132 protein-coding genes, 3 tRNA genes and 1 pseudogene (2 of these 136 only partly in view) are annotated in these 105,541 nt (G+C 62.3%); 57 read left to right on the top strand and 79 right to left on the bottom strand.

Annotated features, from left to right (window positions below; all coding sequences use genetic code 11):
- The 7 genes from uvrC to AC1MHZ_RS13195 all read right to left on the bottom strand — a co-directional run.
- On the bottom strand, window positions 1-1,518 hold the 5' portion of the coding sequence (uvrC, locus tag AC1MHZ_RS13225; RefSeq protein ID WP_480463219.1) for an excinuclease ABC subunit UvrC. It extends 306 nt beyond the left edge of the window; only the first 1,518 of its 1,824 coding nucleotides appear in the window; it begins with the start codon at window positions 1,516-1,518; the stop codon falls past the left edge of the window.
- Between the two features lie 6 nt (window positions 1,519-1,524).
- Window positions 1,525-2,163 carry a response regulator transcription factor GacA gene (gene gacA, locus AC1MHZ_RS13220; RefSeq protein WP_084855634.1) on the bottom strand — a complete coding sequence of 213 codons (639 nt, stop codon included), beginning with the start codon at window positions 2,161-2,163 and terminating at the stop codon, window positions 1,525-1,527.
- 58 nt (window positions 2,164-2,221) lie between these two features.
- Window positions 2,222-2,605, bottom strand: coding sequence for a helix-turn-helix domain-containing protein (locus tag AC1MHZ_RS13215; RefSeq protein WP_324812708.1), 384 nt, complete (start codon window positions 2,603-2,605; stop codon window positions 2,222-2,224).
- Between the two features lie 142 nt (window positions 2,606-2,747).
- The gene (locus AC1MHZ_RS13210; RefSeq protein ID WP_084855636.1) at window positions 2,748-3,182 is read right to left on the bottom strand and encodes a GNAT family N-acetyltransferase; all 435 of its coding nucleotides are present in this window, start codon (window positions 3,180-3,182) and stop codon (window positions 2,748-2,750) included.
- Between the two features lie 22 nt (window positions 3,183-3,204).
- Complete coding sequence (locus AC1MHZ_RS13205; RefSeq protein WP_084855637.1) at window positions 3,205-3,591, bottom strand: DUF488 domain-containing protein; 387 nt, start codon at window positions 3,589-3,591, stop codon at window positions 3,205-3,207.
- A 220-nt stretch (window positions 3,592-3,811) separates the two neighbouring features.
- Window positions 3,812-4,507 carry a glutathione S-transferase N-terminal domain-containing protein gene (locus AC1MHZ_RS13200; protein WP_084855638.1) on the bottom strand — a complete coding sequence of 232 codons (696 nt, stop codon included), beginning with the start codon at window positions 4,505-4,507 and terminating at the stop codon, window positions 3,812-3,814.
- A gap of 72 nt (window positions 4,508-4,579) precedes the next feature.
- Window positions 4,580-5,077 carry a PaaI family thioesterase gene (locus AC1MHZ_RS13195; RefSeq protein ID WP_084855639.1) on the bottom strand — a complete coding sequence of 166 codons (498 nt, stop codon included), beginning with the start codon at window positions 5,075-5,077 and terminating at the stop codon, window positions 4,580-4,582.
- A 179-nt stretch (window positions 5,078-5,256) separates the two neighbouring features.
- Between AC1MHZ_RS13195 and modA the strand changes: the two genes are divergently transcribed.
- The 5 genes from modA (at window position 5,257) to csrA (ending at window position 9,313) form a co-directional block, all read left to right on the top strand.
- Entirely contained in the window at window positions 5,257-6,015 is a 759-nt protein-coding gene (gene modA, locus AC1MHZ_RS13190; protein ID WP_482966473.1) for a molybdate ABC transporter substrate-binding protein, read from the top strand.
- Entirely contained in the window at window positions 6,015-6,695 is a 681-nt protein-coding gene (gene modB, locus AC1MHZ_RS13185; protein ID WP_482966472.1) for a molybdate ABC transporter permease subunit, read from the top strand. Before modA ends, modB begins: the two co-directional genes overlap by 1 nt.
- Before the next feature lies 1 nt (window position 6,696).
- A complete protein-coding gene (gene modC / locus AC1MHZ_RS13180) occupies window positions 6,697-7,785 on the top strand; it encodes a molybdenum ABC transporter ATP-binding protein (protein WP_084855642.1) in 1,089 nt (362 codons plus the stop codon).
- 57 nt (window positions 7,786-7,842) lie between these two features.
- Window positions 7,843-8,853: a DNA topoisomerase IB gene (locus AC1MHZ_RS13175; RefSeq protein ID WP_324815424.1), complete on the top strand. Its 1,011-nt coding sequence runs from the start codon at window positions 7,843-7,845 to the stop codon at window positions 8,851-8,853.
- A gap of 262 nt (window positions 8,854-9,115) precedes the next feature.
- Window positions 9,116-9,313: a carbon storage regulator CsrA gene (gene csrA, locus AC1MHZ_RS13170; RefSeq protein WP_043211735.1), complete on the top strand. Its 198-nt coding sequence runs from the start codon at window positions 9,116-9,118 to the stop codon at window positions 9,311-9,313.
- Between the two features lie 64 nt (window positions 9,314-9,377).
- On the opposite strand, the gene AC1MHZ_RS13165 is transcribed toward csrA, so the two are convergent.
- From AC1MHZ_RS13165 to AC1MHZ_RS13150, 4 genes are all read right to left on the bottom strand, one after another.
- Window positions 9,378-9,737: a response regulator gene (locus AC1MHZ_RS13165; protein WP_084855644.1), complete on the bottom strand. Its 360-nt coding sequence runs from the start codon at window positions 9,735-9,737 to the stop codon at window positions 9,378-9,380.
- A 12-nt stretch (window positions 9,738-9,749) separates the two neighbouring features.
- The gene (locus tag AC1MHZ_RS13160) at window positions 9,750-11,195 is read right to left on the bottom strand and encodes an ATPase domain-containing protein (RefSeq protein ID WP_368829121.1); all 1,446 of its coding nucleotides are present in this window, start codon (window positions 11,193-11,195) and stop codon (window positions 9,750-9,752) included.
- A gap of 6 nt (window positions 11,196-11,201) precedes the next feature.
- A complete protein-coding gene (locus tag AC1MHZ_RS13155; protein ID WP_084855646.1) occupies window positions 11,202-12,362 on the bottom strand; it encodes a two-component system sensor histidine kinase NtrB in 1,161 nt (386 codons plus the stop codon).
- An 82-nt stretch (window positions 12,363-12,444) separates the two neighbouring features.
- Window positions 12,445-12,720, bottom strand: coding sequence for a hypothetical protein (locus AC1MHZ_RS13150; protein ID WP_465002231.1), 276 nt, complete (start codon window positions 12,718-12,720; stop codon window positions 12,445-12,447).
- A gap of 110 nt (window positions 12,721-12,830) precedes the next feature.
- Between AC1MHZ_RS13150 and AC1MHZ_RS13145 the strand changes: the two genes are divergently transcribed.
- The 3 genes from AC1MHZ_RS13145 (at window position 12,831) to AC1MHZ_RS13135 (ending at window position 13,809) form a co-directional block, all read left to right on the top strand.
- The gene (locus AC1MHZ_RS13145; protein ID WP_143515179.1) at window positions 12,831-13,043 is read left to right on the top strand and encodes a hypothetical protein; all 213 of its coding nucleotides are present in this window, start codon (window positions 12,831-12,833) and stop codon (window positions 13,041-13,043) included.
- Window positions 13,044-13,150: 107 nt separating this feature from the next.
- Window positions 13,151-13,235: transfer RNA gene (locus tag AC1MHZ_RS13140), tRNA-Leu, on the top strand.
- A gap of 160 nt (window positions 13,236-13,395) precedes the next feature.
- Window positions 13,396-13,809, top strand: coding sequence for a DoxX family protein (locus AC1MHZ_RS13135; protein ID WP_084855649.1), 414 nt, complete (start codon window positions 13,396-13,398; stop codon window positions 13,807-13,809).
- A 28-nt stretch (window positions 13,810-13,837) separates the two neighbouring features.
- Here the strand turns inward: AC1MHZ_RS13135 and AC1MHZ_RS13130 are convergent, their stop codons facing one another.
- A complete protein-coding gene (locus AC1MHZ_RS13130) occupies window positions 13,838-14,026 on the bottom strand; it encodes a hypothetical protein (RefSeq protein WP_324815433.1) in 189 nt (62 codons plus the stop codon).
- Between the two features lie 253 nt (window positions 14,027-14,279).
- On the opposite strand from AC1MHZ_RS13130, the gene AC1MHZ_RS13125 reads away from it, so the two are divergent.
- The 3 genes from AC1MHZ_RS13125 (at window position 14,280) to AC1MHZ_RS13115 (ending at window position 16,279) form a co-directional block, all read left to right on the top strand.
- The gene (locus tag AC1MHZ_RS13125; RefSeq protein ID WP_480463205.1) at window positions 14,280-14,951 is read left to right on the top strand and encodes a polysaccharide lyase family 7 protein; all 672 of its coding nucleotides are present in this window, start codon (window positions 14,280-14,282) and stop codon (window positions 14,949-14,951) included.
- A 316-nt stretch (window positions 14,952-15,267) separates the two neighbouring features.
- On the top strand, window positions 15,268-15,858 hold the full coding sequence (locus AC1MHZ_RS13120) for a hypothetical protein (RefSeq protein ID WP_143515180.1): 591 nt from the start codon (window positions 15,268-15,270) through the stop codon (window positions 15,856-15,858).
- 124 nt (window positions 15,859-15,982) lie between these two features.
- Complete coding sequence (locus AC1MHZ_RS13115; protein WP_084855653.1) at window positions 15,983-16,279, top strand: hypothetical protein; 297 nt, start codon at window positions 15,983-15,985, stop codon at window positions 16,277-16,279.
- A gap of 89 nt (window positions 16,280-16,368) precedes the next feature.
- Here AC1MHZ_RS13115 and nosR read toward each other — a convergent pair whose 3' ends face one another.
- On the bottom strand, window positions 16,369-17,733 hold the full coding sequence (nosR, locus tag AC1MHZ_RS13110; protein ID WP_368829122.1) for a response regulator c-di-GMP phosphodiesterase, NosR family: 1,365 nt from the start codon (window positions 17,731-17,733) through the stop codon (window positions 16,369-16,371).
- 237 nt (window positions 17,734-17,970) lie between these two features.
- On the opposite strand from nosR, the gene AC1MHZ_RS13105 reads away from it, so the two are divergent.
- The 3 genes from AC1MHZ_RS13105 to AC1MHZ_RS13095 are packed head-to-tail and all read left to right on the top strand — an operon-like array spanning window position 17,971 to window position 22,111.
- Complete coding sequence (locus tag AC1MHZ_RS13105) at window positions 17,971-18,900, top strand: cytochrome-c peroxidase (protein WP_253249321.1); 930 nt, start codon at window positions 17,971-17,973, stop codon at window positions 18,898-18,900.
- The gene (locus AC1MHZ_RS13100) at window positions 18,897-20,708 is read left to right on the top strand and encodes a DAHL domain-containing protein (protein WP_482966471.1); all 1,812 of its coding nucleotides are present in this window, start codon (window positions 18,897-18,899) and stop codon (window positions 20,706-20,708) included. Before AC1MHZ_RS13105 ends, AC1MHZ_RS13100 begins: the two co-directional genes overlap by 4 nt.
- Entirely contained in the window at window positions 20,705-22,111 is a 1,407-nt protein-coding gene (locus tag AC1MHZ_RS13095; protein ID WP_482966470.1) for an ATP-binding protein, read from the top strand. Before AC1MHZ_RS13100 ends, AC1MHZ_RS13095 begins: the two co-directional genes overlap by 4 nt.
- Window positions 22,112-22,144: 33 nt before the next feature.
- On the opposite strand, the gene AC1MHZ_RS13090 is transcribed toward AC1MHZ_RS13095, so the two are convergent.
- On the bottom strand, window positions 22,145-22,312 hold the full coding sequence (locus tag AC1MHZ_RS13090; RefSeq protein ID WP_172402980.1) for a hypothetical protein: 168 nt from the start codon (window positions 22,310-22,312) through the stop codon (window positions 22,145-22,147).
- A 201-nt stretch (window positions 22,313-22,513) separates the two neighbouring features.
- On the opposite strand from AC1MHZ_RS13090, the gene AC1MHZ_RS13085 reads away from it, so the two are divergent.
- Together AC1MHZ_RS13085 and AC1MHZ_RS13080 are read left to right on the top strand one after the other, a co-directional pair.
- Window positions 22,514-23,182, top strand: coding sequence for an isochorismatase family protein (locus AC1MHZ_RS13085; protein WP_084855658.1), 669 nt, complete (start codon window positions 22,514-22,516; stop codon window positions 23,180-23,182).
- A 394-nt stretch (window positions 23,183-23,576) separates the two neighbouring features.
- Window positions 23,577-24,032 carry a topoisomerase DNA-binding C4 zinc finger domain-containing protein gene (locus AC1MHZ_RS13080; RefSeq protein WP_482966469.1) on the top strand — a complete coding sequence of 152 codons (456 nt, stop codon included), beginning with the start codon at window positions 23,577-23,579 and terminating at the stop codon, window positions 24,030-24,032.
- Between the two features lie 253 nt (window positions 24,033-24,285).
- Here AC1MHZ_RS13080 and AC1MHZ_RS13075 read toward each other — a convergent pair.
- Both AC1MHZ_RS13075 and AC1MHZ_RS13070 read right to left on the bottom strand, forming a co-directional pair.
- Window positions 24,286-24,483 (bottom strand): annotated as a pseudogene (locus AC1MHZ_RS13075) (hypothetical protein); the annotation flags it as partial.
- Window positions 24,476-24,784, bottom strand: coding sequence for a hypothetical protein (locus AC1MHZ_RS13070; protein WP_482966468.1), 309 nt, complete (start codon window positions 24,782-24,784; stop codon window positions 24,476-24,478). The gene AC1MHZ_RS13070 and the pseudogene AC1MHZ_RS13075, both read right to left, overlap by 8 nt.
- Before the next feature lie 110 nt (window positions 24,785-24,894).
- Here AC1MHZ_RS13070 and AC1MHZ_RS13065 point away from each other — a divergent pair, with 110 nt between their 5' ends.
- A complete protein-coding gene (locus AC1MHZ_RS13065; protein ID WP_482966510.1) occupies window positions 24,895-25,557 on the top strand; it encodes an SOS response-associated peptidase in 663 nt (220 codons plus the stop codon).
- On the opposite strand, the gene AC1MHZ_RS13060 is transcribed toward AC1MHZ_RS13065, so the two are convergent.
- The 44 genes from AC1MHZ_RS13060 to AC1MHZ_RS12845 form a co-directional block, all read right to left on the bottom strand.
- Window positions 25,554-25,793 carry a hypothetical protein gene (locus AC1MHZ_RS13060; protein ID WP_482966509.1) on the bottom strand — a complete coding sequence of 80 codons (240 nt, stop codon included), beginning with the start codon at window positions 25,791-25,793 and terminating at the stop codon, window positions 25,554-25,556. The two genes, AC1MHZ_RS13065 and AC1MHZ_RS13060, sit on opposite strands and share 4 nt — an antisense overlap.
- Window positions 25,768-26,025 (bottom strand): hypothetical protein, encoded by a 258-nt coding sequence (locus AC1MHZ_RS13055; RefSeq protein WP_482966516.1) that lies wholly within the window; start codon window positions 26,023-26,025, stop codon window positions 25,768-25,770. The genes AC1MHZ_RS13060 and AC1MHZ_RS13055 overlap by 26 nt, the downstream gene beginning before the upstream one ends.
- Window positions 26,026-26,029: 4 nt before the next feature.
- On the bottom strand, window positions 26,030-26,536 hold the full coding sequence (locus AC1MHZ_RS13050) for a DUF2514 domain-containing protein (protein WP_482966467.1): 507 nt from the start codon (window positions 26,534-26,536) through the stop codon (window positions 26,030-26,032).
- Window positions 26,533-26,976, bottom strand: a complete 444-nt coding sequence (locus AC1MHZ_RS13045) for a structural protein P5 (protein ID WP_482966466.1) — start codon at window positions 26,974-26,976, stop codon at window positions 26,533-26,535. The genes AC1MHZ_RS13050 and AC1MHZ_RS13045 overlap by 4 nt, the downstream gene beginning before the upstream one ends.
- A 70-nt stretch (window positions 26,977-27,046) precedes the next feature.
- Window positions 27,047-27,325, bottom strand: coding sequence for a tail fiber assembly protein (locus AC1MHZ_RS13040; RefSeq protein WP_482966465.1), 279 nt, complete (start codon window positions 27,323-27,325; stop codon window positions 27,047-27,049).
- Complete coding sequence (locus AC1MHZ_RS13035; RefSeq protein WP_482966464.1) at window positions 27,322-27,717, bottom strand: hypothetical protein; 396 nt, start codon at window positions 27,715-27,717, stop codon at window positions 27,322-27,324. Before AC1MHZ_RS13035 ends, AC1MHZ_RS13040 begins: the two co-directional genes overlap by 4 nt.
- Entirely contained in the window at window positions 27,718-28,998 is a 1,281-nt protein-coding gene (locus AC1MHZ_RS13030) for a hypothetical protein (RefSeq protein WP_482966463.1), read from the bottom strand.
- A gap of 12 nt (window positions 28,999-29,010) precedes the next feature.
- On the bottom strand, window positions 29,011-29,679 hold the full coding sequence (locus AC1MHZ_RS13025) for a hypothetical protein (RefSeq protein WP_482966462.1): 669 nt from the start codon (window positions 29,677-29,679) through the stop codon (window positions 29,011-29,013).
- Window positions 29,680-29,702: 23 nt separating this feature from the next.
- Entirely contained in the window at window positions 29,703-30,017 is a 315-nt protein-coding gene (locus tag AC1MHZ_RS13020; protein WP_482966461.1) for a diacylglycerol kinase catalytic domain-containing protein, read from the bottom strand.
- A 1-nt stretch (window position 30,018) separates the two neighbouring features.
- Window positions 30,019-33,969 carry a TipJ family phage tail tip protein gene (locus tag AC1MHZ_RS13015; RefSeq protein ID WP_482966460.1) on the bottom strand — a complete coding sequence of 1,317 codons (3,951 nt, stop codon included), beginning with the start codon at window positions 33,967-33,969 and terminating at the stop codon, window positions 30,019-30,021.
- Between the two features lie 55 nt (window positions 33,970-34,024).
- Entirely contained in the window at window positions 34,025-34,606 is a 582-nt protein-coding gene (locus AC1MHZ_RS13010; protein ID WP_482966459.1) for a tail assembly protein, read from the bottom strand.
- Window positions 34,607-34,736: 130 nt separating this feature from the next.
- Complete coding sequence (locus AC1MHZ_RS13005; protein ID WP_482966458.1) at window positions 34,737-35,012, bottom strand: hypothetical protein; 276 nt, start codon at window positions 35,010-35,012, stop codon at window positions 34,737-34,739.
- Window positions 35,013-35,140: 128 nt separating this feature from the next.
- Window positions 35,141-35,440, bottom strand: coding sequence for a hypothetical protein (locus AC1MHZ_RS13000; RefSeq protein WP_482966457.1), 300 nt, complete (start codon window positions 35,438-35,440; stop codon window positions 35,141-35,143).
- 152 nt (window positions 35,441-35,592) lie between these two features.
- Complete coding sequence (locus AC1MHZ_RS12995; protein ID WP_482966456.1) at window positions 35,593-36,372, bottom strand: C40 family peptidase; 780 nt, start codon at window positions 36,370-36,372, stop codon at window positions 35,593-35,595.
- A gap of 2 nt (window positions 36,373-36,374) precedes the next feature.
- Complete coding sequence (locus tag AC1MHZ_RS12990) at window positions 36,375-37,124, bottom strand: phage minor tail protein L (RefSeq protein WP_465002044.1); 750 nt, start codon at window positions 37,122-37,124, stop codon at window positions 36,375-36,377.
- Window positions 37,121-37,459, bottom strand: a complete 339-nt coding sequence (locus tag AC1MHZ_RS12985) for a phage tail protein (RefSeq protein WP_482966455.1) — start codon at window positions 37,457-37,459, stop codon at window positions 37,121-37,123. The genes AC1MHZ_RS12990 and AC1MHZ_RS12985 overlap by 4 nt, the downstream gene beginning before the upstream one ends.
- On the bottom strand, window positions 37,459-40,731 hold the full coding sequence (locus tag AC1MHZ_RS12980) for a phage tail tape measure protein (RefSeq protein WP_482966454.1): 3,273 nt from the start codon (window positions 40,729-40,731) through the stop codon (window positions 37,459-37,461). The genes AC1MHZ_RS12985 and AC1MHZ_RS12980 overlap by 1 nt, the downstream gene beginning before the upstream one ends.
- 40 nt (window positions 40,732-40,771) lie before the next feature.
- Window positions 40,772-41,014, bottom strand: coding sequence for a hypothetical protein (locus tag AC1MHZ_RS12975; protein ID WP_465002041.1), 243 nt, complete (start codon window positions 41,012-41,014; stop codon window positions 40,772-40,774).
- On the bottom strand, window positions 41,011-41,355 hold the full coding sequence (locus AC1MHZ_RS12970; RefSeq protein ID WP_465002040.1) for a hypothetical protein: 345 nt from the start codon (window positions 41,353-41,355) through the stop codon (window positions 41,011-41,013). Before AC1MHZ_RS12970 ends, AC1MHZ_RS12975 begins: the two co-directional genes overlap by 4 nt.
- Before the next feature lie 40 nt (window positions 41,356-41,395).
- Window positions 41,396-41,899, bottom strand: a complete 504-nt coding sequence (locus tag AC1MHZ_RS12965; protein WP_416768289.1) for a hypothetical protein — start codon at window positions 41,897-41,899, stop codon at window positions 41,396-41,398.
- A 54-nt stretch (window positions 41,900-41,953) separates the two neighbouring features.
- Window positions 41,954-42,340, bottom strand: a complete 387-nt coding sequence (locus AC1MHZ_RS12960) for a DUF3168 domain-containing protein (protein WP_416768290.1) — start codon at window positions 42,338-42,340, stop codon at window positions 41,954-41,956.
- Window positions 42,333-42,833 (bottom strand): HK97-gp10 family putative phage morphogenesis protein, encoded by a 501-nt coding sequence (locus AC1MHZ_RS12955; protein ID WP_416768291.1) that lies wholly within the window; start codon window positions 42,831-42,833, stop codon window positions 42,333-42,335. Before AC1MHZ_RS12955 ends, AC1MHZ_RS12960 begins: the two co-directional genes overlap by 8 nt.
- 3 nt (window positions 42,834-42,836) lie before the next feature.
- Window positions 42,837-43,013, bottom strand: a complete 177-nt coding sequence (locus AC1MHZ_RS12950) for a hypothetical protein (protein WP_482966515.1) — start codon at window positions 43,011-43,013, stop codon at window positions 42,837-42,839.
- Between the two features lie 8 nt (window positions 43,014-43,021).
- A complete protein-coding gene (locus AC1MHZ_RS12945; RefSeq protein WP_416768292.1) occupies window positions 43,022-43,348 on the bottom strand; it encodes a phage head closure protein in 327 nt (108 codons plus the stop codon).
- A complete protein-coding gene (locus AC1MHZ_RS12940; RefSeq protein WP_482966453.1) occupies window positions 43,348-43,647 on the bottom strand; it encodes a head-tail connector protein in 300 nt (99 codons plus the stop codon). Before AC1MHZ_RS12940 ends, AC1MHZ_RS12945 begins: the two co-directional genes overlap by 1 nt.
- Window positions 43,648-43,866, bottom strand: coding sequence for a DUF7302 family protein (locus AC1MHZ_RS12935; protein ID WP_465002035.1), 219 nt, complete (start codon window positions 43,864-43,866; stop codon window positions 43,648-43,650).
- Window positions 43,867-43,920: 54 nt separating this feature from the next.
- Complete coding sequence (locus AC1MHZ_RS12930) at window positions 43,921-45,123, bottom strand: phage major capsid protein (protein WP_482966452.1); 1,203 nt, start codon at window positions 45,121-45,123, stop codon at window positions 43,921-43,923.
- Window positions 45,120-45,761, bottom strand: a complete 642-nt coding sequence (locus AC1MHZ_RS12925; RefSeq protein WP_482966451.1) for an HK97 family phage prohead protease — start codon at window positions 45,759-45,761, stop codon at window positions 45,120-45,122. Before AC1MHZ_RS12925 ends, AC1MHZ_RS12930 begins: the two co-directional genes overlap by 4 nt.
- Window positions 45,748-46,962 carry a phage portal protein gene (locus tag AC1MHZ_RS12920; protein ID WP_482966450.1) on the bottom strand — a complete coding sequence of 405 codons (1,215 nt, stop codon included), beginning with the start codon at window positions 46,960-46,962 and terminating at the stop codon, window positions 45,748-45,750. The genes AC1MHZ_RS12925 and AC1MHZ_RS12920 overlap by 14 nt, the downstream gene beginning before the upstream one ends.
- 2 nt (window positions 46,963-46,964) lie before the next feature.
- A complete protein-coding gene (locus AC1MHZ_RS12915) occupies window positions 46,965-48,644 on the bottom strand; it encodes a terminase large subunit (protein ID WP_465002031.1) in 1,680 nt (559 codons plus the stop codon).
- Window positions 48,645-48,647: 3 nt separating this feature from the next.
- Entirely contained in the window at window positions 48,648-49,148 is a 501-nt protein-coding gene (locus AC1MHZ_RS12910) for a terminase small subunit (protein WP_482966449.1), read from the bottom strand.
- Between the two features lie 154 nt (window positions 49,149-49,302).
- Complete coding sequence (locus tag AC1MHZ_RS12905; protein WP_465002029.1) at window positions 49,303-49,641, bottom strand: HNH endonuclease; 339 nt, start codon at window positions 49,639-49,641, stop codon at window positions 49,303-49,305.
- A 2-nt stretch (window positions 49,642-49,643) separates the two neighbouring features.
- Window positions 49,644-49,835, bottom strand: a complete 192-nt coding sequence (locus AC1MHZ_RS12900; RefSeq protein WP_224458814.1) for a hypothetical protein — start codon at window positions 49,833-49,835, stop codon at window positions 49,644-49,646.
- Window positions 49,832-50,035: a hypothetical protein gene (locus tag AC1MHZ_RS12895; protein WP_224458813.1), complete on the bottom strand. Its 204-nt coding sequence runs from the start codon at window positions 50,033-50,035 to the stop codon at window positions 49,832-49,834. Before AC1MHZ_RS12895 ends, AC1MHZ_RS12900 begins: the two co-directional genes overlap by 4 nt.
- 1 nt (window position 50,036) lies before the next feature.
- Window positions 50,037-50,348: a phage holin family protein gene (locus AC1MHZ_RS12890; protein WP_482966448.1), complete on the bottom strand. Its 312-nt coding sequence runs from the start codon at window positions 50,346-50,348 to the stop codon at window positions 50,037-50,039.
- Window positions 50,349-50,531: 183 nt separating this feature from the next.
- A complete protein-coding gene (locus AC1MHZ_RS12885; RefSeq protein ID WP_482966447.1) occupies window positions 50,532-51,218 on the bottom strand; it encodes a hypothetical protein in 687 nt (228 codons plus the stop codon).
- A 10-nt stretch (window positions 51,219-51,228) separates the two neighbouring features.
- Window positions 51,229-51,564, bottom strand: a complete 336-nt coding sequence (locus tag AC1MHZ_RS12880; protein ID WP_482966446.1) for a hypothetical protein — start codon at window positions 51,562-51,564, stop codon at window positions 51,229-51,231.
- On the bottom strand, window positions 51,561-52,847 hold the full coding sequence (locus AC1MHZ_RS12875; RefSeq protein ID WP_482966445.1) for a tyrosine-type recombinase/integrase: 1,287 nt from the start codon (window positions 52,845-52,847) through the stop codon (window positions 51,561-51,563). Before AC1MHZ_RS12875 ends, AC1MHZ_RS12880 begins: the two co-directional genes overlap by 4 nt.
- Window positions 52,844-53,266 (bottom strand): VRR-NUC domain-containing protein, encoded by a 423-nt coding sequence (locus AC1MHZ_RS12870; RefSeq protein WP_482966444.1) that lies wholly within the window; start codon window positions 53,264-53,266, stop codon window positions 52,844-52,846. The genes AC1MHZ_RS12875 and AC1MHZ_RS12870 overlap by 4 nt, the downstream gene beginning before the upstream one ends.
- Entirely contained in the window at window positions 53,263-53,559 is a 297-nt protein-coding gene (locus AC1MHZ_RS12865) for a DUF1364 domain-containing protein (protein ID WP_482966443.1), read from the bottom strand. Before AC1MHZ_RS12865 ends, AC1MHZ_RS12870 begins: the two co-directional genes overlap by 4 nt.
- Window positions 53,541-53,750, bottom strand: coding sequence for a hypothetical protein (locus AC1MHZ_RS12860; RefSeq protein WP_482966442.1), 210 nt, complete (start codon window positions 53,748-53,750; stop codon window positions 53,541-53,543). The genes AC1MHZ_RS12865 and AC1MHZ_RS12860 overlap by 19 nt, the downstream gene beginning before the upstream one ends.
- On the bottom strand, window positions 53,747-54,430 hold the full coding sequence (locus tag AC1MHZ_RS12855) for a replication protein P (RefSeq protein ID WP_482966441.1): 684 nt from the start codon (window positions 54,428-54,430) through the stop codon (window positions 53,747-53,749). The genes AC1MHZ_RS12860 and AC1MHZ_RS12855 overlap by 4 nt, the downstream gene beginning before the upstream one ends.
- The gene (locus AC1MHZ_RS12850) at window positions 54,427-55,155 is read right to left on the bottom strand and encodes a DnaT-like ssDNA-binding domain-containing protein (protein WP_482966440.1); all 729 of its coding nucleotides are present in this window, start codon (window positions 55,153-55,155) and stop codon (window positions 54,427-54,429) included. The genes AC1MHZ_RS12855 and AC1MHZ_RS12850 overlap by 4 nt, the downstream gene beginning before the upstream one ends.
- Window positions 55,156-55,395: 240 nt before the next feature.
- The gene (locus tag AC1MHZ_RS12845; RefSeq protein ID WP_482966439.1) at window positions 55,396-55,605 is read right to left on the bottom strand and encodes a hypothetical protein; all 210 of its coding nucleotides are present in this window, start codon (window positions 55,603-55,605) and stop codon (window positions 55,396-55,398) included.
- Between the two features lie 90 nt (window positions 55,606-55,695).
- On the opposite strand from AC1MHZ_RS12845, the gene AC1MHZ_RS12840 reads away from it, so the two are divergent.
- The 7 genes from AC1MHZ_RS12840 (at window position 55,696) to AC1MHZ_RS12810 (ending at window position 61,511) form a co-directional block, all read left to right on the top strand.
- A complete protein-coding gene (locus AC1MHZ_RS12840) occupies window positions 55,696-56,406 on the top strand; it encodes a S24 family peptidase (RefSeq protein WP_482966438.1) in 711 nt (236 codons plus the stop codon).
- Between the two features lie 79 nt (window positions 56,407-56,485).
- Window positions 56,486-57,643, top strand: coding sequence for a Nal1-like putative serine protease (locus AC1MHZ_RS12835; RefSeq protein ID WP_482966437.1), 1,158 nt, complete (start codon window positions 56,486-56,488; stop codon window positions 57,641-57,643).
- A complete protein-coding gene (locus AC1MHZ_RS12830) occupies window positions 57,636-57,878 on the top strand; it encodes a hypothetical protein (protein ID WP_197860363.1) in 243 nt (80 codons plus the stop codon). Before AC1MHZ_RS12835 ends, AC1MHZ_RS12830 begins: the two co-directional genes overlap by 8 nt.
- A 504-nt stretch (window positions 57,879-58,382) precedes the next feature.
- The gene (locus AC1MHZ_RS12825; RefSeq protein WP_482966436.1) at window positions 58,383-58,607 is read left to right on the top strand and encodes a hypothetical protein; all 225 of its coding nucleotides are present in this window, start codon (window positions 58,383-58,385) and stop codon (window positions 58,605-58,607) included.
- A 177-nt stretch (window positions 58,608-58,784) separates the two neighbouring features.
- On the top strand, window positions 58,785-59,168 hold the full coding sequence (locus AC1MHZ_RS12820) for a LuxR C-terminal-related transcriptional regulator (protein ID WP_482966435.1): 384 nt from the start codon (window positions 58,785-58,787) through the stop codon (window positions 59,166-59,168).
- Window positions 59,169-59,186: 18 nt separating this feature from the next.
- The gene (locus AC1MHZ_RS12815; protein WP_482966434.1) at window positions 59,187-59,456 is read left to right on the top strand and encodes a hypothetical protein; all 270 of its coding nucleotides are present in this window, start codon (window positions 59,187-59,189) and stop codon (window positions 59,454-59,456) included.
- Window positions 59,457-59,708: 252 nt separating this feature from the next.
- The gene (locus AC1MHZ_RS12810; protein WP_482966433.1) at window positions 59,709-61,511 is read left to right on the top strand and encodes an NACHT domain-containing protein; all 1,803 of its coding nucleotides are present in this window, start codon (window positions 59,709-59,711) and stop codon (window positions 61,509-61,511) included.
- Window positions 61,512-61,645: 134 nt separating this feature from the next.
- Here the strand turns inward: AC1MHZ_RS12810 and AC1MHZ_RS12805 are convergent, their stop codons facing one another.
- Window positions 61,646-61,891, bottom strand: coding sequence for a hypothetical protein (locus tag AC1MHZ_RS12805; RefSeq protein ID WP_482966432.1), 246 nt, complete (start codon window positions 61,889-61,891; stop codon window positions 61,646-61,648).
- Between the two features lie 174 nt (window positions 61,892-62,065).
- Between AC1MHZ_RS12805 and AC1MHZ_RS12800 the strand changes: the two genes are divergently transcribed.
- From AC1MHZ_RS12800 to AC1MHZ_RS12780, 5 genes are read left to right on the top strand one after another with little or no spacing between them, the layout of a single operon-like run.
- The gene (locus AC1MHZ_RS12800; protein ID WP_482966431.1) at window positions 62,066-62,503 is read left to right on the top strand and encodes a hypothetical protein; all 438 of its coding nucleotides are present in this window, start codon (window positions 62,066-62,068) and stop codon (window positions 62,501-62,503) included.
- A 46-nt stretch (window positions 62,504-62,549) separates the two neighbouring features.
- The gene (locus AC1MHZ_RS12795; RefSeq protein ID WP_482966430.1) at window positions 62,550-62,750 is read left to right on the top strand and encodes a hypothetical protein; all 201 of its coding nucleotides are present in this window, start codon (window positions 62,550-62,552) and stop codon (window positions 62,748-62,750) included.
- Between the two features lie 56 nt (window positions 62,751-62,806).
- Window positions 62,807-63,454, top strand: a complete 648-nt coding sequence (locus AC1MHZ_RS12790) for a DUF1281 family ferredoxin-like fold protein (protein ID WP_482966429.1) — start codon at window positions 62,807-62,809, stop codon at window positions 63,452-63,454.
- Between the two features lie 36 nt (window positions 63,455-63,490).
- Window positions 63,491-63,736 (top strand): DUF4224 domain-containing protein, encoded by a 246-nt coding sequence (locus tag AC1MHZ_RS12785; RefSeq protein WP_482966428.1) that lies wholly within the window; start codon window positions 63,491-63,493, stop codon window positions 63,734-63,736.
- Between the two features lies 1 nt (window position 63,737).
- A complete protein-coding gene (locus tag AC1MHZ_RS12780; protein WP_482966427.1) occupies window positions 63,738-64,790 on the top strand; it encodes a tyrosine-type recombinase/integrase in 1,053 nt (350 codons plus the stop codon).
- A 96-nt stretch (window positions 64,791-64,886) separates the two neighbouring features.
- Here the strand turns inward: AC1MHZ_RS12780 and AC1MHZ_RS12775 are convergent.
- A tRNA-Cys gene (locus tag AC1MHZ_RS12775) sits at window positions 64,887-64,960 on the bottom strand.
- Between the two features lie 153 nt (window positions 64,961-65,113).
- Complete coding sequence (gene sohB / locus AC1MHZ_RS12770) at window positions 65,114-66,139, bottom strand: protease SohB (protein WP_482966508.1); 1,026 nt, start codon at window positions 66,137-66,139, stop codon at window positions 65,114-65,116.
- A 196-nt stretch (window positions 66,140-66,335) separates the two neighbouring features.
- Here sohB and AC1MHZ_RS12765 point away from each other — a divergent pair, with 196 nt between their 5' ends.
- From AC1MHZ_RS12765 to AC1MHZ_RS12740, 6 genes are all read left to right on the top strand, one after another.
- Window positions 66,336-67,046 carry a histidine phosphatase family protein gene (locus AC1MHZ_RS12765; protein WP_084855670.1) on the top strand — a complete coding sequence of 237 codons (711 nt, stop codon included), beginning with the start codon at window positions 66,336-66,338 and terminating at the stop codon, window positions 67,044-67,046.
- 54 nt (window positions 67,047-67,100) lie between these two features.
- A complete protein-coding gene (locus tag AC1MHZ_RS12760; RefSeq protein WP_084855671.1) occupies window positions 67,101-67,418 on the top strand; it encodes an SCP2 sterol-binding domain-containing protein in 318 nt (105 codons plus the stop codon).
- Between the two features lie 203 nt (window positions 67,419-67,621).
- The gene (locus tag AC1MHZ_RS12755) at window positions 67,622-68,689 is read left to right on the top strand and encodes a phosphotransferase family protein (RefSeq protein WP_084855672.1); all 1,068 of its coding nucleotides are present in this window, start codon (window positions 67,622-67,624) and stop codon (window positions 68,687-68,689) included.
- 16 nt (window positions 68,690-68,705) lie between these two features.
- Window positions 68,706-69,473: an SDR family oxidoreductase gene (locus AC1MHZ_RS12750; protein WP_084855673.1), complete on the top strand. Its 768-nt coding sequence runs from the start codon at window positions 68,706-68,708 to the stop codon at window positions 69,471-69,473.
- Window positions 69,474-69,588: 115 nt separating this feature from the next.
- Window positions 69,589-70,662 (top strand): PAS domain S-box protein, encoded by a 1,074-nt coding sequence (locus AC1MHZ_RS12745; RefSeq protein WP_482966426.1) that lies wholly within the window; start codon window positions 69,589-69,591, stop codon window positions 70,660-70,662.
- Between the two features lie 16 nt (window positions 70,663-70,678).
- Window positions 70,679-71,377 carry a YoaK family protein gene (locus AC1MHZ_RS12740; RefSeq protein WP_482966507.1) on the top strand — a complete coding sequence of 233 codons (699 nt, stop codon included), beginning with the start codon at window positions 70,679-70,681 and terminating at the stop codon, window positions 71,375-71,377.
- A 1-nt stretch (window position 71,378) separates the two neighbouring features.
- Here AC1MHZ_RS12740 and AC1MHZ_RS12735 read toward each other — a convergent pair whose 3' ends face one another.
- On the bottom strand, window positions 71,379-71,729 hold the full coding sequence (locus AC1MHZ_RS12735) for a hypothetical protein (RefSeq protein WP_084855676.1): 351 nt from the start codon (window positions 71,727-71,729) through the stop codon (window positions 71,379-71,381).
- Window positions 71,730-71,846: 117 nt separating this feature from the next.
- Between AC1MHZ_RS12735 and AC1MHZ_RS12730 the strand changes: the two genes are divergently transcribed.
- The 5 genes from AC1MHZ_RS12730 to AC1MHZ_RS12710 all read left to right on the top strand — a co-directional run bounded on the left by AC1MHZ_RS12730 (window position 71,847) and on the right by AC1MHZ_RS12710 (window position 76,606).
- Entirely contained in the window at window positions 71,847-72,149 is a 303-nt protein-coding gene (locus tag AC1MHZ_RS12730; RefSeq protein WP_084855677.1) for an RcnB family protein, read from the top strand.
- Window positions 72,150-72,336: 187 nt separating this feature from the next.
- Window positions 72,337-72,561, top strand: a complete 225-nt coding sequence (locus tag AC1MHZ_RS12725) for a hypothetical protein (protein WP_324819085.1) — start codon at window positions 72,337-72,339, stop codon at window positions 72,559-72,561.
- 71 nt (window positions 72,562-72,632) lie between these two features.
- Complete coding sequence (locus tag AC1MHZ_RS12720; RefSeq protein WP_084855678.1) at window positions 72,633-73,031, top strand: glycine zipper domain-containing protein; 399 nt, start codon at window positions 72,633-72,635, stop codon at window positions 73,029-73,031.
- Between the two features lie 173 nt (window positions 73,032-73,204).
- A complete protein-coding gene (locus AC1MHZ_RS12715; protein WP_480463193.1) occupies window positions 73,205-75,034 on the top strand; it encodes an SLC13 family permease in 1,830 nt (609 codons plus the stop codon).
- 147 nt (window positions 75,035-75,181) lie between these two features.
- Window positions 75,182-76,606: a GGDEF domain-containing protein gene (locus AC1MHZ_RS12710; RefSeq protein ID WP_465002009.1), complete on the top strand. Its 1,425-nt coding sequence runs from the start codon at window positions 75,182-75,184 to the stop codon at window positions 76,604-76,606.
- 1 nt (window position 76,607) lies between these two features.
- Here the strand turns inward: AC1MHZ_RS12710 and AC1MHZ_RS12705 are convergent, their stop codons facing one another.
- Window positions 76,608-77,369, bottom strand: coding sequence for a sulfite exporter TauE/SafE family protein (locus AC1MHZ_RS12705; RefSeq protein ID WP_482966425.1), 762 nt, complete (start codon window positions 77,367-77,369; stop codon window positions 76,608-76,610).
- A gap of 100 nt (window positions 77,370-77,469) precedes the next feature.
- On the opposite strand from AC1MHZ_RS12705, the gene AC1MHZ_RS12700 reads away from it, so the two are divergent.
- Window positions 77,470-78,369, top strand: a complete 900-nt coding sequence (locus AC1MHZ_RS12700; protein ID WP_084855682.1) for a LysR family transcriptional regulator — start codon at window positions 77,470-77,472, stop codon at window positions 78,367-78,369.
- Window positions 78,370-78,978: 609 nt separating this feature from the next.
- On the opposite strand, the gene cfa is transcribed toward AC1MHZ_RS12700, so the two are convergent.
- The 3 genes from cfa to AC1MHZ_RS12685 form a co-directional block, all read right to left on the bottom strand.
- Window positions 78,979-80,133, bottom strand: coding sequence for a cyclopropane fatty acyl phospholipid synthase (gene cfa, locus AC1MHZ_RS12695; RefSeq protein ID WP_482966424.1), 1,155 nt, complete (start codon window positions 80,131-80,133; stop codon window positions 78,979-78,981).
- Between the two features lie 36 nt (window positions 80,134-80,169).
- Window positions 80,170-80,595 (bottom strand): DUF892 family protein, encoded by a 426-nt coding sequence (locus tag AC1MHZ_RS12690; protein WP_482966423.1) that lies wholly within the window; start codon window positions 80,593-80,595, stop codon window positions 80,170-80,172.
- A 244-nt stretch (window positions 80,596-80,839) separates the two neighbouring features.
- Window positions 80,840-81,010, bottom strand: coding sequence for a hypothetical protein (locus AC1MHZ_RS12685; RefSeq protein ID WP_172402982.1), 171 nt, complete (start codon window positions 81,008-81,010; stop codon window positions 80,840-80,842).
- Between the two features lie 396 nt (window positions 81,011-81,406).
- On the opposite strand from AC1MHZ_RS12685, the gene AC1MHZ_RS12680 reads away from it, so the two are divergent.
- Window positions 81,407-81,583 (top strand): hypothetical protein, encoded by a 177-nt coding sequence (locus AC1MHZ_RS12680; RefSeq protein WP_172402983.1) that lies wholly within the window; start codon window positions 81,407-81,409, stop codon window positions 81,581-81,583.
- 15 nt (window positions 81,584-81,598) lie between these two features.
- On the opposite strand, the gene AC1MHZ_RS12675 is transcribed toward AC1MHZ_RS12680, so the two are convergent.
- From AC1MHZ_RS12675 to AC1MHZ_RS12665, 3 genes are all read right to left on the bottom strand, one after another.
- Window positions 81,599-82,351 (bottom strand): hypothetical protein, encoded by a 753-nt coding sequence (locus tag AC1MHZ_RS12675; protein WP_465002008.1) that lies wholly within the window; start codon window positions 82,349-82,351, stop codon window positions 81,599-81,601.
- Window positions 82,352-82,418: 67 nt separating this feature from the next.
- Window positions 82,419-83,870 carry a DUF5666 domain-containing protein gene (locus tag AC1MHZ_RS12670; protein ID WP_482966422.1) on the bottom strand — a complete coding sequence of 484 codons (1,452 nt, stop codon included), beginning with the start codon at window positions 83,868-83,870 and terminating at the stop codon, window positions 82,419-82,421.
- The gene (locus tag AC1MHZ_RS12665) at window positions 83,867-84,721 is read right to left on the bottom strand and encodes a DUF6502 family protein (protein ID WP_084855688.1); all 855 of its coding nucleotides are present in this window, start codon (window positions 84,719-84,721) and stop codon (window positions 83,867-83,869) included. The genes AC1MHZ_RS12670 and AC1MHZ_RS12665 overlap by 4 nt, the downstream gene beginning before the upstream one ends.
- Before the next feature lie 201 nt (window positions 84,722-84,922).
- Here AC1MHZ_RS12665 and AC1MHZ_RS12660 point away from each other — a divergent pair, with 201 nt between their 5' ends.
- The 4 genes from AC1MHZ_RS12660 (at window position 84,923) to AC1MHZ_RS12645 (ending at window position 88,686) form a co-directional block, all read left to right on the top strand.
- On the top strand, window positions 84,923-85,750 hold the full coding sequence (locus tag AC1MHZ_RS12660; RefSeq protein WP_482966421.1) for a hypothetical protein: 828 nt from the start codon (window positions 84,923-84,925) through the stop codon (window positions 85,748-85,750).
- 314 nt (window positions 85,751-86,064) lie between these two features.
- Window positions 86,065-86,388 (top strand): phage holin, lambda family, encoded by a 324-nt coding sequence (locus AC1MHZ_RS12655; RefSeq protein WP_084855792.1) that lies wholly within the window; start codon window positions 86,065-86,067, stop codon window positions 86,386-86,388.
- A gap of 121 nt (window positions 86,389-86,509) precedes the next feature.
- Window positions 86,510-86,746 carry a hypothetical protein gene (locus AC1MHZ_RS12650; RefSeq protein ID WP_084855689.1) on the top strand — a complete coding sequence of 79 codons (237 nt, stop codon included), beginning with the start codon at window positions 86,510-86,512 and terminating at the stop codon, window positions 86,744-86,746.
- A gap of 182 nt (window positions 86,747-86,928) precedes the next feature.
- Complete coding sequence (locus AC1MHZ_RS12645) at window positions 86,929-88,686, top strand: OPT family oligopeptide transporter (protein ID WP_482966420.1); 1,758 nt, start codon at window positions 86,929-86,931, stop codon at window positions 88,684-88,686.
- Window positions 88,687-88,744: 58 nt separating this feature from the next.
- On the opposite strand, the gene AC1MHZ_RS12640 is transcribed toward AC1MHZ_RS12645, so the two are convergent.
- A tRNA-Ser gene (locus AC1MHZ_RS12640) sits at window positions 88,745-88,832 on the bottom strand.
- A gap of 134 nt (window positions 88,833-88,966) precedes the next feature.
- On the opposite strand from AC1MHZ_RS12640, the gene AC1MHZ_RS12635 reads away from it, so the two are divergent.
- The 8 genes from AC1MHZ_RS12635 to AC1MHZ_RS12600 all read left to right on the top strand — a co-directional run bounded on the left by AC1MHZ_RS12635 (window position 88,967) and on the right by AC1MHZ_RS12600 (window position 94,700).
- A complete protein-coding gene (locus AC1MHZ_RS12635) occupies window positions 88,967-89,638 on the top strand; it encodes a Bax inhibitor-1/YccA family protein (protein WP_084855691.1) in 672 nt (223 codons plus the stop codon).
- A 147-nt stretch (window positions 89,639-89,785) separates the two neighbouring features.
- Window positions 89,786-91,165, top strand: coding sequence for a nucleobase:cation symporter-2 family protein (locus AC1MHZ_RS12630; protein ID WP_465001950.1), 1,380 nt, complete (start codon window positions 89,786-89,788; stop codon window positions 91,163-91,165).
- A gap of 87 nt (window positions 91,166-91,252) precedes the next feature.
- The gene (tusD, locus tag AC1MHZ_RS12625) at window positions 91,253-91,645 is read left to right on the top strand and encodes a sulfurtransferase complex subunit TusD (protein WP_224458691.1); all 393 of its coding nucleotides are present in this window, start codon (window positions 91,253-91,255) and stop codon (window positions 91,643-91,645) included.
- A 1-nt stretch (window position 91,646) separates the two neighbouring features.
- Entirely contained in the window at window positions 91,647-92,006 is a 360-nt protein-coding gene (gene tusC, locus AC1MHZ_RS12620) for a sulfurtransferase complex subunit TusC (RefSeq protein WP_482966419.1), read from the top strand.
- On the top strand, window positions 92,006-92,302 hold the full coding sequence (tusB, locus tag AC1MHZ_RS12615; protein ID WP_084855695.1) for a sulfurtransferase complex subunit TusB: 297 nt from the start codon (window positions 92,006-92,008) through the stop codon (window positions 92,300-92,302). The genes tusC and tusB overlap by 1 nt, the downstream gene beginning before the upstream one ends.
- A complete protein-coding gene (locus AC1MHZ_RS12610; protein ID WP_084855696.1) occupies window positions 92,299-92,634 on the top strand; it encodes a TusE/DsrC/DsvC family sulfur relay protein in 336 nt (111 codons plus the stop codon). Before tusB ends, AC1MHZ_RS12610 begins: the two co-directional genes overlap by 4 nt.
- Window positions 92,631-93,644 carry a glycosyl transferase family protein gene (locus tag AC1MHZ_RS12605; protein WP_084855697.1) on the top strand — a complete coding sequence of 338 codons (1,014 nt, stop codon included), beginning with the start codon at window positions 92,631-92,633 and terminating at the stop codon, window positions 93,642-93,644. Before AC1MHZ_RS12610 ends, AC1MHZ_RS12605 begins: the two co-directional genes overlap by 4 nt.
- Window positions 93,645-93,740: 96 nt before the next feature.
- Window positions 93,741-94,700, top strand: a complete 960-nt coding sequence (locus AC1MHZ_RS12600) for a glutathione S-transferase family protein (protein WP_084855698.1) — start codon at window positions 93,741-93,743, stop codon at window positions 94,698-94,700.
- 107 nt (window positions 94,701-94,807) lie between these two features.
- Here the strand turns inward: AC1MHZ_RS12600 and cysG are convergent, their stop codons facing one another.
- The 6 genes from cysG to AC1MHZ_RS12570 form a co-directional block, all read right to left on the bottom strand.
- Window positions 94,808-96,202: a siroheme synthase CysG gene (cysG, locus tag AC1MHZ_RS12595; protein ID WP_482966418.1), complete on the bottom strand. Its 1,395-nt coding sequence runs from the start codon at window positions 96,200-96,202 to the stop codon at window positions 94,808-94,810.
- Window positions 96,203-97,483 (bottom strand): serine--tRNA ligase, encoded by a 1,281-nt coding sequence (serS, locus tag AC1MHZ_RS12590; protein ID WP_084855700.1) that lies wholly within the window; start codon window positions 97,481-97,483, stop codon window positions 96,203-96,205.
- A gap of 26 nt (window positions 97,484-97,509) precedes the next feature.
- Window positions 97,510-97,884, bottom strand: coding sequence for a fluoride efflux transporter CrcB (gene crcB / locus AC1MHZ_RS12585; RefSeq protein WP_084855701.1), 375 nt, complete (start codon window positions 97,882-97,884; stop codon window positions 97,510-97,512).
- The gene (locus AC1MHZ_RS12580) at window positions 97,881-99,206 is read right to left on the bottom strand and encodes a replication-associated recombination protein A (RefSeq protein WP_224458684.1); all 1,326 of its coding nucleotides are present in this window, start codon (window positions 99,204-99,206) and stop codon (window positions 97,881-97,883) included. The genes crcB and AC1MHZ_RS12580 overlap by 4 nt, the downstream gene beginning before the upstream one ends.
- Window positions 99,207-99,217: 11 nt before the next feature.
- Entirely contained in the window at window positions 99,218-99,841 is a 624-nt protein-coding gene (gene lolA / locus AC1MHZ_RS12575) for an outer membrane lipoprotein periplasmic chaperone LolA (protein WP_084855703.1), read from the bottom strand.
- A gap of 62 nt (window positions 99,842-99,903) precedes the next feature.
- Window positions 99,904-102,342: a DNA translocase FtsK gene (locus AC1MHZ_RS12570; protein ID WP_465001947.1), complete on the bottom strand. Its 2,439-nt coding sequence runs from the start codon at window positions 102,340-102,342 to the stop codon at window positions 99,904-99,906.
- Between the two features lie 477 nt (window positions 102,343-102,819).
- Here AC1MHZ_RS12570 and aat point away from each other — a divergent pair, with 477 nt between their 5' ends.
- From aat to infA, 3 genes are all read left to right on the top strand, one after another.
- Window positions 102,820-103,500, top strand: coding sequence for a leucyl/phenylalanyl-tRNA--protein transferase (gene aat, locus AC1MHZ_RS12565; protein ID WP_084855705.1), 681 nt, complete (start codon window positions 102,820-102,822; stop codon window positions 103,498-103,500).
- Window positions 103,501-103,555: 55 nt separating this feature from the next.
- Window positions 103,556-104,263 (top strand): arginyltransferase, encoded by a 708-nt coding sequence (locus tag AC1MHZ_RS12560; RefSeq protein ID WP_084855706.1) that lies wholly within the window; start codon window positions 103,556-103,558, stop codon window positions 104,261-104,263.
- A gap of 102 nt (window positions 104,264-104,365) precedes the next feature.
- Window positions 104,366-104,584: a translation initiation factor IF-1 gene (gene infA, locus AC1MHZ_RS12555; protein WP_002553999.1), complete on the top strand. Its 219-nt coding sequence runs from the start codon at window positions 104,366-104,368 to the stop codon at window positions 104,582-104,584.
- A gap of 171 nt (window positions 104,585-104,755) precedes the next feature.
- Here the strand turns inward: infA and clpA are convergent, their stop codons facing one another.
- On the bottom strand, window positions 104,756-105,541 hold the 3' end of the coding sequence (gene clpA, locus AC1MHZ_RS12550; RefSeq protein WP_084855707.1) for an ATP-dependent Clp protease ATP-binding subunit ClpA. Its footprint extends 1,485 nt past the window's final position; the window shows 786 of its 2,271 coding nt (coding positions 1,486-2,271); its start codon lies beyond the right edge, outside the window; the stop codon is at window positions 104,756-104,758.

Here is a 105,541-nt window from a genome sequence, read left to right as displayed (position 1 = left end):
GTACAGGGTTTCGAAACCAGCCTTGCGGGTCACGCCCTTGGCCACGCCAAGCAAGGTCAGGTCGGTCAGGGCCAGTTCCTGCATGACCTCGCGCGCCATGTTCAGCTGCCCCTTGCCGCCGTCCACCAGGAGCACATCCGGCAACTTGCCCTCGCCGTCCTTGATGCGTCCGAAGCGCCGGGTCAGCGCCTGGTGCATGGCAGCGTAGTCGTCGCCGGCAGTCACGCCCTCGATGTTGAAACGGCGGTAGTCGGACTTGAGCGGGCCCTCGGGGCCGAACACCACGCAGCTGGCCACGGTGGCCTCGCCGCTGGAATGGCTGATGTCATAGCACTCCAGGCGTTGGGGCACTTCGTCCAGGCCCAGCACCTGGGCCAGGGCCTCGAAGCGGGCAGCCATATGCTGGCGGTTGGCCAGGCGAGCGTTGAGGGCTTGCTCGGCATTGGTGACCGCCAATTGCTGCCAGCGAGCCCGCGTGCCACGTACCCGATGGCTGATGGCCAGCTCACGGCCCCGCAGGGTCTGCACGGCCTCGGCGAGGGCGTTAAAGTCCTCGTGGGTCACGTTGACGATCAGCTCGCCTGGCAGTTCACGTTCGGCATTACCCAGGTAGTACTGCGACAGGAAGGCGGCCATCACCTCGGCCACGTCTTCCTCGATACCCACTTGGGGGAAGAAGTTCTTGCTGCCCAGTACCCGCCCGCCCCGCACGCTGATCAGGTGCACGCAGGCACCGCCCGGGTTGACGAAGGCGGCCACCACGTCAACGTCGCCCGAGCCACCTTCCATGTACTGCTGATCCTGGACACGGCGCAGCAAGGCGATCTGGTCGCGCAGTTCGGCCGCCCGCTCGAAGTTCAGGGCCATGGCGGCCTTTTCCATTTCCGCATTGAGCTCGTTGCCCAGCTGCTGGCTGCGGCCTTCGAGGAACATCACCGAATGGCGCACGTCCTCGGCGTACTCCTCTGGCGCCACCAGCCCCACGCATGGGCCCTTGCACCGCTTGATCTGGTACTGCAAGCACGGCCGGGTGCGGTTGGCGTAGTAGCTGTCCTCGCATTGGCGCACCGAGAAGGCCTTTTGCAGCAGGCTCAGGCTTTCGCGGATAGCGCCGGCGCTGGGGTATGGGCCGAAGTAGCGCCCCTTGGTTTTCTTGGCGCCACGGTGAATGCCCAGGCGTGGGAATTGGCCGTCAGACAAGAACACGTAGGGGTAGGATTTATCGTCGCGCAGCAGAATGTTGTAGGGCGGCCGCCACTCCTTGATCAGTGTCTGCTCCAGCAGCAACGCCTCGGTCTCGTTGGCGGTGATGGTGGTCTCGACCTGGGCGATGCGCCCCACCAGTGCAGCGGTCTTGGGCGCCAGGCCGGTCTTGCGGAAGTAGCTGGCCAGGCGCTTCTTGAGGTTCTTGGCCTTGCCCACGTAGAGCAGCCGCGCCTCGGCGTCGAACATCCGGTAGACACCGGGGCGACCGCTGCAGGTCGCCAGGAAGGCGCTGGCATCGAAAAGTTGTGACATGAAGATTTACAGGTTCGCGTCAACCATACCGTGGCGAACGGCCAGCAAGGTCAGTTCGACGTCGCTGGTGACCGAGAGTTTTTCGAAGATCCGATAACGGTAAGTATTGACGGTCTTGGGCGACAGGCACAACTTGTCCGAGATGATCTGCACCTTCTGGCAGCCGACGATCATCAAGGCGATCTGGATCTCCCGCTCCGACAGCGCATCGAACGGCGAGCCCTGGGGCTGGAACGACTTGAGCGCCAATTGCTGGGCGATCTGCGGGCTGATATAGCGCTGCCCGGCAAAAGTCAGGCGGATGGCCTGGACCATTTCATCCAGGCCCGCGCCCTTGGTCAGGTAGCCGGCAGCGCCGGCCTGCATCAGGCGCGTGGGGAACGGGTCGTCCTCGCACACGGTCACCGCGACTACCTTGATGTCCGGATGGCTGCGCAACAGCTTGCGGGTCGCCTCCAGGCCGCCGATCCCTGGCATTTTCACGTCCATGAGGACTACGTCCGGCTTCAGCTCGCGAGCCAGCTTGAGCGCCGACTCGCCGGAATCCGCTTCACCGACTACCTGCAAGCCGTCGATATCGGCCAACATGCGGGTGATGCCAGTACGCACCAGATCGTGATCATCGACCACCAAGACCCTAATCAAGCAGACACCTCGTCAATGGGGCGATTGGATCCCGCCACCTTAACAAACTTTCCCGCCGCTAACCTAGTTCGAAAAGTGCCTGCCGGTCCATCTTGCGCATTCTCGGCGCTTCTCGCTCACCCACCTCGACGGACAGGCGGCTCAACAGATGTCGTACCGCGGCCTGGTCTGCCTCGGGCAGGCGCCGGAAGATCCCCAGCAGGCGGTCTTCCTCGAGGGTGAGGCTGGCCAGGGGAGCAGGCGTATGCACACCGCTGAGCACGTAGAGGGCATCCACGCCTCGGTTCGCCAAGGCAGCCAGATAGTCGACCCGAGGCGTACGCTCGCCGCTTTCATACTTGCCTTGGGCATTGGGCTCGACGCCGCCGATCTCGCCGAACACCCGTTGGGTCAGCCCCAGACGCTCACGCTCCTCCCGCAGGCGCGGGCCAAATCCATTCATGCGACTCCCTTCCTCTTGTCCTTCGACTACGATGCAGCGCGACCTTCGAGTGAATGGTCGACAACCCAGATGGCACTATGCCTTTTAGGATCCAATCTGTGCAAGCCATCGTTGGGCTATCAGTCAGAAATTGCCCGACCAGTCAGCCACCAATCGTGCGCTGCATCCGGACGAAGCATTCGTCCTCGCCCATTTCGACGAAGCCGTGCCGGCTGTACAACCTACGGGCCGGGTTGCTGCGGAACACCATCAGCCGCAGCAATGGCAGGTGCCGCTGGGCCGTCCAGCCGGCCAAGGTCTCCAGCACCCAGCCACCTACGCCTTGGCCACGGTATTCAGGCAGCAAGTGCAGCTCGCGGATGAACAAGGCCTGGCGATCCTGGCTGAGGCTGCAGTAGCCCAGCAGGCGCTTCCCCTCCACCACCAGCCATTGCTCGCGCCAGTGCCAGGCTTCGTCGAAGGCTTCCTCGATCCACAGCAAGTCGAACTCGCGGTAGTAAGGCAGCATGGCCCGACGGGTCAGGTCCCGGGCGAAGGTGCAATGGGCATCGCTGGCCGGGGTCAGTTCAAAGGGCATCGGCAGCCTTCTCCCATGACGGCTAGTGGGCGTAGCACACCGGCGAGCTACCCGGCCCACGACGCTCCAGCTCATCCTCCAGCCAGGCGGCCAGCACCTGGGCATTGTTGTGCTCGGTGTCCTTGCCCGCATACAGCAGGGTCAGAGGCCCTTTTGCAGCAAGGTCCAGCAGCGGGTACCAATGCTCGGGGTGGGCGGCCAGTTCCTGCTGGTAGCGTTCGGTGAAGCCGGCAAAATCGACCTCGCCATGATGGAACGCCTTGCGCAAGGCATCGGAGGGCGCCACCTCTTTGGCCCATTGACCGTGCAGGTCCTCCTTGCGCTTGTTGCGCGGCCACAGGCGATCGACCAGCACCCGCTGGCCGTCGCCATCCTCGATCGGGTCATAGACACGCTTGCAGCGAATCATCGTGTTCTCCTGGGCCATTCTTTCCTGACAAGCCTAGGGCGAACATTGACCGAGGTCACGCGCAGGCATGGGCTGCGAGGGAAATTGTGCAGCATCTGTGCGAGAGCGGCCTTGCGCCGCGATCAAGGGCGAAGCCCTTGCCAGGCGACGGTGATTAGCCGGCCTGGCCTGATCGCGGGACAAGTCCACTCCCGCGGGGCTGTATACCCAGGGGCTGGGCTCAGCCTGGGATGGTCAGGCCTCGCTGCACAGCGGGGCGCGCGAGGAAGTTGGCCAGCACGCGCTGGACGTCCTTGAACTCGTCGAAATGCACCAGTTCCCGGGCGTTGTAGCGCTCAACCAGGTTGCGCACCCACGGGAAGATCGCGATATCGGCGATGCTGTATTCGTCCACCATCCATTCTCGGCCGTTCAGATGCCGGTCGAGCACGCCCAGCAGGCGCCTCGACTCGTTGACGTAGCGGTCCCGAGGGCGCTTGTCTTCGTACGCCTTGCCAGCGAAGAAATGGAAGAAGCCCACCTGGCCGAACATCGGCCCGATGCCGCCCATCTGGAACATCAGCCACTGAATCGTCTGGTAGCGGGTCGCCGGGTCCTGGCTGAGCAGTTGGCCGGTCTTCTCGGCCAGGTACTGCAGGATCGCCCCAGACTCGAACAACGGCAAAGGTTGGCCACCCGGCCCGTTAGGATCGAGGATGGCAGGGATCTTGTTGTTCGCGCTCAAGGAGATGAACTCGGGGCTCATCTGCTCGTCGTTGTCGAAACTGACCTTGTGCGCCTCGTAGGCCAGGCCGATCTCCTCCAGCATGATCGATACCTTGACACCGTTGGGTGTGGGCAGTGAGTACAGCTGCAGGCGCTCGGGATGCTGCGCCGGCCATTTGCGGGTAATGGGGAATGCGCCGAGATCGGTCATGGGTCAACCCTTGGGAGAAATGGACCTATCACTCTAGAACCAACCCGCCGCGCCGGCTACTTCCCCGTACAGTCACGCCTGGCCGTGGGCCTTGAGCTTGAGTTTCTCGGTATCCACCCGGACGAACAGCGAGTCGGCGGTGACGGTCAGCACGTCACCTGCCCAAACCTCGCAGACAACCCGGCTCTTGCGCCCTACCTCACCTTCCACCCGGGCCTTGAGCAGCAGTTCGACGCCCATCGGGGTGGGTTTGAGGTAGGTCAGGTTGAGCGTGCCGGTGACGCAGTCGATACGCGGCAGGCTGCCTGGCTCGCGCCCTTCGGCACGGTAGTGGTAGGCCATGGCGGTCCAGTTGGAATGGCAGTCCACCAGCATGGCCAGCAGGCCACCATAGACCAGGCCCGGCCAACCGATGAAACCGCTGTCGGGGGAATGCCGGCACAGCAGGTGGATACCGTCGGCGTCCCAATGGCTTTTCAGGTGCAGGCCGCTGGGGTGGGAGCAACCGCAGCCGAAGCACGTGCCTTCCGGGGCCGCCAGCTCCTGCAAAGAGAGAGCTTGTTCGTTCATACGCTTCCTGTGCTTGTTGAAGTGGGAAGGACATCGCCGCCGATGGTAGCGCCCTGCCCCGGTGCCCGCCAATGCCCTTTCCGGCCGGGCCGCCCCTGACGCGCCAGCCCCTTCCCGGCCGGCACTCGATCGCTATATAGTTGACGCCATAACGATACCCGCCCAGCAAGGACCACCCCATGCGCATCCGCCTACCGTTCCTGGCTACCAGTGCCTTGGCCAGCCTGATCACCTGCAATAGCGCCTGGGCCGACGACGTCCAGGTGGCTGTAGCGGCCAACTTTACAGCGCCCATCCAGGCCATCGCCAAGGCCTTCGAGCAGGACACCGGCCACAAGCTGGTGGCTGCCTATGGCGCCACGGGTCAGTTCTATGCGCAGATCCGCAACGGTGCTCCGTTCGACGTGTTCCTCGCCGCCGATGACAGCACCCCGGCCAAGCTCGAGCAGGAAAAGCGCATCGTTCCCGGCTCCCGCTTCACCTATGCCATCGGCACCCTGGCGCTGTGGTCGGCCAAGCCCGGCTATGTGGACGCGCAAGGCGCAGTCCTGAAGACCGGCGACTACCGGCACCTGTCCATCGCCAACCCCAAGACCGCGCCCTACGGCCTGGCCGCCACCCAGGTGCTCGACAAGCTCGGCCTCGCCGAAGCCACCCGGCCCAAGCTGGTCGAGGGCCAGAACATCACCCAGGCGTTCCAGTTCGTCTCAACCAGCAATGCCGAACTGGGCTTCGTGGCCCTGTCGCAGGTCTACAAAGATGGCAAGGTGCAGAGCGGCTCGGCGTGGATCGTCCCGGCGCAGATGCACGACCCGATCCGCCAGGACGCGGTGATCCTCGATAAAGGCAAGAACAACCCGGCCGCCAAGGCCTTGGTCGACTACCTCAAGAGCCCGAAGGCAGTCGCGGTGATCAAATCCTATGGGTATGGCATCTGATGCCATTGGACGCCGCTGACCTGGGCGCGATCTGGCTGACGCTCAAGCTGGCCAGCCTGACCACCGTGATCCTGCTGGTGCTGGGTACGCCGATCGCCTGGTGGCTGGCTCGTACCCGTTCGTGGCTGCGCGGGCCGGTCGGGGCCGTGGTGGCTCTGCCCCTGGTACTGCCACCGACCGTGATCGGCTTCTACCTGCTGATCGCCCTCGGCCCCCACGGCTGGATCGGCCAGGCGACCGAGGCCCTGGGCCTGGGCAGCGTGGTGTTCAGCTTTGCAGGGCTGGTGATCGGCTCGGTGGTGTATTCCATGCCGTTCGTGGTGCAGCCTTTGCAAAACGCCTTCAGCGCCATCGGCCAGCGGCCGCTGGAGGTGGCCGCGACCCTGCGCGCCAGCCCCTGGGACACCTTCATCCATGTGGTACTGCCGCTGGCCAGGCCCGGCTTCGTCACCGCCAGTGTCCTGGGCTTCGCCCATACCGTAGGCGAGTTCGGTGTGGTGCTGATGATCGGCGGCAACATCCCCGACAAGACACGCGTGGTCTCGGTACAGATCTTCGATCACGTCGAGGCCATGGCCTACCCGCAGGCCCACTGGCTGGCCGGTGTCATGCTGGTGTTCTCGTTCCTGGTGCTGCTGACGCTCTATGCCGGGCGCCATGGCAAGGCAGGCTGGAGCTGACATGCCCCCATCGATCCTGGCGCGCCTGAAGCTGGCGCGCGGCGACTTCACCCTGGATGTCGACCTGCACCTGCCCGGGCGCGGCGTCAGCGCGCTGTTCGGCCACTCCGGCTCGGGCAAGACCTCCTGCCTGCGCTGCCTGGCCGGGCTGGAGCGAGCCGACGGCTATATCGAGGTCAATGGCGACGTCTGGCAGGACAGCGCCAGCGGCTTTTTCCTGGCACCGCACAAACGGCCGCTGGGCTATGTATTCCAGGAAGCCAGCCTGTTCCCCCACCTGTCGGTGCGTGGCAACCTGGAATTCGGCTGGCGACGTATCGACCGAGACGGACGCAAGGTCAGCCTGGCACATGCCTGCGACCTGCTGGGTATCGGCGAGCTGCTCGAGCGCCGGCCGGCGACGCTGTCGGGGGGGGAGGCGCAACGGGTCGGCATTGCCCGCGCCTTGCTCGCCAGCCCCCGCCTGCTGCTGATGGATGAGCCGCTCGCGGCACTGGATGCGCCGCGCAAACGCGAGATCCTGCCCTATCTGGAACGCTTGCACGACGAACTGGAGATCCCGCTGGTCTATGTCAGCCATGCCCAGGATGAAGTGGCGCGCCTGGCCGACCACTTGGTGTTGCTGGAGCAGGGCCGCGCCCTGGCCTGCGGCCCGGTCGGCGAAACCCTGGCGCGCCTGGACCTGCCCCTCGCCCAGGGCGAAGACGCCGGCGTGGTGCTCGAAGGCGTCGTGGTCGGCCATGATGCGCATTACCAATTGTTCGATGTGCGTCTGCACGGCAGCGACGGGCCGCTGCTACGCATCGCACACCCTGCGCTCACCCTTGGCAAGCCGCTGCGCCTGAAAGTGCAGGCCCGCGACGTGAGCCTGGCGCTGGGTGCCGACCATGCATCCAGCATCCTCAACCGCCTGCCGGTGCGTATCCGCGAATGCCGCCCGGCGGACAATCCGGCGCACGTCCTGGTGAGCCTCGATGCCTCTGGCAGCCCGTTGTTGGCACGTATCACCCGCTATTCGGCCGACCACCTCGACCTGCACCCAGGCCAGATGCTGTGGGCGCAGATCAAGTCGGTGGCGCTGCTGGGCTGAGCAATGGCCTGGGGGCCGTTGTCCATTGATCTGTGACCGTTCGATGGACAACCGCCCATGCTCGATTGCCCGCTGCCTGCAGCGCTTCATTACGTAGACGACAGCCAACCTGGCCTGAGCCGGCGCCGCTGGCGCGACCGCTTCCATTATTTCGACACCGAAGGCCAGCGCATACGTGACGCCCAGACCCTCGCCCGCATCGCCGCCCTGGCGATACCACCGGCCTACACCCAGGTATGGATCTGCCCCGACCCTCAGGGCCATCTGCAAGCCACCGGCCGCGATGCCCGCGGGCGCAAGCAGTATCGCTACCACCCGCAATGGCGGGCACTGCGCGACCAGCACAAATATGACCGCATGCTGGCCTTCGCCCAGGTACTGCCCGACCTGCGTCGGCAGCTGGAACAGCATCTGGCGCGGCCTGGCCTGGATCGGGAGAGGGTCATGGCCCTGGTGGTCAGCCTGCTCGACAGTACCTTGATTCGTATCGGCAACCGGCAATACCTGAAAGAGAACAAGTCGTATGGGTTGACCACCCTGCGCAACCGCCACGTCAGTGTCGAGGGCAGTACCATACGCTTTCAGTTCCGAGGCAAACGGGGCGTCGAGCACAATGTCAGCCTGCGTGACCGGCGCCTGGCGCGGCTGATCAAGCGCTGCCTGGATCTGCCTGGGCAAACGCTCTTCCAATACCTGGACGAAAACGGCCAGCGCCATGCGGTGGGGTCGAGCGAGGTCAACCAGTTCCTGCAGCAGCTGACCGGTGCCGACTTCACCGCCAAGGATTACCGCACCTGGGCAGGCAGCGTCCTGGCCCTGGACCTGTTGCGCCCCCTGGCCTGGGAGTCGGAAAGCGAAGCCCGGCGCCAGGTCGCGGCGATTGTCCGACAGGTAGCTGCACGCCTGGGCAATACACCCGCGGTCTGTCGGCGCTGCTACATTCACCCCGCCGTGCTCGACCATTACCAGCAGGGGCGGCTGGCCGCCTTGCCACGGGTCAAGCCTCGCCGGGGGCTGGAGCCTGAGGAGGCGTCATTGCTACTTTTCCTACAGGCGTTAACGAAATAAACGCTTATTGTATTGCTCTATTTACTCTATCTAGCAGAGAAATTTCCCATCTGGCCGCCAGCCCCCTATCCTTGCCATCGAGCGCCTTCGCCGCATCACCTTACGGTTGGTTTCGGCACCTGCGACTGAAGACAAGTAACAGAATTTATCTGCGGGGGAATTACTCTTCGCCGAAAGCGTCTTTAATGAGAAGGAAGAGGGACCAGCTCCCACCGCTGCGGTAAAAGGCCGCGCGGACTACATCATCACCAAGGAGAACTACATGCTGATACTCACCCGCAAGGTTGGCGAAAGCATCGTCATTGACGATGACATCAAAGTCACCATTCTGGGAGTCAAAGGGATGCAAGTGAGGATCGGTATCGATGCACCAAAGGATGTCCAGGTCCATCGCGAAGAGATCTTCAAACGCATCCAGGCAGGCAACCCGGCCCCGGAGAAAAACGACGACCAGCACTGACCGCCCTTGCCTCGAGCCGCACGGATGCGCTTGACCAATCGGCCCGCCCACGCGGGGTAGCGCCTCAGGTGCCCAGTAGTTCGCGCACCTTGGCGATCATCCTGTCCATGTCGAACGGCTTGTCGAATACCGCGTCGAACAACTCGGGGCAAATACGCCCCTGGTTGGCCTGCGCGCCGCTCATGAGAATCACCGGCAGGTCTGCCAGTTGCAGTTCATCGCGAATCGCCCTGACCAGCTCCTCGCCATTGAGCAAGGGCATCATGTAGTCGGTGATCACCAACTCCACGCGTTTTTCCTTCAGCGCATCCAGGGCCTTGCAGCCATTGCTCGCCTTTTCCACCAGAAAGCCCTCGTCCTCCAAGGCAAACCCGAGGATGTCGGCTATCAGGTATTCGTCATCGACGATCAGGATCGTGTTCATCGCGCTATACCATCAGTCACTCCCCGAGGGTACGGGCGTGCCCGACAGCACCCCGCTGGCACCTTCGAAGGCCTTGTGCAGGAAAATGCCCTGCGGGCCCATGCGCAGCTCATGCAACGCCGGGTCGTGATGGCTGTCGCGCACCTTGAGGACCGAAACCATGCGCCGCAGCCGGGAGTCCAGCTCGACGAAACGCATCAGCAACAGATTGTCGACAATGCTCGAAAGGTCCGGGGCGGGCGCGGTGATCTCGGAACCGAAGATATCGCGCATTTCCCAAGTCGCCAGGACACTCACGTCCCGCGCTCGCAACTCGCCCATCAAGGCACGGAAGAAGGCATTGAGCCGCGCCGGATCGATAGCCAAGCGGCTGAAGGCACCCAGGCTGTCGATCACCACCCGCTGCGCCCCCAGCAGCTCGACACGCCGAAGCAAGTGCGCCCCGAGTTGATCGAGCAACCCCTCGGTGGTGGTCTGCCAACAAAGCTCCAGGGCTTTCTCGCGCTCGAGCCGCGCGAAATCGTACCCCAGCGCCGTGGCTTTCAAGCCCAGCCGGGCAGGTGTTTCGTAGAAACCGAAATGCAGGCCCGGCGCTTGCGCGGTCGAGGCAGACAAAAACGCCAGGCCCAGGGAGGTCTTGCCGATACCCGATGGCCCCATCACCAGGCTTACCGAACCCTGGCCTACGCCGCCGCCGAGCATTTCGTCGAGCGTGGTGCTGCCGGTGGACACCCGGGTGAAGGTGGCCGAGCCCGGATGGCTGGGATGGCTGTACAGCGCCTCCAGACGTGGGAAGACCTGCAACCCACCCTGGTCGATCAGGCATTCATGCAAGCCCGACAACGCGCCGCTTCCCCGCGTCTTGCGCAGCTGGATCTGGCGCACCGCACGGCTGCCCACCAACTGCTCGCTCAATTCGAGCACGCCATCGACCATGGTGTGCTCGGGGCTGCCCTCCTGGAGGCGAGCACTGGTCAGCAGTAGCACGGTGCACCCGGCGAATGCCGCGTGCCCTTGCAGTTCCGAGACGAACTTCTTGGTATCGAGGCTGGTTTCCGCGCGCACGCGGGCATTAAGCAGACCATCGACGATCAACAGGCTGGCTTGCTGGCGGGCGATTTCCTGGCGCAACAGCCGCACCACCGCATCCAGACCCTCTTGCTCGAGGGTATCGAATGCGCTGACGAACTGGATCTGGTCACCGACCAGGGCCGGGTCGAAGAACGCCAGGGTAGACAGGTATTGGAACAAGCGCTCGTGGGATTCGCTGAGCAACGTCGCCACCAGCACTCGGCCACCGCTTCGCACATGGCTACACGCCAGCTGGTTGGCCAGGATGGTCTTGCCTGCCCCTGGCGGCCCCTGGACGATATAGGACGCTCCCGCCAACAGGCCGCCCTTGAGCAGTATGTCCAGCCCTTCGATGCCCGTCGCCAGGCGCTTGAGTGGTTCTGCCATGGGTCGTTACCCGTTGTGGTCGAGGTCGATGGCGCCTGGGCAGGCGGGCAGGTAGAGGGTCATGCAGGTCCCCTCGCCCACTTGGCTGGCCACGCAGATGGCGCCGTTGCTCTGCCTGGCGAATCCATAGGCCTGGCTCAAGCCAAGGCCGGTGCCCTTGCCAAAGGGCTTGGTGGTGAAAAACGGCTCGAAGATCCGTGGCAATACCTTCGGGTCGATGCCTTCGCCGGTGTCTCGCACGTCGAAGCGAACGAAACGACCGTGCAGGCCTTCCACCTCGCCGGCCAGTTCGACGCAGCTCACCTCCAGCACGATGCGCCCTTCGTTGCCGGTCGCATCCCGGGCATTGAACAGCAGGTTGAGCAACACCATCTGCAACTGCGCGACATCCACCTCGATCAGCGGCAGGTCGGGCTGCAGGCACTCTTGCAATTCGATGCCCGGCGGCAGCCCATGCTGCAGAAGACCTCGGGTGGAGGCGATCAGTTCAGCCGGGGCGACGCGTGTGGCACTCAATTGCCGGTGGCGGGCGAAGGTCAGCAGTTGCCGGGTGAGCTGGGTGCCCCGCTCACCGGCGCTGACGATATGCTCGAGCAGCCGCCGGACCCGTTGCAGATCCTGGCTGCCCTGGGCCAACCGGGCAGCACCAAGGATGATGGTGAGCAGGTTGTTGAAGTCGTGGGCCAGGCCACCGGTGAGCTGGCCGAGGGCTTCGAGTTTCTGGGCCTGGAACAGCTGGGCGCGGATGGCATCGAGCTGCAGGGACGACTCGCGGCGGTCGGTGATATCGCGGGTTACCTTGGCCAGGCCGACGATCTGCCCATTCTCGTCGCGAATCACATCCAGGGCCGCCAGCGCCCAGAACTGACTGCCGTCCTTGCGTACCCGCCAGCCTTCGTCTTGGGCCACGCCTTGCTCCAGGGCCTGGCGCAGCAGTTGCTGCGGGCGGCCATCGGCACGGTCCTGGGGTGTGAAGAACATCGAGAAATGCTGGCCGATGACCTCGTCGGCACGGTAGCCCTTGATCCGCTCGGCACCTGTGTTCCAGGACACCACCACGCCCGACGGGTCGAGCATGTAGATGGCATAGTCCACGACCGACTGAACCAGCTGCTCGTAGCGGTTAGGTGGCATTTCCGGGCGGGAGGGACTGTCGGGTAAAACCATGCAAGCTCCACGGGCACTACCAGGGCCACCCACTGAGCGTAGCCAAAAGTCCCGGTCTCTCATAGCACCCGCTGCAGATTCGTCAGATTTCCCGCTCGGTCACCTTGGGGCCAAGACGCCGCGGCATCGCAACCTTGAGCAACCACAGGCAGACCAGCACGATCCCTGCGCCGCCCGCCAACGCCAAGGTGCGCTGTGGCTGTGGGTGCAGACCATCGAAGCCCAGCATCAGCAGGTACCCACCCAGCGCCGCCAGGCTCAGGTAGAGAAAAATGGCCAGCAAGTAGACCTGGGCGAACACTAATCGCCAGAACAGTTTTGGCCGCACGACGCGGGTGTTCGCGGGAGAGGGCGTCACGGAGGTCATGTCGAAGGCTCATTGGATCCTATGACTGGAACAGTGGCGTAATGACAGCAGTGTGTCAATTGCCCTATAGTCCACCCGCCGCCGGCCAGCCAAGGAAGACCATGCCCGCCAACCATCGAATGCAATGCTTGCAGGAGGACCTGCAGCGTACGGCTACGCAGCTCGAAGAGGTTTGTCGCGGGCTTGCCGGCCATGTCCGCTATCTGCACCACACGATGCATGGCAACGATGCCAAGGTGATGGACGGCCATACCCGAGGCCTACTCACCTCGGCCTGGAACCTACGCGAGATCGCCAAATCGATTACCCCCTGAAATAAGGGGTATGGTTGACTCGTCTATAACGATGGGTTATAAAGCGCGCTTGATTGCCAGGCCCTTCCACCTTGGAAGCGCGCCGGTCGCGAGACCCTTTCAAGCGTGCGAGTGTGGTGGAATTGGTATACACAGCAGACTTAAAATCTGTCGGCGTGAGCCTTGCGGGTTCGAGTCCCGCCACTCGCACCATCTCATTCTGAAAAGGCGCCCTGGTGGCGCCTTTTTTATCGCCGCTGTATCGGCCGGAACGCGGCTGCATGCAGGCGTGCAAAATCTTGCAGGGCCATCTCACAGCGAACAGCGAAGCGGCTGCTACAGTGAAATTGTCCCTTTCCACTGGAACGCCACCATGCGCTACTCCCTGTTCGAAGGCCAACGCGACATCATCATCCTGCTTGCCCGTATCCTGCTGGTGATCCTCTTCATCCTCTCCGGCTGGAGCAAACTCACCGGCTTCGAAGGCACGGTGGGCTACATGACCTCACTCGGCGCCCCTGCCCCGATGCTGGCAGCCGCCGTCGCGGTGATCATGGAATTCGCGGTGGGTATCCTGCTGCTGCTCGGCTTCTACACCCGCCCACTGGCATTCCTGCTCGCGCTGTTCGTGGTGGGCACCGCCTTGATCGGCCACCCGTTCTGGAGCATGGTCGACCCTGAACGTAGCGCCAACATGACCCAGTTCCTCAAGAACATGAGCATTACCGGCGGCCTGTTGTTGCTGGCCGTGAGCGGTGCCGGGCGGTTCTCCCTCGACCGCCGCTGATGCGCGCGCCGGCACGGCGACGATGGGCTCAATCGTCCACGTCGTCGTGCCAGGCCGGGTGTTCGTCGTCATCGAAATCATCCAGCAGCTCTTCGTCTTCCTCGGCCTCGTCCAGCGCCCCATGGGCATCGGCCTCCGGGTCTGAGTCGTCATCGAAAAACTCATGGTCGAGCAGATGATCGTGCTCGGGCTCGTGCAGGTCGTCTTCGTCGTGCATGGCAGGGCTCGCGAAATGAAGGCACGCCTGTATAGGCTGAACGCAGGCGTCGGTCAATCCCGCGCCACTTAACGTTCGCTTAACTGCCGCCTTGTTAGTGTCGAAGCTCTCCCTTCAAAAACGTCCTTGCCCGCCGCCCTGGCGGGCTTTTTTATAGGCGCCTTTTCATCCGACCCTGGCGCATTCTTCGGAACCATGGCCGTGGCCCCGATTCGCACAAGTGTGGACCTATCTTTTTGCAAGGAGAACCCGCATGGCCGTGAACATCGATAACCTGATCATCACCACCCCCGTTGCCAAATCCGCCACCGACCCCACCGCACTGGAAGTCACCGGCGCCGTAGCCCTGGCCACCCTGCCCGACTACGTTGCACGCCTGCCCGACGGTTCAGTACGCATGAGCGCACCGACCAAGGGGGCTTCCAGCAAAAGCACCCATCGCACCCGCTGCGAATGGAAAGAAGCCGTCTACTGGGCCCTGGACAGCGCCGCCAACCATCGCAACTACCAGTTGTTCAAACTGGAGAAGGTCAACTCGATACAAAAGGTGGTGATCTCCCAACTGCACGTAAAGGACGATGACAGCCCCCCCATCAAGGTATTCTGGAACAAAGGCAAGCTCACCTACGGCTTTCGTGCGGAGTTCAACCAAGCTACGGCCCCCACCAGCACCCTGCTGGCGGAGGTCCCGCTCAATGCAACGTTCGAGATCAGCATCGAGGTAGCTGCCTCCGGCGCCGTGGTTCTGGGCGCGAGCTGCAATGGCCGCACGGGGCGTATTGCCTTGCAACTGGCCGAGTCATGGCGAGCGCGCATTTTCAATTTCCATGGCGGGGTCTACAACCAGGTGGACTACAGCGACACCACCTCGCCCGAGGATGGCTCGGTTTGCGTGATCAGCCAGTTGGACCTGATCCACCTATAGGCCCCCAACAGGTTGTGAACATGCTCTTCACGTTTTTCTGACAAACGTATAGGCACACTGAAACTGCTTCGTACGTTCTTTAACCCGCCTCCCCCATCGGCGGGTTTTTCTTTTCTGCCACTTGGCGAGCCGCCCTCCGCCAAAAAAGTGTGAAATCTGTCACAATTTTCCGCTTAAAATTGAACTTATCCGAAACGTCTTACTCAACCGGCAGAATGCTATTACGTCTGGCATAGCCTATTGACAGCATTGAATGCGCTGCGCGGGTGAGTATTCTGCAGCCCTATATCCACTTTTCCTTCCAAGGACGGACTCCATGAGGCCTCTCTCCCTTTTGGCTGTTTCGGCGAGCCTGCTCGTCGCCCTCCCTGCCTGGGCAGGCCCAGGCCAGGCCAACCGCGTCTGGAGCCAGGAACCGAGTTCGTTCCTGGGCATCGACCTGCAAGGCGACTTCCTCAAGCAGGTTGCCGAATGCCCTACCGATGAGACCAGGCCAACCGAACCCTGCCGCGTCGCCACCTCCGACCCGGATCGTTTCGAAATCCGCGGCCTGCCCTACCTGCCCATTTCCCCTGGCTACAGCCTGGTGGCGACCCTGGCGGGCGGACAGGTGAGCGAGCTGGTCTTCAGCGGCAATGCCAACAGCCTCTACCTGGTCACCGACATGCTCACCGAGCAGTTCGGCGAACCGGCCGAGCAAAACAGCCGTTGGATCAAGATGAGCTCTGGCGCGTCCTACCTGACCGAAGTCATGTCCTGGAAAGGCGAAAAGGTGGCGATCAACTTCCAGCGCCAGGAGCAGGACCTAGGCAAGTACGCGGTGACCGTGTCCAACCTGCCCACGCAGATGGCCACCACCGAAGAGACGCCCGTCGAAGCTGTACAGCCGGACGTATCCAAGCTCTGAGCCGAACAGGAACCACTGCTGGGAGCGGGCTTGCCGGCGATAGGGCCCATGCAGCAATACGAGACACTCGCTCCCGAATCGGTGATGATGAGGCTCCTGTTCCACACGCCACGGATGCCCGACGATGCCCCTTCACCAGGCCCCTTCGATACATCTTGCCGCAGCCCTGCTGGCGATCGCGCTGCTACCCGGCTGCACCACCCAACTGACCGAAAAGGGCCAACAGGTAAACCTGGTGACCGCCTCGTCGGTCAACGCCTGCGACCTGGTCGACACCTTCACCCTGCAGGGCAACTCCGCCGACGATGCCATCAACCTGGCATTCAACAGGGCGGGCGAACTTGGCGCCGACAGCATGGGCGTGAAATCGGTCGATGAAGAGGGCGAGATCAAGGCATTGGCATTCAACTGCCAGCGATGAACGAGCCGTTTACGTGAGCTGGATGAGAGGCTCAGGCTACTGACCCTGCCTCCTTGACATGACCGCGACGGGGCGCACTGCGCCCCAGGTCATGGGCTATCGCTCGCTGGCGTGCTCTCGCCCTCCTGCGGCGGGAGCCTCACGAAAACACTGTACTTTCCACCCTCCATCTCCTCGAATGCGATCAGCTTGTCGATCAGCGGCCCGCTCAGCACCTTCCCGGCATTGAGCAGCAGCATGCCGTTCTCTGCATTGAGGTTGCGCGCCAGCACCATCCCTGCTTCCAGCTCCCCCGTGGGCAGCATCTTGACCTGCGGATCGGCGAGCGTCACATCGCTCAGCATCGCCGCGCATACCGCGATGAAATCCTCTACCAGACCCGGGTCATACACACGCCCGGCATACTTGCGCAGGTGCAGCAGGGCTTCGTCACTGTTCAGTTGCCGTTCGAGCACCAGGCCGCGCTGCAACTCGACGAAATCGACCGCCAGCTTGAGCAGCCGTGCGCCGAACGGGATGGCATCGCCTTTGAGCCGGCCGGGGAACCCGCTGCCGTCCCAGTGCTCCTGGTGATGCAAGATCAAATGGGCCGCATCCCTCATCGGCTCCAGGGCCATCAACAACGACTCGCTCTGCTTCGGATAGTCACGATAACGGTCGCGCTCGGTATGGCGCACCAGCTCCGACGGCGTGACCATCATGCTGTCCGGCCAGCTCAGCTTGCCGATGTTGTACAGGGCGGCGGCCATGGCCAGGTCGCGGCAGTCGGTATCGTTGACGCCGTGAGCCGCGCAATAACTGCGCACGAGCTCGATGATCTGTCGATTGGTCTGCTTGGCCGGCGGCAGGCGCAGGTTGGCGAGCAATGAAAACACTTCGGTGCTGGTGACATAGCTGTGCTTGAGCGCTTCATAGGCGAGGTCGAGCATGTCGGCGGTCTGCTGCAATTCGGCGGTGCGCGCCGCAACCCGCTTTTCAAGGCTCGTATTGAGCACCTTGAGCTGGGTGTTCTGCTTGCGGATCAAGCGCTCCAGGCGCTGGCGTTCGCGCTCGGAGTGCTGATGCTCCAGCGCCTGGCGCAAGACCAGTAGCAGCTCATCGTCGTTCCACGGCTTGCTGATGTAACGATGGATCTGCCCTTCGTTGATGGCCTTGATGATCGCCGTCGGGTCGGCATAGCCGGTGAGCATGATCCGCATGGCCGTGGGGTACTGATGGCGCACGTGAGCCAACAGCGTGGCGCCATCCATTTTGGGCATGCGGGCATCGCTCACCACCAGGTCCACCGGCTGCTCGGCCATGATCTCCAGCGCCTGGGCACCACTTTCGGCCAGCAGCACATCATAGAACTGACCGCGCAACAGCCGGCGCAAACTGTTGAGGATCGGCGCCTCATCGTCGACCAGCAGCACCTTGGGTCGATGGATCGCCTGCGCGGCGGGTTGCTCTTCCATGGCATGGCCTCAAGCAAACTGAACGGTGACGACTCGACCCCAGCCAAGGGGCTCGCGGTTGACTGACAGGCTAGATGACTTTTTCACACACCGTGAAGTATCAGCCGCTTATACGTAGCAGGCAAAGTGCCTGCCAGGCGACTAAGCTTCGAACCAAAGCCCGGCGCACGCGCACATCACCAGGGATAACGGATGCTCCCGATGATCCATTCACGCCCACCTGCTCTTTGCACTGTCATGCTGTTGCTCTGCGCCGTGGCCGCGGGGAGCATCGCCGCCCCGCTGGATCAACCCCTCAAGCCCTTGCCCGACCCACCGCCAGCCGACCCCAGGCGCGTCGAGCTCGGGCACCAGCTGTTCCATGACGCCAGGCTGTCGATCAACAACACCTTGTCCTGCGCCAGCTGCCATCGTCTCGACCATGGCGGCGCGGATGATCGCCCTCGGTCCAGCGGCTTCGATGGTCGCCCCCTGCTGGTCAACACGCCGACGGTCTTCAATGCTGCCTTGAATTTTCGCCAATTCTGGGACGGCCGGGCCGACACCCTCGAGGATCAGGGCAGCGCCGTGATCACCAGCCCTCACGAAATGGGCAGCGACTGGCAAAGCGTGCTGCAGCGTATCGCCGACGACCCGGGTTACCGGGAGCGTTTCAGCGCCGCCTACCCCGACGCAGTGACCAAGGCCAACATCCTGGGCGCCCTGGCCGACTTCCAGCGCACGCTGCTCACCCCCGGTTCACGCTTCGACCGCTACCTGCAGGGCGACACCGCCATACTCACGCTGGAAGAAAAGTACGGCTACCAACGTTTCAAGGACTACGGCTGCATCGCGTGCCATCAGGGCGTGAATATCGGCGGTAACATGTTCCAGAAATTCGGTGTGTTCGGTGACTATATCGCCGACCGAGGCAACCCGACGCAGGCTGACCTGGGGCGCTTCAATGTCACCGGCGATGACGCCGATCGTGCCGTGTTCAAGGTTCCCAGCCTGCGTAATGTCGCCTTGACCGCGCCCTACTTCCACGACGGTTCGGCGCCCACCCTGGAGCGCGCCGTGGACGTGATGTTCCAGTACCAGCTGGGGCGTATACCCAGCGAAGAGGACCGCACCCTGATCGTCCTGTTCCTGAAGACGCTCACCGGGCAATGGAATGGCCAGCCATGAAGTATTCCCCTCGGTTCAGCCTGTTGGTGCTGAGCATCGTCGTGCTGCTGCTGGCCTCGACACTGATGTTTCTCTACCTGAAGTCCAGTTCCGAGCAGACGTTCACCTACACCAGCTCTCGTGACTTGATACGCCAGATCAAGCAGCAGGACTCGCAATGGGAAAACGAAATCCTTAAGGCGCGGGTAGCGATTTCCCACAACTATGACCCATTGGTGTCTCCTATCCACGAGATAACGCGCCTGTGGGCCCGCTTCGATGCGCTGGAATCCGACCATGGGCGCAACGATGCCCAGCAATGGAGCGATGCCCACGAGGGTTTTCTCAAGGCCTTGCAAGAAAAGACCCGCCTGGTGGAGCGCTTCAAGTCCCATAACGCATTGCTACGCAACTCACTGGCCTTCCTGCCGGCAGCCGAGGATCACATCCAGGCCCAGCTCAGCAACGTGCCCGACCCTGATCGGCAGGAAGTCCACAATTTCGCCACCGATACCTATGACCTGCTACTGAGTGCCCTGGAGTTCGCCCAAGTCACCTCCCCCGAAAAAGCCGCTGAAATCGAAGTAGGCCTGAACAAGCTTGCGGTGAACGTGCAGGACATGCCGGATGACTTTCGAACGCCGGTCGACATTCTGAGCAACCACGTCGCCTTGATCTGGCGTGAGCAACCAGTCGTCAACCAATTGCTCGAAGCGATCGAGGCCGTTCCGGTGGCCGAGCGCCTGGACGCCATCACCACGATGCTCGAACAGGACCAGCAACTGCGTGAGAAAACCAACAAGCAATACCACTTCTACATGCTGTTGTTTTCCGTGCTGCTGATGTGCTCCCTGGTGGTCCTGGCCATTCGCCTGATCCGCAGTTTCAGCGAGATCAACCAGGCCAATACCGCGCTGCAGACCGCCAACGATGTGCTCGAGCAACGGGTCGATGAACGTACCCGCGAACTGAAGAACGCCCAGAGCGAGTTGCTGGCTTCAGCCCGCCAGTCCGGCATGGCCGAGATCGCCACCAATGTTCTGCACAACGTCGGCAACGTGCTCAACAGCGTGAATACTTCCTGCGACCTGATCACCCGCTGGCTGCGCAACAGCAAGAGCCAGGGCCTGGGCAAGGCCATGCAGCTGGTCAATGCGCACCCGGACGATCTCGGCCGCTTCCTGACCGAGGACGAAAAAGGCAAGTTGTTGCCGGGCTACCTCAACCAGTTGGTCGATGCCATCGCCCAGGAGCACCAGGAGATGATGGAGGAGTTGGGACGGATGACCAAGAGCATCGACCATATCAAGGAAGTGGTCGCCACCCAGCAATCCTATGCCGGGACCAAGAGCATGGCCGAACCACTGTACATCCAGGAGCTGATCGACGACGCCCTGCGCATGAACGCCGGCGCCCTCACCCGCCACCAGGTCACGGTGATCAAGACCTACAGCGATGTACCCCAGATCATGGGTGACAAGCACCGCCTGCTGCTGATCCTGATCAACCTGATCAGCAATGCCAAGTACGCCATGTCAGGCATGGGCAACGCCACGCGAACCATGACCCTGGGCGTCAGAATCGTCGACGACGCCTTCCTGGAAATCAGCGTCAAGGACGAGGGGGAAGGCATCGCCCCGGAAAACATGGCGCGGATTTTTGCCCACGGCTTCACCACCCGCAAGGAAGGCCACGGCTTCGGCCTGCACAGCTGCGCCCTGGCGGCGATCGAAATGAACGGCCACCTGACGGCCCACAGCGACGGCCCCGGCCAAGGCGCGTTGTTTACCCTGCAACTACCCTTGATCACCGTCCCGGAGAACGCATGAGTGAACTCTCGAACCGGCGCATCCTGCTGATCGACGACATGCCGTCGATCCACGACGACTTTCGCAAAATCCTCTGCCCAGCCAACACCCGGTCCACCGAGCTGGATGCCATGGAGGCGACGTTGTTCGGCGTGCAGGCGAAATCCGAGCAGCCTTCCTTCGAACTGGACTCGGCCTATGGCGGCGAAGAGGGCCTAGGCAAACTCACGCTCGCCGCCCAGCAACAGCGCCCCTATGCCCTGGCGTTCGTCGACATGCGCATGCCCGATGGCTGGGACGGCGCCAAGACCATCGAACACCTATGGCAGGCCGACCCCAAGCTGCAGGTGGTGGTCTGCACCGCCTATTCCGATTATTCCTGGGATGATCTGCTCGACCGGCTGCAAGCACACGACCGCCTGCTGATCCTCAAGAAGCCGTTCGATAACATCGAAGTACAGCAGATGGCCAATACGCTGCTGACCAAATGGGAAATGACCGAACGTGCCAGCCTGCAGATGCACCGCCTGGAGCAATTGGTCGAACAGCGCACTATTCAGTTCAGGCAAGCCAGCGAAGCCCTGCAAAGCGAGATCGACGAACGCAAGCAGCTGGAAAGCCAACTGGTGCAATCGGAGAAACTCGCCTCCCTCGGCCAGCTTGCAGCAGGCGTGGCCCACGAAATCAACAACCCGATCGGCTTCATTTCATCGAACCTCGGCACGCTGGACAGCTATTTCCAGCAGCTATCGAGCATGCTCGACGCGTACCGCGCGGCGGAGACGGCCCTGGGTAACAGCGACACCGCACAGCACTTGCGCCAGCTGCGCGAACAGATCGAACTGCATTTCCTGCTTGAAGACGTTCCGCTGCTGATCAGGGAATCGAAGGAAGGCATCGACCGCGTCAGCCAGATCGTCAAGGACCTCAAGGACTTCTCCCGGGTCGATAGTCAGCAACAATGGCAGTGGGCCAACCTGCAACAAGGCATCGAGTCAACGCTGAACATCGTGGCCAGCGAAATCAAGTACAAGGCGGACCTGGTCAAAGAATACCAGCCCCTTCCCGACATCGAATGCCTGCCGTCACAGATCAACCAGGTAGTCATGAACCTGGTGGTCAACGCCGCCCAGGCCATGGGCCCGGAACGCGGCACCATCACTTTGCGCACGGGCCACCAGGGCGATTCGGTATGGATCGAAGTGGCCGATACCGGGGCGGGCATCGAGCCGCAAGTGCTGCCGAAGATCTTCGACCCGTTTTTCACCACCAAGCCGGTCGGCCAGGGGACAGGGCTCGGTTTGTCGCTGTCCTACGGCATCGTGAAGAAGCACGGCGGGGATATTTCGGTGAACAGCACCGTGGGCGCCGGCACGACGTTTCGCGTGCAATTGCCGCTGCGCCAGAGCCGGCCTGCGGTATGACCGGCTTGACCCTGGCAGGTTGCGACAGCCTGGTCAGTCTTGCGATGGGACCAGCTCATAGCTCAACGGCGCGCCAGGAAAAGACGCGACCCAACGCGTCGTGTAACGCGACTTGCAGTGAGGGCATTGCACCTGCTGGCCGTCCTTGCGGTCGTCTGGCTCGAACTGCAGGTCCTCGTTGCATTTCTTGCACTTGGCCATGGGAGATCTCCTGAGGTGGGGCCTCTTCTCAGCATAGCCTTTCCACTTTCAGCCCTGCCGAGCGGCCTTTTTTCAAGCGCCCTCGCACACTGTCGATCCGGCTGCCCTTGCTTGCGCAACAAGTAGGGCGCGTCTACTTTTTCTGGTGCTCTCACCTCCCGAGAGCGGTGAAACACAACCCTAGGCTTGCGAGGTGTCAGCATGGCTTCCACCAACGGAATGCTAGACCCGGATGACTCTGTCATCCTGCTTATCGACCATCAGAGCGGGCTGTTCAACACGGTTCGCGATGTCCCCATTCCCGACCTGCGCAACTACGTGATCGCCATTGCCAAGACGGCCACCTTGCTGAACATTCCGGTCATCACCACGGCTTCCGTGCCGGATGGGCCCAACGGGCCATTAATTCCGGAAGTCCACCAATACGCGCCGCATGCGGTCTATGTACCGCGCACCGGCCAGATCAACGCCTGGGACAACCCACCTTTCGTAGAAGCAATCGAGAAGACGGGGCGCAAGACCCTCATCATCGCCGGCACGCTCACCAGCGTGTGCATGGCGTTTCCCGCCATCAGCGCAGTGCAGGCTGGCTACAAGGCGTATTGCGTGGTCGATGCCTCCGGCAACTGGAGCAAGCTCGCGACCGATACGACCATTGCCCGCGTCACCCAAGCGGGAGCGATTCCTACCGATACCTTTGCGATCGTCGCGGAATTGATGCGCACATGGAACAGAGCCGAAGGGTCGCGCTTCGCAGAAATCCTGGCGGAGCATGTGTGCCCTGAGTACAAGTGCTTGATCGAAAGCTATGGCAAGGCGCAGGAGATTGCCAAGAATGGGCCGGAGACCAAGCTCGATAAATACAAGTGAACGAGACTGAGCCCCCTGGGGCTTGTCGAACAACAGCTATTAGAGGCTTTCTTCGATGCAAATAAAAACCCCGTAGACCTAGATCTACGGGGTTTTGAATAGTGGAGGCCGAGGTCGGAATCGAACCGGCGTAGACGGATTTGCAATCCTATACAAGAATCGCCGCCTCATGCGGCCCGAACTAGAAAATCAGTTCCAAAACGAAACGGGATTCGCTTGTCTATAACCCGCATTGTACAAGGGTCGCCGTTTTAGTTTTGGAACCGATTTTCCTGGTGATTTGATGCGCTAGCCAACCGTCGCCCTGCAGCGACACCTCACTACTTTGAAGATTGCGGGATCGGCACGGATCGAAGATGATGGCGCTTAGCCAATATCAGTTTGGTACCTTACGATGGATCGAAATGAGTTGCCGCGGCGCGCGCTCTTGCTCTTGGCGGTTGGTCTAATTAGCGACCGAGCGGTCGCCAGAGGTGGTGGCAGAGGGGGTGGTAGAGGCGGAGGGCGAGGTGGGCGAGGAGGTGGCGCAGGCGGGTTCGCCGTCTTGCTGCTCATAGGTATTGTTTGGGGCGGAGTGTGGGCATTTGGCAAGCTATTTGGCCGTAAGGCTGACACCGCCGATCGCAAGTCAACTATCCCGAATGCTACTGGGTTCTCAGGAACTGCACCTCGCGCGGTACCGCCAAGTGTTCCTATTAGACCTCCCCGTGAGAAATGGGACGAATTAGGACTTTGCCCCCGCTGCGGAAGCTCAATGCGATCGCGAACTGCAAAAACCGGACGGTATGCGGGACGCAGTTTCATGGGCTGCTCAACCTATCCGCGCTGTAAAGGAATTCGAAACAAGTGACGACATGGGCCGAAACTGAATCGGCTAAGATCGAAGATTCCGGTAATGCAGCAGTAGCGTTTAGATAAGCCCACAGGCCGCGCAGCAAGCGGCCTTCGCGCTTGACGCGTCTAATACTTTTCGCCGGGTTTCCGCGACTTTCGGCCAGTAAAGGCGGGAAGCAATCAGGCAGTATTAGACAGGGCAATCCCCTCCTTTCGGCGTTCTGCCGACCCGCCTCCAGCCCTGAAAGGCGTCACTCTTCCCCTTCGTTTTCATGCTCGACCAGCGCCCACAACCGGGCCGCTTCGGCGAGCTCCAGCATGTCGACCAGCTCGCCCTCGCCTACTTCCCGCCGCCGATGTGCGGCCTTGGCCATTTCCGATAAGACTGCGGCGCGCCCGTCCGGGTCTGAGACCAGGGCGAACTGATCGTGCAGCTCGTCGAGCCAGGCGCGCGGCAAGTCAGTCATCGTAATTTCCCACTGCACGGCACCACCAGGATTGCGCATAGAGCACTCCATCAACTTCCTCGATGCCGGTGATGTTCATCCCGAGCTGGGCCATGCCGTTGACGCATGCGTCGTGGAGACGCGGGATAACATCACCGCTTGGGGTTGGATTGAACACCCAGGCCTCGACAGAATGCCGGCCAAGCACCTTGCTGTGACCGTACTCAATGTGGATGTCGGCCTTTATCGGCTTGACCTTCTTCAGTTGGTCGCTCGGGATTGCAACGCCGCGCTCCCGGCGGCGTATCAGGAGGAAATACATAGGGCCACCAAAATACTGTACATGCAAACAGTATTTCACCAGAGAACGGGCCGAGAAAAGCCGTGCCGACGGGTGGAGCTATGCTTGTCATTTCATCGGGAGGGGAAGTGATGTGCGGAAGGCTCAGCCAGTACCGAGGCATACACGACTTCGTTGAAACCCTGAGCCTGCCGGAGGCCTGGAGAAACAACGTGGGCGACCAAGCCCTGGAGCGCTACAACGTCGCGCCGACAACGCAGGTCGCCGTGCTTCGGGTAGATGACGCAGGCCCGCGCGCGGACATGGCGAAATGGGGATGGAGGCCGCACTGGGCGACCGATCGAGCGCCGCCAATCAATGCGCGGGTCGAGAAAGTGGCGCACGGTCCATTCTTCCGCGCCATCTGGCCGAGCCGAGCAGTTACGCCCGTGGACGGCTGGTACGAGTGGGTCGACGAAGGCGGGCCGAAGAAGCAGCCGTACTACATCAGGCGCCGAGACGGGCGCCCTGCCCTATGCGCCTCGATTGGGCAGTTCACCAGCGGCGAGCATGACGGGTTCGTCATCATCACCGCTGACGCCCTGGGCGGGCTGGTCGATGTGCACGACCGCCGGCCGGTCGTGCTGTCGCCAGAGTTGGCCAGGGAATGGATGGCCCCAGGCATGCAGAAGGAGCAGGCCGAGCAAATGGCGCTTAACCTTGGGGAGCCGGCTGAAGAATTCGAGTGGTTCCGAGTGGGCATGGCCGTGGGCAAAGTCCGGAACCAAGGCCCGGATCTGATCAAGCCGATTTAGTGATGCGTGTCACCAGTCTCGCCCCGGGACTTCAGCTGAAATTCGGTGACAGCTTGGTACAGCGAATCTGCCAGCAGCTTCAAGCGCTCCACCTTAGCAGCCGGCGCGCCCGTGTCCTTGGCTTCGTGGTACTTCCTGGTTGCATCGATGGCCTGCTGAATCAGCTGATCGCCAGCCTCAGCCAAACCCTGGATGGTCTTTTTCACCGTCCTACTCCGATTTCTTGATCGGGGCATCATACTCCGCCATGTACTGCTGGCTATCTAATAGAGGTCCGTCAACATTCGAGATTATGGGACTCCAGTCAGCAATTGATTGGCAAAGCGTGTCCACAAGCTGCTTTAGTTTTTCGATCTCGGCAGACGGAACTCCAAGCTCTTTGGCTTGGTAGTACCTCCTGATTGCATCGCTTGCCTGCGCAATCAGTTGATACCTACCTTCATCCAGACCTAGCGTCATGCGCTTCACGGCCCTACCTCGATGACTTTCTTAAGACATCATACTCCGCCTCGCACTGCTGACCAGCTATTCGCGCTCGGTCATATGCTTTCGCCAGCTCTCCCGCTCGAGCATCAGCCCGTGTGAGCAGGTCGGAGAGCACCATGGCGGCGCGGGTGGCTGCCTGGCCTCGGGCGATAGCGGCGGTATTCGTGGCGGGGCAACGGACGGCGGCGGCGAAATTGGCTGCGTCGTGCTGCAGCCGCTGGCCAGCATCATCGGCGCCAGCAGCGCCAGCATCAGCCACCTTGTGTTCTTCTCTTGCATGGGCTCTCGCCTCCTCCTGCGCCTGGGCGCGTCGCTGTTCTTCCTGTCTCGCGCTGCGCTCGCCCAGCACCTCGGCTAGCCGGTCGCCGCTGTCGCGCTGGGCCGATGCAATGGCGGCCTCTGCGCGCTCAACGGATCGGCCGTGCTGATAGGCGCCCCAGTAGGACGCCACCAACAGCAAGAGCGCGAGCGCTCGCAGTCCCCACCCACTCACGCCAGCGCCCTCCGCACGCCATCGTCGATCACCTCGGGCTTGTACGGGTTGCCGCCGTTCTCATGGATGATGATGCTCTCGACGAACACCCGCAGCGTGGCCGGGTCCTTGATGTTGATCGGGTCGGTGGTGCGCACACCCAGGCGCTTGGCCACGGCCGAGGCGTAGGCCTGGGTGTCGTTCTCGTTCGCCGGCGCCCAGCGGTTGATGGTCTCCAACACCGTGTCGATGCCCTTCCCGCCCACACCGGGCATGCCGTCTTTGCCCCGGTAGTTGATGAGCAGCTTGCCCAGGGCGCGGATGCCGTTCTCTGGGGTATCGAAGCGGGCGAAGCGCGGCTTAGCGGCGCGCACCTCCAGGCCCAGCTGGCCCACCCAGTCGTTCCGGGGGTTGAAATCGATGTTGCCAGGGTTGTTGTTGCGTACGCCGCGTGCGGTCATGGGTTTTCTCCGGGCAAAAAAATACCGCCATCAGGCGGTTGTGTTCGTTGGCTGGCTGTCGTTCAGTTGATCAGGCCGGCGGCGCGGGCCAGGTGATCTCGTCGGGGTAGCCTGCCTGGGTCGGGACCCGGCTCAGCTCAACGCGGTAGCGCTTCCAGGCGAGCAGCATTGCCGACTCTTCTGGCGTGGCCATGCCGAGGTCCACGGCGTCTTGCAGCGGCTCGATGGCGCTGTCAGCTACCTGGCGGTAGGCCGCTTGTTGCTGCTGGGCGCGCGACAAGCGCTCTGCTGCTTCGGCTGCAGCTTTCATTTCGGTGGTGATTGTCTGCGACCAGTCGATAGCGATCATTGGCCAGCCTCCTCGAGGACAGAAATTGGAGCGTCACGACCAACCTCGACGACCTCACTGCCTTCGACGGGCAGAACTTCAGGCGCTTCGGGGGCAATGTCGTAGACCGGCAGGTTCACCGGGCCGTTCTCGGTCACGGTCACTGGTAGCGGGAAGCGAGTGCTTTCCGGAGCATTTGGGCCGTGCGGCAGGATTATCGTCAGCTCCAGTTCACCGTTGACGCGGTCAACCTGGCCTGTGAACCACTTGGAAGAGATGGCTTCGGCTGGCAGAGCTTCCCCCTCCAGAAGCGGTCCAAGGTCGCACTGCTCGCCGTTGAGCCACAACACGTCGCCCTCGCGGTCCAAGATCAATTGTTCGTCCATCCGGACGGGGGATAAAATTATTTTCATTTAGTACCACCTGCCTATGGCTTTCCAACGGATATAGAGGCCGGCAGTTACAGTTGTGCTCGATCCTTTTGTTTCAAGTACAAAAGATCCACCGAAGATGCCTGAGTCTTGAGCTGGGTGAGCCCTCACGCCAGCCGAGTTGTTTTGGATATAAACATCTGTGCAAATAGGCTGATCCTGCGCCGCATTCCTTGGTGCAAAACCTACAGGGAAGGTAATTTGCAGCTCAGCTGATCGATAGCCACCGCCGCTATTGGCCGTACCGACTGCTACATTTTCCGCTAGGATTATTTGACCCCATTGAACCAAAGTGCCATCAGCCAATTTCGTGTAGCGGCCATTTGAATTCGCGCCATGCTCGATGATCGCCCCAGTAGGGACTCCTCCGGCCTGCCCAACCGTACCGACTGCGCTGATTTGGCTGTAAACCTCAACCCATTCCCCGATAGTTCCGGCGCTCATCCCGCGCAACTTCATCCGTGGTCTGAAATTGAAATCAAGCGCGATCTGAGACCAGTATCCCGTAGGGTTGTTATGGCGCAGGTGGAGCATGCGAGTCCACCCATTTGGGAAAGGCGAATCAGGCCATGCGGCTGGAGTTTGTGGTTGCACTTCATACATACCGGAATCAAGCAAGGCTGCATTTATTTCAGCAGGCGTTTTCCTTTCGCAATAACTACCAATTCCGAAGTCGCCACGACGCACCAACTCGTTCCAATACAGCGCAGTTGCAGATGCCCGTGATCCTACGAATATCCGAGTGCCAGGTGCCGTGCTGCCGTTCTGAGCTGCCAAGACTGCCTGATAGGAGGTGTTCAAACCCCCCATGTGCATGACAGAGAAAGCGCCAGCAGGTACGCCAGAAGGACCACCAGGCGTAGCACTCGGGTGTCCCGACGTGAACGCGTGATACAACCCACCAGCGTTGGATGCCGCAAAATCGTCCAATAGAGGCGCGGCAGAGGAACCAACCCCGAACTGCCCGATCCCCACTGCCTTCAGGGTCGTCCGCGCCGCGTCCGCGTCCGCATCATCGAGCAGAGTGCGAGCAAACGCGGTGAGCGCGGTCATGGCCACGGTACCGGTGCCAGTCGTATACATAAGCTGGTTGGCAGCCCACACCGACGCCGAAATCGCCGTCAGCTTGGCATTCAGTGGCTGCAGCACCGTACCGCCGTACAGCTCGGTAAAGTTGGCATTGGTCTTGGTGAAGGCTGTGCGGGCGTCGTCGCCGTCAAGACCGCCCGGTGCGGTACCGAGGTTGATGTTTTGCCTGGCCATTCGGCCTCCTAGTTAATAATCAGTGACATCAACAACCAACACTGTTGGCGCTGCGTGGCGAGGGGTATCGTTCGGTGGTGCATCGCCAGGCCAAGGTCGAGAGGCAATCCATGGCTCTCCTCCCCAGACGTCTGAGGGCCCCACGGCTATCCCATAGGAAATCAGAACCGCCCAGGCCATACCGGCATTACGCGCTCCTCTCCACCGCTTTCCATAGAAACCGATCCCTGCGGCGTATTTCCTGCCACTCTTAGGCCAAGGTCTGGTCACCCCGCCATTCAATGAGTTGTCGTCTTGCCCACAAAGAAATGCATCGGATATGCGCATGAATTGGCTGTCTGAATCAAACGTAAGAACACCATTCTCATCAAACAATTGAAGGCCTGATTTACCTGCGGATGCCGCAACACCATCCGCGAATCCAAAAATCTCAAACGACCCTTGGACATTTGTGCGAAACGTATATTTTGTGCCTTGCTTTTTGAAAAGAGCAATTACCCTCTTCACAGTAGACGAAAAGAAAATGTATTTCGCAGCGCCTGGAATAATGACCTCAAAGTTATACCACACTCCGATATAGACTGTATTTCCGTCATTGTAGTATGGGCCTGCATAGGTAGTCTTGAAGACTAGCACAGATGTTTTCATTGCTGAATCCAACTGCAGCACGCCTTCATCCATGTACACATTGAGTCCAGCTGGCATCAAAACACCCCCACTGAAATTGTCGTACTTTTCCTAGGAGCGTTTCCAGATCCAAGAGGATTACGAAAATCATTGAACACCCAGCTAACGGTTCCACCTGAAAACGTCACAGTGGGAAAGCAATAGATTTCGGTAAAATAATCGATATCTACCGTAATAAAATGAAACGGCGCCCCTGCACCGGAAAGCCCAGGTACAACCCGAGACGAATTTGAAGTACCGCTGACGAACGTATCCAGAATGCGCCCGATACGGTAGGTAGCATCGAGCATTAACTTGCCATCAGCGTTCCATGTTTGAAGACCTTGAGGCATATCAACTCCAAATGCCGAGGCGCACGCGCATGACGTTGTTGCTGTCCCAGATCCGCATCAACTGGTTCGTGATGTTCATTCGCCCCTGACCCGCTACAGAGCCATTGATCTCGAACTCATTGGTTACGAAGTTGATGCGGATACCTCGTTGCCCGGCGATGTAGTTCGAGCTTTTCAGCTCACCGGTTATGACCAGGTTCAGGATGTCGGCCTGTTTGATCACCGCGCTGTTCAGGAAGGCCTGGCCGTTCTCCAAGGCGAACACCGACTTGGCCACCCCGTTGATCTGGTTCAGTACCGCGAACCGATCGGCCAGGAAGTACACCTGCGACTGCATTCCCGACGGGGTGTTTTCGATGCCGATCCCCATGCCGGCGCTGTAGTAGCGCCCCTGCGAGTCGACGCCCAGCTTGATGCTGTACATCGCGTTGAGCTTGCCGTCCGTAGTGGCCTGGGTCTGCGCCACCGTCTGGATCGTCGATTCAGCGCTACCCACCCGGCTGTTGAGCTGCGTAACGCTGGTAGACAACGCTGTGTCGGCCTGGGCCCTGGTGTTCGCCTCGGTAGTGATCGCGGCGTTGGCGTCACCGATGGACGACTCCGCCGAGCTGATACGCTGGGTGAGCGCAGTATCAGCGGTCGCTCTGGCGGTGGCCTCGTCCGTGATTGCCGTTTCTGCATCCGCCACCCGGCTGGTCAGCCCGGTTATCGTCTGCGAGATTGCCTCGTCCGCCGACGCCCGTGCAGCCGCTTCCTGGACGATGGCTGCGTTTGCATCGCCGAGGTCAGCAGTGATCTTGGTAATCGACTGGGCCAAGGCCTCGTCGGCAGTCACCCGGGCGTAAATCTCGTCGGTGACCGTCGCTCGTACATCGTTGATCGACACGTCGACCTTGTCGATCCGCTGAGCGATCGCCAAGTCAGCAGCACCGAACGCGGAGTAGATCGACCACGACCCAGCCCTGACCTCGGTGCCTCCAGCGCGCCAGTCCGAGCCGCCGGCCATCCGGGGGTTCACCACAGCCTCAACACCGATGATCCGGCTGGCCATGGCTGCCAGTTCGCCGTTGATTTCCTCGACACTGGTTTCTACCGCATCCACACGGAACGCCAGGGCGGTCACCATCTCGCCGAGCGACGAGTAGTCGCCCAGGTACTCCCAGTAGGCGGTGTTGGTCACCGGCGTCCCAGCGGGCACGTCCTGCTTGGCGCGGTACAGCTTGCCATTGCTCTTGACCAGGCTGCCGGCCAGATAGTCCTGGCCAGCCTGCCAGTCCTCGGCGCCGACGATGTCGCTGATCTGCGTCTGCAGCGAATCGATCTGCCCCTGTAGCGCCGTGTCGCCGGCGCTGATCCGGTCGCCCAGGTCCTGGGCCACATGGTCGAGGCGGCCGTTTACCGAGCCCTCCCCGTTCCCCGAGATCTTCTGAATTTCGGAGAGCAGGCCCTGCCCGAGCTCGGTCTCGGTGATCTTGCCGGTGATGTAGTCGAGAATTTCCGACGCGTCTGCGTTCGACTGACCATAGGTCCAGTCCGACCAAGGGCCGACGTTACCTGAACGGTCGACCAGGCGAGCGCGGAAATACCGCACCACCCCAGCGGCCATGCCGCTGTGCAGGTAGGTCGTGGTCGGATAGGCGAAGCGGCCAAGGTCCACAGGATTCTGGCCAGTCACTTCGGAGGCCATCTGCAGCTCGGTGTACTCGGTGTCACCTGCCCCTTCAGGGAAGCCCCAGGCCACACGGATGCCGAAGATTTCCGGCGCCGTGGAAAGGAACGCCACCGCTGGCGGCTCGCCCTCCTTCCCCTTGAGCTGGGTCAGGTCCGAGCTCTTCCAGATGGAAGTGATCTCGAACGCGCTAACCGCCCGCACCCGGGCCACGTAGGCGCCGGCGTAGATGCCCACAACATCAACCGAGGTGGTACCGACGCGCTGCAGGCGCACCCAGTTGCCATCGTCCTTGCGCCATTCCACGTCATAGGCCACGGCCCCTTCCACTGCTGGCCAGGCAATGGTCATGGTGCTGACCGCGATACCCTGGTTGACCACGTAGGCCGAGGACAGGGTGACGCTGGCCGGCGGGGCCACGGTGGTGACCGGAATGATGCTGATCGGTCGGCTTTCCAGCTTGGCCCCGGTATCGATCGCCGCGAACTTGCTCGGGTTGAACTCGAGCGCGGTGATCTCCCAATGCCCCTCCTGGGTACGCGAGGTCTTCAGTACCCGGAACAGCTGGACGGCCAGGTCTTCGTAGTCGATTGCCCACTGCAATTGCGGTTCTGGCTGCACGCTGTAGGCCGTGGTCACGGTCACCACGCGGCCTGCTACCGACTGCACGGTGCGGGCCTGGGCGGTACCGTTCGGCAGGTTCACGATCAGCCGGTCGCCGGCCTTGATCGGCGTGTCGCGGTCCAGCGTTACCACCCTGCCGGCAGCTGCAGAGATCCGGCCGCCGTTCGGGCGCCCCGCCACCAGCTCGTCAGCCACAGGGATCACGTAGCCAGGCAGCGGGATGCGGCCCTCGATGCCAGTGCGGAAGGTAACGGTGCGGTCCTGGTCGTTGCTCAACAGCACCCACTTCCCGCGGCGCTGGGCTTCGGAGGCGCGGGTGCAGCCGATGGCCGAGATCTCAATCGGGCGGTCCCGGTAGCGGCGCTGCAGGGCCAGATCGGTGACCGGGATCACATCGGTGTCGTAGTTGTTCGCCGGGTTGTCGTAGCTGACCAGGGCGCGACTGTAGTGCGTGTCCCGCCCGGCGCCGCCGTAAACGAAGTCGCCATCGATGACGTTCGAGCGCGTGAAGACGTAGTCGATATCGCGCTCGCGCGGCATGTCGGCCTGCATGAACAGCGAGCCCTGGGCCCAATACACCATGCCCCGGTAGATCGCCGACAGGTCGCGCAGCAGGGCCCAGGCCTCGGCCCTGCCCTGCAGGTTGAGATCGCACAGGTAGCGAGGCTCCTGCCCGCCCAGGCCATCCGGCACAAGCTGGTCACAGTACTGAGCGATGCGGTACATCTCCCACTTGTCGACCATCCATGGCTTGATGCGCTTGCCCAGGCCGAACCGATCCTCGACGCACAGGCCGTAGGTCACGAAGGCCGGGTTGTTGGTCCAGGCCTGCTTGAAGGTACCGTCCCACACACCGGTGTAGGTGCGGGTGATGGGATCGTAGGTGCTCGGTACCGGCCACCGGCGCGCCTTGCAGCGGACCGTGACCTCGGGGATGTTCTGGAACTGCTGGGCGTCGAACTCGATGTACAGCAGCGCGGTGTTCGGGCAGCTCAGCTTCTCGTCGATGATCTCGGTGTAGCCGGCGATGGTCATCATGTCGCCGATGGTGCCCTTGTTGGCGTTCGGCGTGATCCGGCGGACGCGGAACATCCAGCCAGAGGTTGCCGCCGGCAGGTCGACGCTGACGGAGCGTTGATAGCCGTTCATGGATTTGCCATCCACGGCCCCGCGGTGCGCCTCAGCGTAGGCGCCGCCATCGGTGGCCACGTCGATTGCGTACTCGATCCGGTAGCCGTTGGTGTTGCCGTTGCTGTCCTGGCTGTACAAGCGTGGCCATGTGAAGCGCAAGCGCAGGCGGGACAGTTGAGTGTTGGTCAGCGCACGAGAGAACGGCGCATCGCTGCGCAATTCGACGTTTACGGTCGTCTCGTTCTCGACTGCAGGGATGCCCTTGATGTATTCCTGATCAATGCTGCCTGGGCGCCACTCCCACTTCACGCCCGGGAAGTTCAGGTTGCCGCTGGCATCCATGATCGGCGTGTTGTCGAGGTAGATATCCCGGTCGGTCGGGGTTCCGTCGAACTCGCCCTCGCCCACGGCCAGGAGAATGCTGGCGATGTTGGTGGACTGCAGGGTGTCCGGCGATTCAACCGGTGCCTTTGGCTTGCTGCTGCCACCTTTAGCGCCAGTGATATCGAGGTGTTTATCCGCGCCCATGCTTTCCTCCGGGCATAAAAAAACCTCCCGGAGGAGGTTGTACGTTGACCTAGCGCTACTTCTTGTCTTCGGCCCGGATCGAGGCTGAGATGATCGCCCCGCCCCACCGGCGGTCGCCGATGCAGATCGGTACCGGGTTGCCGCTGGCCGTGGTGTTCTTGGCGCTGCCGAAGGCGTAGGACGGCAGGTTCTCCGGCGCTGCGCTCTGGGAAAGGCCCTTAGCCTGGGGGCTGAGCATCTGGACGACGCCGCCGGCGACCATGGCGATACCAGCCGGCAAGGTCGGTGCACCAAAGAAGCTGGCGACAATGAGGGCGGCCCCAATTACCGTTTGTAAAATACCGCCCCGCTTGCTGCCAGCCACAACTGGAACGATACGCACCTCACGCGTACCGCTACGTGCAAAATCCTGTTGTCCTACGTTCTTCCGATTTCGAAAGATCGCGAAACGCAGACCCAAACCATCAAGGCGCCGGATCTCAGCCTCGAAGCCGGCCAGCGTCGCTTTGAGGGCTTTGAACACTTCCCAGATTTCCCCGCTTTCGATCTGTCGATGATGCGTGCGACCGAACTGGCGCGCCAACGAACCAGACAGCTTGATGGTAGTCATCCTGGGTATTCTGGCGAACGCAGCCATCGGGTTCCTCCAGCAAGAAAAAACCGCCCAAGGCGGCTGTAGATTTACGACCGGCCAGGTAATCCTTTGGTCGTTTCGAACTGAAACAAAAAGCCCAGCATAGTGCTGGGCTTTGGGGCATCAAGCGTTGTCAGTTTCGGTAGTGTTTGTCACGCTCTCGGTAATATTCGGCGCGCCGTTTCGCATCCTCACGCTCCATCTCCTCGATGTGCTTGCGCTCCTCTCGGTCCATCTCTTCGTGAAATTTTCGATGTTCACGGGCATCTTCCATGTCCGCTTTGTCCATCTCACGCTGATGCTCCCAGTAGCGTTTCTCAGCTTCTCGATGGTCCTTGTATGGATCATCTGCCCAAGCAATGGGCGCCGCCGCAAGGAAAAAGGATGCCGCTAGTAAAATGACTTTCATGATGGCCGCACACGACATAGTAGGTAAATCTAGGACCTTGAACCCATAAATAAGTGCCTGCCACTATGCGAAAACGGCTGCTGTGAGCCAGCTCGAATCGAGTAGGCCTGAAAAATCTAAGCTCCTGATCACTCGGAATTGGCCATTAATTGAACATCGGGAAAACCTTCCTTCGCCACATGTCGAGCCCGCCCGACGCCCCAAACCAAAGCTCGAGTCATGGACTCACCTGGACGAGAATTGAAGGCTTCCTCATGCAACGCAATACCTGATGGGCCATACACGCCAATGAACAATTGTGTGCTGCCTGTACGCGAAAGCCTGACCTGTACATCGATCAACGTTCCGTCCTTCAGGATCTCATCATGACTGCGATGGTGGAGCGATGGATCAGCCCAGGTCCAAAAAACATCACCGCGAATTCTCATGCCGACCTCCTACGACTTTAGTCTTAGTCCATATGCGCCAAACAAAATAGCGCGGGGAGCCGTCGCCATGGATGGGAAGTTCATGAACGGTAAAGGTTTTCTGACCGCCGGCCATTCACCCCTAATTTGAGTAATGCTTGTGCCGCTTTGCACTAATCCTGTCGCGGCACGTCCGTACCAGCAGCGCTGCGATGCCGAAGAACGAGACGTGTCCGCTCCAGCCATGGGCCTCCGAACACGATGATCTCCGATGGCCTGCCATACAGGTGGTGCAGCAGGAACGGGCCAGGGCCGAACACCTGGGACTGCTCGCCAGGCAGCCGGGCGTCACCACCCAGGAAGATGCCGGCATGTTCGGGGTGCATAGTGCGCCCAACGGCCATGACGATCATGTCGCCGCGCTCCGGCTGGCTGACCCGGTAGAAGCCAGCGGCCTCATAGGCCTGCTCGTACAGGCTCGGGCCGTCGGCCTTCTCCCACCACCCGTCCTCCCGGGCATAGGCCGGGAACTCAAGCCCCCACTCGCGCTGGTACCAGTCCGCGCAGACCTGCCAGCAATCCCAGGCCCCGTGCACGAAGGGGCGACCCAATAGTGGCGTCTCACCCTTGGGCGTGATGGTGCGCAGGTCACCCTCGGGCCAGGACAGGATGTGCCAGGGTAAGCCCGTGGCCTCGCACATGGCCAAGTCACGCGGCGAGGGCCGGCTGGTAGCGTCAGGATGCGAGTGGACGATGCCAATGACTTCGCCCTGGTCTTCGGCTGCAGCGTACTGCTCCGGGGAGATCCGGAACTCCTCGGCCGGGTCGTTGGCCGTGTTGTCGCACGGGATGTACCGCTGGGTACGCCCCACCGCGACGATCAGCCCGCAGCACTCGCGCGGGTACTCCGCCGCAGCGTGCTGTTGCACGGCGGCCAGGATATGGTTGCGCATGGTCAGCTCCGCGCGATGAGAGAAACGGCCGGAAAGCCGCCGAAGGGCAGCTGGTTTCCCTCGCCGAAGCGCGGGATGCACCCGGTGCCCAGGCACCCATCACACTCGTCCAGTTCGGGGTTGTCGGTGAGGTTGCCATCCTTGTCCCGGTATGGGCCGGTGTAGCCGCAGTTCGGCCCGCGGTAGCCACCGGTCATGGCCCAGTGGCACAGCTGGGTCATCTGACGCCCGATCGTCTCGCCGCCCACGTCGCCAGGGCTGGCCAACTCCCAGGCCACAGTAGTGCCGTTCTCGGAGATCTTCTGGTCGATGTACCAGACTTCGATGCTTTCCTCGTTCGGGTCGGCTTCGGGGTTGCCGCCTGGGAAGTTGGCCGCGTCGAGGTACTGCCCCAGCGTGTGCCGGATAGTCAGCTTGAACTCGAGCAGGTCATCGAACGCCAGGCACAGCGCCGTGATCCGTCCGCTGACGTTGCCGACCGTGATCGTAGGCCGAACCGCTGTTCCGTCCGAGTTGGCCCCAATGCCCTCGATCTGCATTGGCCAGGCGCCGTACTCCTCGTCCTGCCACCAGATCGACTTGGCCGGGAGCTGATCGGCGTCGGCGCCGGCAGCGGCCAGTTCCTCCGGCGTGTGCGGAATGGCATGGCCATGGAACCGCAGGATGTCGGCGCCGAACTCGCTGCCGTCCAGTTCGAACAGCATGATTTCGGCGCCTGGCTCCAGCTTCTGGAGCTGTGTGATAAGGCTCATGGGTGATACGCCCGCTCGAAAGTCATGGAAAGGACGCCAATGCCGCCGGGCTTCCACTGTTCACGGAATGCCGAGCAGCGGTATAGCCCAAGGACACCGGCCGGCGTGGTCCACAGGAACGACCGGTAGCCGCGATGGGCGCGGATGAAAGCCAGGATCGGCTGCAGCTCTTCCTTGAGCCCGCCGAAGGTCAGCGAATGGGAGTCGTCTTCGCCGTTCGGGCCGTCGCCGCTGACCTGGGCATAGCCGTCCCCGAACTGGGCGCGCCGCACCCGCAACGTGCTGTCCGAACCGACCTCGTCGTCCGGCTCCCAAGTAAAGGTCTCGATCGCCATCAGCCTCTCCCGTTGCTGTTGCGGTAGCTTGTTCCACCTGGTCGCCAGGAGGCGGCGATGGCGCGCTCGGCCGTCGCCTGCATCTGTTGCTGCAGGTTCTGCTGCAACGCTGCGCTGTCCAGCTGCAGGCCTTCGGAGCTGCGATCCTCCATCGTGAAGTACATCGGCGCGTCCACCTTCACCACGGTCCCACCGCCAGGCGAGCCGCCCACCATCTGCACGCCCAGTGAGCCATCGGGGCCACGGGCCAACGGCATGATCGCCTCCGGCCCAGCTTCGCCGGCAATGCCCAACCCACCATTGCCCATGCCGAACATCGTTGGCGTGTTGAGGATGGTGTTGGTTGCAAAGCCGGCGCCCTTGGCGAACAGTTGCACGCCTGAGCTCCAGGCGCCGCCCTTGGCCTGGGTCACCCCGGGCCAGTTGTTCATGTACTCCGGCCCATAGCCCGCTTGGGTCGCCCCGAGTGACGAAGACCCGCCACCGAAGTAGCTGGTCGCCGCCGAAGCGCCAAAGCCGATCAGCCCACTGAGCAGCGAGCTTGCGGCCTGCTGGCTGGCGATCCTGGCCATGTCCGCGATCACGCTGGTGGCGAAGTCCTTGAAACTCGCCTTGCCGGTCATGGCGAACTCGGTCAACGCATCGCGGGCCGTGTTGAAGCCCGTTGTGAGCATGTCGTCGGTCGCGCCTGCTACATCGTTGGCATCGGCCCGGATGTTGTCCCAGGCGCGGCGGGCGCCATTGCGGTAGTCCGCCTGCGCCTGGAGCCGGTCCTCGTAACCGTCGATTTCCATCTGCAGCTCGCGCGCCTGGTAGTCTGCCAGGTCGGCCAGGCGTTGCTCATAGGCCGACTGGCTGAGGCGGCGGGAGACATCCTCCTGCTGCTCCTCCAGCTGTCGCCGGGCCTCGGCGTACCGCTGCCGAACGGCATTGAGGCGGTCGGCCTGCTCGCGCTCGTTGTCGCCCATGCCGACACCGGCGATGTCGGCATTGATTGCGTCCTGACGCGTCTGGAGCAACACCTCCATCGCCTTGCGGTAGGCCTCGGCACTGTTGCGCCGGATCTCCGCCAGCTTGCGCTCCTCCTCGGTGCGCTTCTGGATGGTGCCGTCGGCATAGGCCGCGTTCAGGTTCTTGATGCCGAGCTCCATCTCGGCGGTGGTGATCTTGCCGGCGGCCTGGGCCTTGCGCAGCCCCTCCACACCTGCGGCCAGATCCTCGAGGCGCTTTCGCTCGGGCAGCGCCCGGTCGATGATGGCATCGAGCGCCTTGATCTCGTCGTTGAGCGCCTTGGTGCGGTCCTTGCTGGTCTCGGTGGCATCCTTGTTGGCCTTCTTCTGCGCCTCGATCGCGCTTGCCGCCGACAGGATCGCCTGGCGGTCGGTCTCGGTGAGGTCGGCGTTCTCGGCGATGTAGCGGTTTGCCGCCTTGATGGCGTTGCCGTTGTCCTGCAGGCCACCCAGCTGCTTCTGCAGCGTCTCGAGGTAAGTCTGGCCAGCACTGCTCATGCCTGCTTTCGCGGCATTGTTGGCATTGGTGGCGACGGTGTTTTCCTGGGTGACGCCCGTCAGGACGCGCAGGGTCTCGGCGATCAGGTTAGATCGCTGGTCGGCATCGCTGACCGCGCCGGCCTGGGTGATCCACTGCTGCAGGGTGCCGGACGGCAGTTGCAGGCGTTCACCCACCTCCCGCAGGATCGGCACCAGGTCAGCGCCCGAGGCCCTGGCCTCGTTCAGCCGGTCGATCACCGATTGGTACTCGCGCAACTGCTGGCCGTACTGCCCGCCGGAGTCTCGCGCCGGCGCGGTGACTGTCGCGGCTCGGATGGCCTGGGCCAGGTCGCCGTAGGCGTCCCGGACGCTGTCGGTCGCGTTGATCTGCTCCTGCTGCCACTTCACCAATGACGCTTCGCGCTGGTCGCGGTTGAGCTTTTCGAACTCCTCCCGCAATTGCGAAAGGGGCTTGTGCAGGTCGTCCAGACTCACCCCGGCCTGGTCAGCGTTGTCTCGCAGCAGCAGGAAGCTGGCTGCAGCAGTGCCGGCCAGCACAGCGAGCCCCATCGGCCCACCCAGCGCCGTCAGCAATCCGCCGGTGGCGGCGCGCGTCAGATTGGTCTGGGCGATGGCCAACGCTTCGGTGGACGCAGCGAGCGCGGCCTGCTTGGGCAGCAACTGCGTCTGGACCAGGGAAAGCCGCTGCAGCCCGGTCGCAGCAGCCACAGACGCCTCGGCTTGCTGCAACTGCGCCTGGGCATAGATGCGTTGGGCTTCGGCGCCGCGCAACGCGGCCTGAGCGTTCTGGACTTCCGCGACCCGCTGCGCCAGGGCCGCCTTCAGGGCCAGGCCGGCCTTGGCAACGTAGTTGGTCAGTGCGGCCACACCGGCACCGCCCATGGCCACGGCCACCAGGTCGACGTTGTCGGCCAGCGCAATAAGCACCTGCGACAGGCCGCCAACCACTCCGGTCTGCTCCTCCATCTGCCCGAGGAAGGTGCCGATGGCATTGCTGATGTTCACCATCGCATCCTGCACGCTGGTGGACATGTCGGCGGCCGCCTTGCGGTTGACCTCGACAGTGCGCAGCAGGCCGGTATTGATGTCGTCGAGCGACAGCTTGCCCTGGACGCCGAGCTTGCGGATTTCTTCCGCGCTCTTGCCCGTGGCGCTGGCAATCGCGTTGACGATCGTCGGCATGGCGTCCTGAATGGACACCCAGCCATCGGCCTCCATCTTGCCGGTTTGCAAGGCCTTCGAGTACGCACCCAGCGCCGAACCGGCCTTGTCGGCAGCCGCGGCGTTGGTCACCAGCAGGAAGCTGAAGCTGTCGGTGATGTCGAGCGTCTGCTGGGTGTTGAAGCCCAGGCTGCGCATAACATCAGCCGTGCGGATGTACAGCTCTTGGGCCTCGGCCAGAGGCCGGTAGGTTTCCTGGGCGGTTTGCAGCAGGTGCTCTTGCACCATCTGATACGCGCCAGCACTGCCGGCGGCGGCCCTCATCCGGTCGGCCATTTGCCCGTAGGCATCGACCTGCTTGATGATGCCACCGACGAGCCCGGCGCCGGCGACAGCCGCCAACGCACCACGAATGAGCACGCCAGCCTGCTGGGCTGCGCCGCCGGCGCTGTCGAATGCCGAGTCGACCTGGGCCAGGTTGCGGTCGATCGACTGGGTCGTGCGGGCAACTACCTGGTCCGCGCTGGCCAGCTCCCGGCGTAGCTGCGCGGTGGTAGCCTCGATCTGGACCAGCATGCCCTGGACTTGTTGGTCGGCCATGTGAACTCCAAGCACAAAAAAACCGCCCGGAGGCGGCGAATTACTCTTCCTGGCGACCTCGGAAGAAGGCCTTCAGCTTGTCTGCCACGCTCGCGCGCCTATGCGGCGCGGTGCGCTGGCCTGCGATCTGGCCCTGAGCCTGGCCACGGCCAGTCCAATCAAGCCTGGCGTCAAGCGCGAGCATGATCTGAGGGATGGGTGTGCGCCATGCGGTTTCAGGCGGCCAGCCAAGCCAGCCGGTGGCTACGCCGAACAGATAGTCGACGTAGCTGCCATTTCTCACGGCGCTGTGCTGGCCGCCTCGGGCTTTCCCCGTTCAGCGATGCTCGGCGGCACGGGGTTCAACAGGTACGTGATGTACCTGACCAGCTCGTTCGACACCTTGGATACTCCGGCGTTGAAGACCTCGGTGGCCACCGTGGCGTGCTGCTCAGGCTGCAGGCCGGCGCCGGCGATGATCACATCCGCGCAAGCGCCAATGGACATCAGGCGCATGGCTTCCAACCCACCGCGCAAGCCGCCGAATCGGGACTCGATCCGCAGCGCAGCCTCGAGGGTTGGCTGCAGGGTGTAGCTGCGCGCACCGACCACCAGGGTGACGGTGCCATACAATGCTTCGCTCATGAAGGTTCTCGCGGTAGGTGACGGGGCTCAGCCCCGTCGATTACGGGGTAACGGCCGGGCCAGGGAGAATTTCAAGGATCTCGGTGTTGATGGCGAAGGTCATGTTGCGGCGTACAACGTTGTCAGCCGAACCGGCCGCCACGGTGTTGTTCATGACTTTCACGCCGTAGTAGTAGGTGGTAGGCAGCACTGGTGGAGTAGCGCCCGGGTCGCCATCGTTCAGCGTGACCTTGATGTTGTAGTTACCCTTGGAGCGATCCTTGTGCGCCACGCTCACGGCCTTCTGGCCGGCGTCGCCGTTGTCGAGGCCCACCACCAGGGTCATGTTGCCGGCGTCGGCGGTGCCCTTGTACTTGCGCACCCGGCCATCGCTCAGCGCGGTGAAGTTCACCGGGTTGAACGTGTCGCCGAACTCGCCCAGGTCCTCGATCTCGCCAACATCGACGTAGGTGTCGGCTTCGTACTCAGTTACGGAATCCGCGCCGGTCTTGCCGCCAATGGCGAGGCGGCAGCCGGCGGCTGTGTTCAGGTTGTCTTCGGCCATGGGGAATCCTCCAAAGGCTCATTGGATAAAAGCCGCGGCGCGGCCAGTGGGGAATCAGTGGGTGGTGATCACGCGAACGGTGATCGAACCCTGGTAGGTGACGCCATCTGCATCACGCTGGGCGTCGGATTGCTCGACCCGGACGGAGACCGCGCGGCCCACCGCAAGTGGGAGGCGGCGTTCATCCAAGGCAGCGATGACCTCGCCCATGATCCGCTTGACCTCCGCCTGGCCGACCTTGTCGGACCACACGGACAGGTAAATCAACCGTGTTTCGCGCTTGCGCCCTCTGATGGGGCTCGCGTTCGTTGAGATCTCACGGTCGATCGATACATACGGCATCGGCGTATTGATATCGGCGCCGTCGTGGATCGGGCAGCTGACCTCGGCCTGGAGCCGAGCGAATAGCGCAGCTTGCAGCGCCACGGATGGATCAGCCATTGCCTACCCCCTGGCTTGCCTTGCGCAGCGTCCGGCGCACGGCAGCTTCGATATCGGCCATCACATACTCACGGTTGACCTGCATCGACGGACGGAGCCAGGGATGCGCAGGCCTGGCCGGGATGTCTGGGTACTTGCCGAAGAAGTGGGTGCCGTCGCTCTTGTTGGTAGCCCGCTTGTTGCGGTTGCCGGCGCGCTTCTCGCCGATGTAGCCCTTGGTGCCGTACTCGATGAACCGCAGGTAGAAGAAACGGCGGTTGTCGCGTTTGCCGCGAATGCCGATCTGCGCGTCGAGGCCGCTGGGCGAAACGTAAACCTTGAGCGCGGCAGCCGCGGCGCCCGTATCCTTCGGCATCAGCTGCTGCTGGGTCGCAAGGATACGGTTGGCAGCATCCTCCATGGCCGGTTTCAGCTCGTTATCCATCGTCCGATGGATGTTGCGAAGCGTCCGCCGAAGCCGGATATCGCCGCGCAGACTGGAGCGCCTGGCCATGGATCACTCCTTGGCCTTGGCGGCCTTCGTTGGCTTTTCGGCTTTCTCGACGACCTCGATGGCGTAGCCACGTGCGATCAGCCCCTGGCCATAGGCCTTGTCGACCTCGAACTGTTCGCCCTTCTCGCGCTCACCGGATGCCCCGGTCAGCGGCCCCAGGGCCTGGATTTTCATCTTCATGGATCACCTCATGGGTTGGGGACGCTGGAGCACAGCAGGCGCTGCATGTCCCGTTCGTTGTTGAGCAGCGAGGCCTCGACCTTGTAGGTCATCCCAGTACGCTTCTCGGTGAGCCGCCATCCAGCAGCCACATCGGACCGAGGGCGGATGCGAATTTCGGCACTGATGACCGCCTCCACCTGCTCGGCCACTGGTGCGGTACGCCCGGTGGGCATGGTGATTTCCGCCCATACCTCACCGACTACCACCCACACCTGGTCGTATCCACCAGTGTCGTTCTGCACGCGCTCGTACTTGCTCAAACGGCAGCGGTGCCGCATCGGTCCGGCTTTCATCAGAAGCGCTTCCTGTACCAAAGCAGCCTTTCAACAGCGAGCGGCATAGCGGTAGCGATGGTGCCCACCGCCACGGCTTCGCGGTTGGCGTACCAGTGCCCGACCAGCAGCAGGATGGCCTGCTCAACGTCGCGGGTCAGCCCCATCTCGTCAGGTTCAACCGGGTCGGTTTCCACCAACTTTCGGTCGCAGTGCTGCTCGACATGGGCCTTGGCCGCCTCGATGTAGCCGCCGATCAAGGCGTCTTCCTCATCGCCATCGACCCGCAGGTGCATCTTCACGTTGGCCAGGTCGATCATTTACTTGGTCTCTTTCGGAGCTGTCGGCTTCGATTCCTTTGGCTTGGCCACCTTCGGCTTGCCGTCGTCACCGACCTCCACGGCCAAGCCCTTGCCGATCAGCGAATGGGCGTATTCGTCGTCTACATCGTCGAACACCACCCCGGCCTTGACCTTGTTCGAATCGGCTTTGAGCAACGCACCGTTACCGACGAAGCCCCACAGAGTCTTGATTTTCATGCTGCCTCCAGATGCGATAAGGCCGGCGATTGGCCGGCCTTCGCTATGAGTGGGTTACGCGGCGACTGGGAAGTTGCCCTTGACCAGCGCTTCCTTGCGACGGACACCGAGGCCCAGACGCTCCTCGACCAGGAGCGCGCGTTCGTTCTTGATGAACTGGTCGTTGATCAGACCCATCTTGAACAGGAACGACATGCGGTCGAACAAAGTGGTGGAGCGGGCAAAGTTGGCCACCAGGAACTCACCGCCGGCAGTGCCGTCGCCCTCGTCCATGCTGTCGGAGGTGATCACCGGGCGGCCCCACAGGATTGGCGTGACCAGGCCCTGCAGGTTGGCGAACAGGTAGCGGTTCTCGCCGTCCTTCTGCAGCTCGATGTTCATCCAGTCCAGCTCGGTCATCACCACGCCATCGGCGGACATCTGCGACTGCTTGCGCACCTGGTAGATGGCTCGACGCACCAGGTCAATGGCGGTATCACCGGCTTTGCTGAGGGCGGTGTTGTAGCTGGTGGCCTGGGTCATCAGGCCGTTCAGGTTCTCGCCGAGGCCGTCACCCTTGAGGATCTGCGATTCCTCTTCCAGCTTGAGGTCATAGCGCAGCAGCTGCTGCAGATAGGCGAACATTTGAGGAACATCGTCCAGCGCCTCGTCGGTGACCGGCATCCACACCGCGATCTTCTTCACGCGGTCGGTGACGTTGGTGAAGGTCACGTTGCTGGTCGGCTTCAGGCCGCCCTCGGCCACCGGAGCGGCGCCACGGGTGTGCACATCCTCGCGGAAGTAGGTGTACTGCTGGCCGGAGACCGGGATCGAGGTCAGCAGATCGCGGATACGCAGTTCCTGGCGGATGCCCGGCTGGATGACCGGATCGTAGACCGGGGCGACGATTCCGGCACTGGTGACCTTCATTTCCTTCATGCTGGCCATGTCGGACTTGGTCACCTCGAGCTGGGCCAGCGAGGCGTTCTTCTGGTTCAACGCCTTGTAGGTGTCATCGCCCTTGATGAGGTCGATAAAGCTTTTGCCTTCACCTGGCTGGCCGCGCAGCTTGACGCCCTTCTGTTCCAGATCCTGGACCTGATCGATGACCTTTTGCAGCTCGCCCTTCTGGTCTTCGATCTGCTTTTTCAGGTCGGTGGTGACCTGATTGCCTTTTTGCATTTCGTCCATGGCCGCGTCATATTTTTTCTGCAGCTCGCCGAAGCCGCTCTTCAGTTGCAGCTCGATGGAATCCTTCAGTTCTTTAACTTCGCTCATGGCGATACTCCAAAATATTGGGTGAACAAGTTGGGAAGTTGTTTCAGCTCATCCACGATCGCCGTGGCCTCGCTCCCGCCGTCACGGCGTAGCGCGGTGTAGCCGAGCGAAGCGACTGCCGCCGCTTCCTTCTGCGAGAGGCCCATGCGTTCGCGAAGGGCCTTCTCGAAAAGCCTGATATCTGATTTGACGCTGAGGACGTGCGCCTGGGGGTTCATGCCGAACGGGACGAAGGAGGCCTCCCACAGTTCGGCCTCCTTGATGACGCGGACGCGCCGGCCCGCTCGCTCTTCGAAATCCGCCTTGATGGTGTTGAAGCCGATCGACATGCTGTCGAGGATGTCGGCCTTCATCAGCTCGTAGCCGTCGCGGGCATAACTGACGTTGAGGTTTACCTGGCCTTTCAACAGCAGGCCGTGGTCGTCCTGGGTGTAGTCAGCGGCGCCGACCAAGCGAGTCAGGTCGTGGTACAGGGCGAGCTTCAACTTGCCACTGCGAGTTGCCTTCACCCGGGTAAATGCGCCGGGCAGGATCACGTCGTCGCCGAGGTCGACGTTGTTGAACACCGCGGCGTAGCCTTCGAAGTTGCCGGCTTCATCCACTGCCTTGAGCTCGAACGGGCATTCAAGGTTCGCCATTTTTCTCCATCTCCCACCGGGTGACCCGGTTGTATTGGTCGCCTTCCAGGGGAGGCAGGTTTTCCTTCTCGCGGACTTCGTTGATGGTCATCCATCCGGAACCACCGGAGCCGCCGAGTGCACTGCCGTAGTAGGTGGCACGGCCTGCGCTATCCGCGCGCAGCAGCCCCTCGACGGCGAACTCACAGAAGCGCGAGGCCGTTCGGTAGATCTTGTCGTTGAGCTCGTCCTCCACCGCATCGATGTAGGGCTTCAGGCCGAAGGTGATGTAACCGGTGAGCTGTTGTTCCAGGTTCGAACCCATGATCGAGGTCTTGCCGGCGCGGTTGGCCAGCCACAACGGCACCCCGTAGATGCCCGCCAGGGCCTCTTCCTGGAACTGCTGCGACTCGATGAACTGCGCGTCCTTCTGGCTGATGCCTGCTGGGACGATCTTGGGGTTGCCCTGCAGGATCGCCATCTTGCCGATGTCGTCTGCGTCGGCCTTGCGCACGTCGGGGAACTTCTCCATGACCTGGGCCTGCTGGGCCTTGGTGAGGAACTGCTCGTAGATGACGTAGCCGCCGGTAAAGCCGCCCTTGCGCATGAAGCGGGCCGACCACTGCTGACCAGCCTTGGCCAGGCCCATGGTCTCGGCCTGGTGCTCGATAGGCGAGAGACCGACGATTCCGTCCAGGCTGAACAGCTTGAAGTGCAGCATGTTCTCCGGCGAGACCGGGAACGGATCTCCTTCTTTGGGGGTGACCAGGTAAATCAGGTCGTCTTCGGTGTCAATCTTCACAGTCCGACCGTCCAGCGGCACCAGACCAATCGGCTCGTTGTGGATGTTGCGCTCGATTAGGGCGAACGCGTTGCCGCGCAGCGCCATGTTCACGACCACGAACTTGAGAAAGTTCAACCGGGTCATGTAGGGGTTCGGCTTGCGCAGCAACTTGAGCATTCGGTCGTTGCCGGTGACCAGCGTCCGCACCCCCTCCTTGTCCTCGTAAAGCTTGAGGGGTAACCCGCTCAAAGACTCGGAAAGGATCTTGACGCAGGACCAGACCATGCTGATGGACAGGGCCGTTTTAGCGGTTGCACGCACACCCGCCTTGGTGCGCTTTCCGCCGACCTCAAGGTCCACCTCGACATAGTCGCCCGTAGTCGGGTCGGTGTAGCCGAAGAAGCCCCAGGTCATGGGGTTGTACCATTTGAATGCCATGGTCAGCCTACTAATCCGAAGAAGCCGTGGTTGAGGTAGTCGTCCAGGCCGCCGCGAGCCTCGGGATTGAGGGCCATCAGCGACACGGCGTTGAAGGTCGCCATGAGCGGGTCAATTTTCGCGGTGCCGGAAGCTTGCTTGGTGATCAAGAAGGCGTTGGCCGATGGCACGCCCTTGGCGTTCCCGCAGGACCAGGCCATGAGCGGCTGCCCGCAGTGAATAAGCGTTCCTTCGGCGAGCCGGCGCTCGGTTGTCTTGATTGCGCCGGTGAGTTTCCAGCCCTGCGAGATGCCAACGATCTGTTCCTCGTCGATGCCGACATCCGCCAGCGCATCCAGCACTGCGCCGATGCCGGCCGGGTCGAGGCCGACCTTGTCGAGCAGGCCGGCCTCATTGATCCGAGCCACGATAGCCGCCAGCTGGTCAACGTCATCGCCGATCTTGTCGACAATGGTCAGGTCGCCGGTTGCCTGTAGGTCGAGTAATCGGGGCGCCTCTGACTTGCGCCGCTCCAGCACGGACGGGTGGGCCCAGGCATGCGCCCAGTGCAGCCAGGTGCGCGACTCCCGAACCCGGCCAAGGACAGCCAGGCCCAGCAAGTCATCCAGCCCCCCGCCGTCCCCTCCTACAACGATGACCTCGCACTGCTCGAGCAGATCATCCAGGGTCATTCCAGGCTTGGCCTGGGGCTCCCAGAATGCGGCCCCGACCCAGCTGTCGGACATCAGGGCCAGGCCGATCTCGATGTTGAGGTGCTTGGCCAAGAAGCCACGCATCTCCGCCTCGCCGTCGATTTCCGCCTGCATGTGCAGGCGTTCGAGCGTTGGACGGTCTACTGAGTAGCCAATGTTCGGGTTTACCAGGTGGAAGTTTTCAGGCTTCCGAGCTTCGCCGCTGTCGATCATCTCCTTCGAGAATTCGTAGATGATCGGCAGGAAGCGGTTGTCGTCGATGCGGCCGTCACGCACGCCGCGGGCGTAGGTCAGCTTCGACTTGAACACGCCAGCCGGGGGCTCGTTCGACTGGGTCGTCAGCCAGATGATGAAGCCTTCAGGCCTGGACAACAGGCCGCCAGTGGCTTCGCGGATCATGTCAGCTGCCTTGGGGTTCTTGCCGAACAGCCATGCCTCATCGATCAAGACGCCGACTGCCTTCTTACCGCCCACCACGTCGCTATCAGCCGCCACGACCTTGAGCGTGGCGCCGGTTTCGCGGTGGGTGATCAGCCTCAAGTGTGGCTGAACATGCAGCAAAGCCTTTAACTCGTCATCGTTGTTGACCATGTCCTTGGCCGGGATGAAGGAGTTATCAGCGATCTCCTTAGTCGGGGCCAAGATGATGAACTCTGCCGAGAGGCGCCAATTGCGGATCAGCGCGGTGAGCATGATGCCGGCAGCGATGGTCGACTTACTGTTCTTCTTCGGGATGCAGAGCATCACCTCACGGATCAGTCGCTCACCTGTCTCGCTGTTGTAGCTACCGAACACCGCGCCGGCGAAGGCCAGCACCCAGGGCGCGCAGGAGGCTTCGATCGTGGGGCTGCCCGGGGCATCGACGATCTTGAGCCCCTTGAACACCTCAAGGCTCGCTTCAGCCTCATCGGGAAACAGCGGTGGCGGGATGATCGACTCGCCGGCAGCCAGGCGCCGCCACCAGTCTGGGCAGGCCGTGGTCCATTGCATGAGTTACCCCTTCACGACAGAGAGCGGTGGCTTGCCCTGGGCATAGCGGCCTTTGCCGGCCTCTTTGGCGGCCTCGGCCTTCTGTTCTTTCTTGCCCGCCTCAGCCTTCTTCCCATGGATGTAGGGCACGGCTGTCTGCGCGGCATTGCGCCGGTCGAAGACCTTTGCCCGTGGCTCATTCATCAGGGCCAGCAGCCACTCCAGAGGATCTTGGGTGGATGGCAGACAGCTCAGAAATTCACCGTCAGCCTCGTTGAGCTCAACGGGCTCCCCTGCATTTTCATTGGCCTTCGGTTTCTGACCTCGCTTTTTCGGCTCAGGGTTAACACTGAGCTCCGCTTTGCGGGCCAGAATTGCGGATGCAATCTTGGGATCGTTCGCCCATCGCGAACCCGACGCAGCAGCCACCGAGGCCTTGCATCCCGCGGCTTCCGCTGCTTCTTTGTTGGACGCACCTCGGGCCTTAGCGTCAACAAACCGTCGCTGTTTGTCTGTTAACACCATTAACAAAAACCTTGAGGGTCGAGAAAAATGTGCGCGTGGGGTCGGTGGCGGTCTAGCTAAGCGAGAATCCCTATCATTTGACCACCCCCTACCCCGAAGCACGTCACTGGCGTGCTTTGATGGCAATTTTCGAGGGTCCGCGCGATCTAGCGCCTCAGCCACCCAGGCCGGCTGCCTCCTCGGCCTGCTTGACCGAGTCGTGGCAGGGCTTGCACAGCGACTGCCAGTTGTCCTGGTTCCAGAACAGATCCTTGTCGCCTCGGTGCGGGACGATATGGTCGACGATGAAAGCGGCAGTGGTTCTCCCCTGCCTTGCGCAGTAGACACAAAGCGGGTTGTCGCGCAGGTACTGCTCCCGCGCCTTCTGCCACCGGTAGTCGTAGCCTCGCTGGGAGCTGGTCATGCCGCTTCGCCAGCTACCAGGTGTCACTACCTTGACCCGAGAGCCTGCGCTCTCCTTGATGCGGGAGCCGAGCGTCTTGAGCCTGGCCATGACTAGCGCTTCCGGGGTCGGTTGAATGCGCGTCTGCCGCACCGAGCCAGGACCATGTCCTGTACCTGGTGGATAGCCATGCAGAACTCATGCTGCTCAAGCGGGTGCTCGATCGGCAGCTTCAGATACTCGTCCCAGGCGTCAGCGAGAAGCTTAGCTACCTTGGCCTCTTGCTCAGTCAGTTCGGTCTTCATTGGGCCTCCTTCCGCATACCGGCCTCGCGTGCGATATCAGAAGCACGCTCGCGCACCTCCAACACCTGGCCGTCGAACGTGTGGACGATGGCGCAGATGCCGTGCCACTGCGAGCTGGTGCCGGCCTCTTGCACGCGGGCAATGTCAGCCGGGGCCAGATAGTGCTTGCGGCGGTTGATATCAGTCAGTTCGATCATCATGTCACCCATCTACCTTGCGTTCAGCCCAACGCCGCCCGAGCTGGCGAGCCTGCTCGACACCCAGAACACCAACAAATCCGGCAGTTGCGAACGACCAGGCGATGCTGAGACCAAACTCCTTCACGGTCAGGCCAACCACCATCACGATCAATGCACCTAGCGTTGCTTCGATCACCTGTCGGGCCGGGCGCGTCTCCTTCCCGTCGTACTGGATTCGCAACCAGGTCAGGGCGAATGTCAGGCCCATTGCAAGGCCGTTCTCTCTCAGGGCGGTCAGTACCAACACCCAGAAGGATGGGTCTTTCTCTGGCATGTTCGGCATCTCGGTTCCTCCCGTTGCGGGGAGCGCAAATGAAAAAGCCCCGGCAATCGCCAGGGCTCAGAAACGACAAAGCCCGACTCTATGGCCGGGCTTTTGTTGGTCAGTCCTCAACACGCGCAGGAATGACAGGATGGCGATAATTTCTCTCACTCTCTCACCGATGTCAACAAGCAATTACGCTGCGTCTTTGATCAGCAATCCCTCGGCTTCCAGAATCGCCCGCACTTCAATCAGCGCGTCATCAACCATCCCGTCCAGCTTCTCCTTGATCCCGGACCGCCAGCGATAGCGGGTTGGCTCCGGTGTTCCGTCCAGATCCCAGGTGTTCATGTCGTAGAAGCTGTCGGGCAGGACGATCAGGTCTTCGGCAAGCGCCTCCGCTTTCCTCCGCTCTGCCTGACCAGCTGCCAGTGCAGCATCGACCAGGCTGTTACGACGCCACTCCGGCGCATCCAACGGAATGTCCACCGACACGGAGCGCGGGCCTTTCCGGCGAGCTCCTTTCAACTTCGGCACAGCCCAAGCGGTGACCGCCTTGTAGATGAACAGCTGCGGTGCTGGGCTGGCGATCAGGGGCGCAATGGCTGAGATGCCCTGCAGCTTCTTCCCCTTGTTGGTGGCGTACTTGGCGTTCAGCACCTGCCAGTGCCGAGGGATCAACAAATGGTGCAGCCGAGCGGATAGCCAGTAATCCACCTGGGCGCGGTCAAAGCCGCCGCTGCTGCCGCCAAGTGAGGCGAGGCACCCACCTTCTTCTTCTGCCGACTTGTAGAGCTTCTGCCATGCCTGGCCCTTAGCAGAACCCTTTTCTCCTGCCGCCAGAGCGGCAACTACTGCACCCGATACGCTGTTGTAGACCATTCCTTTCCCCTCAATCCCCGGTGTAGTTCGTGCCGCCGGCGCCGCGTCGGTTGTTTTCGTGATACTGCTGCTCTGGTCCTTGGCCCGAACTGCCCGTCCCAAGCAGCTGCCTGGCCTTTGCAATTTCAGCCAGAGCGTCCTTGAGACGACTATTGAGCACCGGAACGATGTCGCTTGCCGCAAGAGGCTTCAGTGAGTGCCCGCAAACCCACCCCGACCCCAGGCACTGAGGGCACTCCATCTGGTGAAACAGGCCGGTGTAAATGCCTTTTCCGCAGCAGGTGCTGCACTCGATGATGAACTTGAGCTCACGCCGGAAGGCAGGCCCATGGCGCTTCCCTGTCATTTCGAATCCTCGCCTATGGTTGTTTCCTGAATCCCGGCGCAGGCCTTGTGCTGCACGGGGTGTGGGTCATTACCCGAATCTGCGTTTCTATCCTCCTTCTTCCCGTGGATGCGGTCGAAACCCTTGCTGTCGAGAAACGCGTGCCACTGCTCCAGGGCGGCGCGCTTGCGCTCCTCGGCGGTGGTCTGGATGTACACCTGCACGTTGTGGCCCATGGAGTGGTTGATCAGCAGTTCACCGATCAAGAAGTCGATGCCCTGGTCGGCCCAGCAGCCTCGGGCCAGCTTGCGCAGGTCGTGACTGGTCCACTCGCCCTGCCCCATGCGAGTAAACACCTCGGCGGCCTGCTTCTCGCTCAGGCACTGACCCGACTTGCCGGGGAACAGGTAGCGGCCGGTGTAGCCCTGGGCCTGCTGGACCTCGCGATATCTGCTCAGCAACGCACACACCTGGTCCGTCAGCGGCAGCGAGTGCTCCACTCGGGTCTTGGTGTTTTCGGCGGGCAGGTACCAGCGGCGGGTGGCCAGGCTGATGTGCGGCCATTGGGCCTTGCGGGTTTCCCCGACTCGGTTGCCGTGGCACAGCATCAGCAGGGCCAGCATGGCGTCAGCGGGCGCTTGGGCCATCACCTCGGCCAGTTGGGTCAGCAGGTCCTCGATCTGCACAGCGCGCAAGCGGGCCGCCTTGGGCTTGATGCGGGCCTTGGTGAAATCGCTGAAGCGCATCCCGGCCATGGGGTTGTTGGCGATCATGCCCAGGGCCTGGGCCTTCTTGAACGCATCGGCCAGCAGGCCGAACACCAGGCGCACGTACTCGAGCGACAACTGCTCCTGCAGCGGCCACACCAGGTCACGGTCCAGGGTGCTGCGGCTCACCTCGGTCAGGGCCAGGCCGCCCAGGCGCGGGATCAGGTGCCGGGTGATGGCGGACTTGGCCGTGGCCTTGCGCTTGGCCGACAGGCTGCGGTTGCGCTCCAGGCGATCGGCGAACCAGGCCAGCAGCTCGCCCACCTGCTCCCAGCCCGACACGGTGGCCGGTGCCTCGGTGGCCAGGCGTTGGCGAATCTCCGGCAGCGCGGCCAGCACCACCTTGGTGGACTGGTCGGGATAGGCACCGATCCGATGCCAGCGCTTGCGCACCACCAGGTACCAAGTGCCACGCGGGCGGGCCTCGGTGAACCGGAAGCGCAGGCCGGGATGGCGGGGATCGCGCAGCAGCACGGCGGACGGGTCTTCGCTACGGCGGCGCAGCTCGGCGTCGGAGAACGCAATGACCGCCGTCATGCCGCCACCGTGGCGGGCTGCAGCAGGTAGTTGCGGATGGTCTGGATCGCGTCAACGCGACCGCGACACACCACGGCCAGATAGCCCTGACGGTGCAGCTTCTGCAGGTACGCATCCTGGCTCGGCGAGACCGGTGCATCGAACGGCGGCTCGGCCTTGAACTCGATGTACAGGCCGAACCAACCACCGCGCGCCATCGGCAGGACCAGGTCAGGCACGCCGGCCTTGACGCCCTGCCCTTTCAGCTTGGCGGCCACAGCCTTGACCCGATGCCCGCCGTTCGGGACGTGGTAGATCAGCGAATAGGCTTCGGGATAGCGCAGTCGCAGCTCCTGCATCAGCGCTGCTTGCTCCTGGCCTTCGCGGTCGACGGGCTTGGCGCGGGCCGGGTTGCGAAACGGGGGGCGCTGAGCATTCATGCGACCAATACCCCCTCGCGTGCCAGAATGGCCTGGGTGCGCATCACGCCCTCGGCGTGGTAGTGGCGAGCGGTGTCGCGATCAACGACGTGACTACGGCCATCACAGGCATCATGGCAAGCGCTGCACGCCCAGGCGCCCTGCAGGTCGTTCGGCTTAAAGCCAACGCCACAGGTGCCGCCCATGCGGTAGTGGGCCAGGACGGTGGTTTCGGGATTGCCGTTGCACACGCCTGGAATGCGCACCTGGCAGTCGCGACCACGGGCGGCCTTGGTCAGTTTGGATTGGCGCATGGATCGCCTCCTTGCAGGTCGATGACGGTGAAGGCGCCGGGCCACATCCGGGCGCCGTGCGCTTGGGCCAACGCCTCTTCGCGGTACAACGCCACGGGCTCCCGGGCGCCATAGGAAATATCGAGCTTGTCGCTGCGGCAGTAGAGCGCGTAGCGGTACTCAGCGGGGTTTGGAGTGAGCAGCATGCTCATGCTTGTCTCCTTGCGGCACGAATGGCGGCCAGCGCAGCGTTGCCAACCTGCGGGGTTCGCCTGGCGGCGACTTTGGCCGGTAGTGCCAGCGGCATTTTCTGTAAGGGCTCACCAGCCATCAGCCGGCGAACAGCGATGGTGTAATTACGCTCGAACAGCTTCGAACTGGCGTCTTCGGGCAGCCTGTTCAGGTTCTCGAAGCCACACTCCTTGGCGGCGTGCCATACCGCGTCGTGGCTCCACTTGCCCTGACCAGCCATGGCCGGGTGAGCGTTACGGCATGCCTCGCGGAAGGCGGTATTCAGCGCTGGGAGGCCAAGCATTTCTGGCGAGGGTTGGCACCACTGGATGAATTCACCAGGCGGAGGGATAAATGGGGTGCCGGACTGTCGACAGCGCATCAGCCCGAACTGCAACTGATCGGCGCTGTTGATGCCGGCCTCAAGGAATGCGGTCAACCACTGCTGTTTCGACGCGCTATAGGTCGCCTGATCGGGCCAGGCTTGCTTCCAGGCGGTGCAGATCGAGCGCAGATCGCGGAACAAGTCGTTAATCACCGTGGCGGTCTTGCGGTTGAGCTCAGCCTTCACGTCCGCCGGCAGTTCGAAGCCGACTGGGATGCGTTGACCCGATTGAATCTTGGCCCACAGGCCGTGGGTGACGACAGATACCTGGTTCACTGGCCGACCTCCTGACTCATCCAGGACGTGTCTTGATCGTCAAACGTCGCCGCACCGCCACCGCTTCGCAGCGGGACAACCTTGGCCGCCTTCGTGAAATCGCGCTTGATCCAGCCGACCAAGGCTGCAATCCACTGGCTTTCTGTCTGCGCTACACCCTTGGCATCGTGATGAACGACAAACCCGCCGATGGCCTCGCTCGAGAACTCTGCGATAGGAACACCTGAACGCTTGGCATAGGCCTCCAGCTGCGATTGATCTGGAACCCAGTCGAGGTACATCGCGAAGGGCTCGCGCGGTGAGTGTGTATTACTTCCCTTCCCTTCCTTTCCGGGGGTGAGGCCTCGATCATCGCTAGACGAGTCTTCGCCATCATCTAGACGATCACTCGACGAGGACTCGACGAAATTGGGGTGCTTGAATGTTGGCCTGTCGATCTTTTGATGGTGCCAGCCGTTGACGTGAAGGTACTGCTTCGACGAGGCCTCATAGAGGCTGATCAGGCGGTTCGACACCAGCTCGCCGATCAACCCTTCGACTGTCAACGCTGTGATGTCATCACCGGGAAAAACGAGGGCCTTTATGGTCTTCGGCGACATCGGGTGGTTGCCGGCGTCGTCGCAGAAGTTCCATAGCCCGATGAAGAGGAGTCGAGCCATCGCCGAGCATTCCATGACTTGCTCGCTGGTCCAAAACTCCGGCTTGATGGTGCGGATACGAGCCATTACAGACGCCCTCCATGACTGAAAGCCTGACGCGTCAGATTCGGCGAGAGCCATGAAACTGACGTGGAATGCGCGGTATTGCCTGCATCGACTGTGCGGTGCATAATCGACCTCGATGTGTTGTTGAAGAAGCCGGGCTGCCACCCGGTTTTTTTATGCCTGCAATTCAGGTACTGGACGGATGAACAGCAGGACGGTCTCACTACTGGCGCAAGGCCAGGTCACGCATAATTCATCTCGTCAAACGGCGCTCTTTTCCGGACCGCAGCTGGGGACATCTTTGCGGCTGGCTATCAGCCTTCCGCCTGATTCCTTTTCCAGCACGCACTGCATTGGGTAGGAGAACCCGCCAGTGGCGCGGCACTGAGAGACGCGGCTTCTAGTAACGCCGAGCGCGTCAGCAATTGCCTTCCCTGAACCAAACAGCTTCAGGGCGTCGTCATAGGTCATTTTTTGTCTCCATTTGCATGCCTCGAAGTTTAGACCCTTAAACATCACAAATGCAAACACCTAAACCAAAGAATGTTTAAGATCCTAAATATGGAATTCAAAGACAGACTTCAGTCGCGCATGAAGGCCTTGGGGCTGACTGCTGCCGACATCATCAAGCTAACTGGCGTCTCGAAAGGGACGGTGAGCTTTTGGGTGAATGGAAAGAACGGGGCTACCGGAAAGAACCTGCTCTCCCTGGCCAAGGTGCTGCGGTGTGCGCCCGAATGGCTCACTGATGGAAAAAATCCACCTGACAATGAGCCAGAGCGTAGGGCCAACGCCACCATGCTCGGCCCAATCTCCGTTTGGGACGACGAAACACCGCTGGACGACGACGAGGTATACGTGCCGTTCCTCAAGGAAGTTGAACTGTCCGCTGGATCGGGACGTACCGTTATCGAGAAGTCGGGCAGCAGAAAGCTCCGCTTCGGAAAGCAGACCCTTCGCAACCAGGGCGTGCAGTTTGACCAGGCCGTGTGCGTGACCGTGCATGGCAACAGCATGGAGCCGGTTCTACCGGACGGCAGCACCGTTGGCGTCGACAGAGCATCTACAGCAGTGAAGGACGGGAAGATGTACGCGATCGATCACGGCGGCGAGCTGCGAGTGAAGACGCTCTACCGGATGCCGGGTGGCGGCCTCCGCTTTCGTAGCTTCAACCAGGACGAGCACCCGGATGAGGAATATACCGCTCAGCAGCTGGCCGAGAGTGGCATCAGCGTGCTGGGTAAGGTGTTTTGGTATTCGGTTTTGTTATAAAAATAAATGCCAACTACAACTATGGACATGCTTGGTCTGATTTAAACGAGTCGTACCAAGCACTTGAAAGGTGGAAGAGATGCAGCAACAACCTCTGGTGGCTCACGAGCTTGAAGTAGAAAATGATCCAGCAGCTTCGCCTCTTTCGACGTACGAAGCTGCCAGCGGCCTAGCTCGTTGGGCCATAAGCAAGGGACTGCTCCACGCTCTTCCGCCCGATGTTGATCGCGCATACCTTGCCAACGTCCCAATGATTCCGTTGCCGCACGAAGCGGAGGTGATTCTCCGCCAGAGAGGTGTAGAGTCCATCGCCTACAACTCTCCTAGCCGAATGATCTACGTCTACACCAAGCGCAAGGTTACGCAGAAAGAGCTCAAGTCCCTGCCGTCGAGCCTGAGCAGGCATGGCATCAGCTTCCCTCAAGGCACTATTGATGATGTTGGCAAAGGGGATGTCAGCTCGCAGGGCGCTATTTATTCTGTTCACGTATCTCCCGCGGGGCGCCATTACACGTGCGGATCTTCCATTTCCCCAGGCAATGATCCCTCTGCGGGAACGCTTGGCGCGCTGGTGACGCTGGCTGACGGAACCCTTCACGGCTTGACCAACAATCATGTTAGTGCTCTCTGCAGCCACGTCGAGCTTGCAACCCCAATCCTGGCACCAGGCGTGATAGACGTCAGAGCAAACGGCATTGACCCTTTCACAATTGGGTTTCATGTTCGCGCACTGGAAATGCATCATGGCTCAGTAGGCAACATCGACATCTCGGCAAACACAGATGCTGCGATTTTCAGGATCAAAGACGCGCTGAATGTCAGCTCGATGCAGGGTAATGAGTATGACACTCCTACTCGAGTCGTTGATCCTGCGGAGGGAATGAGGGTCGCCAAAGTGGGTCGAACCACAGGATTGACTCGTGGTCAAATCGTAAGTAGGGAGCTTAGGCCTGCCGGGGTTAATTATCACGCCCAGCGGCACGGGTTCAGTAGCCAGATGTGGTTTGGCAACGTCTATTCGATTCATGGCTTTGGCTCCGAGTTTTCGCTAGGAGGTGACTCTGGATCATTGGTGGTGCAAGTCGATGATCTCGATCGCCCAATAGCTGCGGTTGGACTTATCTTCGCTGGTGGGCCAGACTCATCAGCGCCGGGCAATGCAAAATCACTCATGTTGCCCTTGAGGCCAATTCTGGAAGCTTTGGAGGCCAACCTAGTAGGAGGTCACAATGTCTAGCGAAGCAGGAGACCTGCTGCTCGCTGCGGACCATTTGCTCAAGGCGATTGATCCGCCTTCGCAGCAGTCTGTATCAATTGCAACTTTTTTCAGGCCTGGCAGGCCGCTCGCTATTCGAGTGACTGTGCTGCCTGAGTTCAGCTACCTGATCAGTCGTGTACCTGCGTCGATCGATGGCTTTGATGTTCTTCGGGAAGTCGCCCCTAGACCGGTCGCCAATTACCGAGCATCCTGAGCAGTCTTGAAAGCCCGCTTCGGCGGGCTTTTCCATATCCGCGCGCCGGCCTGGCGCCTTGAATTCCCCCTTCCTCTAGCCCGCCGCTGAGCGGTTTTTTTGTGCCTGCGCGGTGGTCTTTCGACCGAATGGTTTAGTTATTTAAACGAAGCGCTTGACGCCGCTGGTTTAACTTTCTAAATTTACATCCATCGAGGTGCTACACAGCCCCTCGGAAGGCCCTCAAGCCGAACCGCTCTTTAGCGACACACCTTGCCGGATCGACACCGGCCCAGATTCAAAGGCAGCGATGGACAGGCCTCAACGGTCCAGAGGGTTGGCAACTGACCCGGGCGTGCAGCGTAAAGCGCCAATGCAGTTATCCAGCGGGTGGGCACCGCGGCTGGAGGAACAACCAGAAGATTGCCGCGCAACTGACGCCAGTAGCGGGTCGCGGCAGGTTTCACTGGCTGGCCTTCCAGCGAGGGCCAGACGGGAAATCAACTGGTATCGGAGCAATTAAAGATGACCACGATTATCGAAGACCGCTTCGATAGCGGCGCCCAAGTGAGCATGGAAATGGACAAGGACGCGGGCGAGCTATTCGTCTTCCACTGCCCTGCCGGCCAAGGATGCATCATCAGCAAATGGCCGCTGGACAGCTATCACATGCCGATCGCGATGGCCCATTACGAGCAATGCATGGAGCTGGAGCGCGCCGCCTTCGAAGCCTGCTCCACGTCAGCCTGACGTTAACTGCCCGATCACCTGGCCCCCGCCCCAGGCTGCATCGGTAGCCACTCTGAACGCGAGTTGATCGCCGCGAATTGTGAGCGTGGGTAGCGCCTCGCCCATCTGGTGAGGCGTCCCGACACCCGGTTTGCCCCGGAGAGTGGCCACCAATGCAGCCCATACCCGAGACACATCATGGAAACGATCACCATCGGCGCATGGATAGGCCACCTCGGCCGAGGCCTGGCGCCTCGCGAACTGCAATGCCTGCTTGACGTTGCCCAGGGCTTCACCACGAAGGAAATAGCCAAGCACTTCGAAATCGCCCCGGGCACCGTCGAGAAGCGACTCGCCGCAGCGATGTTCAAGCTGGACGTGCCCCGCCGCGCCGCTCTGGTGGCCGAAGCCATGCGTCGCCAGATCATCAGCCCCCTGTGCATCGCCCTCGCCGGCCTGATCGCAATGCACGCGGTCATCGACGACAGCGACCCGATGCGCCGCGATCGTCGAGCGCCCGAGCGGCGCACCGCCCAAGTTCGAATCGTTCGCAAGGCCGAGGCCTTCGAGCTCCACGCCTGATTTCACCGAGGACGCCCCATGCAAACAGCAATGCACCCCGCTTTCGGGGAGAAACTTGCCGTGCTCGCAGCACTGCTTGAGCGCAGTCAGTCGGCACGGGCCGAAGCCCATGACAAGTTTGGTCAACCCGCACCGCGCTACCAGGCCAGCGGCAGGGGCGGCGCCTGGGATGTGGTCGAGATCACTACCGGCGCTGTCCAGGGCTTCGCCTACAGCTACCGTACCGCCCTGCGCTTTGTGGATGTGATGGAGGCCGGTGCAGCTTCCAAAGCCGGAGCAACCTCCTAGCAGCCTATCAGGGAGTTTTTATACTAGATGCTTTCCCGCCCCATGGCGGCACACTGACTCAATCGCCGCTACGCTAGCGAGCCGAGCAGTAGCAAGTAGTCGCCCGCTGGTCCTACTTCCCCCACTGCGTATCGACAGGCTCAGGGCGCGTCTTATCTAGGTCAACTGAGAGTAGATGATGGTAAGATCCTAATCTTGTTGGTCCGACCCCTTGAACCAGGTGCTAAGGACGTCTTATTTAAAGGAGTGACCATGGAAGCTGTGACGATATCTGCGCTATCAGTAACGCGAGTTCTATCCCCAGTCCTCAAGGGCCTCTATCAAAGCGCCAAAGGTCCGGTAAAGTCTACTCTGAGTAACTGGAACGTTGATCGCGAACTCGAGAAAATCGGACACAAGATAGCGAAGCTCGAAAACGTCAGAACGATGTGGTCTCCTAATGAAGACATCGGTCTGCATGAATTTTATTATCCATCAAAAATTCTTTTCCAACACCAAGAAATCGCTATTGATTTTGCAAAAGACCTGCCTACTACGCATCTGATTATTGAAGGCACCGTGGGGCAAGGCAAATCGATTTTTATGCGGTACCTCGCAACTCAGGCGACTTGCGAACACAGCCCCGCACAGGTACCCGTTCTTTTAGAGCTGCGCAATATAGACAAGGAAACGAGACTAAGAACCCTCATTGATGAATATTTTACATCAATTGGACTTACAGCAGCTACAAGCGAGACATTCGAATATCTGGCGAAGTCCGGAAAGGTGCTTCTGCTACTTGACGGCTTTGACGAAATACCTAAAGAGTGCGTAGTACGAACCCTTCGAGAAATCAGTAGCCTTCAAGGAAAATTCACGGACCTACAGATTGTTGTTTCCTCGCGACCGAATACAGCAATTCACAAAACAGCGGGATTCTCACAGGCAAAATTAGTACCTCTCGCGATTGAGGACTATGATCCCTTTTTGTCTAGACTGAAATTACCGATAGAGCGCCGCGAAGCTCTAATCAGCGCGATCATCAAGGGTTCACTGACAGCAGTGGTTAGTACTCCACTAATGCTCACTTTAGTGGTAATGGTCTATCAGCGCGAAAACCATATCCCGCCTACCCTGCCTGAATTTTTCGACAAGCTATTTCATGTCGTCTTTACAAAACATGACGGCCTCAAAGCCGGCTTTGCCCGCCCCCATAATACAAATCTTAGCGAAAGACTTCTGCAGAAATTATTTGAGTCCTTCTGTTTTATGGTTGTCCAGTTAGGATATGGCAGGACCTTAAAGCGTGGAGAGTTCTCAGCTGCCTTCGATGAAGCCATTCAGTATACGAATGATTGCGCCTGCACACAGGAAGAATTCAAAAAGGATCTCGTAGATGTCGCCTGCCTGATGCTGGAGGAGGGCTTAGATCTCACTACGTTCTTACATAAAAGCATACTTGATTATTTCTCAGCAGCTTTTATAAAAAACTCCACCGACGAGGTAGCCGAGCTTTTTTACAGCGAGATTGTAAAGCCCGGCACAGCGAATTGGGAAGGCACACTGCATTTCTTGGCAGCCATCGATTCCATACGTTACTCCCGGCTGCTTGTGCTACCAAACATTCCAGGCACGCTGCAGAAACTGGAGTCTTTGGTTACCAACAGAGACGAGCAAGAGATAAAGCTCTATTTCAAGGAGCACTACCCCAACCTGAAGATCATGTATAAACCGCAAATCGAACTCTGCGTAGTGAGGGGGATTTGGCGTACCGAATCAGCCGTCCCATGGGATGAAATGATCGACAGATTGATCTACACCCATCTTGACAGAACAATCGAGTCACCAGATAATCAGAGTTTGACAAAAGAGCTGTATGGGAATTTCGCCCAAGATATCCCCGCGCATGCATTTTATGAAGTAAACTTCATTCAGTATATAGCAGTCTTCGGCATTGAGGGTATCCTCAGTGTCCTATCCCGGGCCATTTTGGAAATGGAGATAATGATACGAGATGCCGAGCAAGCCGTAAGGCTTGAAGAAAAGAAAAAGAATATCTTTATTCGGAAGAAGTAAAAAAGGGCGTGCGTGCTGGCTTATAGCCATCACACCTTTTTTGCCGGCTTAAATCAAGCCAGTCGGCGAATCGACCCCGCTGAATAGCTCATGGCTGGGCCTGCTGGACCTCATCGTTACCTCCATTGGCGCGTTTACACGCCTGCATGTAGGTACGACTGAGGTCGTGTCATCGACTCGCCAGGTCGTGAGTCGAACGCTTCCTCATGGATGGCCATTCCACTGGGCCCATAAACACCTATGAACATCTGCGTGCTGCCAGTTCGCGACAGCCGCACTTGGACGTCGATAAACGTTCCATCACTCAGCGTTTCGTCATGAGTCCGGTGGTTCAATGTTGGGTCTGCCCAACCCCAGAACACATCACCGCGAATCCTCATGCCGCCCTCCTACGACCTTAGTTTTATACCTATCCGCCACCATAGCGGATGGTGACCGGGCCGCAACCGCTCAAGCCCTATATGTGAGCTGAATCGGACAACCGGAACGCAAAGCTATACCCCACCCCCTTCCTGTACAACTTTCTGCCGCGATATGGCGGCCGAGGAATCGTCATGTCCGAAGAAAAGATTTCGTTCGTCAACGGCAAGCCTGCGCACTGCGGGTGCCAAATCCAGTACAGCAGCGGCGGCGGTGAGTACAGCGACGTGCACTACGTCACGCTGTGCGCGACACACCAGGTTAAGCGATTCGGGCCTGTCGAGGTCATCCGCGATGAAGATGGATGGTGGTACCACCCTGACGTACCTGAATTCGACGAAGACGTTGGGAAGTTTGACGCCTGGCTCAAGGAGCAAAAGCTCGAGCTCAAGCAGCGCTCCATGGATGCGGACGGCCTCGAAGATCATCCCTACTGGGATATCGAATCGAACTGCTCTGGATGCGTCGGATGGGATCCTCAGTCACCCGGACCTGAATGGTTCTTGTTGGAGATCTTCGACACCGAAGACGGACCCTATGTGAGCTGGGTGCGCCGAGTGGTGACGCCATGATCCTGCCCCTGATGTACATGGCCTACCTGATCTACAGGGGGCCGCGGTGAACAACCACCAGTACCAGCCATTCTCTTATCGGGACTTCGGTCGCTGGCACACCTGCAGCATCTGCGGCACATCCAAGCACAGCGGTTTCTACTGGCTTGGCGGCTACAAGAGCAAGACCGAACCGCCCTGCATTGCCTGGAAGCTAGATCCTGAGTGGAAGGCCCAGGCCATTCCCGCGCCGATCACCGAAGCCTAACCCCTCCCCTAACTACTCAAGCCCGCCGACATGCGCGGGCATGGAGAGCTATTGCCATGCCAAACCACATCACCAACAAAGTCAGCGCGCCAGCTCACGTCCTCGTATCGCTGATCAACGGGGACGGCCGGATCGACTTCGGCAAGGTCATCAAGTTTGAGGGCGAGTTCCCTTGGGATTGCGTCTGCGGCGCAGCTGAAACCGCAGCTGAGGCAGCAATCAATCTGCCCCTGAGCAACAACCCAATGCTCGCCGGCATGCAGCGCCACAGCCGTGAAACCTCTTCCGTGACGAAGCTGAGCGAGGAAAGCTTCGAGCAGTTCGTCCAGATGCTACGCAATCACCGAAAGTGCGGGTTCATGCACGACATGGACTTCGGTCGCCAGGCCTGGGGCACCAAGTGGAACGCCTATAGCCAGAAGATCGATGTTGAAGGCTGCTCACTGTCCTTCGATACGGCCTGGAATGCACCGGTACCAGTATTCAAAGCCCTTTCCGCCTTGCATCCGACCGAAGAAATCACGGTCTTGTTCGCTGACGAGGACATAGGCAGTAACTGCGGCACGCTCAAGCTCAAAGGCGGCGAGCTGGTAGAGCAAGACTGCGCGGGGCCATGGGGAAAGATGAACGAAGCCGAGCAGGCGAAGTGGCGAGCCTTCGCTATGGAAGTTACCGGCCGCACCGACGAAGACGACGACGAATAACCAACCTGCCGCCACCGGCGGCGTGGAGACCATCCCATGGAAACCGAGATTCTTTCGGACGAAGAGCTGGTGGAGATCACCGGCTACAAACCCAGGGCGTGGCAGCGCCGTTGGCTCACAGAAAAAGGCTGGCACTTCGTCGAAAGTCGCGGTGGCAGGCCACTTGTAGGCCGCCAATACGCCCGCCAGAAGCTCAGCGGCGTTGTGATCGACACCGTGCCCGTCGCTTCCGCCCCTCCCCCGGCGCCAGCCTGGACCCCTGATTTCTCCCGAGTAAAGTGAAATGCGCCCAAGAAGTACCGAGAACCGCGATCTGCCGCCGGGCATGTACCGGCGAAAGCGCACCAGGAAGAACGGAAACATATGGGTCGGGTACTACTACCGCGATCAGGCCGGCAAGGAAATCCCACTCGGTACCGACCTGGTGCAGGCCAAACTGAAGTGGGCCGACCTCGAAGCCAAAGCGACACCAGCAGAACTCACAACTATGAAAGGGATCTTCGACGAGTACGAGCGCAAGATCATCCCGGGCAAAGCCGCCCGGACCCAGAAAGACAATATCTACGAGCTCAAGCAACTGCGCGCCGTGTTCGACTCGGCGCCGATCGACGCAATCACGCCGGCCATGATCGCGCAGTACCGGGACTCACGATCGGCGAAGACCAGAGCCAACAGGGAAATCGCTCTGTTCTCTCACGTATTCAACACAGCAAGGGAATGGGGGCTCACTACCCGGGACAACCCGTGCCTGGGAGTGAGAAAAAACAAGGAGAAACCGCGTGACTTCTACGCCAACGAAACGGTGTGGCAGGCGGTGTATGAGAAGGCTCCACCGGAGCTGAAGGATGCAATGGACCTGGCGTACCTGACTGGCCAGCGGCCATCGGACGTACTTTCCATGCGAAAGGATGATGTGGAGGGGGTCTATCTGCTGGTCAGCCAAGGCAAGACCGGCAAGCGGCTGAGGATCATCCTGGAGGAGAATGGTGTGAGAAACAGCCTGGGCCAGCTGCTCGATAGGATCATGCGCAGCACCAGCCAGCACCTATCGCCATTCTTCATCATCAACGAGCATGGCAAGCGCATGAGCTGGCCAATGCTGCGCAATCGGTGGGCCGAGGCCCGCGAGGCTGCCCGGATGGAAGCTGAACTGGAGAAGAAGCCGGATTTGGCCAATCGCATAGCGCAGTTCCAGTTCCGCGATATCCGTCCAAAAGCCGCCTCGGAGATCAACGACCTGGGCGATGCGAGCGTGCTGCTGGGCCACTCGAAAGAGGGAATCACCCAGCGCGTTTACCGTCGCGTCGGAGCAATCGCCAAGCCCTCGAAAGGCTGAAGTTTTGGAACTCCTAGCTTTTTGTTTCGGAACTCCTGCGTTTTCCAGCCCATAACGAAAAACCCCGTAGACCTAGATCTACGGGGTTTTGAATAGTGGAGGCCGAGGTCGGAATCGAACCGGCGTAGACGGATTTGCAATCCGGAGCATAACCACTTTGCTACTCGGCCTCAAAGTTCGGATCTAGCAGCTTACGCTTCGCTATCTCCTTGAAACTTCAGCACTTTTTCAAGCTTGCTGCGTTTCGATGGACGCCATTATGTCTACATTCTTTGGACCTTGCAACCCCTTGATCATAAAAAATCTTCAAGGGGCTCAAGGTGTTAGCGCAGGCGGCCGAATTTGCTCCACAGCCCCACCAAGGTGTTTTCGACGGTGCCGCTGGCGGCCATGCCGATCCGCTCCTGCAGGCTCTTGCGTTCGGCGTAGTGCAGGTGGAACAGGTTGGCTTCGCGGGCGCGGTCGCTGAGGTATTCGTCGCTGGTGCGCAGCTCGTCGACCAGCTTGCGGTTCAGCGCGGCGACGCCGAGCCAGACTTCGCCGGTGGCCACTTCATCGATGTGCAGCTGCGGGCGATAGCGGGAGACGAAGTCCTTGAACAACTGGTGGGTGATGTCCAGATCTTCCTGGAACTTCTCCCGGCCCTTCTCGGTGTTCTCGCCGAACACGGTCAGGGTGCGCTTGTATTCGCCGGCGGTGAGTACTTCGAAGTCGATGTCGTGCTTTTTCAGCAGGCGATTGACGTTGGGCAACTGGGCGACCACGCCGATCGAGCCGAGCACGGCGAATGGGGCGCTGACAATCTTTTCGCCGATGCAGGCCATCATGTAGCCGCCGCTGGCGGCTACCTTGTCGATGCATACGGTCAACGGAATGCCGGCCTGGCGGATACGCGCCAATTGTGAGGCCGCCAAGCCGTAGCTGTGCACCAGGCCGCCGCCGCTTTCCAGGCGCAGCACCACTTCGTCACGCGGGGTGGCCAGGGTCAGCAGTGCGGTGATCTCGTTGCGCAGGCTCTCGGTGGCCGAGGCCTTGATGTCGCCGTCGAAATCGAGGACGAACACTCGGCCTTTCTCCTCGACCTTGGCCTTGCCCTTCTTCTGCTGTTTTTCCGCCTTGGCCTGCTGCTTGCGCAGGGCCTTGAGCTGGGCTTTGTCGAACAGGCCCGATTCCAGGCGTTCGCGCAAATCCTTGTAGAACTCGTTCAGGCGGGTGACCTGCAACTGCCCGCCCGACTTGCGCCGCCCCTTGCCCCGCAGGCCGGCGATAGCCGACAGGACCACCAGAATGGCGATCACCAGGGTGGCGGTTTTGGCGAGAAAGCTTGCGTACTCGGCAAGAAACTCCACATTGACTCCTTGATAGACCAGCGCCTCAGGGCGCGAAACTGTTGCAAGCATACCGGTGCGCTTGGGGCGCTGCCAGCCGGGGAAAACGCTGGCAACACAGTTCAAACGACCTTTTCAAACGCTTGTATGTTTTTTCGTTGACAGCCTGTCTGTCGCATCCTAACCTCGCAGCAACTCCAATCGGCCGGACCTCTACGTGGGCAACATCTACCTGATCCGACATGGCCAAGCCTCCTTCGGCGCCGACGACTACGATGTCCTCTCGCCCCTGGGCGCACGCCAGAGCCACGCACTGGGCGAGCACCTGGCCCAGCTCGGGCTGCGCCTGGATCGTTGCCTGGCCGGCGACCTGCGCCGCCAGCAGGACACCGCACGCCTGGCCCTTCAGGCCATGCAGGCCCAGGGCTGCCGCACGCCCGGCCTTGAGACCGACGCCGCGTTCAACGAGTTCGACGCCGACGGCATGATCCGCGCCCTGCTCCCTGGCCTGCTGCCGCAGGAGCCCGAAGCGCTGCATATCCTGCGCAACGCCGCCAGCAACCGCAGCGAGTTCCAGCGCCTGTTCGCCCTGATGGTGCAACGCTGGCACGATGGCGAGCATGAAAACGACGGCCTGGAGACCTGGCAGGCGTTCACCGCCCGGGTCGGGGCTGGCCTCGAGCGGGTGCTCGAAGGTGCCAACAGCGGCGACAACATCGCCATCTTCACCTCCGGCGGCACTATCGCCGCCCTGCTCCACCTGGTTACCCGTATTACCCCCAGCCAAGCCTTCGCGCTGAACTGGCAGATCATCAACACGTCGCTCAGCCACTTGAAGTTCCGTGGCCGCGACGTGGTACTGGCTTCCTTCAACAGCCAAGCCCATGTGCAGCTGTTGAGGGCGCCGGAGCTCGTCACCTACCGATGAGCCCGGCCTGTTGTCCCCGTGGGGACGTGAATATCACTCTATAAGGAATGCGCCATGACCTCCGTAGCTGATGCCGTCAAGAAGATGCAAGAGAAGTTCAACCCATCCGCTGCCGCCGGCCTGGACCTGGTGTTCGGTTTCAACATCACCGACGAAGACAAGCACTACGCCCTGATCGTCAAGGATGGCACCTGCGACCTGCAGGAAGGCGAAAACCCGGACGCCAATTGCACCCTGGTCATGGACAGCGAAACCCTCAAAGGCATCGTCAGCGGTGATACCGACGGCATGCAGGCTTTCATGAGCGGCAAGCTGCGCGTCGAAGGCGATATGATGCTGTCGATGAAGCTCAGCGAGCTGTTCCCGGCCTGAGTGGCATGGGCACTCGCCGATGAAAAGAACCGGAGCCGATGGGCTTCGGTTTTTTTTTGCCCGCTGGCTGAAGCCAAGCGTTCATCAGGCCTACTGATCGCGTGCCAACACCGGCATCTATCGAGCCGCCGGCACGCTTGTACCAAGGGCCTACGGAAATTAGATTAGCCAATAGTCCTCGCGCTCGATAATAAGGTAAACGCATGACGCTCACCGACCAGTCCACCCAGGTACGTCCCGGCGAAGAACTCGACGCGGCCGTCATCGACCCTTACCTCAAGGCCCATGTGCCTGGGCTGAGCGGCACCCCGATCATCAGTCAGTTCCCAGGCGGTGCGTCGAACCTCACCTACCTGGTCGCCTACCCGGAGCAGGAGTTCGTGCTACGCCGGCCGCCGTTCGGCCACAAGGCCAAGACCGCCCATGACATGGGCCGCGAGTTCCGTATCCTCAACCAGCTCAACAGCGGCTTCCCCTACTGCCCCAAAGCCTACGTGCATTGCACCGACGAATCGCTGATCGGCAGCGAGTTCTACGTCATGGAACGGGTCAAGGGCATCATCCTGCGCTCGGACATTCCACCGTCCCTGGGCCTGGACGCCAGTCGCACCGAGGCGCTGTGCAAGAGCTTCATCGACCGCCTGGTGGAGCTGCATCAGGTCGACTACAAGGCCTGTGGCCTGGCCGACCTGGGCAAGCCCGAAGGCTACGTGCAGCGCCAGGTGGAGGGGTGGACCAGCCGCTACGAAAAAGCCCTGACACCAGACGCACCGCACTGGGAACAGGTGATCGCCTGGCTGCGCGACAAGATGCCCGCCGACCACCCGCGCCCGGGCATCGTGCACAACGACTACCGCTTCGACAACGTGATCCTCGATGCCGACAACCCGATGCGCATCATCGGCGTGCTGGACTGGGAAATGACCACCCTCGGCGACCCGCTGATGGACCTGGGCAACAGCCTGGCCTACTGGATCGAGGCCAATGACCCACCGCCGGTACAGCTGATGCGCCGCCAGCCGAGCAATGCTCCGGGCATGCTGACCCGCCGCCAGTTCGTCGATTACTACGCCGAGCGCGCCGGCATCCGCCTGGACAACTTCGATTACTACTATTGCTATGGCCTGTTCCGCCTGGCCGGCATCGTCCAGCAGATCTACTACCGCTTCCACCACGGCCAGACCCAGGACAAGCGCTTCGCCCAGTTCATCCACATGAACCGGCTGCTGGAGCAGATGGCCCTGCAGGTGATCGGCAAGTCCTCACTCTGACAACAAGGAAAACGGCATGTCCAAGACCACCCTGTTCGACCTCGACGGCAAGATCGCCTTCGTCTCCGGCGCCAGCCGCGGTATCGGCGAAGCCATCGCCCACCTGCTGGCCCAGCAAGGCGCCCACGTGATCGTCTCCAGCCGCAAGCTCGAAGGCTGCCAGCACGTAGCCGATGCCATCGTCGCCGCAGGCGGCAAGGCCAGCGCCGTGGCATGCCACATCGGCGAGATGGAGCAGATCCAGCAGGTGTTCGCCGGCATCCGCGAACAGTTCGGTCGCCTGGACATCCTGGTCAACAACGCCGCCACCAACCCGCAGTTCTGCAATGTGCTGGACACCGACCTGGGCGCTTTCCAGAAGACCGTGGACGTGAACATCCGTGGCTACTTCTTCATGTCGGTGGAAGCCGGCAAGCTGATGCGCGAGCACGGTGGCGGCAGCATCATCAACGTGGCCTCGATCAATGGGGTCTCACCGGGGCTGTTCCAGGGCATCTACTCGATGACCAAGGCCGCAGTGATCAACATGACCAAGGTGTTCGCCAAGGAATGCGCGCAGTTCGGTATCCGCTGCAACGCCCTGCTGCCGGGGCTGACCGACACCAAGTTCGCCTCGGCCCTGGTCAAGAACGACGCCATTCTCAACGCCGCGCTGCAGCACATCCCGCTCAAGCGCGTGGCCAACCCCAACGAGATGGCCGGCGCGGTGCTGTACCTGGCCAGCGAGGCGTCCAGCTATACCACCGGCACCGCGCTCAATGTCGACGGCGGCTACCTGTCCTGACCGTACTGCTTGCCCGTTCTCATGGAACTGCACAAAAAGGTTGACGCAACCCGTCAACCTGAAGTTTACAGCTCAGGTATACTGCCGGCTTCGGCCCAAGCCCAGGATCCTGACCATGACGGAAAACAGCTTTGCCTTTCGCCTCAAGGAACTGCTCGAACACCACAAGCTGACCCTGCAGGCGGTAGGCACGGCACTGGGCATCTCGCGCACGGCCGTGCACAAATGGACCCGCGGCGGCGAGATCGACTACGACAACCTGCGCAAGCTGGCGGACTTTCTCAAGGTCAACTGGATCTGGCTGCGCTATGGCGAAGAGGCCCTGCAAAGCGTGCAACATGCCGAAGTGGTCGAGTTGCCGATGACCGACCTACGTCGGCGCTACACCGCTGAGATCATGGAAAGCGAAATGCGCATGAAGCTGGCCCAGGAAGGTGCGCGCATCGTCACCTGGGAATGGAACCTGGTCAGCGACGAGGTGACCTATTCACCCAACGTCGAAGACGTGTACGGCTGGCCAGTACGGCACAACGAAGACTTCTGGGTGCACGTGGCCCCCGAAGACGCCATGCAGATGCACGCAATGTACACCCGCGCCGTGGCCAGCGGCACCCGCTGCGAATGTGATTTCCGCATCACCCGCCCCGACGGCAGCCAGCGCTGGATCGCCTCGCGCGCCACGGTGCTACAGGACAGCGCCGGGCGTTCGGTGAAGATGGTCGGTATCAGCATGGACGTCACCGAACGCAAGGTGGCCGAGGCGGAGCTGCGCCAGAGCGAGGAGCGTTTTCGCACCATCTTCGAACTGGCCTGGGGCGCCCTGGCCTACATCGAACCGGATGGCACCTGGAGCCGCGTCAACGGCAGCTTCTGCGAACTGTTGGGCTATACCGAACAAGAGCTGTATGGCATGACCTTCCAGCAGCTCACCCACCCCGACGACCTGCCCGGCAACCTGGTGCTGCTGGAACGCATGCTGGCGGGCGAAATCGACCGTTACGAAGTGGAAAAACGCGTGCGCCACAAGGATGGCCGCTACATCTGGGTGCGTGCCCGTACCTCGTTGCAACGTCACGCCGACGGCCAGCCCGAGCACCTGATCAGCGTGTTCGAGGACATCACTGCCGAGCGCGACGAACATGAACGCCTGCAGGCCCATATCGCCGGCCTGCAAGCTCGCCTGAGCTAGACGGAGAAGCATGACGATGCTGCCCGGGAGCCTGTCGACCAATGGCCAATGCCGTAACCATGTGCAGCGCCGCGGCACCGTGGGGCTGTATTTCGTCGCCGGGCTCTCGGTGCTGGCGGGCATGACCGATGCCATCGGCTTCATGGCCACCGGCGATTTCGTCTCGTTCATGAGTGGTAACACCACCCGCCTGGCCGTCTCGCTGGGCAGCGCCGAGATGGGCCTGGTGCTACGCCTGGTGCTGGTGATCGGCGCCTTTATCCTGGGCAACGCCCTGGGCGTGATCATCGCGGCGAAAAGCGGCCGGCGCGCCTGGCCGCTGCTCAGCCTGATCGGCGCCCTGCTGGTGTTGGCTGCCTTGCTGCCGGCGTTGCTGCAACTGCCCGCGCTGCTGGCGGCGGTCACGGCCATGGGCATGATCAACGCCGTGGTGGAGGAAGTGAATGGCCTGCCGATTGGCCTGACCTACGTCACCGGCGCCCTGTCACGCTTCGGCCGAGGCCTGGGGCGTACCTTGCTGGGCCAACGCCGGCTGGGCTGGCGGGTACAGTTGATCCCTTGGTGCGGCATGTTTCTGGGTGCCATCGCCGGGGTCCTGCTGGAGCAGCGCTTCGACCGCACCGCCCTGCTCGCCAGCGCCCTGCTGGCCCTGCTGCTGGGCCTGGTTTCGCTGAAGATCCCGCGGCGCTGGCAGCTGCGCTACATGCCGCGCTGAATCACAGGCAGGTCGCTGCGGCAGCGCGACGGCGCAAGGCGTTGGTGTCGTTGCTTTGCGCGTAGTAGTCGACGCGGGTCCCACCAGCCTGCGGGTAGATGTCGGCGAACGACTCCGCTTCACGGGTATAGACGGTGAAGCCGCCCTGCTTGCGCGGTGCCAGGTAGCCGCTGGCATCGACACCGAATGCCGCCTCTTCCTGCCAGCTGAACTGGATGCACTGGGCGACAAGGTCGGGCGTCTTGGCCGAGTCGAGCTGGGCGGTCGGCGAACCGTTACGCGCGGCGTCCATGGTCGCTGAAGCACAACCGGCCAGTACCAGTGCTGCGGCGATCGGCAGAATTGCTCGCATGTTCCATCCTCGGGGGCAAAAAAGAAGGCGACTCTAGCACTGGCGCCAGCACGAGTGAATTGTCCTGCGCGAACCGTTGTCGCAAATAGGCCATGCCCTGCTTACAAGGAGCCCTCCATGAAGCCACGCCAAACCCTGTATGCCCTGCTGCTCGGTGCCACCTTGCCTTGCCTGCCCCTGGCAGCGACCGCGGCGGGTGCGCCAGAGGAAAGCGTCACCGCACCGCACACCGAACGCGAACTGAAGATCGGCGACAAGGCGCCGGACCAATACAAACGCGACGAACTGGCCGTGCGCGACTGGCGCGCCAAAGGCCTGCCTGCACCGGAAACGGACAGCCACTGGGTACGCCTGGCCGATCATTACGTGCTGGTGCAGACCACCAATGGCGTGATCCTCGCCATCCAGCCCGCCACCTGACCCCACGCCCGGGCAAGTCCGCCAACCCTGGTGACCTGCGCACCGGCACTGGCCCGGGCCCTTTCGCGATCGAACCCATGCCGCTTATCGCTGGCGCGGGAAAAACTTGCGCGCGCAAGAAACCAAATCGAGCGATGCCTGTCTCACGAAGTACCCCGTAAACCTTTGCGGATCAAGGACCTATATCGTGATCAAGCGTATTGCGAGCTTTTCGTTGATTGCCACCGTGCTGCTGCTGAGTGGCTGCTACCACCATTACGACGATGATGACTATGGCTGGCGGGACCGTGATCGCGACCATCGCTACTACCGCTATGACCGCGATGACGATGACCATCGCTACCGCGACCGGGACCGTCGCGACCGTTACTACCGTCACCGCGACCGTGATCGCGACGACGATGATGATTGATACCACTACCAACCTGACCCGCCGCCGTGGCGCGGCACTTTTACCCTGATGATTCCTTTGAGGTTCATATCATGCGTCTGACTCTGCCTTCCCTTGCCCTCGGCTTGCTGCTCTGCCAGGGCGCATTTGCCGGCGACGGCACCGCGGCCATCGGCGGCGGCCTGGGTGGCGCCCTGGGCAACATCGTTGGCCAACAGATCGGCGGCAGCACCGGTGCTGCCATTGGCGCAGGCCTGGGCGGTGCGGCCGGCGGCGCGGTCGGTGCCCGCAAAGGCAACCGAACCGAAGCAGCCATCGGTGGCGGCCTGGGCTCGGCCGGTGGTTCGGTACTGGGCCGTGCGGTAGGCGGCTCCACCGGTTCGACCATCGGCGCAGGCCTTGGTGGTGCTGCAGGCGGTGCCCTGGGTAACCACATCGGTGACAACGACCGCGACCACGGCCACCGCCACCACCGTCGTCACCGCCACTGATCCATCGTACGCAGGGGGCTGCTGCGCAGCCCTCTCGCGGCACGAGGCCGCGCCTACCGAAAGCCCGTCATCCAGACTGCAGCCTTGCAGTGCATCAATACCTCCTTCACCACACGTCGGCACACTAGCGCTACTCTCTACCGTGCCCCTCGCGTGAAGGATCACCCCTCTCCATGAACCATGAGCTGCTCTGGGTCCTCGGCCTTTTGGCCATCGTCGTCATTCTCTTCGTCGTCAACCGCCCGCGCATGGACGTGGTCGCCCTGCTGGTGATTCTCGCCCTGCCGCTTTCGGGCATCCTCACCATCGAGCAGGCCCTGGCCGGTTTCAGCGACCCCAACGTGGTGCTGATCGCCGCGCTGTTCGTGATCGGCGAAGGCCTGGTGCGCACCGGCATCGCCTACCGGATCGGCGAATGGATGAGCGAACGCGCCGGCAACAGCGAAGCGCGCCTGCTGGTGCTGCTGATGATCGCCGTGGCCGGCCTGGGCTCGGTGATGAGCTCGACAGGCGTGGTGGCGATCTTCATCCCAGTGGTATTGAGCATTGCCGCGCGCCTGCAACTCTCGCCCAGCCGGCTGATGATGCCGCTGAGCTTCGCCGGGCTGATCAGCGGAATGCTCAGCCTGGTCGCCACACCGCCCAACGTGGTGGTGCACAGTGAACTGGTGCGCCATGGCGAGCAGGGCTTCAACTTCTTCAGCTTCACCCCGTTCGGCCTGGTGGTGCTGGTGCTCGGCATTGGCTACATGCTGTTCGCCCGCCGCTGGCTCAGCGGCGAAGTGCGCAAGGACGGCCGTGTGGAAACCCGCCGCACCCTGCTCGACCTGGTGCTGGACTACAAGCTCAACGGTCGCGAGCGACGCCTGCGCATTCGCCCTCATTCGCCTCTGGTCGGCCATACCCTGGGCGAACTGGAACTGCGCACCCGCCATGGCGCCAACGTGATCGGCATCGAGCGCCAGCACAAGTTCACCACCCGGGTCATCGCGGCCGACTCTAGCACCGTGCTGCAACAGGGCGATGTCCTGCTGCTCGACCTCTTCGCCAACCTCGACGACCTGCGCAGCCTGTGCCAGACCATGCAGCTCGAACCCCTGCACTTCAAGGCGGCCTACTTCATCGACCAATCCCAGGAGCTGGGCATGGCCGAGGTTTCCCTGCCGCCCGGCTCGCAATTGATCGGCAAGAGCATCCTGGAACTGGCCTTTCGTAGCCGCTTCGGCCTGAACGTGGTCGGCCTGCGCCGGGAGCAAACCGCTATCGAGGCGCAGCTGGTGGAGGAAAAACTGCGCCTGGGCGACACACTGCTGGTGGTGGGGCCCTGGAAGGCCGTACGCCAGTTGCAAGGCCAACCCCAGGACTTCCTGGTGTTGAGCCTGCCTGCGGAAATCGACCAGGTGGCGCCGGCGCGCACCCAGGCGCCGTTCGCGCTGCTGAGCCTGGCGGTCATGGTGGGCCTGATGGTCAGCGGCGCCGTGCCCAATGTGGTGGCCGCCCTGATCGGTTGCGTGCTGATGGGCGCCGGGCGCTGCATCGACATGGACAGCGCGTATCGCGCCATTCATTGGCAAAGCCTGGTGCTGATCGTCGGCATGCTGCCGTTCGCCCTGGCCCTGCAGCGAACCGGCGGCATCGACCTGGCGGTGAGCGGCCTGGTCGGCGTGCTGGGCGGCGCCGGCCCGAGCGCGATCCTGGCGTGCCTGTTCGTGGTTACCGCCGTGATCGGCCTGTTCATTTCCAACACCGCCACGGCGGTATTGATGGCACCGGTGGCGATCAGCACCGCGCAACAACTGGGCATGTCGCCCTACCCGTTCGCCATGACCGTGGCCCTGGCAGCCTCGGCAGCGTTCATGACGCCGGTGTCCTCCCCGGTCAATACCCTGGTGCTGGGGCCAGGCCAGTACCGCTTCGCCGACTTCGTCAAGGTCGGGGTGCCGTTCACCTTCTTGGTGATGCTGGTCACGGTGTTCATGGTGCCATGGTTCTTCGGACTCTAGCTGACGTCAAGAAACCGACGAAAAATCAATGTGTTCACATTTCGACCGACAGGACACCAGCTAATTGACATTGTCCCCGCTCTCGAAACACACTGACACGATATTGCCCCAGGTGCCTTCGGTCGTTTTCCTGGATTCAGTTCCCGCTTGCCGGTCGAGCCCATGGTGTTTCCAGCCCAGTCGCGCCTGCTTCCCCTCCTGGTCCTGTTCGGCCTGACGTTCGCTTTGACCGTGGGCGGCATCCTGGCCCGGCCGATCGAATCCCTGTCGCTGTTCTGGCCGGTGAACGCCGTGCTCGCCGGCCTGCTGCTGCGTTATCCGCGCCAGGCGAGTGCAAGGGGCTTCGTGCTCATCTGGGTAGCCATGGTCGCCGCCGACCTGGCCAGTGGCAGCGCGTGGAAGCCTGCCTTGTGGTTCAATCTGTGCAACCTGAGCGTGATCGCCACCCTCTGGCAGGTATTGTCGCGCTTGCCCCGTGTGCACCGGCGCATGCGCACGCCACAGGGCGTGCTATGGGTATTCGGCGCCTGTGCCGCAAGCGCCATGGTGGCGGCGAGCCTGGCCTGCGTGGTGGCAGCGCCGTGGTTCCAGGAGTCGCTGCGGGCCACCTGGCTGGCCTGGTTCAGCGAGCAGTTTTCCACCAACGTGCTGGTGCTGCCGATGCTGCTCACCGCACCGAACCTGCGAACCCTGGTACGCGGTGGTACCCAGGCGATCCGTGTGACGCCCATCCTGGTGTTGTTGGCCTCCCTGGCCCTGGGCATCGCATTCGGCGGGCCAGGCGCCATCGCCTTTCCCATCGCGGCGCTGCTCTGGTGTGCCTGGATCTACTCACCGTTCCTGGTGTGCGTGCTGGCCTTCACTGCCGGCACCACGCTGATCGTCGCCGTGGCCCAGAGTCTCATGCATTTCAGCCTGCCGCAGAGCGTGCCTGGGGTCACCACGTTGATGTCGGCGCGCCTGGGCATCGCCATGCTGGTGCTCGGCCCGCTGGTGGTGGCCTGTGTCAGCCAGGCCAACCGCTGCCTGCTGGCACGCCTGGCACACCAGGCCACGGTGGATCACCTGACTGGTGCCCTCACCCGCAGCGCCTTCACCAAACGCGCCATGGCCCTGCTCGACAGCCGTCAACAACATGACCAGGCCCTGCCACTGACCCTGATGATGCTCGACATCGACCATTTCAAGGGCATCAATGACCAGCATGGCCATGCCGTGGGCGACCAGGTATTGCGCCAGTTCGCCCGCACCCTGCAAGACCAGTTGCACGAAGGCGAGCTGTTCGCCCGCCTGGGCGGCGAAGAATTCGTGATCATCGTCCCTGGCCTTGCACCGGAGCAAGCCAAGTTCACCGCCGAACGCCTGCGCCGTGCCGTGCAGGACCTGCGCGTAGTCCAGGCCGAGCAGCACCTGCAGGTGACCGTCAGCATCGGCGTGGCCGGTTGCGCCCCCGAGCAGCGTGCAGTGAACCTGGACACCTTGCTGGCCCGCGCCGACCAGGCGCTCTACCGGGCCAAGGCCGATGGCCGCAACCGCGTCGAACAGGCCGAGGCCCAGCGCCAAGCGATATGACCTACCCCGCCAGCAAGTCCCGGGACAACTTGGCGATCAGCACGCACAGCAATACCAGGAACAGCCCGCGCACGAAGCCTGCGCCCTTGCGTACCGCCAGCCAGGTACCGGTCAGGGCGCCGAGGATGTTGAACGCTGCCATGGGCAAGGCGATGGCCCACAGCACATTGCCCGACGGAATGAAGAACACCAGCGCGGCCAGGTTGGTGGCGATGTTCACCAGCTTCGCCGAGGCCGAAGCGTGGAGGAAATCCAGGGCGAAAAAGCGGATGAACAGGAAGATCAGAAAGCTCCCGGTGCCCGGCCCGAACAACCCGTCATAGAAGCCGATGGCGCCTCCGATCAGCACTGCCAGGCACTGCTCCTTGCGGCCGATCTGGGCGGGCTTGTGCAAGGTGCCGAAGTCTTTCTTGCAGAAGGTATAGACCGCCATCAGCACGATCAGCACCAGCACCGCCGGGCGCATCAGGCTTGGCGGCACCAGGGACACCGTCGCCGCGCCAGCGAATGACATGACGAAGGCGCTGAGCATCGCCGGGACGATCAACCCCCAATCCAGTTTCACCTTGCGGACGAATGAGCGCGCCGCGAACGATGTGCCACAGACCGAGGCCAGCTTGTTGCTGCCCAGCAGTGCTGCCGGTTGCGCATTCGGCAACACGTTGAACAGCGCGGGAATCTGGATCAACCCGCCACCGCCCACAGCGGCATCGATCAAGCCCGCGGCGAAGGCGAACAGCGAAAGCAGGGCTATATCCATCATGAGGCGGGCTCCAGGCATCAAGGCGAGCGCCAAGGCTAATCAAAGCTGCGCGCTTATGGTGAAATGCCGTATTGCGAAAACTGCAATCAAGGAGCCTTTCATGGCATTGGATATGCTGCGCGAGATCCAGGCGTTCGTAAGCGTCGCGCACAAGCGCAGCTTCGTTGCCGCGGCCCGCGCCCTGGGGCGCTCGCCCAGCTCCGTGACCCGCGCGGTGCAAGCGCTGGAAGACAACGCCGGAACCAAGCTGCTCAATCGCAGCGCCAGTGCCGTGAGCCTCACCGAGGCGGGCGAACGCCTGCTGCCTCACGCTGAGCGCTTACTGGATGTGCAACGGGACGCGACGGACGAACTGGCCGCGCTCAGCGGCACCGCCCAAGGCTGGATCCGCTTCGCCGCGCCGGAACTGCTCAGCCAGCAATGCTTGCCCCAGGTCTTGGCAGGGTTTGCCCGGCAACACCCCCAGGTCACCCTGGATGTGCAGTTCAGCGACCAGGCGTTGGACCCGCTGCAAGGCAAGTTCGATTTCGTCATTCGCGGCGCCTTCCCGCAGTCCAGTGAGCTGATCGGCTACCCGCTGTGGCGCTATCGACGCTACCTGTACGCCAGCCCGGACTATCTGGCCCGGGAAGGCACGCCTGGGCACCCCGAAGCCCTGGAAGAGCACGCGATCATCCTGCATACCGCACCCCGCATCCTCAAGGCCTGGCACTTCTATCGCGATGGCCAGATCACCAGCCTGCGCCCGCACCCTCGCCTGCGCCTGAGCTCAGGTGGCGCGGTGCTGCAAAGCGCTCTGGCCGGCGCCGGTATCGCGCGCCTGGCGGATTGGGTAGGTGACCCGTACGTACGCGCCGGGCGCCTGGTAAAGGTCTGCCCCGACTACCGATTGACCTCCAGCACGGGCCAAGACCCACAGATGCATGCCCTGTATCCGGCCGGCGAGCTACCGGCGCGGGTACGGGAACTGTTGCAGATGCTGCGTCGAGCCTGCCCATGAGCGAAGGTTCGGGCTGGGTTCGACAGCGCTGCTCAAATTCTGTTCAATTTAACAGAGCCCGCCGCCAGCTTGGGTTGCAGAACTTTATCCACAGACCTACCCACGTTTTTTGTGGACAGATTTCCCAGCGCAAAGAACGACTTATCGTACAGGCTGGGCCCTCGAACAACGGGCTCAACTGGGCGGAATGGTACCCAGCAGGCCGATCAGGATTGTCAGGAACAGGAAACCACCCAGGAACAGTGCGAGCTTGCCCATCGGAACCTCTACAGAGATGTACGGGAACGGTGAGGCTGGCTGGCGCGGATGCGGCGCAGCTCAGCGTGCCCAGCGCTCTCCGGTTGGAAAGGCTGGGCCTGATGGGTATTGTCGGCGCGAGACTGATACGGTTACAGATTCAGGTTCATGGAAAAAAAGCATATCAGATGAACGCTGGCGACCAGCAGCTGCCCGCTTTGGGTGACCTTGCGCAGAGAACAGTGGATCTGTGGGAGCGGGCTTGTCCCGCGATCAAGGGCGAAGCCCTTGCCAGGCGATAGTGATATCGAGCCTGCCCCAATCGCAGGGCAAGCCCACAGGCTCACGCTAAATCAACGAGTTATGCATGACTCAACTGACCCGTTGGTAACCGCCGAGCACACCTCGGCGTGACATCACCCATTGCCACAGCTGAATGTCCCGGGCACGGGAAGCCCCCGCACAGGACAACAGGTAGTAACGCCACATGCGTCGGAAGCGTTCGCCCAGCTCGTTGGCGAAGTACTGCCAATGGGCCTCGAAGTTTTCGTGCCAGGCCATCAGCGTGCGGTCGTAGTCGGCGCCGAAGTTATGCAGGTCCTCGACCACCAACAGGCCATCGGCGGCATCGCCGATCTGGCCGATCGAAGGCAGGTCGCCATTGGGGAAGATGTACTTGTCGATCCAGCGGTCCGGCACGTCGCGCCGTCGATTCTTGCCAATGGTGTGCAACAGCAACAGGCCATCGTCCTCCAGGCAACGCGCGGCAACTTCCATGAACGTGCGATGATTCTTGCGCCCCACGTGTTCGAACATGCCAATGCTGACCACGCGGTCGAAGCGCTCGTCGAGCTCACGGTAATCCTGCAGGCGAAACTCCAGCGGCAGGCCTTTGTAGCGTTTCTCTGCCCATTGGCACTGCTCGCGGGAGATGGTCACTCCGACGCACTCGACACCATAGCGCTCAGCGGCAAAACCCATGAAGCTGCCCCAGCCGCAGCCGATATCCAGCACGCGCATACCAGGGCGCAGGCCCAGCTTGCGGCAGATCAGGTCCAGCTTGGCTTCCTGGGCCTGGGCAAGGTCGCCGGCCTCTTTCCAATAGCCGCAGGTGTAGGTCATGCGCGGGTCGAGCATGGCGGCGTAGAAATCGTTGCCCAGGTCGTAGTGGCGCTCGCCCACGGCCCAGGCGCGCCGGCAGGTCTGGCGATTGAGCAGGCGAGCCTGCAGCGCATGGTAGATCAGCGCCATCGGGCTGACTTGGTCGGCCACGCCAGCGCGCAGCAGGCGGGTGAAGAATTCGTCGAGTTGCTCACAGTCCCAGTCACCGTCCATGTAGGCCTCGCCCAGGCCAAGGTTGCCCTGGGCCAGGGCGCGCTGGGGTACATCGGCGGTGTGCAGTTGCATGTCCCAGGGCTGCTCGCCTTCCAGGCCAAGGCCGGCCTGAGCCAGCAGTTCACGGGCGAAGCGGGTGGTACGGTTGGCCGGCGCGGCGCCGGGCAGGTTGGAAGAAAACTCGGAAGGCATGGTGTGTCCTTGTGGGTATTGGAAATCGGACGCGCTTCAAACGTCGGAGGTGTCCTGGTGCAGCCCCAGCACCACTTGCAGCTCCTGGCGTAGCCAGGGCTGCTCGATCGAAGGCAGGCGGGCCTGCAATTGGCGGGCGACCCAGCGCTGGCCGCGGGCGATGAAATGCAGGCGCTCGTGCAGGTCGGCGATGGCCATGGCCTTGCCATAGAACTCGCCCATGCCCCCGCCAGGCTTGGCGTCGAGACGTTCCAGGCAGTTGCGCAGGCGGCGGCAGCTCTCCGCCTCGCCGTGGTGCAGCTGCTCCAGGCGCTGGAGCAGCAAGGGGTCGTTGGTCTGCCTGGCACTGTCGAGCATCAGACGGGCACCGGCACGCTCGGCGCGCATGAGCATGCGCAACCAGTCGATCAGGTCATCGGAAGGCGGTACGGCAGGGCTCTGTGATTCACAAGCATGCGACATGGAAAACTCCTGAAGCCGCTGGACTGCGCGGCGACAGGACGAGCTTAGAATGCTGGCACGCTGAAATTAATTGAAATTAAATGGGGGTTGAGTGCAACAAAACGAATACTTGCACAACACTCGAAACCCTTTTCATAGGGAGCTGGCCAGCCGTATTCAGGGCCTGGCCCGGATCAGCCAGCACGCCTTCACTGCAACTTTGCTGCAACTTTTTTGATGCAATCGGCATGAGGCGTCCCGCCTATTATCGGGCCCCTTTCTTGCCCTGCCCCGTATCGCCTTCCTGCTCGGCGGTGCGCTGGGCCGTGGTCTTGCCACCTTCGGGCTGTCGGGCGTTCGGTCGCAAGGCATCGTTGTCCCGTTCGACTTCACCTGGCGTGCATTGAGTGGGCGTGCTGCCGGTGTTCTTTTTCATGATCCACCTCGGTGCGAACCTTTGCAGGGTTCGAGCCGTGCATCAGCTGAAGGGTTCAATCCCTCTGTTCTTTCCGCCTGCAAGTACGTGCTCTGGGCCAGGCAATTGAAACATTTCTTTTCCCATAAACCCGGCATGACTTGCCGTGACCCCTGCAGGCCGCTCGAACGCGTAACGAGCACCTACCCCCCTATCTACGGGGTAAAACACCCTGTTCCAGCTCATCAGTAGAAACGTATCTCGCGCTCACCTTGTAGGACTCATCTGAAGTACACGTAGCCGGGGTATTACATAAAGCCCAGTTCCTGTATGAAACATCAGTTTCACCTGTTTGAACGAGCTGATACGGTCGCCGCTTTCCTACAGCGGCACGGATGCCAGCAGCACGAGACCGACATGGACCCGTATCAGACCTCTGCCCTCGCCCTACAAAAAAACCTGCTCAAGCTGCGCCAGAAGCGCGACCTGTTGAGGTCCCAGGCACGTCATGAAGAAGCCGACAGGCTTGCCAAGCGAATCGCCGATATCGAGGCGACGCTTCGTGGCCTACCAGCCGTACCGACCTTACAGTGACTGGCCAGGCCAGCCTCAGAATGCACGGTTGAGAAGTAATCCACCGCCAGTGTCGGGGCTCGCATCGGAAAAGCCTTTCAATGCGTAGAACTGGACCTTCCAATGCGCATCGAGTTTTTGCGTCAGGAACAAGGTGAGCTCCTGGATTTCATCACCGTCGGCGGTCACTTTCTGCCGCCAGTCGTAGGCCGCCCCGGCGGACGTGCCGGGCGCCAGGCGAGCGACCAGGCCCACGGACGTGAAGATCGGATCGCGAAAATCGCTGCCCGCCGGGTCACCGAACTTCTTCCAGCCCAACGTGGCGAAGCCGCTCATGGCGCCGAAGGCCCGCACCAGGTCGACCTGGGCGGAGTAGTCGGTTTTGCCTGTCCCCAGGCAACGGTCTTCGTCAGCCGTGGGCAATTTCACCTTGCCCACCAGGTCCACCAACAGGTTGCCGCCGTCGCGGCCATCGAACACTGCGTAGTCGACGCTGGCCACCGTGTCTCCGAGGCCGTTCTCGACGCGCCCGCAATCATCACCCGCCAACGGCTCGCCGCCGGGGCCCACTGCAGGGTTGGTGATGCGCAGGTAGGGGATGGTGAGCTTGTAGACCATCGGGCCGGCTTCGTACTTGCCGATCACCGGCATGTACCAGGTCTCGCTGGTGGCGCCCGTGCCATAGTCGCCCCGGGAATAGTCCAGTCCCGTCGAAAGGCTGAGGTCATCGGCCAGGGCAGGCAATGCCAGGGTCATCAGGCAGGGAAACAGCGCGCGCATCGGTATCATGCTCACCTCGTGGCGATTGCATATCGACGTTTACATCGCTCACCCAGCGATCAGGCCAGGCCCAGTGCTAATGCGGCCCCGAGTGGTCCGGACGCTCGACCTTCTCCGGCCGCTCCACTTTTTCGGGACGCTCGATTTTCTCCGGGCGGTCGGGCTTTTCGGGGCGTTCGACCTTCTCTGGCCGTTCGACTTTGTCCGGCCGCTCCACACGTTCCACCCGCTCGATCTTTTCGATGCGCTCGGGCTTGTCCGACCGGTCGGAGCGCTCGATTTTCTCGATCCGCTCGATGCGCTCCACACGCACACCGTTTTCGAACACCTCGATCCGCTCGCGGGTCTCCACACGATCTCCATCGTCACGCGTCTCGATCCGCTCCCGACGCTCGAGCTCCCCTGAACCTGACACTTGCTGGCGCTCGATCTTCTCACCGGAGCCATCGTGTTCGATGCGCACCCGGGCTCCGGCCTGCCCGTGCCCGGCCTTTGCGCCTTCATGGTTGTGCGACTCGACCTTCCGCCCGCTCGCGTGGCCGGCCTCGCCGGAATGCCCGTGCAGAACCTCGACCCGATCGACCCGAATGCCGCGCCCCTGCTCGAATACACCGCTCACCCGAACTCGCTGGCCGATGGCCAGGCTCGCCGCCTGGCTGGCGCCGACATGGGCCGTGAAACCGCCGACGTCGATACGATCACCTTGTCGCCCGCGCACCAGCCCTTCTATCAACGCGTTGCGCACTCGCCCAGCGAAGGGGAAAGCGGGATCCCGGCTCGCCTTGGCCACCTCCAGTTGCTGGCCATTCCATGCACCGCGCACCAGCATTTCACCGGTGGCCGGCAGCGGCTTGCTCAGCGCCAGGCCCTGCAGGTTGCCTGCTTGCCGGATATCGCCAATAGCGCTGGCCTGCCTCAGGCCTGGCGCACGATCGATCCGGCTGGCCATGACCTCACCCTGGGCATTGCGCAGGCCGCTGACGCGCACCGTTTCACCGATGCGCAGGCCGGGCGCCAAGCGGGCACCCATGGCCACGCGCACCGGCTGGCCCATCACACGCAGGGCCGTATCGCCAGAGGCAAGCCCTGTTACTGGGCCTTCATAAGCATTGAGGATGGCGATGCTGCGCGCCTCCAGCCCCCGGTGTGACGAGTATGCCTCCACCGCGACGACCTGGCCGATCGCCAGGCGCCGGCTGCTCGCTGGCAGGCCGTTCTCGCTGAAGGCCGCCTGGTCATCGAAATGCACTTCCGCCCCATTGACGCAAATCGAGCCAAAGCCGGTGATGGTGCCGACAATGCCGGTGCCACCCACCCCACCATCCTCGACCGGGGCCCCGGTGCCACCGATTCCTCCGCCACCTGGCCGCGCACCGGTGCCGCCAATGCCCCCATTGTCCGCTGGCGCCCCGGTGCCGCCCATACCGCCAGGCTCGACGCAGGCCGGTGCTGCCGATGCCAAAGGTGTCAGCACAAGCAGGCCGAACAGCACGACGAGGCTGGCGACCAGGCGCGCAATCCTGTTCATGGCGGGCTGGCCTTGGCTTCAGAGGGCGCCTCAGCCGGGCTGGGTTCGGTGTAGAAATAGAGCCCGACGGTGATGCGCTGGCGGGCATCGGCAGGCGGTGGGTCGCGCGCCTCCAGCTCGGCCGCCAGCTGGTTCAGAGCGACGAGCACTTGCATGCCGTCGGTCTGCACCAGCGTCTTGAGGTGCTCGACACCCGCCGAGGACAGGCTGTCGTAGTGCACCGCGCGCTCGAAGAACGGCTCGCCCGTCTCCGTCAGGTTGTGCACCGCGGCGCAGGCATGGTCATGCAGGTTGTGGCGCAGGTACGCCACCTTTTCCTCGAAGCCCCGCTGCGGGATGAACGCCCGGGTCTGCAGATGCACCTGGTCCTGCTCGTCCACCCGCACCACGCCCAGCCGCAGCCATTCATCCAGCACGACGCGCGCGCGAATATCGGTGCTCAGCGCCGCGACCAGGCTATCGAACGAGCCGTCGCCACCCACGCTGGCCAGGCGCGGCAAGGCCCGCGGCTGGCCGGGCTGATCGCAGAACGGGGCCTGGTTCAGCCAGATGCTCACCAGGTGCGCACCGAAGGAAACCGCCTCCGGCATGCCGGCGTCGCCTGCCGCTGGCTGGGCGCGCAAGCGCCGCACATCCTTGCGATGCACGCCGGTGATCAGGCTGATCCGGCTGTCGCTCGCCGGCTTGCCATCAATACGGAATTCTTGCTCGGCGACCTCCACGAAGATCTCCTTGAGCACGTGGGTGAAGCTGTTGAAGGTGACCCCTTTGCGCAGCATCAGCCTCACCAGCGGTCGCATGACATGCTTCAACGCTGGCAAGAGGGAAGGAGGCAAGGTAGGCAATTGCATTGCAGGTCTTCCTTATCGACGGGCGAGCGGTGTGGTCCCAGGCCATTCCAGCAGCTTGCCCAAGGCATCACAACCATCCTGGCCTACGCCCTGCCCCACCACGGAGCCCGACCATCGCGCCGGGCCCCGTCGTCCTGGGTTCAGCGGTCAAGCACCGCCGCGATCATCACCTACGTCATGGGCCGGGCCGTCGTCGGCACCGTGACCAACGCCGTGGGCTTCGCCGACATCGTGGCTGGGGCCATCATCGGCGCCATGGCCAACACCATGGGCTTCACCGACATCATGGTTGGGGCCATCGTCGGCGCCGTGACCTACGCCATGCGCCTCGCCGACATCGTGGTTGGGGCCATCGTCAGCGCTATGGCCAACGCCATGCAGGCCGCCTTCATCGTGATCACGACCATCATCGCGGCCACGCCCGCTGTTCGCGCTTCCCGGGCCACTGTTGCCGGCATGCCCACCCTCGCCGCTGTGGCCCGAGCCGCTGTGGCCACCGTGGCCGCCGCCGTCGCCGCCGTGGCCGCCACCACCGCTACCGCCATGGCCACCACCACTTCCGCCGCCACCGTGACCGCCTCCACCTCCACCATGCCCACCGCCGCCGCCGTGACCGCCTCCTCCATGGCCACCACCGCCGCCATGGCCGCCACCACCGCCATGACCTCCTCCGCCACCGCCATGGCCGCCACCACCACCATGACCTCCTCCACCACCGCCATCTTTCGCATAAGCGCTGGAGAAATCACTGATCTGGTCAGGTACCAAAGCCAGCGATGCCGAAAGAGCGCCGCCAATGGCGAGCGCCAGCAAGCATTTCTTGAGCAGCATGATGAATCTCCGCTTCAGGGTTGCAGTTTCACGCTTGAAACAAACGCAACAACCAACGAATCCCGATTGCCTACGGGCAACCAGCCAACCAGCGGGTGCTCCATCCCGGTGTCTGTGCCGATGTGCGTATGCACGTTCCTTCCGAGGCCAGTCAGCCTGTTCTTTTGCGTGGGATTTTTTCCCACGTTTCGAGCATAGACCTGTGGTACAGAGAGTCAATGACCAGCTATCCGTTAGCGATCTGGCCCAAGCCCCAGCCTGTAGATGGGCCCTTTCGCGGCGCAAGGCCGCTTCTGCATAAGCTGCACAAGGTCGGCGAACGAGGGTTTGCCCCACTAGAGAGACCAAACCCGTGACATCAGCGGGTTGCCGTCGCTCGATCCGCTGCAGACCATGGCTTATCTCACTAAAAAGGACACAACGCATGCCCCTCAAAACACCCCCCCGCCACGCGGCGAGCCAGCCCATGCGAGCTTGGCCGTCTGGCTGCGGCCCCACGAATGGGGTGCTTCTTGATTGATCGTATCGATGTCTGGCCCTGGGTCGCCGGCTTGCTTCAAGAGAACTGGCCTGCCTGGTACGCCGGGCTCCTGGCTATCGTCATTGCCGGGCTCCGGGTGGTCTATGGCGGCGGCTCACTGCGGCGAATGGCGATAGAGGCGCCGTTGTGCGGTGCCCTCGCCCTGTCCGCCAGCCATGGCCTGTCGCTGATCGGCGTGCCCCTCGATACCGCGCCGTTTTTCGGAGGCGTGATCGGCTTGCTGGGCGTCGAGGGGATTCGCGCAGCGGCCAGGCGGTTCGTGTTGCACAACGAGGAAGATGAACAGCAACTCTGACGTTTGTCGCGCTGGCACCGGGATCATGGCTGGCTGCCCATCCAGGTGGATGCAAAGCCAGTAACCAGAGGTGGCCACAGCGTAGTAGCGTGGGGCATTGCCGGTATCACGGAGGGGCTATATGAGCATTCGCAGCCTGGCCAAGAACCTTCCAGCAGACCCTGATCATGAAGGCAGGGTCCTGGGTTGGGGCGTACTGAGAGACCGGCACCCCTGGCATTTCGTGGATGTCTATGCCGACCAGCAAACGGCCCGAGCGGAAGCGCAACGGCGCGGTGAGGGGTACGTCGTGGAATACGGCTCGTACCGGTTGGGATCGGATGATTTTATCTGCGGCGTAACACCGCCTGAGGGGTAAGGCTGCAATTGCCTTGCTCGATTTTCTCCTGCTTTACGCCCCTCTAGGTGGGAGCGCACATGGTTTTATAACCCCTATCCATCCACTAAAACACCTCGCGACAGGCCGCTGCGCGGTGAACCTTAGTGGCATTCGGAACTCAGTACTCGAGACTGCGCCTGCAACGTCTACAAAGGATTGCCATGGGACATGCTCCACCCACAGTTCTTCCCACGATTCGCGTAGAACGTGAACTGAGCCTGCGGGCGGTGCTCACCGGCATGGTGCTGGGCATCTTGCTCACGCCATCGAATGTCTACGCGGGGCTCAAGATCGGCTGGTCGTTCAACATGTCGATCATCGCCTTGCTGGTCGGTTTTGCCCTTTGGCAGGGCCTGGCGGGGAGCAGGAAGGGCTGCCCGGCATGGTCACTGCACGAAAGCAACATCAACCAAACCGTGGCCTCGGCCTCCGCCTCCATCGTTTCCGGCGGGCTTGTCGCACCTATCCCCGCGTATACGCTGCTCACCGGCCACCAACTGGACCCGGTGCCAATGATGGCCTGGGTCTTCTCCGTGAGTTTTTTGGGCATCTGGATCGCCTGGTATCTGCGCCCCACCCTGCTCGCCGACCCTGGTCTGAAGTTTCCCGAAGGCATGGCTACCTTGGAAACGCTGCAGCAGATCTATAACCACGGGCGGGAAGCCATGACGCGAATCAGGGTTCTTTTCAGCGCCGCGCTGCTGTCAGGGTTGGTGAAATGGATTGACGTGTTCGCCTGGACGATACCGCGTTGGTCGCCCACCCCTACGCTAGAACGCCTGACCTTCACGGCCGACCCATCGCTGATGCTCATCGGCTTTGGCAGCATCATCGGCATTCGCGTGGGTCTTACGCTGCTGCTCGGCGCCGCGCTGGCATGGGGCGGGCTAGCGCCGGGGCTGATCGACCATGGCTGGGTGGTGCTCGCCCCAGACGCCAGCGGCCCACAGTTTGCCGCACTGGTGGAATGGTTGTTGTGGCCCGGCGTGAGCCTGATGGTTTGTGCGACCCTGACGTCCTTGGCGGTTCGGCTGTTGCAAGAGCGCCGACGAGTGCCCGCCGACCTCAGGGCCGCTCGCGCACCGTGCACCAAGATACGATTCTCCCCCTGGCCCGCTTCGGGGCTGTTGCTCTCCATCGCACTGGTGGTGCCCCTGCAAGCGCTACTGTTCGGGATCGACTGGTGGATGGCCCTGTTGAGCATTCCATTGGCGGTTTGCCTGGCCGTGGTCGCTGCGCGCGTGGTCGGCGCCACCGGCATCGCGCCGATTGGTGCTATCGGCAAGCTGTCACAATTGAGCTTCGGCTTGATCGCCCCAGGCCAGGTGACCATCAACCTGATGAGCGCCAACACGGCGGGTGGCGCGGCCGGGCAATCCACCGACCTGATGAACGACTTCAAGGTCGGCCAGGCGATCGGCGCCACGCCGCACAAGCAGCTGATCGCGCAGTGCATCGGAATCCTTATCGGCAGCGTGTTTGGCGTACTGGTCTACCTGACGCTGATTCCCGATCCACAGGCCCTGCTGCTCACCCAGCAGTGGCCCGCACCGGCCGTGGCGACCTGGAAGGCCGTGGCCCAAACGCTGACGCAGGGGCTGCAGGCACTTTCCTCGGAAATCCGCTTCGCGATCGTCGCCGGTAGCTTTGTTGGCGTGCTGCTGGGCGCGTTGGACAGCCTGCTGCCGCAACGGGCGGCTCGCTGGCTGCCGAGTACGGCCGCGTTGGGGTTGGCCTTCATATTGCCGGCGTCGATCAGCATGATGATGGGTTTGGGTGCGGTACTCACTTGGCTGGTCAGCTGCCGTTGGCCGAGTGTCACCGAGCGGTTTGCGATTACAGCGGCAGCGGGGTTGATTGCTGGTGAGAGCATTCTTGGGGTGGGGGCGTCGTTCTGGGAGATGCTGCGGACGTTGTAAGCGCGAGAATGCACCACCCACAAAAAAGCCCCATTTCCAGGGGCTTTGATGAAGAATATGGCGGAAGCGTAGAGATTCGAACTCTAGGATAGTTGCCCATCGACGGTTTTCAAGACCGTTGCCTTAAACCACTCGGCCACGCTTCCAGCTTGCTTTGCGGCGGCAATCATACCGTAATGAAACAAGCTGTCAAACTCTCTGTGTCGCGGGTTGCGGCAGCTCTGATATCCTCATTGCAACCATACGTTTCAACCCACAGGTTTCATCAAGGAGTGTCGCCATGCGCGAACAGGATTATGCCGTACAACACGGCCAGCAGGCCGAGCAGCAGGAGGTCAGCCGTGTCCTGCGCAACACCTACAGCCTGCTGGCGCTTACCCTCGCCTTCAGCGGCGTCATGGCCTTCGTGGCCCAGCAGATGCGCGTCGGCTACCCGAACGTGTTCGTGGTGCTGATCGGTTTCTACGGGCTGTTCTTCCTCACCGCCAAGCTGCGTGATTCGGTCTGGGGCCTGGTGTCCACCTTCGCCCTCACCGGCTTCATGGGCTTCATCCTCGGCCCTATCCTCAACCGCTACCTGGGCATGAGCGGTGGCGCCGAAGTGGTCAGCTCGGCCTTCGCCATGACCGCCCTGGTGTTCGGGGGCCTGTCGGCGTACGTGCTGATCACCCGCAAGGACATGAGCTTCCTCAGCGGCTTCATCACCGCAGGCTTCTTCGTCCTGCTGGGTGCCGTGGTGGCCAGCTTCTTCTTCCAGATCAGCGGCCTGCAACTGGCGATCAGCGCGGGCTTCGTGCTGTTCTCGTCGGTGTGCATCCTGTTCCAGACCAGCGCGATCATCCACGGCGGCGAGCGTAACTACATCATGGCGACCATCAGCCTGTATGTATCGATCTACAACCTGTTCGTCAGCCTGCTGCAACTGTTCGGCCTCATGGGCCGCGACGACTGATCGGCCTCGATGCAACAAGAGCCCGCTTCGGCGGGCTTTTTTGTGGATGATGCCCACCCTATCGCGGGGCAAGCCCGCTCTCCCCCTACCCCAAACCCGCCTCGCCCCGTAGAATGCGCTCCTTTTTTCTACCGGGGCAGCTTTCCCATGAGTTCCATCGAACACGGGCCGGGCGCGGCGGCGCCTGTCAATGAACTGGTCCTCGGCCTCGAGGACAAGCCACGGTCGTTGATCGGCCTGCTGGCTGCGCTGCAGCACCTGCTGGCGATCATCGTCCCGATCGTCACCCCGGGTCTGCTGATCTGCCAGGCGCTGGGCGTGTCGCCGCGCGATACCAACCTGATCGTGTCCATGTCGCTGGTGATTTCCGGTATCGCCACCTTCGTCCAGTGCAAGCGCTTCGGGCCGTTCGGTGCCGGGTTGCTGATCGTGCAGGGCACCAGCTTCAATTTCGTCGGGCCCCTGATCGCAGGTGGCGCGCTGATGGTCAAGCAAGGCACGCCGGTGGAAGGCGTGATGGCCGCGATCTTCGGTGTGGTGATCGCCGGCTCCTTCGTGGAGATGGGCGTGTCACGCATCCTGCCCTTCGTCAAACGCCTGATCACGCCGCTGGTGACCGGTATCGTGGTGCTGATGATTGGTCTGACCCTGATCAAGGTCGGCCTGATCAGCATGGGCGGTGGCTTCACCGCCATGGGCAATGGCACTTTCGCCAACGGTGAGAACCTGCTGCTGTCGGGCGTGGTGCTGGCGATCATCGTGGTGCTCAACCGCATTCCGGTGGTGTGGATGCGCAGCTGCGCCATCGTCATCGCCCTGGCCGTGGGCTATGCCCTGGCAGGCTACCTCGGCCGCCTGGACTTCACCGGCATGCACGAGGCGGCGCTGTTCCAGGTACCGATGCCCCTGCATTTCGGTCTGAGCTTCTCCTGGGCGCTGTTCATCCCGATGCTGGTGATCTACCTAGTGACCTCCCTGGAAGCCATCGGTGACGTCACCGCCACCAGCAAGGTCTCGCGCCAGCCGGTCGAAGGCCCGTTGTGGATGCAACGCATCAAGGGTGGCGTACTGGTCAACGGCGCCAACTCGCTGCTGGCTGGGGTGTTCAACACCTTCCCCAGCTCGATCTTTGCCCAGAACAATGGCGTCATCCAGCTCACCGGCATCGCCAGCCGCCATATCGGTGTATGGATCGCCATCATGCTGGTGCTGCTGGGCCTGTTCCCGAGCGTCGCTGGGGTGATCCAGGCAGTGCCGGAGCCGGTGCTCGGTGGCGCGGCCATGGTGATGTTCGGGGCGGTGGCGGCCTCGGGGATCAACATCCTGGCCAGCACCCGCCTGGACCGCCGGGCGCTGCTGATCATCTCCGTGTCCCTGGCCCTGGGCCTGGGTGTGGCCCAGGTGCCGGAGTTCCTGGCGCACATGCCGTCGGCCCTGCGCAATGTGCTGGAGTCGGGGGTGGCCACCGGTGGCATCTGTGCCCTGGTGCTGAACTGGTTCCTGCCGGAGAGCAAGGAAAACGCCTGACAGGCACCTGGCCAGTCGACAAAGCCCGCGCCTGCCTGCGCGGGCTTTTTGCTTTATCATGGCCGCATTACTTTGCACGAGTTGTCCATGAAATTCGCTATCGCGGTGTTTTCACCAGCCCATGCGCCCTCTTCGCGCCGTGCTCTGCGCTTTGCCGAGGCTGCACTGGCAGGCGGGCATGAGATTGCCCGGCTGTTTTTCTATCAGGATGGGGTACACAGCGCCTCGGCCAACGTGGTCGCGCCCCAGGACGAACAGGACATCGCCGCCCAGTGGCGTACCTTCATCGAGGCTCACCAGCTCGATGCCGTGGTGTGCATCGCCGCAGCCCTGCGCCGGGGCGTGCTCGACGAAGCCGAAGCCAACCGCTACCAGCGCCCGGCGGTGAACCTGCCCAAGCCTTGGGAGCTGTCGGGCCTCGGGCAGTTGCATGAAGCCGCGCAAACCGCCGACCGCCTGGTCTGCTTCGGAGGCGACTGAGATGGCCAAATCCTTGTTGATCATCAGCCGCCAGGCACCCTGGAACGGCCCGTCCGCCCGCGAGGCACTGGACATTGCCCTGGCCGGCGGTGCCTTCGATCTGCCGCTGGGCATGCTGTTCCTCGATGACGGTGTGTTCCAGCTCGCCCCAGGGCAGCAGCCTGCAGCGCTGCAGCAGAAGAACCTGGCCGCCAACCTCCAGGCGCTGCCGATGTTCGGCGTCGATGAGCTGTACGCCTGTGGCTACAGCCTGGCCGAACGCGGCCTGGCCGGTGACGCCCTGGAGCTGCCGGTACAGGTGCTGGACGATGCGGCCCTGGCCGCCCTGATTGCCCGTTTCGACCAGGTGGTGACGCTCTGATGACGACCCTGCATGTAATCAGCCACTCGCCCTTCGGCGACAACCGCCTGGACAGTTGCCTGCGCCTGCTGGGTGCCGAGGACGCCCTGCTGCTGTGCGGCGATGCGGTCTATGCCCTGCGCCCAGGCAGCGAGCCGCTGCGCAAATTGCAGACCGCCGGCCTGCAGGGCCGCCTGTTCGCCCTTGCCGAAGACCTGCAGGCCCGCGCCATCGACAGCCCGCTGGCCCAGACGGTGGACTATCCCGCGTTCGTCGAGCTTTCCCTGCATCACGACAAGGTCAACAGCTGGCTATGAGCATTCTGACTGTCGGTGATCGGCAGATCGCCCTGGACAAAGATGGCTTCCTGGTCGACCTGCAAGACTGGTCCCACCCTGTCGCCGAAGCCCTGGCCGAGCGCGAAGGCATTCCGTTGACCGGCGACCATTGGGAAGTCCTTGAACTGCTGCGCCAGTTCTACGCCGAATACCAGCTCTCGCCGGCGACGCGCCCGCTGATCAAGTACACCGCACTCAAGCTGGGCCCGGAAAAGGGCAACAGCCCGCACCTGAACCGCCTGTTCAACGGCACTCCCGCCAAACTTGCCGCGAAGCTCGCGGGCCTGCCCAAGCCGACCAATTGCATATGACCGAACGCCCCTCCGAGCTGCGCCCGCTCACCCTGCAAACCCCAGCCGAACACCCCTTCGCCGAATTCGTGCGTATTCTCGGCAAAGGCAAGCGCGGTGCCCGCGGCCTGACCCGCGAAGAGGCCCGTGCGGCCATGACCTTATTGCTCGAAGGCAAGGTCGAGGACACCCAGCTGGGCGCCTTCCTGATGCTGCTGCGGCACAAGGAAGAAAGCGCCGAGGAGCTGGCCGGCTTCACCGAAGCCCTGCGTGCGCACCTGCAGGCACCCAGCATCGCCGTGGACCTGGACTGGCCCACCTACGCCGGCAAGAAGCGCCACCTGCCGTGGTACCTGCTGGCGGCCAAATGCCTGGCCGCCAACGGCACGCGTATCCTCATGCATGGCGGCGGCGCGCATACCGCCGGGCGCCTGTACAGCGAGCAGCTGCTGGGCCTGCTGGATATCCCCCTGTGCCGAGACTGGCCGTCGGTGGACAAGGCCCTGGGCACACACGGCCTGGCCTTCGCGCCCCTGCAGGATTGGGCACCCCAGCTGCAACGCATGATCGATCTGCGCAACACCCTCGGCCTGCGCTCACCCATCCATTCCCTGGCCCGCGTACTCAACCCCCTGGGGGCCCGCTGCGGCCTGCAGAGCATCTTCCACCCCGGCTACCAGGCCGTACACCGCGAAGCCAGCCGCCTGCTGGGCGACCCTGCCGTGGTGATCAAGGGTGACGGCGGCGAGATCGAGGTCAATCCCGATGCCATCAGCCACCTCTACGGCACCACTGCCGGCGAAGCCTGGGACGAAGAATGGCCGGCATTGAGCGCTCAACGCCACGTCAAGCCAGCCAGCCTGCAACCGGAGCACCTGCTCGCGGTGTGGCGTGGCGAAGCCGAGGACAGCTATGGCGAACTGGCCGTGGTCGCCACCCTAGCCCTGGCCCTGCGTGGCCTTGGTCAACCCCGGGAGCAGGCGTTCGAAACGGCGCGCAGCTATTGGGCGAACCGCAAACACATCGAATAAATCGATCTGAATGGCGCGGTCTTTGCGCTATTTATTCGAACGCTTTTGCCTAGACTGAGCTCCAACGACAAACGACTTTGTTCCGAGGAGCTCACCATGGGCCTTTTGATCGACGGCCGCTGGCATGACCAGTGGTACCAGAACAGCAAGGACGGCGCGTTCCAGCGCGAGAACGCCCAACGCCGCAATCAGCTGCCAGCTGCCGAAGCCGGGCGCTATCACCTGTACGTCTCGCTGGCCTGCCCCTGGGCCCACCGCACCCTGATCTTCCGTGCCCTCAAAGGCCTCGAGCCGCTGATCGACGTCTCGGTGGTGAGCTGGTTGATGGGCGAACATGGCTGGACCTTCGACCAGCAGACGGGCTCGACCGGCGACCACCTGGACGCCCTGCAGTACCTGCACCAGCGCTACACCCAGGACGACCCGCACTACACCGGGCGCGTGACCGTGCCGGTGCTGTGGGACAAGCAGGAAAAGCGCATCGTCAACAACGAGTCGGCCGAGATCATCCGCATCTTCAACAGCGCCTTCGACGAACTGACCGACAACCGCCTGGACCTCTACCCCGAGCCGCTGCGGGCGACCATCGATGCGCTGAACGAGCGCATCTACCCGGCAGTGAACAACGGCGTATACCGCGCAGGCTTCGCCACCACCCAGGATGCCTACGAGGCCGCCTTTGACGAAGTGTTCGCCGAGCTGGACCATCTGGAGGCGTTGCTAGGCCGCCAGCGCTACCTGGCCGGCGAGTACCTGACCGAAGCCGATGTGCGCCTGTTCACCACCCTGGTACGCTTCGATGCGGTGTACCACGGGCATTTCAAGTGCAACCTGCGGCGCCTGGCCGACTACCCGAACCTGTCCAACTGGCTGCGTGAGCTGTACCAGTGGCCGGGCGTGGCAGGCACAGTGAACATGGAGCATATCCAGAAGCACTACTACTTGAGCCACAAGACCATCAACCCGAACGGGATCGTGCCCAAGGGGCCACTTCAGGATTTCAACCAACCTCATGATCGGGAACGATTGGCGGGGAAAGGGATCTGGCAGGGTTGATCAAAACGGGGCTGCTTTGCAGCCCTTTCGCGGCACAAGGCCGCTCCTACAGGGGGTCGTAGGAGCGGCCTTGTGCCGCGAAAGGGCCGCACAGCGGCCCCATCGATTCAACTGCCCTGCTGCGCCCCTTCGAACCACGCCAGCTTGTCGCGCAACTGCACCACTTCGCCAACGATGATCAGGGTCGGCGCATGCACTTCATGCCGCGCCACCAGCTCGGGCAGGTCCGCGAGGGTACCGGTGAACACGCGCTGATGCCGGGTGGTCCCCTGTTGCACCAGCGCCGCCGGCGTACTGGCCGCGCGCCCATGGCGGATCAGCTCGGCACAGATGGTCGGCAACCCCACCAGCCCCATGTAGAACACCAGCGTCTGGGCCGGCGCCACCAGGTCCTGCCAGGGCAGATTGCTGGTGCCGTCCTTGAGGTGGCCGGTGATGAAGCGCACCGACTGGGCATAGTCGCGATGGGTCAGCGGAATGCCACCATAGGCGGAGCAACCACTGGCTGCGGTGATACCCGGCACCACCTGGAACGGGATACCCTCCTCGGCCAGTTCCTCGATCTCCTCGCCACCACGGCCGAAGATGAACGGGTCGCCACCCTTGAGCCGCAGCACGCGTTTGCCCTGGCGCGCCAGGTCCACCAGCAGGCGATTGATCTGCTCCTGGGGCACTGCATGGTCGGCACGGCGCTTGCCCACGTAGATCCGCTCGGCATCGCGCCGGCACATTTCGATGATGGCAGGCGCCACCAGGCGGTCGTACAGCACCACGTCGGCCTGCTGCATCAGGCGCAGAGCACGGAAGGTCAGCAGGTCCGGGTCACCCGGGCCGGCGCCAACCAGGTACACCTCGCCCCCTTGCTGCACCGCCGCACCATCGACCTTGGCCTGCAGCAGGCGCTCGGCCTCGCTGCCCTGTCCGGCCAGCTGGCGTTCGGCGATCGGCCCCTGGAACACATCCTCCCAGAAGCCGCGACGCTGGTTGACGTCCGGGTACAACGCCTTGACCTTGTCGCGAAACCGCGCCGCCAGCCCGGCCAGCTCGCCGTAGGCGGCTGGAATCCAGGCCTCCAGGCGCGCACGGATCAACCGTGCCAGCACCGGCGCGTCGCCGCCACTGGACACAGCCACCACCAAGGGCGAGCGGTCGACGATGGCCGGGAAGATCACCGTACACAAGGCCGGTGCATCCACCACATTCACCGGCAGGCTGCACGCCTGGGCATCGGCCGAGACCTGGGCGTTGAGCCCGGAATCATCAGTAGCTGCGATCACCAGGCGGCAACCGTCCAGATCGCCGGCCTGGTAACCACGCACCAGGACTTCACCGCCGCCCTCTCGGGCCAGCGCGGCCAGCTGGCCATCGACGTCCGGCGCGACCACCCGCAGCGCAGCGCCGGCATCGGCCAGCAGGCGCGCCTTGCGCAAGGCGATCTCGCCGCCGCCGACGACCAGTACCCGGCCGCCCTGCAGCTTGTGGAACAGCGGCAGGTAGTCCATTTAGCGGATGACCTCGACACCGCCCATGTAGGGCTTGAGTACGTCCGGCACACGGATCGAGCCGTCGGCCTGCTGGTAGTTCTCCAGCACCGCCACCAGGGTACGGCCCACGGCCAGGCCGGAACCGTTCAGGGTGTGCACCAGTTCCGGCTTGCCGGTTTCCGGGTTGCGCCAGCGGGCCTGCATACGGCGGGCCTGGAAGTCGCCGCAGTTGGAGCAGGAGCTGATCTCACGGTATTTGTCCTGGCTCGGCACCCAGACTTCCAGGTCGTAGGTCTTCACCGCGCCGAAGCCCATGTCGCCGGTGCACAGCGCCAGCACGCGGTATGGCAGCTCCAGCAGCTGGAGCACGCGCTCGGCGTTGGCGGTCAGGCCTTCCAGGGCTTCCATGGACTTGGACGGCTCGACCACCTGGACCATCTCGACCTTGTCGAACTGGTGCTGGCGGATCATGCCGCGGGTATCGCGGCCCGAGGCACCGGCCTCGCTGCGGAAGCAAGGGGTATGGGCAACGTACTTGATCGGCAGCTGCTTGGCGTCGAGGATCTGGTCGGCGACCAGGTTGGTCAGCGACACCTCGGCGGTCGGGATCAGGTAGAAGTCGGCCTCGCCTTCGCGGCTGATCTTGAACAGGTCTTCCTCGAACTTCGGCAGCTGGCCGGTGCCCTGCAGGGCCGGCGCCTGCACCATGTACGGGGTGTAGGCCTCTTCGTAGCCGTGCTCGCCGGTGTGCAGGTTGATCATGAACTGCGCCAGGGCGCGGTGCAGACGGGCGATCGGGCCGCGCAGCACGGCGAAGCGGGCGCCGGACAGTTTGGCCGCGGCTTCGAAGTCCAGGCCACCGCTGATCTCGCCCAGGGCGACGTGATCCTTGATCTCGAAATCGAAGGTTTTCGGGGTACCCCAGCGACGCACTTCGACGTTGTCGTCTTCGCTGGCACCGACCGGCACGCTGGCGTCCGGCAGGTTGGGGATGGTCAGCAGGATCGCGTCCAGCTCGGCCTGGATGCCGTCCAGCTCGGTCTTGCCGGCGGCCAGCTCGTTGGCCATGCGCTCGACGTCGGCCATCAGCGGGGCGATGTCTTCGCCCTTGGCCTTGGCCTGGCCGATGGACTTGGAACGGGCGTTACGCTCGGCCTGCAGTTGCTCGGTGCGGGTCTGCACCGCCTTGCGGCGTTCTTCCAGTGATTCGATGCGCGCGACATCCAGGCTGAAGCCACGGGAGGCCAGGCGATCCGCCACTTCCTGAAGTTGGCCGCGTAACAGTTTGGAATCGAGCATATCGTTCTCTCGTTGTGTGTGTTGGTTCAGAATTTGGTCAAGGACAGGCCGGCCCAGGTGGCCAACAACCCGCCCACTACGCTGATCGCGCTGTAGCCCAAGGCCAGCGGTACTTGCCCGCTCTCCATCAGGCGCACGGTATCCAGCGAAAAAGAGGAAAATGTCGTCAGGCCGCCCAGAAAGCCCACGATCAGGCCTGCGCGCAGCTCGACCGGTGCCAGCGGCTTGTGCAGGAACAGGCCGTACAGCAGGCCGATCAGCAGGCAGCCGACCAGGTTGACCGCCAGCGTACCGAGATAGAAGTGGCGTGGCCAGTGGGCAGCGACCCAATTGGAGGTAGCAAAGCGCAGCAGCGTGCCGGCGATACCGCCGGCACTGACCGCGGCGACCAGGGCAATCATGGTTTTCTCCGTTGGCGTGGGCTGGTGCGGTCGAGTTCGGCCAGGTGGCGCAGCTTCTCGCCGATCTTCAACTCCAGGCCTCGCGGCACCGGCTGATAGTACTGGCGCGGCTCGAGCTGCTCGGGGAAGTAGTCCTCGCCCGCAGCGTAGGCGTCCGGCTCGTCATGGGCATAGCGATACTCCTCGCCATAGCCCAGTTGCTTCATCAGTTTGGTCGGCGCGTTGCGCAGGTGCAGCGGCACCTCCAGCGAGCCGTGCTCGGCCGCCTCGCGCATGGCCGCCTTGAAGCCCATGTACACCGCATTGCTCTTGGGTGCGCAGGCGATGTAGGTGATGGCCTGGGCCACCGCCAGCTCGCCCTCGGGGCTGCCCAGGCGCTCCTGCACGTCCCAGGCCGACAGGCACAGGCTCAGGGCCCGCGGGTCGGCATTGCCGATGTCCTCGCTGGCCATGCGCACCACGCGGCGGGCGATGTACAGAGGATCACAGCCACCGTCGAGCATGCGTGCGTACCAGTACAGGGCTGCGTCGGGGTTGGAGCCACGCACCGACTTGTGCAGTGCCGAGATCTGGTCGTAGAAGGCCTCGCCGCCCTTGTCGAAGCGCCGGCGGCTGTCGCCCAGCAGGCTTTGCAACAACTCGACGCCGATTTCGTCGCCATCGTCGGCAAGGTCCGAGGCGTTCTCGAGCAGGTTGAGCATGCGCCGGCCATCGCCGTCGGCAGCGGCCATGAGCATCTGGAAGGCCTCGTCGCCCACCCGCAGCTGGCGCGCGCCCAGGCCACGCTCCTCGGTCAGGGCGCGGTTGACCAGCTTGCGCAGGGCCGCTTCGTCCAGGCTCTTGAGCACATACACCCGTGCCCGCGAGAGCAAGGCGTTGTTCAGCTCGAAGGACGGATTCTCGGTGGTGGCGCCGATGAAGATCAACGTGCCGTCTTCGACATAGGGCAGGAAGGCATCCTGCTGGGATTTGTTGAAGCGGTGCACTTCGTCGACGAACAGGATGGTCCGGCGACCATACTGGCCGGCCTGCTGCTTGGCCACCTCGACGGCCTGGCGGATCTCCTTGACCCCCGCCAACACCGCCGACACCGTTTCGAAATGTGCATCGCAGAACTGCGCCAGAAGCCGCGCCAAGGTGGTCTTGCCCACCCCCGGCGGCCCCCAGAAGATCATCGAATGCAGCGCACCCTGCTCCAGCGCCTCACGCAGCGGCTTGCCGCGCGCCAGCAGGTGCTCCTGGCCGACGTACTCGTCCAGGTTGGACGGACGCAGCCGGGCGGCCAGGGGCTGGGCGACGGGTTCGCTTCGAAACAGGTCCATGGTGGCTCTCGTTATTCCTGGATGACGTCAGCGCCTTCCGGAATCTTGAACTGGAACGTGCTCGCCGGGATCGGCTCGTTGGCCTTGACCCCGTTGAACAGGATATTGGTGCGCTGGCCCACGCTGTCGACCAGTTGCATGTCGTTGATCAGCCCACGGCGGAACGACACGCGCAACGAGTCGAACAAGGTGTCCTTGGTCTTGGGCTTCAAGGTGAAGTCCATGACTTCGCCCTGCTCCTTGGAGGTGATGTCGAAGCTCTGGCTGATCTTCGACACATCGCCGGACAGCAGCAGCGCCGGGGTCTGGTTCAGGCGCACGTCGAGCTTCTTGACCGTGGCCTGTTCCAGGTCCGGGTCCCACAGGGTGACCTTCTGGCCATCGGACACCACCACCTGCTCCTGGGGCGCATCGGTGTGCCAGTAGAACAGGCCTGGGCGCTTGACCGACATCTGCCCGCTGGTCTCCTGCAGGCTGGTGCCGCTGGCGTCGAGGGTCAGCTGGGAGAAACGGGCGGAAATGGTCTGGGACTTTTCCAGCAACTGGGTCAGGCGCGCAACATCCTTCTCATCGGCATGGGCCGACACAGCGCCCAGGGCCAGGGCAGAAACCAACAGCATGCGAATCGCGCGCATGGGAATCCTCGTCGAATAGTGGGTAGGCCGGGCACCGCCATTGGCGCCCGGCAAGGTGATCATCAATCGCGTGGGCCACCCGGGGCAATCACTTCCCGCGAGCCGTTGCTGTTCATGGGGGTGACCACGCCGGCCATCTCCATCGCCTCGATCATGCGCGCAGCGCGGTTGTAGCCGATCTTGAGCTTGCGCTGCACGGCGGAAATCGATGCCCGGCGGCTTTCCAGCACGAACTGCACAGCTTCGTCGTACAGGGCGTCGGCCTCCGGGTCATCGCCGTCGCCACCACCGCCACCGCCGCCCTCGAAGCCGCTGCCGGCCTCCTCGACGCCATTGAGGATGTCGTCGTTGTAGTCCGGCGCGCCGCGCATCTTCCAGGCCTCTACCACGCGGTGGACCTCGTCGTCGGAGACGAACGCGCCATGCACACGGATCGGCAGGCTGGTGCCCGGCGGCATGTAGAGCATGTCGCCATGGCCAAGCAGCTGCTCGGCACCGCCCTGGTCGATGATGGTCCGCGAGTCGATCTTGCTCGACACCTGGAACGCCATGCGCGTCGGGATGTTGGCCTTGATCAGGCCGGTGATCACATCCACCGAGGGGCGCTGGGTGGCGAGGATCAAGTGGATACCGGCGGCACGGGCCTTCTGGGCGATACGGGCGATCAGCTCCTCGACCTTCTTGCCGACGATCATCATCATGTCGGCGAATTCGTCGACGATCACCACGATGGTCGGCAGCGTCTTCAGCGCCGGCGGCTCGTCGTCCATGCTCTCGCGACGATACAGCGGGTCGTGGATGACCTCTCCGGCCTCCTGGGCGTCCTTGATCTTGCGGTTGAACCCGGCCAGGTTACGCACGCCCATCGCTGCCATCAGCTTGTAGCGCCGCTCCATCTCGGCCACGCTCCAGCGCAGGGCATTGGCGGCGTCCTTCATGTCGGTGACCACCGGGCACAGCAGGTGCGGGATGCCTTCGTAGATCGACAGCTCGAGCATCTTCGGGTCGATCATGATCAGCCGCGCGTCTTCCGGGCTGGACTTGAACAGGATCGACAGGATCATCGCGTTCACGCCCACCGACTTACCGGAACCGGTGGTACCGGCCACCAACAGGTGCGGCATCTTGGCCAGGTCGGTGATCACCGGCTTGCCACCGATGTCGTGGCCCAAGGCCAGGGTGACCGGCGACTTCTGCTCGTCGTACTGCGGCGTGGAGAGCACTTCGGAGAAGCGCACCATCTGCCGGTTCTCGTTGGGGATCTCGATACCCACAGTGGTCTTGCCAGGGATGACCTCGACCACGCGCACGCTGGTCACCGCCAGGGAACGCGCCAGGTCCTTGGCCAGGTTGGCGATGCGGCTGACCTTGACCCCGGCGGCCGGCTGGATCTCGTAGCGGGTGATCACCGGGCCCGGGTGGATCGAGTCCACCGAAACTTCGACACCAAACTCCTTGAGCTTGATTTCCAGCAGATTGCCCACGCCGGCCAGGGACTCCGGCGAGTACTCGATCTTCTTCTGCTCGGCAGGGTCGAGGATGGAGATAGACGGCAAGGTGCCTTCCACGGCGCTGTCGACGAACAGCGGCGCTTGTTTTTCCTTCATGACCCGTTTGCTCGGCTCCGGCGCCTTGACCGGGGCTGGCGGCATGATCACCGGCGCCGTCGGTTGCTCGCGCGGCACCACCGGCTCGCGCTGCACCACCGGGCGGGCGGATACATCCTCACGCTCGTTGATACGCTCGCGCGGCTGCGGCTTGATTGGCTCGCGCTTCCCGGCGGTCATCGGAGCCACGTCGAAGGCGGGCTCATCCACCTCGCGTAGCTGCGCCACCAGGCGCTTGCGCTCGTTGCGGGCCTCCCACCAACGGTTGGCCGCCCCCTGCACCAGCTCGAACAAATCGAGGGTGATCTTGCCGGTGATGTCCATCACCTTGAACCACGACAGGTCGGTGAACACCGTCAGGCCGAACAGGAACAGGGCGATGAACATCAAGGTGCTGCCCTGCACGTTCAGCAGGTTGCGCGCCAGGTCGCCCAGGCTCTCGCCCAGGGCGCCGCCCGCGGAGAACGGCATGCTCGCCGGCGGATGGAAGTGGATATGCGCCAGGGCCGCGCCCGACAGCACCAGGAACACCAGGCCGATGAGCCGCCAGGAGAACAGCCAGCCGCTCCATTCCCAGGGCTGGTGGCGCTCACGGAAGATCTGCCAGGTTTTGATCGCCAGCAGCAACGGGAAGATATAGGCGAAGTAGCCCAGCACCATGAACAGGATATCGGCGAAATAGGCACCCGCCCGGCCGGCGGCGTTCTGCACCTGGTCGACGTTGCTGGTGTGGCTGAAGCCCGGATCCGCCGTGTCGTAGGTCAGCAGTGCCATCCACAGGTACAGGCACAGGGCGCCGACAGCGATCAGCGCGCCTTCCTTGAGGCGGTAATGCAGCTGCTGGCGCCACAGGGGCACGGGCAAGGGGGTCGGGGTTGCGGTGGATTTCTTCAAAACGCGTCTATTCCTGCGCTTGCTGCGCGTCCAGTAGTGTGTCCGGTCAACGAACCACTACTTTTAACATTACTGCCCGCCAGTCGCCATGGCAGCACGCCACGGGCATGAACGGGGCGGATTCCCTATGGGTGCAATTTGAGCACGCATTTACTTTCGTGACAAAGGCTTATGCTGTGTTTTTGCACAGGTATGACAGCAAATGCGCCGGATGGTGCCGGCGGTCGCATGAAATGTCCCATGCGGCTTGCGCCGCTCCACAGGGATTTCGCAAGTCTTGAGAGCGGCCCAATCTCGGTGGGAACTGGCGACAGCCCGCGATGGGCTGCAAAGCAGCCCCAAGCGGTCCATCGCAGGCTCCGCCAACCCCCACGAAACAAGCGGAGCCCGACTCGTCCAGCGGCACAAGGCCAGAGATTGACCTCTTCGACCCTGCGCGCCATGCTGCCCTCTCCCCTCCCCCACCACCGAAAGACCATGCTTACCTGGCTGACCCGCGACTCCCTGACCTTCCCGCCCCTGGACAAGGCTTTGCACGACCCCAACGGCCTGCTCGCCGCGGGCGGCGACCTGAGCCCGGAGCGCCTGGTGCAGGCCTATCGCCATGGCTGTTTCCCCTGGTACCAGGACGGCCAACCGATCCTCTGGTGGTCACCCGACCCTCGCACTGTCCTGTTCCCGGACGAGCTGCACGTATCTCGCTCGCTGGCCAAATTCATCCGCCAAGGCCACTACCAGGTCAGCTTCGACACTGATTTCGCCGCGGTCATCGCCGCCTGTGCCGCGCCGCGCGACTACGCCGACGGCACCTGGATCACCGACACCATGCAAACGGCCTACTGCGAGCTGCACCGGCGTGGCATCGCCCATTCGGTGGAGGTGCGCCAGGACGGTAAGCTGGTCGGCGGCCTGTATGGCCTGGCGATGGGCCGGCTGTTCTTCGGCGAATCGATGTTCAGCCGCGCCGACAACGCCTCCAAGGTAGGTTTCGTCGCCCTGGTCGACCACCTGAAGGCCGCCGGCTTCGTGCTGATCGACTGCCAGATGCCGACCAACCACCTGCACAGCCTCGGCGCCCGCACCATCAGCCGGGCCGCCTTCGCCGAGTACCTGGCGCGCTACCTCGACCAGCCCAACACGGCCACCTGGGCTCGCTAGGCGAGTTCTGCCAGCTGGCTTACACTTAAATCAAAGTCTTGCCGAGGGGTTGATCATGACAGAGCTGGCGCGGTTGAAGTTCTATGCCACTCAGCCCCACGCCTGCAGCTACCTGCCAGACGAGCAGGCGACTACGCTGTTCCTGGACCCCAGCCAACCGATGGATGTGCATGTCTATGCCGACCTGTCGGAGATGGGTTTCCGCCGCAGTGGCGACCACCTGTACCGCCCTCACTGCCAGCACTGCAATGCCTGCGTGCCTGCACGTATCCCGGCCGCGCGCTTCATTCCCAACCGCCAGCAACGGCGCATCCTCAAGCGCAACGCCGACCTGACCGTCACCGCTGCCCGCCCGGCCTTTCGCGAAGAATATTTCGACCTCTACCGGCGCTACATCGAGCAGCGCCACGCCGACGGCGACATGTATCCGCCGAGCCGTGACCAGTTCTCCACCTTCCTGGTGCGCGACCTGCCGTTCTGCTGGTTCTACGAATTCCGCCTCGAAGGCCGGCTGATGGCCGTGGCCGTGTGCGACCTGCTGCCCAACGGCCTGTCAGCGGTCTACACCTTCTACGAGCCAGAAGAAGAACGCCGCAGCTTGGGGCGCTACGCCATCCTCTGGCAGATCACCGAAGCCCTGCGCCAGGACCTGGAGGCGGTCTACCTGGGCTACTGGATCAAGAACTGCAAGAAAATGAACTACAAGACCCAGTACCGGCCTATCGAACTGCTGATCAACCAACGGTGGGTTACCCTCAATTGAAAGCATTGGCTTGAAACACAGTTTTCGGGCATAATCCACGCCACTTTTTTGCCCGGTGCGGTTGTGCGTCGGGCCATCACTGGATACCGAGGGCTTTACTGCATGTCGAAAGAAGACAGCTTCGAAATGGAAGGTACTGTCGTCGACACCCTGCCCAACACCATGTTCCGCGTGGAGTTGGAAAACGGGCACGTCGTAACCGCGCACATCTCTGGGAAGATGCGCAAGAACTACATTCGTATTCTCACTGGCGACAAGGTCCGCGTCGAACTGACGCCGTACGACCTGAGCAAGGGCCGCATCACCTACCGTGCGCGCTAAGCTCCAGCCATGAAAAAGCCCGGCCATGTGCCGGGCTTTTTTGTGCGTGTTTTTTAGCAGCAAGGGCTGCCTTGCAGCCCTTTCGCGGCGCAAGGCCGCTCCTACAAGGATCGTGCAGGCTCTGTAGAAGCAGCCTTGCGCCGCGAAAGGGCCGCAACGCGGCCCCCGCTGTTACGCAACCTCAGCCGTGGTCTCGAAGTCGAACACCAGCTCGCCATCGCGCAAGTCGACGTGCACCACCCCGCCATGCTCGGACAGCTCGCCGAACAGGATCTCCTCGGCCAACGGCCGCTTGATCTTGTCCTGGATGAGCCGCGCCATGGGCCGCGCCCCCATCTGCACATCGTAGCCGGAGGCAGCCAGCCAGCCGCGTGCGTCATCACTGACTTCCAGCAGCACACGTTTGTCCTCGAGCTGCGCCTGCAGTTCGATGAGGAACTTGTCGACGATGCTCTTGATGGTCTCGTGGCTCAGGCGGCCGAACTGGATGATGGTGTCCAGGCGGTTGCGGAACTCCGGCGTGAAGCTCTTGCGGATCACTTCCATGGCATCGGAGGTGTGGTCCTGCTGGGTGAAGCCGATCGAGGCCCTCGCGGCGGTTTCGGCGCCGGCGTTGGTGGTCATGATCAGGATCACGTTGCGGAAGTCCGCCTTGCGCCCGTTGTTGTCGGTCAGGGTCCCATGGTCCATCACCTGCAGCAGCAAGTTGAAGACTTCCGGGTGGGCCTTCTCGATTTCATCGAGCAGCAGCACGCAATGCGGCTGCTTGGTGATCGCCTCGGTCAACAGGCCGCCCTGGTCGAACCCGACATAGCCTGGAGGCGCACCGATCAGGCGCGACACGGTGTGCCGCTCCATGTACTCGGACATGTCGAAGCGCACCAGCTCGACACCCAGGGCCTTGGCCAGCTGGCGTGCCGCCTCGGTCTTGCCCACACCGGTGGGGCCGGCGAACAG

The sequence above is a fragment of the Pseudomonas sp. FA-1 genome (genome assembly GCF_056856075.1).
Note: the sequence above shows the minus strand (reverse complement) of the source record. Positions and strands in the feature narration are given on the sequence as shown.

What these genes read in the sequence shown, in the direction of transcription:
- AC1MHZ_RS13215 (WP_324812708.1), bottom strand. Translation starts at nt 2,605, where the DNA reads ATGAATGGATTTGGCCCGCGCCTGCGGGAGGAGCGTGAGCGTCTGGGG.
- AC1MHZ_RS13210 (WP_084855636.1), bottom strand. Translation starts at nt 3,182, where the DNA reads ATGCCCTTTGAACTGACCCCGGCCAGCGATGCCCATTGCACCTTCGCC.
- AC1MHZ_RS13205 (WP_084855637.1), bottom strand. Translation starts at nt 3,591, where the DNA reads ATGATTCGCTGCAAGCGTGTCTATGACCCGATCGAGGATGGCGACGGC.
- AC1MHZ_RS13200 (WP_084855638.1), bottom strand. Translation starts at nt 4,507, where the DNA reads ATGACCGATCTCGGCGCATTCCCCATTACCCGCAAATGGCCGGCGCAG.
- AC1MHZ_RS13195 (WP_084855639.1), bottom strand. Translation starts at nt 5,077, where the DNA reads ATGAACGAACAAGCTCTCTCTTTGCAGGAGCTGGCGGCCCCGGAAGGC.
- modA (WP_482966473.1), top strand. Translation starts at nt 5,257, where the DNA reads ATGCGCATCCGCCTACCGTTCCTGGCTACCAGTGCCTTGGCCAGCCTG.
- modB (WP_482966472.1), top strand. Translation starts at nt 6,015, where the DNA reads ATGCCATTGGACGCCGCTGACCTGGGCGCGATCTGGCTGACGCTCAAG.
- modC (WP_084855642.1), top strand. Translation starts at nt 6,697, where the DNA reads ATGCCCCCATCGATCCTGGCGCGCCTGAAGCTGGCGCGCGGCGACTTC.
- AC1MHZ_RS13175 (WP_324815424.1), top strand. Translation starts at nt 7,843, where the DNA reads ATGCTCGATTGCCCGCTGCCTGCAGCGCTTCATTACGTAGACGACAGC.
- csrA (WP_043211735.1), top strand. Translation starts at nt 9,116, where the DNA reads ATGCTGATACTCACCCGCAAGGTTGGCGAAAGCATCGTCATTGACGAT.
- AC1MHZ_RS13165 (WP_084855644.1), bottom strand. Translation starts at nt 9,737, where the DNA reads ATGAACACGATCCTGATCGTCGATGACGAATACCTGATAGCCGACATC.
- AC1MHZ_RS13160 (WP_368829121.1), bottom strand. Translation starts at nt 11,195, where the DNA reads ATGGCAGAACCACTCAAGCGCCTGGCGACGGGCATCGAAGGGCTGGAC.
- AC1MHZ_RS13155 (WP_084855646.1), bottom strand. Translation starts at nt 12,362, where the DNA reads ATGGTTTTACCCGACAGTCCCTCCCGCCCGGAAATGCCACCTAACCGC.
- AC1MHZ_RS13145 (WP_143515179.1), top strand. Translation starts at nt 12,831, where the DNA reads ATGCCCGCCAACCATCGAATGCAATGCTTGCAGGAGGACCTGCAGCGT.
- AC1MHZ_RS13135 (WP_084855649.1), top strand. Translation starts at nt 13,396, where the DNA reads ATGCGCTACTCCCTGTTCGAAGGCCAACGCGACATCATCATCCTGCTT.
- AC1MHZ_RS13130 (WP_324815433.1), bottom strand. Translation starts at nt 14,026, where the DNA reads ATGCACGACGAAGACGACCTGCACGAGCCCGAGCACGATCATCTGCTC.
- AC1MHZ_RS13125 (WP_480463205.1), top strand. Translation starts at nt 14,280, where the DNA reads ATGGCCGTGAACATCGATAACCTGATCATCACCACCCCCGTTGCCAAA.
- AC1MHZ_RS13120 (WP_143515180.1), top strand. Translation starts at nt 15,268, where the DNA reads ATGAGGCCTCTCTCCCTTTTGGCTGTTTCGGCGAGCCTGCTCGTCGCC.
- AC1MHZ_RS13115 (WP_084855653.1), top strand. Translation starts at nt 15,983, where the DNA reads ATGCCCCTTCACCAGGCCCCTTCGATACATCTTGCCGCAGCCCTGCTG.
- nosR (WP_368829122.1), bottom strand. Translation starts at nt 17,733, where the DNA reads ATGGAAGAGCAACCCGCCGCGCAGGCGATCCATCGACCCAAGGTGCTG.
- AC1MHZ_RS13105 (WP_253249321.1), top strand. Translation starts at nt 17,971, where the DNA reads ATGCTGTTGCTCTGCGCCGTGGCCGCGGGGAGCATCGCCGCCCCGCTG.
- AC1MHZ_RS13100 (WP_482966471.1), top strand. Translation starts at nt 18,897, where the DNA reads ATGAAGTATTCCCCTCGGTTCAGCCTGTTGGTGCTGAGCATCGTCGTG.
- AC1MHZ_RS13095 (WP_482966470.1), top strand. Translation starts at nt 20,705, where the DNA reads ATGAGTGAACTCTCGAACCGGCGCATCCTGCTGATCGACGACATGCCG.
- AC1MHZ_RS13090 (WP_172402980.1), bottom strand. Translation starts at nt 22,312, where the DNA reads ATGGCCAAGTGCAAGAAATGCAACGAGGACCTGCAGTTCGAGCCAGAC.
- AC1MHZ_RS13085 (WP_084855658.1), top strand. Translation starts at nt 22,514, where the DNA reads ATGGCTTCCACCAACGGAATGCTAGACCCGGATGACTCTGTCATCCTG.
- AC1MHZ_RS13080 (WP_482966469.1), top strand. Translation starts at nt 23,577, where the DNA reads ATGGATCGAAATGAGTTGCCGCGGCGCGCGCTCTTGCTCTTGGCGGTT.
- AC1MHZ_RS13070 (WP_482966468.1), bottom strand. Translation starts at nt 24,784, where the DNA reads ATGTATTTCCTCCTGATACGCCGCCGGGAGCGCGGCGTTGCAATCCCG.
- AC1MHZ_RS13065 (WP_482966510.1), top strand. Translation starts at nt 24,895, where the DNA reads ATGTGCGGAAGGCTCAGCCAGTACCGAGGCATACACGACTTCGTTGAA.
- AC1MHZ_RS13060 (WP_482966509.1), bottom strand. Translation starts at nt 25,793, where the DNA reads ATGCCCCGATCAAGAAATCGGAGTAGGACGGTGAAAAAGACCATCCAG.
- AC1MHZ_RS13045 (WP_482966466.1), bottom strand. Translation starts at nt 26,976, where the DNA reads ATGACCGCACGCGGCGTACGCAACAACAACCCTGGCAACATCGATTTC.
- AC1MHZ_RS13040 (WP_482966465.1), bottom strand. Translation starts at nt 27,325, where the DNA reads ATGATCGCTATCGACTGGTCGCAGACAATCACCACCGAAATGAAAGCT.
- AC1MHZ_RS13035 (WP_482966464.1), bottom strand. Translation starts at nt 27,717, where the DNA reads ATGAAAATAATTTTATCCCCCGTCCGGATGGACGAACAATTGATCTTG.
- AC1MHZ_RS13030 (WP_482966463.1), bottom strand. Translation starts at nt 28,998, where the DNA reads ATGGCCAGGCAAAACATCAACCTCGGTACCGCACCGGGCGGTCTTGAC.
- AC1MHZ_RS13025 (WP_482966462.1), bottom strand. Translation starts at nt 29,679, where the DNA reads ATGGATGAAGGCGTGCTGCAGTTGGATTCAGCAATGAAAACATCTGTG.
- AC1MHZ_RS13020 (WP_482966461.1), bottom strand. Translation starts at nt 30,017, where the DNA reads ATGCCTCAAGGTCTTCAAACATGGAACGCTGATGGCAAGTTAATGCTC.
- AC1MHZ_RS13015 (WP_482966460.1), bottom strand. Translation starts at nt 33,969, where the DNA reads ATGGGCGCGGATAAACACCTCGATATCACTGGCGCTAAAGGTGGCAGC.
- AC1MHZ_RS13010 (WP_482966459.1), bottom strand. Translation starts at nt 34,606, where the DNA reads ATGGCTGCGTTCGCCAGAATACCCAGGATGACTACCATCAAGCTGTCT.
- AC1MHZ_RS13005 (WP_482966458.1), bottom strand. Translation starts at nt 35,012, where the DNA reads ATGAAAGTCATTTTACTAGCGGCATCCTTTTTCCTTGCGGCGGCGCCC.
- AC1MHZ_RS13000 (WP_482966457.1), bottom strand. Translation starts at nt 35,440, where the DNA reads ATGAGAATTCGCGGTGATGTTTTTTGGACCTGGGCTGATCCATCGCTC.
- AC1MHZ_RS12995 (WP_482966456.1), bottom strand. Translation starts at nt 36,372, where the DNA reads ATGCGCAACCATATCCTGGCCGCCGTGCAACAGCACGCTGCGGCGGAG.
- AC1MHZ_RS12990 (WP_465002044.1), bottom strand. Translation starts at nt 37,124, where the DNA reads ATGAGCCTTATCACACAGCTCCAGAAGCTGGAGCCAGGCGCCGAAATC.
- AC1MHZ_RS12985 (WP_482966455.1), bottom strand. Translation starts at nt 37,459, where the DNA reads ATGGCGATCGAGACCTTTACTTGGGAGCCGGACGACGAGGTCGGTTCG.
- AC1MHZ_RS12980 (WP_482966454.1), bottom strand. Translation starts at nt 40,731, where the DNA reads ATGGCCGACCAACAAGTCCAGGGCATGCTGGTCCAGATCGAGGCTACC.
- AC1MHZ_RS12970 (WP_465002040.1), bottom strand. Translation starts at nt 41,355, where the DNA reads ATGAGCGAAGCATTGTATGGCACCGTCACCCTGGTGGTCGGTGCGCGC.
- AC1MHZ_RS12965 (WP_416768289.1), bottom strand. Translation starts at nt 41,899, where the DNA reads ATGGCCGAAGACAACCTGAACACAGCCGCCGGCTGCCGCCTCGCCATT.
- AC1MHZ_RS12960 (WP_416768290.1), bottom strand. Translation starts at nt 42,340, where the DNA reads ATGGCTGATCCATCCGTGGCGCTGCAAGCTGCGCTATTCGCTCGGCTC.
- AC1MHZ_RS12955 (WP_416768291.1), bottom strand. Translation starts at nt 42,833, where the DNA reads ATGGCCAGGCGCTCCAGTCTGCGCGGCGATATCCGGCTTCGGCGGACG.
- AC1MHZ_RS12950 (WP_482966515.1), bottom strand. Translation starts at nt 43,013, where the DNA reads ATGAAGATGAAAATCCAGGCCCTGGGGCCGCTGACCGGGGCATCCGGT.
- AC1MHZ_RS12945 (WP_416768292.1), bottom strand. Translation starts at nt 43,348, where the DNA reads ATGAAAGCCGGACCGATGCGGCACCGCTGCCGTTTGAGCAAGTACGAG.
- AC1MHZ_RS12940 (WP_482966453.1), bottom strand. Translation starts at nt 43,647, where the DNA reads ATGATCGACCTGGCCAACGTGAAGATGCACCTGCGGGTCGATGGCGAT.
- AC1MHZ_RS12935 (WP_465002035.1), bottom strand. Translation starts at nt 43,866, where the DNA reads ATGAAAATCAAGACTCTGTGGGGCTTCGTCGGTAACGGTGCGTTGCTC.
- AC1MHZ_RS12930 (WP_482966452.1), bottom strand. Translation starts at nt 45,123, where the DNA reads ATGAGCGAAGTTAAAGAACTGAAGGATTCCATCGAGCTGCAACTGAAG.
- AC1MHZ_RS12925 (WP_482966451.1), bottom strand. Translation starts at nt 45,761, where the DNA reads ATGGCGAACCTTGAATGCCCGTTCGAGCTCAAGGCAGTGGATGAAGCC.
- AC1MHZ_RS12920 (WP_482966450.1), bottom strand. Translation starts at nt 46,962, where the DNA reads ATGGCATTCAAATGGTACAACCCCATGACCTGGGGCTTCTTCGGCTAC.
- AC1MHZ_RS12915 (WP_465002031.1), bottom strand. Translation starts at nt 48,644, where the DNA reads ATGCAATGGACCACGGCCTGCCCAGACTGGTGGCGGCGCCTGGCTGCC.
- AC1MHZ_RS12910 (WP_482966449.1), bottom strand. Translation starts at nt 49,148, where the DNA reads ATGGTGTTAACAGACAAACAGCGACGGTTTGTTGACGCTAAGGCCCGA.
- AC1MHZ_RS12905 (WP_465002029.1), bottom strand. Translation starts at nt 49,641, where the DNA reads ATGGCCAGGCTCAAGACGCTCGGCTCCCGCATCAAGGAGAGCGCAGGC.
- AC1MHZ_RS12900 (WP_224458814.1), bottom strand. Translation starts at nt 49,835, where the DNA reads ATGAAGACCGAACTGACTGAGCAAGAGGCCAAGGTAGCTAAGCTTCTC.
- AC1MHZ_RS12895 (WP_224458813.1), bottom strand. Translation starts at nt 50,035, where the DNA reads ATGATGATCGAACTGACTGATATCAACCGCCGCAAGCACTATCTGGCC.
- AC1MHZ_RS12890 (WP_482966448.1), bottom strand. Translation starts at nt 50,348, where the DNA reads ATGCCAGAGAAAGACCCATCCTTCTGGGTGTTGGTACTGACCGCCCTG.
- AC1MHZ_RS12885 (WP_482966447.1), bottom strand. Translation starts at nt 51,218, where the DNA reads ATGGTCTACAACAGCGTATCGGGTGCAGTAGTTGCCGCTCTGGCGGCA.
- AC1MHZ_RS12880 (WP_482966446.1), bottom strand. Translation starts at nt 51,564, where the DNA reads ATGACAGGGAAGCGCCATGGGCCTGCCTTCCGGCGTGAGCTCAAGTTC.
- AC1MHZ_RS12875 (WP_482966445.1), bottom strand. Translation starts at nt 52,847, where the DNA reads ATGACGGCGGTCATTGCGTTCTCCGACGCCGAGCTGCGCCGCCGTAGC.
- AC1MHZ_RS12870 (WP_482966444.1), bottom strand. Translation starts at nt 53,266, where the DNA reads ATGAATGCTCAGCGCCCCCCGTTTCGCAACCCGGCCCGCGCCAAGCCC.
- AC1MHZ_RS12865 (WP_482966443.1), bottom strand. Translation starts at nt 53,559, where the DNA reads ATGCGCCAATCCAAACTGACCAAGGCCGCCCGTGGTCGCGACTGCCAG.
- AC1MHZ_RS12860 (WP_482966442.1), bottom strand. Translation starts at nt 53,750, where the DNA reads ATGAGCATGCTGCTCACTCCAAACCCCGCTGAGTACCGCTACGCGCTC.
- AC1MHZ_RS12850 (WP_482966440.1), bottom strand. Translation starts at nt 55,155, where the DNA reads ATGGCTCGTATCCGCACCATCAAGCCGGAGTTTTGGACCAGCGAGCAA.
- AC1MHZ_RS12845 (WP_482966439.1), bottom strand. Translation starts at nt 55,605, where the DNA reads ATGACCTATGACGACGCCCTGAAGCTGTTTGGTTCAGGGAAGGCAATT.
- AC1MHZ_RS12840 (WP_482966438.1), top strand. Translation starts at nt 55,696, where the DNA reads ATGGAATTCAAAGACAGACTTCAGTCGCGCATGAAGGCCTTGGGGCTG.
- AC1MHZ_RS12835 (WP_482966437.1), top strand. Translation starts at nt 56,486, where the DNA reads ATGCAGCAACAACCTCTGGTGGCTCACGAGCTTGAAGTAGAAAATGAT.
- AC1MHZ_RS12830 (WP_197860363.1), top strand. Translation starts at nt 57,636, where the DNA reads ATGTCTAGCGAAGCAGGAGACCTGCTGCTCGCTGCGGACCATTTGCTC.
- AC1MHZ_RS12825 (WP_482966436.1), top strand. Translation starts at nt 58,383, where the DNA reads ATGACCACGATTATCGAAGACCGCTTCGATAGCGGCGCCCAAGTGAGC.
- AC1MHZ_RS12820 (WP_482966435.1), top strand. Translation starts at nt 58,785, where the DNA reads ATGGAAACGATCACCATCGGCGCATGGATAGGCCACCTCGGCCGAGGC.
- AC1MHZ_RS12815 (WP_482966434.1), top strand. Translation starts at nt 59,187, where the DNA reads ATGCAAACAGCAATGCACCCCGCTTTCGGGGAGAAACTTGCCGTGCTC.
- AC1MHZ_RS12810 (WP_482966433.1), top strand. Translation starts at nt 59,709, where the DNA reads ATGGAAGCTGTGACGATATCTGCGCTATCAGTAACGCGAGTTCTATCC.
- AC1MHZ_RS12805 (WP_482966432.1), bottom strand. Translation starts at nt 61,891, where the DNA reads ATGAGGATTCGCGGTGATGTGTTCTGGGGTTGGGCAGACCCAACATTG.
- AC1MHZ_RS12800 (WP_482966431.1), top strand. Translation starts at nt 62,066, where the DNA reads ATGTCCGAAGAAAAGATTTCGTTCGTCAACGGCAAGCCTGCGCACTGC.
- AC1MHZ_RS12790 (WP_482966429.1), top strand. Translation starts at nt 62,807, where the DNA reads ATGCCAAACCACATCACCAACAAAGTCAGCGCGCCAGCTCACGTCCTC.
- AC1MHZ_RS12785 (WP_482966428.1), top strand. Translation starts at nt 63,491, where the DNA reads ATGGAAACCGAGATTCTTTCGGACGAAGAGCTGGTGGAGATCACCGGC.
- AC1MHZ_RS12780 (WP_482966427.1), top strand. Translation starts at nt 63,738, where the DNA reads ATGCGCCCAAGAAGTACCGAGAACCGCGATCTGCCGCCGGGCATGTAC.
- AC1MHZ_RS12760 (WP_084855671.1), top strand. Translation starts at nt 67,101, where the DNA reads ATGACCTCCGTAGCTGATGCCGTCAAGAAGATGCAAGAGAAGTTCAAC.
- AC1MHZ_RS12755 (WP_084855672.1), top strand. Translation starts at nt 67,622, where the DNA reads ATGACGCTCACCGACCAGTCCACCCAGGTACGTCCCGGCGAAGAACTC.
- AC1MHZ_RS12750 (WP_084855673.1), top strand. Translation starts at nt 68,706, where the DNA reads ATGTCCAAGACCACCCTGTTCGACCTCGACGGCAAGATCGCCTTCGTC.
- AC1MHZ_RS12745 (WP_482966426.1), top strand. Translation starts at nt 69,589, where the DNA reads ATGACGGAAAACAGCTTTGCCTTTCGCCTCAAGGAACTGCTCGAACAC.
- AC1MHZ_RS12740 (WP_482966507.1), top strand. Translation starts at nt 70,679, where the DNA reads ATGCTGCCCGGGAGCCTGTCGACCAATGGCCAATGCCGTAACCATGTG.
- AC1MHZ_RS12735 (WP_084855676.1), bottom strand. Translation starts at nt 71,729, where the DNA reads ATGCGAGCAATTCTGCCGATCGCCGCAGCACTGGTACTGGCCGGTTGT.
- AC1MHZ_RS12730 (WP_084855677.1), top strand. Translation starts at nt 71,847, where the DNA reads ATGAAGCCACGCCAAACCCTGTATGCCCTGCTGCTCGGTGCCACCTTG.
- AC1MHZ_RS12720 (WP_084855678.1), top strand. Translation starts at nt 72,633, where the DNA reads ATGCGTCTGACTCTGCCTTCCCTTGCCCTCGGCTTGCTGCTCTGCCAG.
- AC1MHZ_RS12715 (WP_480463193.1), top strand. Translation starts at nt 73,205, where the DNA reads ATGAACCATGAGCTGCTCTGGGTCCTCGGCCTTTTGGCCATCGTCGTC.
- AC1MHZ_RS12705 (WP_482966425.1), bottom strand. Translation starts at nt 77,369, where the DNA reads ATGATGGATATAGCCCTGCTTTCGCTGTTCGCCTTCGCCGCGGGCTTG.
- AC1MHZ_RS12700 (WP_084855682.1), top strand. Translation starts at nt 77,470, where the DNA reads ATGGCATTGGATATGCTGCGCGAGATCCAGGCGTTCGTAAGCGTCGCG.
- cfa (WP_482966424.1), bottom strand. Translation starts at nt 80,133, where the DNA reads ATGCCTTCCGAGTTTTCTTCCAACCTGCCCGGCGCCGCGCCGGCCAAC.
- AC1MHZ_RS12690 (WP_482966423.1), bottom strand. Translation starts at nt 80,595, where the DNA reads ATGTCGCATGCTTGTGAATCACAGAGCCCTGCCGTACCGCCTTCCGAT.
- AC1MHZ_RS12685 (WP_172402982.1), bottom strand. Translation starts at nt 81,010, where the DNA reads ATGAAAAAGAACACCGGCAGCACGCCCACTCAATGCACGCCAGGTGAA.
- AC1MHZ_RS12680 (WP_172402983.1), top strand. Translation starts at nt 81,407, where the DNA reads ATGGACCCGTATCAGACCTCTGCCCTCGCCCTACAAAAAAACCTGCTC.
- AC1MHZ_RS12675 (WP_465002008.1), bottom strand. Translation starts at nt 82,351, where the DNA reads ATGATACCGATGCGCGCGCTGTTTCCCTGCCTGATGACCCTGGCATTG.
- AC1MHZ_RS12670 (WP_482966422.1), bottom strand. Translation starts at nt 83,870, where the DNA reads ATGAACAGGATTGCGCGCCTGGTCGCCAGCCTCGTCGTGCTGTTCGGC.
- AC1MHZ_RS12665 (WP_084855688.1), bottom strand. Translation starts at nt 84,721, where the DNA reads ATGCAATTGCCTACCTTGCCTCCTTCCCTCTTGCCAGCGTTGAAGCAT.
- AC1MHZ_RS12650 (WP_084855689.1), top strand. Translation starts at nt 86,510, where the DNA reads ATGAGCATTCGCAGCCTGGCCAAGAACCTTCCAGCAGACCCTGATCAT.
- AC1MHZ_RS12645 (WP_482966420.1), top strand. Translation starts at nt 86,929, where the DNA reads ATGGGACATGCTCCACCCACAGTTCTTCCCACGATTCGCGTAGAACGT.
- AC1MHZ_RS12635 (WP_084855691.1), top strand. Translation starts at nt 88,967, where the DNA reads ATGCGCGAACAGGATTATGCCGTACAACACGGCCAGCAGGCCGAGCAG.
- AC1MHZ_RS12630 (WP_465001950.1), top strand. Translation starts at nt 89,786, where the DNA reads ATGAGTTCCATCGAACACGGGCCGGGCGCGGCGGCGCCTGTCAATGAA.
- tusD (WP_224458691.1), top strand. Translation starts at nt 91,253, where the DNA reads ATGAAATTCGCTATCGCGGTGTTTTCACCAGCCCATGCGCCCTCTTCG.
- tusC (WP_482966419.1), top strand. Translation starts at nt 91,647, where the DNA reads ATGGCCAAATCCTTGTTGATCATCAGCCGCCAGGCACCCTGGAACGGC.
- tusB (WP_084855695.1), top strand. Translation starts at nt 92,006, where the DNA reads ATGACGACCCTGCATGTAATCAGCCACTCGCCCTTCGGCGACAACCGC.
- AC1MHZ_RS12610 (WP_084855696.1), top strand. Translation starts at nt 92,299, where the DNA reads ATGAGCATTCTGACTGTCGGTGATCGGCAGATCGCCCTGGACAAAGAT.
- AC1MHZ_RS12605 (WP_084855697.1), top strand. Translation starts at nt 92,631, where the DNA reads ATGACCGAACGCCCCTCCGAGCTGCGCCCGCTCACCCTGCAAACCCCA.
- AC1MHZ_RS12600 (WP_084855698.1), top strand. Translation starts at nt 93,741, where the DNA reads ATGGGCCTTTTGATCGACGGCCGCTGGCATGACCAGTGGTACCAGAAC.
- cysG (WP_482966418.1), bottom strand. Translation starts at nt 96,202, where the DNA reads ATGGACTACCTGCCGCTGTTCCACAAGCTGCAGGGCGGCCGGGTACTG.
- serS (WP_084855700.1), bottom strand. Translation starts at nt 97,483, where the DNA reads ATGCTCGATTCCAAACTGTTACGCGGCCAACTTCAGGAAGTGGCGGAT.
- crcB (WP_084855701.1), bottom strand. Translation starts at nt 97,884, where the DNA reads ATGATTGCCCTGGTCGCCGCGGTCAGTGCCGGCGGTATCGCCGGCACG.
- AC1MHZ_RS12580 (WP_224458684.1), bottom strand. Translation starts at nt 99,206, where the DNA reads ATGGACCTGTTTCGAAGCGAACCCGTCGCCCAGCCCCTGGCCGCCCGG.
- lolA (WP_084855703.1), bottom strand. Translation starts at nt 99,841, where the DNA reads ATGCGCGCGATTCGCATGCTGTTGGTTTCTGCCCTGGCCCTGGGCGCT.
- aat (WP_084855705.1), top strand. Translation starts at nt 102,820, where the DNA reads ATGCTTACCTGGCTGACCCGCGACTCCCTGACCTTCCCGCCCCTGGAC.
- AC1MHZ_RS12560 (WP_084855706.1), top strand. Translation starts at nt 103,556, where the DNA reads ATGACAGAGCTGGCGCGGTTGAAGTTCTATGCCACTCAGCCCCACGCC.
- infA (WP_002553999.1), top strand. Translation starts at nt 104,366, where the DNA reads ATGTCGAAAGAAGACAGCTTCGAAATGGAAGGTACTGTCGTCGACACC.